Below are 115,343 nucleotides of genomic sequence, written 5' to 3'. Positions count from 1 at the left end.
ACGAGGCCCTGCCCGCCGACCGCCGGACCCGCGCGGAACGCGACCGCATCGGCCGCGAGATCTGGTCCCGGACGCTCGGCGAGACGGAGCTCCCGCTGCGTGCCGTGCACGCCGCGCAGTCCCTCGGCTTCCTGCGGACGGTACGCACGACCGTCCCCGCCCCGGCCCGCCCGGCCGGCGCCCCCGAGCCGGTGGCCCTGCTCAGCTCGGGGAGCTGGCTGCGCCTGCGCACCCCGTACGGCTCCATCGCCACCCGCCGCCCCGGCGGTGGCCTGGGCGCCCTCCAGGTCCGCCCGGTCTGACCGGCGCCTCCCGGCAGCTTCCGGACCCCCTGCACCCCCTGCACCCTCCGGCATCACGCGGCACCCTCCGGCACCACCCCGGCGTCGCCTTCACCCGGCCTGGGATTTTCACTTTAAGTTCTCGATTTCCTGCCGGTGGGTGGATCATTGCCGGTGGTGCGGATCCGTGGCGCGATATGGTTCACTTCAGGAGAAGGTCGCCGGTCGCCGTGTACCGGGGAGGGTGGGACGGGGGTCCGCCCTGCCCGGTACCGGTGGCCGCCGCGCGTGCAGGACAATCACCTGTGACACGGCGGACCGACAGGAGCCCAGGGGTGTGCGAGCGGTGAGCGGGACCAAGGGACAGACGCTGGCCGACCGGCTGGAATACCTCTTCGCGCACGTCCAGCCGCTCGGGCGCCGGCACACCCTCCAGGAGGTCGTCGACGGGATCAAGGCCGTCGAGGAACCGGGAGGCGGCGGATCCCTGTCCGTGGGCCGGCTCTCCATGCTGATGAACGGCAAGGCACCCAACCCGACCCTGGGGACCCTGCGGTCGCTGGCCGCCTTCTTCGGCGTCCCCGTCGGCTACTTCGTCGACGACGCCGTCGCCGAGCAGACCATGGCCCAGCTGGCGCTCATCAAGGCCATGCGCGCCAACGACGTACGCGCGGTCGCCCTGCGCGCCGCCGCCGTCGCCTCCCTCTCCGCCCAGGGCCTGGACGTCGTGCGCGACCTCGTGGAACAGGCGGCGAGGCACCCCCGGGGCTCCGGAGGCGCGGGCACCCCCCGCGGCTAGAATTCGCCCGTACGGGGCGTACGGAGCGTGTGGGGGCAGGGGGAGCGAGCGGGATGCGCAGCGACGCCTGGTCCGAGTTCAGCGCCCGGTGCGCCGAGCTCCTGGACGCCCTGCCGCTGCCGGCCGGCACACCGGTGACCGTCGACGTGCTCCGCACCGCCATCGAGCAGCACCGGGGCCGGCCCCTGGTGCTGTCCCCGCTCCCCGAGCGGGCCGGGGCGACGGCCGGCCTGTGCGGACTGTGGATCGCCCTCGGCGACGCCGACCACATCTTCTACGAGACCTCGACCAGCCCGCTGCACCAGCAGCACATCATCCTGCACGAGATCGCCCACCTGCTCCTCGACCACGGCAACACCGACGGCGACAGCAGCGGCGAAGGCCCCGGGGAAGGCCCCGGCGACGGCGCGGCCGAGGGGCCGGGAGGCGGCTGGGGAGCCGGGATCACCGCGCTGTTCCCCGGCCTCGACCCGGCCATGGTGAGCAGGCTGCTCGCCCGGGGCCGCACCGACTACACCGAGATCCAGGAGCGCCAGGCCGAACTCATGGCCACCCTCATCCACCACCGCACCACCGCCCGGCCCGCCGGCCCCCCGGCCGACCCCGCCGCCGCCCACGTCCTGGACCGCCTCGCCCGCCTCTTCGGCGGTGGCGCCCGATGACCGGCATACGCCTCTTCGAGATCGTCCTGCTGCCCCCGCTCTGGGCGCTGACCCTGCACACCGCCCGCAAGGCCCGCGCGGCCCGGGGCACCCCCGACGCGGCCCCCACCCGGCTGCTCGCCGGCGTGGTCGGCCTGATCACGCTGTCCGTGACGGTCGGGGTCCCGGCCGTCCGCCGGGTCATCGACGCCACCGCCGGCGTCCAGAGCGTCACCAACGTCCTCGCCCATCTGCTCGGCATGGCCGCGATCACCTGCCTGACCGGGTTCGTCCGGCACCTCTCAGGCGCCCCGGAACCCCGCCGCCCCTGGCTGCACCGGCTCCCGCTGCCGCTCGCCGGGACCGCCCTGGCCACCGCCTTCGCGGCGGGCACCCGCCCGGACGGCGAGCAGCACCTGCTGACCGACGGCAGCTCGGCCGCCCACCAGGCCTACTGGGCGGTCTACCTGGCGTACGTCATGTGGGGCGTGACCTCGGTCGGCCTGATGTGCCTGCGCCACCGCCGGCACGCCCCACCGGGCCCGCTGCGCACCTCCCTGAACCTGCTCGGCTCGGGCACCGCGACGGCCGTCGCCTACGCCGTCCACCGCTGCGCCTACCTCGCGGCCCGGGACACCGGCTGGTGGCTGTTCCGCGACGGCGTGGTCGTGCCCACCACGCAGGTACTGCTCGCCGCGTCCCTGCTGCTCTACCTGGCCGGCATCTCCTGGCCCGCTCTCGCCGAGTGGCGTGCGGCCCGCGCCTCCCGGCGGCGGCTGCGCACGCTGGAACCGCTGTGGCGGGCCGTGTGCGGGGTCGTCCCCGAGGTGGTGCTGCCGCTTCCGCAGCAGTTGCGCGCCACCCCGGACGTCCTCCTCTACCGGTACGTCATCGAGATCAGCGACGGCCTGCTCGCCCTCGGCCCCTACCGCCGCGACACCGAAACCACCGAGGTCGCCGAGGCCCGCGAGCGGCTCGCCGCCGCCGGTCTGACGGGGCGCCGGCTGGAGGCGGCCGCCGAGGCGGTGGCCGTACGCCGGGCCGTCGAGGCCCTCGCCGCCGGGCACGCCCCGCTGCGGGAGCCCGCCGGCACGCCGCAGGGCGCGCCGGACGAGAGCCCCGCCGAGGCCCTGGAACTCCTCGCGGAGTACTACGGACACCCCCTGGTGCGCGCCGTGGCGCGGACCCCGCTCAGCCGGCCGTGTTGATCATGGACGCGGCCGCGTAGGTCAGGTACTTCCAGAGCTGCGCCTCGTGCTCGGGGGACAGCCCCAGCTCGTCCACCGCCACCCGCATGTGCGCCAGCCAGGCGTCGTGCGCGGCGGCGTCCACCCGGAAGGGCGCGTGCCGCATCCGCAGCCGCGGGTGCCCGCGGTGGTCGCTGTAGGTGGTCGGACCGCCCCAGTACTGCATCAGGAACAGCGCGAAGCGCTCCTCGGCCGGGCCGAGGTCCTCCTCCGGGTACATCGGGCGCAGCAAGGGGTCCTCGGCGACTCCCTGGTAGAAGCGTCGCACCAGGCGCCTGAAGGTCTCCTCGCCGCCCACCTGCTCGTAGAACGTCTGCTCCTGAAGCGTGCCCCGCGGAATCTCATTCACCCGACCATCGTCTCAGACCCCCGGACGGAGGACCCCGGCCCCAGGCCCCTCCACCCGCCTCCGCGTTCGCCTCCGCGTCCGTCTCCCCGTTCGCCTTCGCCGGGCCGCCGCAGGAGAGTGGAGCCATGGGCGCACACATGGCGCAGGAGCGCGAACACGGCGTGGACCCGGAGGCCGCGCACGCCGCACAGGTGCGGGAACTGGCCGCGGCCGGGGTACTGCGCGACCCGGTCTGGCGGGCGGCCTTCGCCGCCGTGCCTCGCCATGTCTTCGTCCCCTGGTTCTTCACCGGGCGCGGGGCCGGCCACGAGCGGCTGTGGGGAGAGGACCCCGACCCGGCCCGGCGGGCCCGGTGGCTGCGCGGGGTGTACTCCGACGAGCCGCTGGCCACCCGGCTGCGCGACGGCGAGCTGGTCTCCTCCAGCAGCCAGCCCTCGCTGATGGCGAAGATGCTGTCCGCGCTCGACGTCCGGGACGGCCACAACGTGCTGGAGATCGGCGCCGGGAGCGGCTACAACGCCGCCCTGCTCTGCCACCGGCTCGGCGACGGGCTCGTCACCACCGTCGACCTCGACCCGGACATCGCCGAGTCGGCGCGGGCCCACCTCGCCGAGCTCGGTTACCACCCGGTGGTGATCGCGGGCGACGGGGCGCGCGGCGCGCCGGCCCGGGCGCCCTTCGACCGGATCATCGGGACCTGCTCGCTGCCGCGGATCCCGCACGCCTGGCTGGGCCAGTGCCGCCCCGGCGCCCGCGTCCTGGCCCCGCTGTCGACCGGGCTGATCGCGCTGCGGGTACGCGACGCGGACTTCGCCGAGGGCGGGTTCCAGCACACCCCGGCGTACTTCGTGCCGCTGCGCGGTTCCGGCGCGGCACCGGGTGCTCCCGCGGGCGGGATCCCGTACGAACTGCTGGCCAACGAGCGGTTCCAGTTCATGCTGCTGCTCACGGCGGGCGCGCTGCACCCGCGCGAGGCGCTGGACCTGTGGCGGCGCGAAGGGCGGCCGGCCCGGGAACGGTTCGGGGTGACGGTCACCCGGGGCGGGCAGTGGTCCTGGCTGGACGATCCCCAGGGACCCTACGTGTGGCCCCTGGGGGAGTCCGGGCAGTCCGGGTAGTCCGGGTCCTGCCCCGGCTCCGACCCGGTCCGGTGACCGTCAGCCGCGGCGGACGGTGATGGTGGTCCAGGCGCCGACGTGCACCTGGTCCCCGTCGCCCAGCGGTACCGGCACGTACGGCTGGATCGGCTCCTCGCCGCCGTTGATGGTGGTGCCGTTGGTCGAGTTCTGGTCGACCACGGCCCAGCTTCCGTCGGGCTGCTGGACCAGCACGGCGTGCTGGTGCGAGACGCCCGGGTCCTCCGGCGGGACCGACAGGTCGATGTCGGGGGACTCGCCGGTGGAGGCGCGGCGACGGCCGATGGTGATCTGCTCGCCGGACAGCGGCAGGTGCTGCTCGGGGGAGTAGGCGGGCAGGTTGAGCCCCACCGCCTCCGGGCCGCTGCGCTGCATCATCGCCATGAAGTACGTGCGGTCGGGGCCGATGGTCGCAGTCCAGCGGGCCGGGCCGGCCTGGGCCGGGAACGGCTGCTGCTGTTGGTGGTGCGGCTGATGCGGCTGCTGGTGCCCCGGGTGCTGCTGGTGCCCCTGCTGCTGCGGGTGGACCTGGTGCGGCGCCTGGTGCTGCTGGTGCTGCTGGTGGCCCGGGTGCCCCTGGTGCTGCGGCTGGTGCTGAGGCTGGTGCCCCTGCTGCTGCCCGGGAGGCGGGAGCAGCCAGTCGTCCCCGCCGCCGCCCAGCGCCTCGGCCGGCCGGTTCATCTGGGAGGGGCGGGAGCCCTGGTAGTCGTACGGGTCCTGCCCGTACGACGGCTGCGCGACCGGGCCGGGCGGCGGAGCGACCGGCGACACGGGGGTCACCGGCGGGACCGGCGGCGGGCCGGCCGGGAACGGCGACGCCGCCCCGGTGAGGAAGTTGTAGCGGCACTCCTCGCAGAACGGGGCCATGGCCTCGCGAGGGGTGCGGCACTGCGGGCACAGCTCGGCCTGCGCGGTCGCGTCACCGCCGGCCGGGGGGAATCCGTAACCGTAGGAGGGCGCCGCCGGTGCCCCCGTGGGGGCGGCCATGCGGTGGCCGCACACCTCGCACCAGTCCTCGGAGACCGAATGGTGCCCGTTCGGGCAGGTCGGCATGGAGCCCTTCCCCCTTCTGCTGTGGAGCCCTTCAGCCCCTCTTCACGCGGACAGTCCGGATCGACCGGGTTTCGAGGGTCATTTCGTCCGCGTCCGCCACTGTTGCCTTCAGTCGCACAGTACCCGCCGCCGCGTCGACTACGTCGACCACCTTCGCCAGCAGTTTCGCAGTGTCCTCGTTGCCGGACGCACTCGCCAGCTGCACGGCACGGCCCAGCTTGGCCGTGGCACCCCCCATATCTCCCTGTTTGCGGGCTTGCAGCCCCTGCTGGATCGCCTGGGCCAGCTCCGCCTGGCCGGTGTAGTGGGCCACCTGGGGATTGATCGCGGTCGACGCGGCCAGGTCGTTCGTCCACACCGCCCGGACCAGGCCCTGCGCGAGCACCGACGGCACCCCGCCCGCCGGACCGGGCAGCACCAGCGAGACCCGGGCGGCCAGCATCTCCTGTCCGACGGCGGCGGCCGGGACGCGCACGCACACGTGGTACTCGCGGCACTCGTCGCCCCACGAGCCGGTCGGGTAGTCGCCCGCCCGCGGGCCCGCCTCGGTCCGGCGGTCCGTCAGGTCCTGGACGCTGGGCGCGACCTGCTTGACGTACTGGATCTCCGCGCCGACCGGGGTCCACAGCCGCAGACCGACGTCCGCGACCTCCTTCCCCATCACCGCCCCCATCATGCGGGTGAAGTCCTCGGCGAGATGGGCCGGGTCGGCGACGATGTCGGCGGTGCCGAGCAGCGCGTTCGCGATCCCCGTCACCTCCTCGACCTCCCAGTCCGTGCCCACCCCGCGCGCGTCGCAGGTGAACCGCCCGGCGCAGGCCTCCAGGGTGGCGCGCAGCCGCTCCGGCTCCTCGTGCTCGTTGCGGCCGTCGGTCAGCAGGACGCCGTGCCGGACGGCGGCGGAGCTGCCGCGCAGCAGCCCGTCGGCCAGCCGCAGCCAGGTGCCGATGGCGGTTCCGCCGCCCGGACGCAGCCCTCCCAGAGCCTCCTTGGCCTGCGCCCGGGTGGTCCGGTCGGCGACCGCGAGGCGGCCCTGCCCGGGATAGACCTCCTTGGCCACGTGGGTACCGGCGATCACCGCGAAGGAGGTGCCGTCGCGCAGCGTGTCGATCGCCGCCGCGGTGGCCTGCCGGGCCCCCTCCATCTTGGTCGGCGGGTACTCCATGGAACCGGAGCAGTCCACCATGATCACGACGGCGGCGGACCCGGGCAGCGCGGCGTGCGTGGCGGTCGCGCCGCCGGTGGAGGTGACGGTGACGATCGCGTTCACGTCCCGCCCGCCCGCCGGGAGGAACTCGTTCTGGTAGACCTCGGCGGTGAAGCGGGGCGCGCGAGGCTTGGCGAAGTTCGCCACGGACGGACTCCTTGAGGATCAGGCCTGCGGGGCGGCGGCGACCGGAGCGGACTCCGGGGAGCGGGGCAGCGCGAACGGCACCACGGCCACGGTCACGTTGTCGTGGCCGCCGCCGTCCAGGGCGTGCCCGACGAGCACCTGGGCACTGTGCAGCGGGCGCGCCGCGGCGTCGGCGGGCAGCACGGAGGCCATCTCGCCGGCGGACTCGGCGTAGTTCCACAGCCCGTCGGTGCAGACGACGACCACACCCGGGTGGTCCGGCCGGAAGGTCTTGGTGTGCGGCTCCAGTTCGTACGCATCGGCGCCCAGCCAGCCGGTGATGGCGTGCGCGCGGACGTCGGCGTACGCCTCGGCCTCGCCCATCAGTCCGGCCGCGACCATCTGGGCGGCCCAGGAGTCGTCCTCGGTGAGCCGGTGCGGGAGCGCGGCACGGTCGTCCGGAACCCAGTAGGCGCGGCTGTCGCCGACCCAGCCGATGGTGAGCAGTCCGCCGCTGATCACGGCGCCGACCAGGGTGCAGGCCGGCGCGTTCTGCGCGCCCGGCACCTCCGGGGCGAGGGAGTTGACCGCCTGGGCCGCCGCGAGGATCGCGGTGTGCATGGCCTCCTGCGGGTGCGTACCGCGCGGCAGGGCGTCCAGGAGGGTCTCGTTGGCGGCGGCGGCCGCGGCGGCGGAGGCGTCGTCGGGGCGGCTGGCGGAGGAGACCCCGTCGCAGACGATGGCGACGGTGGCGGCGGAGCCGTCGGGGAGCGCGGTCGCGGACACCGCGAAGGAGTCCTCGTTGCGGTGGTGGCGCAGGCCGCGGTCGCTGACGGCGGCGACGCTGCCGAGCTCCTCCTCGATGTGGTCCCGCTCGCGGGGCTGGGCGTGGCCGCAGTTCTCGCAGTAGCCGTCGGTGTCCACGTGTCCGGCCCGGCAGGCGATGCAGGTCTTGCCGTTGCCGTTGCCGTTGCCGTTGCCGTTGCCGCTTCCGGCGCCCGGGCCGGCTCCTTCGCCGGGGGCGGCGGGGGCGGCGGGGGCGGCGGCGGGCTCGGCGCCGGCCGCCTCGCCCTGCGGGCTGCCGTAGGGGTCCTGCGGTCCGGCGGAACCGCCGTACGGGCGCGGGTCGCCGGCCGGCGTCTCGCCGTAGGGGTGGTGTGACTCCGCCGGGCGGCCCGCGTCCGGCGCGCCGAAGGCGCCGCCACCGCCGGGGGCGGCGGCGTACGGCTCCCCGGGGCCTTCCGGGCCGCCGGGGTGCCCCGCGGCGGCGCCGTACGGGTCCTGCGGCGGTCCGTCGTGACGGGTCGGCCGGTGCTCGGTGCCGGGCCCGGCGGGGCCGCCGTACGGGCCCTGCGGCGCGCCCGAGCCGGTGCCGTGGGAGGTGGCGCCGTACGGGCCCTGCTGCGGTACGCCGTCGTGCCGCACGGGTCCGTAGTCGGGGTGCGGCGCGCCGGCCGGCGCGGGCGCGGGCGTCCAGGCGGCCGCGTCGTCGACGAGGGTCGGCGCGGCGCCGGACACGCTGCCCCAGCCGGGCGCGGGCGCGGGAACAGCCCCGTCCGCGCCGTACGCCCCGTCAGGACCGGCGCCCGGCCCGGCCGCGCCACGGCCCGCCGCGGCGGGCGGCGGGGTCACGGCGAGCGTCGGACGATCGTCCGGGGCCGGCGCCGGGGCGGACAGGTCGTATCCGCAGACACCGCAGAAACGGTCACCCTTTTCCAGCGGCTCCGTGCAGCTGGGGCAACCCGACGGCTGATGCATCCGCTCCATCACTCACACCCACGTCCGGGGACGGAAACGGTTTGCCCGTTCCACCAGTTCGATCCGCTCCTCACCCCGCTGGGCCAGCCTGGCCAGCACGCGGTACGAGCGTTCCAGGCCGAAGCGCAGCCCCCGCTCGTCGAGTTGACTGCCGAGCAGCGAGGTCCGGCCGGGGTCGGCACCCCGGCTACCCGACAGTACCCAGTCCAGGGCCGAGCCCAGAACTTCGGCCGCCAGCTGCTCGTGCAGTTCGGGGCCGAGACCGAACCGCCGCAGCGCCTCCACCTGCCCCGCTGCGGCCCTGAGGTCGGCCAGCAGCGGCTCCTGCGGGGACCGTTCGCGCAGACGTGCCCGTACGGCGGCGACCCGCGCGGCGGTGTAGTGGATGGACGACTCCGGTACGGACTCCAGCGTCGCCACCGCTCCGGGCCGGTCGCCGGTGGCCAGCTGGACCCGGGCCAGGCCGAACGCGGCGCTGACGAAACCGGGGTCGGTGATCCAGACCAGGCGGTAGTACTCGGCGGCGTTGTCCAGCTGGCCCAGGATCTCCGCGCACAGGCCCAGCGCGAGCTTGGGCGCGGGCTCGCCCGGGAAGGCGTCGTAGACCGCGTCGAAGGACAGCGCGGCGGTCTCGTCGTCGCCGGTGGCGAGCGAGACGATGCCGCGGGCCCAGACCACCCGCCAGTCGTCGGGATGCAGGGCCTCCAGCGCGTCCAGTGCCCGGCCGGCCACGTCCGGTTCGCCCAGCTCCAGCCGTGCTCGGAGCTCCCGCAGCCGCAGCTCGGCGGAGTCGGCGGGGGCGGCGGCGAGGGCGCCGAGCAGGTCGGCGGGGGCGGAGGCGAGCAGGCCGGCGAGGAAGCCGGCGTTGGGGTCGGTGGTGTCGACGAGGGGTACGGGCAGGGCCAGGGCGGTGTGTTGGGGGTCGGGCGGGGCGAGTGAGGCGGGGCTGGTGGGCCCGGCGGGGGCGGAGCCGTGCTCGTGCTCGGCAGTGGCCTGCGGGACGGCTGCTTCGGGCTGGCGGGGGCCGGGCACGGTGGTCGCGGCCGTGGTTGCCGCGGGCGTGCCGGCCACGTGCGTGGCGGTGGTGCCGAGGCCGTGCACGGGCCCGGCGCCGGTAGATCCGGGCTGGGCGGGGTACGGGTGCTGAGCGGGGTACGGGTGCTGAGCGGGGTCCCGGTGTGCCCACCCTCCCCCAAGCTCTCGGCTTCGCTCGAGCAGGGGGGACCCCCATCGCCCTGCGGGACGCCTGCCCACACCGGAGGCGGACACACCGGGGGTGGGTACCGGAAGCCTGCCCACACCGGGGGCGGACGCACCGGGGGTGGGTACGGGATGCCTGCCCACACCGGGGGTGGGTGCCGCGGTGCCGGGGCGGGGACGGCGGAGGGACGGCAGGCCGCCACGGGGGGCGGGCTGCCGGAGGCCGAGGCGGGAGACCTCGTAGGACGGGTCGTCGGTGAAGAGGCGGGTGTCCGGGACCCGCGGTTCCGGGCCGAAGAGGGAGGACAGGTGCGGGCGCGGGCGGCCGCTCTGCAGCGCGACGACCTCCCGGAGCACGCCCGTCAGCTGGTCCGCCATCTCCTGTGCCGAGGCGAACCGGCGGTCCGGGTCGGGGTCCGTCGCCCGGACCAGCAGCCGGTAGAAGGACTCGTACCGGCGGAACACCTCGATGTGCTCGGGATCCGGCAGCGAGTCCACGAACACGTTCGTGTAGCCCTGGAAGTCGAAGGTGAGCACGGCCAGCGTGCGCGCCACCGTGTACAGGTCGGAGGCCACCGACGGGCCGGCCTCCGCGACCTCCGGCGCCTGGTACCCGACCGTGCCGTATATGGCCGACTCGGTGTCGTCCATCCGCCGGACCGCGCCCATGTCGATCAGCTTGAGCTGGTCACGCTGCTGGATGGCGTTGTCGACCTTGAAGTCGCAGTAGAGGAGGTTGCGGCTGTGCAGGTGGCCGAGCGCCTCCAGGGCCTCGATGCCGTACGCGCAGGCCTGTTCCACCGGCAGTGGGTCGCGCCGGCCGTCCGGCCGCCGCCGCCCGTTGGCGATCTCCTTCAGTGACTTCCCGCCGACGTACTCCATCACGATGTAGCCGTCGAGCGAGCCTGTCCGCTGGTCCAGGTGCTCCACGAAGTTGTAGATGCGGACGATGTTGGAGTGCTCGATCTCGGCGAGGAACCGGCGCTCCGATATGGCCGCCGCCATCGCGTCCTGGTCACCGGTGTCCAGCAGGCCCTTGAGGACCACCCAGCGGTCCGACACGGCCCGGTCCACGGCCAGGTAGACCCAGCCCAGGCCGCCGTGCGCCAGGCAGCCGGCCACCTCGTACTGGCCGCGCACCACGTCGCCCGCCCGCAGCTTGGGCACGAACGAGTACGGGTGCCCGCACTTGGTGCAGAAGCCCTCGGTCCGGCCGGGCCGGTCACCGCGTGCCCGTCCCACCGGCGCCCCGCAGTCCGAGCGCGAGCAGAACCGCTTGCGCTCGGGCACCTCCGGGTTCGCCAGCACGGCCGTCGAGGGATCGGGCCGGGGCACCTCCGGCACGGTCACCAGCCCGGCACCCAGCCGGTTCCGCCCGGAGGAGGCCGACCGGGAGCCCGAACTCCGCACCGACACCGACACCGAGGAAGAGCGGGCGGAGGCCGTCCCGCTCAGCGAGCGCGACAGCCGCCCCGAGACCGACCGCCGGGACGAGGCGGAACGCGAGGAACGGGACGAGGAACGAGAAGAGGAGCGCGAGGAGCGGGACGAGGGGGACGAGGGGTCCGACGCGCGTGCCGACGGGGACGACGGGACCGAGGACGACCCGCGCGCCGCGCTCGTCATCCCGGTCGGCGCCGACACCAGTTCGGACGCCGCCGCGTCCGGCGCGATCCCGCAGGTGTCGCAGTACAGCTCCCCGCCGCCCATGTCCTCGTACGCCCCGGTGCAGTCGGGGCGCCGGCACGGGGTTCCGGCCAGGCCGCTCATGCGTCTCCGTCCTCTCTGCGGGCGGGTGCCAGTGCCTCCGCCGCCGCCTGCTGGTAGCGCAGCACCGCCTGCTCGGCGGCCCGCAGGTCGCAGGGCGCGCTCCACAGCATCCGCCGCGCCGCGTCGTAGCGTTCCGTCAGCACCGGATCCTCCGCCATGCCGTGCCGGGCCATCTTCGCCCGGTACGCGTCCAGCCGCCCGCGCAGCTCCGCCCGCACCGCGAGCGGCGCGGTCACCGCCGTCAACGACTCCCGGGCGCGGCGCAGTTCGTCCTCGGCCCGGTCCTCCAGGGACTCCAGCAGCGGGGACAGCCGGTGCCACTGCGCGTTCCGGCGGTACTCGGCCGCCGCCGCCAGCTGCTCCTGCAGCGCGGTCGGCGGGCCGCTCACCGCCGGCACCTCCGAGGCCGCGATCTTCGCCAGCACCTCGCCGCGCGCCGTGCGCGCCTCCGCCAGCGTACGGTCCGCCCGCGACAGCACGTCGCGCAGGCTGATCAGCCGCTGCTCGGCGTCCTGCCGTACGTCCAGCACGGCCTCCACCTCCCGGCGTACGTCCTCCAGGGCGAGGGCCGCCCGGTCGTACCGCCCGGTGTCCGGGCGGCCGCCGCCCGGTGCCGAACTGCCCGGCGCGGACGCCCAGAACGCCAGCGGGTCCGCGATGACCTCCGCCCGCAGCGCGGTCAGCTCCGCGGTGATCTCCTCCAGGTCGTCGCCCGACGGGTGCTCACCGGGCCGCACGCCCACCGAGTGCGCCAGCGAGCGGGTGCGGCGCAGCTCGGCGGCGAGCAGGTCGATCCGGGCGGGCAGCGCCGACCACACCGCGTCGGCCGCGACCACCACGTCCAGAGAGCTCGCGTACAGCTCGTTCATCCGGGCCACCAGCTCGGCCAGCGACAGCCGCTCGGTGAGCCGCTCGCCGTCCGCCGCGGCGCCCGCGATCAGCACGCCGGGTCCGCGCAGCCGCTCGGTGAGCTCGGCCAGCTCCTCGCGGCCGGGCCAGCGCCGCCGCTCCCGCAGCTCCCGGGCGGCGCCCAGGGCCCCGCTGTAGGCGTCGAAGTACTTCCACAGGCGGGTGATCGCCGTGTCCGCCGCCGCCCAGCGTTCCTTGGTCAGCCCGGTCAGCTCGGCGCCCTCCAGCAGCCGCCGTCCGGCGTGGTCCTGGAGCGCCAGCAGCGAGGTCTCCACGGCCTCGTGCTCGGCGCCCAGCCGGGCCAGCGCACGGTCGACCTCGTCCCGGTCCATCACTGCCTCCGTTCCCGTCATGCGGCTCAGTCGCGGTACTTGGGAGCCGGCGGTACGCCGGTACCGCGCAGGTCGGCCCGCAGGTGACGCTCGTACGACGCGGCCCAGGCGCTCCCGCTGCCCCCCGCCCGGTAGTTCTCCAGCACCTTGTTGACCCGGCGCACCAGGTCGGTGGACCCCTTGTTCATCGCCACCCCGTAGAACTCCCGGGTGAACGGGGTGCCGACCAGCTCCACCGACGGGTCCTGCGCGGCCTGCCCGGCGGCGAGGGCGTTGTCCGTGACGATGCCGTCCACCTCCCCGAGCTGGAGGCGCACCAGGCAGTCCAGCTGGTTGGGCACGGTCACCGTGCGCGAGCCGAAGGACTCGTTCTTCAGCGCCGCCTCCCCGGTGGACCCGGCGGCGGTGCAGATCCGCTTGCCCCCCAGCGAGGCGTCGTAGCCGGTGATGCCCGACTTCCGCGGTGCCAGCACCTGCTGACCGGCCTCGAAGTACGCGGTGGAGAAGGCGACCTCCTCCAGCCGCTTGCAGTTGATGGTCATGGTTCGTACGACGATGTCGACGCGGCCCTCCTTCAGCGCGGGGATGCGCTCGCTGGTCGGGATGGCCCGGTAGATCACCGCGTCCGGGTCGCCGAGGACGTCGGCCGCGATCGCCCGGACCAGGTCGATGTCGAAGCCGGTCAGCACCCCGGTCGCCGGATCCCGGTAGCCCCAGTTGAAGCTGTTCTGGTCCACGCCCGCGACCAGCTTCTTCGCCGCCTTGATCCGCGCGATGGCCGGGCCGTCCAGGCCGTCGGGGCGCAGGCTGGCCTCCGGGTCCTTGCAGGTGTCCGCGCCGGGCAGGGCCGGCGCCACGGCCGGGGTGCCGCCCGCCCGCCCGGAGGCCAGGTCCGCCGCGGCCGTCCGCCCGGCGGTGCCGGAGGCCAGCGGCAGCAGCACCGCCACGGCCGTCACCGCGCAGGCTCCCGCCATCGCGGTCACCCCGCCCCAGCCGCGCAGCCGGCTCCGCAGGCCGGCTGCCTCGGGGAGTGTCCGGCGGGTCATGGCCGGGTCCTGGCCGTGGCCCCCGGCGTCCTCGCTCCCGTACCGCCTCACGCGCATCCGCATCTCACCTGTACTCCGAAAGCCTGCGCCCGATGCCGAGCAGGGCCGCCGCCGCGGCCACCGCGGCCAGCGCCGCCGCGCCGGTCACCAGCCCGCCCAGCGCGGCCCGGCCGCTCCGGGCCGCCTCGGTGAACTCCCGCTGCTCGTGCGCCACCGCCTCGGCGAGCGAGGCGTCCACGGTGTCGAAGGAGGACCCGCTGCTCGTCTTGTCCCAGCTGGTGCCGTTCTTGTCCGTGCCCCCGATGACCTGGGCCAGCGCCAGCTCGTAGTCGCCCTTCACGTCCGAGGCGCGGGCCGCGGAGTGCCGCTGTGCCCACAGCGCCGCGCCCTGCGCGGCGCGCTCCACCGGGGCGCGGCCCTCCGCGTCGTCGGCCAGCCGCAGGGCCGCCGTCAGCCGTGCGTCCAGGACCTTCATGTTCCGCGCGTGGTCCACGTCGTACTTGTCGGACTTCTTGTCCTCGGCGAGCACCGCGCCGCGGGAGATCAGGGTCAGGTTCTCGTTCGCCCGCGCCTGCAGCGAGGCGATCCGGGCATCGTTCAGCACCTTCAGCGACTCCTGGCCGTGCGTCCGCGCCTCGTCCAGCCCGGACCGGGCCAGGGTGTGCCCCACCGACAGCCACAGCAGCACCACCGTGGACGCGGCGGTCGCGGCCAGCAGACCGTGGTTGAAGACCCGGTTGGTGCGCCGGTAGTTGCGGCGCTGTGCCCACCCCAGGACGGCCAGCGCCAGCACGCCGGCCCCCAGCGAGGCCAGCGGCCAGGACCGGGCCGCGTCGTGGTCCGCGTACAGCCGGCGGGTCTCCGCCTCGTACAGCCGCTGCGCCGCGGGCAGCAGCTGGGTGCTCATCTGCTCGTTGGCGTACCGCAGATAGGCGCCGCCGAGCGGCAGTCCCTGCCGGTTGGTGGCACGGGCCTGCTCGATCAGCCCGGTGTAGCGCGGCAGCTGCTCGCCGAGCAGGGCGATCTCGCGCCGGGACTCCTCGCTGCCGCCGGTGGTGGCGGCCGCCTGCACCAGCAGCCGGGAGGCGTTCGCGATGTCCTTCTCGTACCGCTCGCGGACGGCCCGGGGCTCCTGGGCGCCCGCGAGGAAGCCGCCGGCGGAGGTGGTGTCGGCGTCCGCCAGCGACCGGTAGATGCTCGCCGCGTCCGCGCTCAGCGGCTGGCTGCGGTGCACCACGTCGTCCGCGGCGGCCGACCGGTCGGCGATCTGCCAGGAGGTCACCGCGCCGAACACCACCACGAGCAGGGCCAGTGCGGCCCCGATGATGCGCAGCCGGCCGGGCTCGGTGGTCGCGGCGGCCCGCAGCCGGGCCGCGTCCTCCGCCCACGCGGCACCCCGCCGCGGCGGGGGCACGGCGGGGCCGCCGGCCGGCGCGGGAGCGCTGCTGATGGTGGCCACCTGACCTCCCCCTGGTCGCAGGACTGCTGTCGCCTGTCACCTGTCGCACGTCGTCTGTCGCACGTCGTCTGTCGTCGCAGCAGTATGGCCGTACGGACGCCCTTCCACAGCATTCGTTGCCGGATCTTGGAGGATCCGTCCCGACTCTCCTTCCCCGTCAATACGCCCCTACGGGCGGGTCGGTTCCCGCTCCGTCCGGTACGCGCCGCTTCAGCCCCCCGCGCCCGGAAAGTGCCCGCGGAGCCTCGTGTACGCCGCCGGCGGCGAGCCCTCCGAGTCCAGGCCCAGCAGGGCCGCGCCCAGTACCGGCGGGGCCGTCACCACCGAGAGCCGGGCGCGCGGGGCCCGCTCGGCGAGGCCCGCGGCGATCCGGTCGTTCAGCTGCGGATGCCGGGCGGCCACCACACTGCCGCCCAGCACCACCGGGACCTCCTCGTCCAGCAGGTCCAGCCGGCCCAGCGCGACCACGGCCATCGACACGATCTCGTCCGCCTGCCGGTGCACCAGCGAGAGCGCCACCCGGTCCCCGGCCGCCGCGGCCGCGAACAGCACCGGCACCAGCTCGTGCTTCCGGGCGAGCGGGACCTCGCCCAGGTGCAGCGCCTCGATCAGCCCGGCCATCGAGGCGCGGCCGAAGTGCGCGGGCAGCAGCTCGGCGAGCGCGGTCGGCTCGCCCCGGCCGTCCTCGGCGCGGGCGGCGAACCACAGGGCCTCGCCCGCCAGTCCGGCCCCGCCGCCCCAGTCGCCGGAGAGCGCGCCGAGCGACGCGAACCGCGCCGTCCGCCCGTCCGGCAGCATCCCCGCGCAGTTGATGCCGGCACCGCAGACCAGGCCCACCCCGCGCGGCGGCGCGCCCTGCGGGAGCCCGGCCCGCAGCACCGCGAAGGTGTCGTTGCGGACGGTGGTGGTGACGCCCCAGCCGCGCCGCCGCAGCGCTTCCTCCAGGGCGGCCTCCTCCACCGGCAGGTCCGCGTGGGCCAGACAGGCCGACACGTGCCCCGCGTACGGCGGGCCGTCGGTGCCGGACCGGTCCTGCGGTCCCCGGACTCCGGCCGCGGTGCGCGCCGCCGTGACCGCTTGCGCGACCGCCTCGGCCAGCACGTCCACGGCCGCCTCGGTCCCGCGCCGGTGCGGGTTGAAGCCGCCCGACCGTCCGGTGCCGAGCACCGTTCCGTCCGTGCCGATCAGAGCCGCGTCGGTCTTGGTGTTCCCCGCGTCGACGGCGAGGACGGCGGGCCGGCCGGGCACGGCGGGCCCGCCGAGGACGGGGGGTTGGCCGAAGACGGCGGGCCGGGCGGGTGCGGCGGGTCGCTTCAGATCCACGCCAGGTGCTCCTTGTTGTGTGCGAGAAGCCGGTCGGTGAGCTGCTCGGCCAAGTCGAACTGCCCCACCAGCGGGTGCGCCAGCAGCGCCCGGAACACCCGCTCCCGCCCGCCCCGCAGCGCCGCCTCCAGCGCCAGGTCCTCGTACGCGCTCACGCCCGCCACCAGGCCGGCGTACAGCGGGTCCAGCCGCGGCACGGCCAGCGGAACCGGCCCGGCCCGGCCCACGCGTGCCTGCACCTCGACGACCGCGTCGTCCGGCAGGAACGGAAGGGTGCCGTTGTTGAGGGTGTTGACCACCTGGACGGGGGAGCCGCCGTCGCCCAGCAGGGCAGCCGCCAGGTCCACGGCCGCCTCCGAGTAGAACGCCCCGCCGCGCCTGGCGAGCAGTTCCGGCTTCCGGTCCAGGGCCGGGTCCCCGTACATCCCCAGCAGCTCCCGCTCCATCGCGGCGACCTCGGCGGCCCGCGAAGGCTTCCCGCCCAGCTCGCGGACCACCTCGTCGTGCGCGTAGAAGTACCGCAGGTAGTACGAGGGCACCACGCCGAGCCGGTCCAGCACCGCGCGGGGCAGCCGCAGGTCGGCGGCGACCGCGTCCCCGTGTCCGGCGAGCAGGTCCGGCAGCAGGTCCGGGCCGTCCGGGCCGCCCTCCCGGACGCCGAACTCCCAGGTGAGGTGGTTGAGGCCGACGTGGTCGAGGTGGATCCGGCCGGGCGGCAGGCCGAGCAGGGCCGCGAACTTCCGCTGCAGGCCGATGGCCACGTTGCACAGCCCGACCGCCTTGTGACCGGCCTTCAGCAGCGCCCGGGTGACGATCCCGACCGGATTGGTGAAGTCGATGATCCACGCGTCCGGGTTGGTCCGGCGGACCCTCTCGGCGATGTCCAGCACCACCGGCACCGTGCGCAGCGCCTTGGCCAGCCCGCCCGCGCCGGTGGTCTCCTGTCCCAAGCAGCCGCACTCCAGCGGCCAGGTCTCGTCCTGCTGCCGGGCCGCCTGCCCGCCCACCCGGAGCTGGAGCAGCACGGCGTCGGCGTCCGCGACCCCCGCGTCGAGGTCGGAGGTGGTGGTGACGGTCGCGGGATGGCCCTGCCGGGCGAGGATCCGCCGGGCCAGCCCGCCCACGAGCTCCAGGCGCCCGGCGTCCGGGTCTACGAGGACGAGCTCGCCGACCGGCAGCGCGTCCCGCAGCCGGGCGAACCCGTCGATCAGTTCGGGGGTGTAGGTGGAACCGCCGCCCACCACTGCGAGTTTCATCCTTGGTCCGGCCTTTCCTCGGGGAGAACGGCTGAGCGGGGAAGAGGAGTTCAGGTGGACGCCCGCCCGGGGGTCCGGTGCGGGCGTCCGGCGGTGCGGGAGGCGGGTGAGCTGCCGACGGGTGAGCTGCCGGAGGTGTCGAACACCTCGTCCCTCGTCGTGGCGAGGGCGCTCTCCAGCGCGCCCCGCAGCACCGGCCGCTCCCGGACCTCACCCGTGATCAGGCGCGGGGAGGAGGGGGCGAGTTCGGCGAGTTCGGCGGCGGTCAGCTCGCGGAGCACCGCTCCGCCCGCGGCGTTCACCGCCCCGGACAGCACCACGATCTCCGGGTCGAGTACGGACACCAGGGAGGCGAGCCCGGTGGCGAGCGCGGTGGCGTAGCGCCGGAGCAGCTCCAGGTGCGGCCCCTCGGGCCGCGCGGCGGCCCGCGCGAGCAGCGCGACGGCGACCGCCACCGGGTCGCCGGCCCCGCGCCCCGGCCCGGACCCGTCTCCCGGCCCGGCGCCGCTTCCCGCCCCGGCAGGGTCGATCCCGAGACCGGCCGCCAGGGCGGCCACCGCCCGTACGCCGGCCAGCTCCTGCCAGCCGCCGGAGTTCAGCGCGCGCACCCCCCGGACCAGCGGGCGGCCCGGCACCGGGAGGAAGCCCACCTCGCCCGCGCCGCCGGTCCAGCCGCGGTGCAGCCGCCCGCCGAGCACCAGCGCGGCACCGAGACCCGCCTCGTTCCAGAGCAGGACGAAGTCCCGGTGCCCCCGCGCGGCGCCCAGCCGCTGTTCGGCGACGGCGGCGAGGTTGACGTCGTTCTCGTACGCGACGGGCATCGGCAGCGCCGCCGCGAGCTCCTCCAGCAGCGTGGGGGAGTGCCAGCCGGGCAGGTGGTCGGCGTACCGGAGCCGGCCGGTGCGCGGGTCGAAGGCGCCGGGGGTGGCGACGGCGAGCCGGTGGATGCCGGACCGGTCCAGCCCCGCCGCCGAGGCCGCGCGGTCCAGGGCCTCGGTGACCTGGCCGACCACCACAGAGGCGGGGGCGGGTCCGGAGCCGGGGACCGGGGTGGGCAGGTCGCAGCTGCCGGCGACCCGGCCCGCCAGATCGGCGACCGCCGCCGTGATCCGGGCCGGGGTCACGTCCAGCCCGGCCACGTACGCGGCGCGCGCGTTGAGCGCGTACAGCTGCGCGCTGGGGCCGGGGCGGCCACCCGCGGTACCGGTGGCGACGACCAGTCCGGCCGTCTCCAGGCGGGCGAGCAGCTGGGAGGCGGTGGGCTTGGACAGTCCGGTCAGGCTGCCGATCCGGCTCCGGGACAGGGGGCCGTGCTCCAGCAGCAGCTCCAGCGCGGCGCGGTCGTTCATGGCGCGCAGCAGGCTGGGGGTCCCGGGGGTGGCGGCGCCGCTGACGGTCGTCCCTCCGTTCACGGTCGTCCTCCTTCCCGGGCGGACCGGGCAGGTCCCCAGGGGGCTGCCCCACAACTGTAAGGAAAGTTTCCTGTTGGTTGCTGGCACCTGTCAACGCACCACGACACAACGACACAGCGGTACAAACACACAGCGGTACAACGACACAACGACACAGCGGTACAAGCGGCGCAACGACACGCGACATGGCACTGCCCCGTGGACCGGAGAGGTCCGCGGGGCAGCGTCATGTCCGAAGCGGGAAGGCTACTTGGTCATCCGCACGCTCGGCGGCGGCGACTGCGGCTGCGGTATCGGCGCCGCGGCCAGGGACTGCGGCGAGGCCGGATTGGCCAGGGCCGACGGCGGGGCCACGTTGGCGGCCGGGTCCGGGGCCGGGGCGGCGTCCTCGTCCTCGGGGGCCGGCAGCCCGCCGACGATGCGGATGCCCGCCTCGTCGAAGGCCTCCTTGATCCGCCAGCGCAGCTCGCGCTGCACGGCGAACTGCTTGCCCGGCATGGTCTTCGCGGAGACGTTCACCGTCATCGAGGCGAGCATGACCTCGCCCAGGCCGAGGATCTCGATGGGGCCCCACAGGTGCTCGTCCCACGGGTCCTCCTTCGCCATGCCATCGGCGACCCGCTGGATGATCGCCTTGATCCGCTTCAGGTCCTCGGTCGGCTTGACCTGGACGTCGACCATCGCGGTGGCCCAGCCCTGGCTGAGGTTGCCGATGCGCTTGATCTCACCGTTGCGGACGTACCAGATCTCGCCGTTGTCACCGCGCAGCTTGGTGACCCGGAGGCCGACCTCGATCACCTCGCCGGAGGCCACACCCGCGTCGATCTTGTCCCCGACGCCGTACTGGTCCTCCATGATCATGAAGACGCCGGACAGGAAGTCCGTCACCAGGTTCCGCGCACCGAAACCGATCGCCACACCGGCCACACCGGCGCTGGCCAGCAGCGGCGCCAGGTCGATCTTCAGCGCGGCCAGCACCATCAGTGCCGCCGTGCCGAGGATCAGGAAGGAAGCCACCGACCGGAGCACCGAGCCGATCGCCTCGGAGCGCTGGCGCCGCCGTTCGGCGTTGACCAGCAGCCCGCCCAGAGCGGTGCCCTCGACCGCCTCGGCCCCGGAGTTCATCCGGTTTATGAGCTTGGTGAGCGCCTTGCGGACCACCGACCGGATCACCGCGGCGATCACCACGATCAGCAGGATCCGCAGGCCGATGCTCAGCCAGGTGGCCCAGTTCTGCTCGATGAAACTGGCGGCGTTGTTGACGCTCTGCTGCGCCTCCAGGACCGAGGCCGGCGTTTCCGGGATCTCGGTCGCGAGCGGCAGCAGGGTGGGCGGCCAGGGCACGGCGGGTACCTCCAGGTGTAGCGACTGCCCGTGGAACAGGGGTGTACGGGCAGGCCTTCCACACTAACGGGGCTGGAGATCCACTCCGCCGGAACCGTTCGAGGGAGAGACAAGGCTCACCTGGGGAGGATTCCGGTGTGGTTGAAAACACCCCCGACCCGTTACGGGAGCGTGGTGGCGCTTCGACCAGCAGTGAGGAGAGACTGAGAGCAGATCGTCCCGGCGCGAGCCACGCGCCGCCGGCGTACAAGGAGGCATCCGCGTGCCACACGTCCTGGTCCTCAACGCGTCGTACGAGCCCCTCGGCGTCGTACCGCTCCGCCGCGCGCTCGTCCTCGTCCTGGAGAACAAGGCCGTCTCCCTGGAAGAATCCGGCGCCTTCATGCACAGCGCGTCACGGGTCGTCCCCGCTCCCAGCGTGGTCAGACTCAAGCGTTTCGTACGGGTCCCCTACCGGGGGCCCGTTCCACTCACCCGGCGCGCGCTGTTCGCCCGGGACGGCGGCCGCTGCATGTACTGCGGCGGCGTCGCCACCAGCGTCGACCACGTCATCCCGCGCAGCCGGGGCGGGCAGCACGTGTGGGACAACGTGGTCGCCGCGTGCCGCCGATGCAACCACGTCAAGGCCGACCGCCACCTGGTCGACCTCGGCTGGCGCCTGCGCCACCAGCCGGCCCCGCCGTCGGGACTGGCCTGGCGGATCATCGGCACGGGCCACCGGGACCCCCGCTGGATGCCGTACCTCCAGCCGTACGGAGCCCAGGACGCACTGGAACGCATCGGGGTGACGGCGGCGGCCCCGGCTTCGTGAGGCGGGGGCGGGGGCGGGGGCGGGGGCGGGGGCGGGGGCGGCTAAGGGGCGGGGAAGCGGCGGGGCTGCGCGTGAGGCCGACGGCCGGCGGGGCGGGGCGATGGAGGGCGGACACGCCTGGTCGGCGTCTGGGGGGTGCCCGGGGGCTGCCCGTCAGTCCCAGTGTCTTTCCGTGCCGGCCGTCGGCGTCAAGGGCGCGACGTTGTCGCGTCGCCTCCGGCGATGGCCCTTCGGGCCACCCTTGACCCCGACGTCCGTCCCGGAACGACAAGGACTGTCGGGCGGCCCCCGGGGGGATGGCATGGAGGGACCGAGGCTGCTTTGGCGGTGGCGTTGGCGGGCACGGGCGGCGGCTGCCGCTCGGCCAGCCGCCCGTCCGGGCGGACGCGGGACCGAAGTCGATCAGATCTACGTAAGCCGGCTCGGCCCACGCGCACCAGATCGCTACGCGCTCATCTTTCTCAGCGGGTGCGGGCCGATTGGGGCCGTGCACAGACCGCGACCGATCGCTACGCGCTCCTGCCGGACGGCGGGTGCGGGCCGTTCGGGGACGGACACGGGCTGCGGCCCGCCCGGACGCCGGTCGCGGCCGCTACCCCACCACCGCGTACGCCTCCGCCGACCACAGGGAGCAGCCGTACTCCGTCGCGCGCGCATCGCAGACCACCCGGACGAAGCGGGTGTCCGGGGCGTCCAGGCGGACGGACTCCCGGCCGCCCGGTGACCCGGCGACCGTTGCCGACGTACGCCAGGTCACCCCGTCGGAGGAGGTCTGCACCCGGTACGCCGTCGGGTAGGCGTCCTGCCAGTGCAGGACGACCTGGCCGAGCCGTACCGGAGCGGGGCCCAGTTCCGCCTGCCACCAGGCGCCGTCCTCCGCCGGTGAGGACCAGCGGGTGGCCGGGTCGCCGTCCACGGCCGCGGACGCCGGGAAGTCCCGGGTCTCGTCGCCGGAGGAGGTGGCCCTGGACCCGCGGGCCAGGTCCGGGCCCCCGGTCTTCGGGAAGGCCCGCACCACCAGCGTCCGCGTCTCCCCGCCGAAGCTGACCGGTACCTCGTACCGGCCCGCCGGGGTGCCCGCCGGCACGCTGACCTCCAGCGGAACCGTTACCGCGGTGCCCCTGGGCACCGTCGCCTGCGCGGGCAGCGCCACCCTGATGCCCTGCGGCGGTTTCGCCGACAGTTCGCCGCGGACCTCGCCCGGTCGCAGCGGCGCCAGTTCCACGGCTATCCGCTGCGGGCCGCCGCCGATCTCCGCGTCCGTGCGGCCGCCCCCGGCCAGCTCGAACCGTGCCGCCGGCTCGTCCGCGAACCACGGCACCACCCCGCGCACCACCGGGGCCTCCCCGGCCCACACCAGCCGGACCGCGTCCGCCCGCAGGCCGGCCGTCCCACCGGCTGCCGCCGGGGGGACCCCCACCTGGGTCCAGCCGGAGCCCGTCGCGTCGCCGAGCTTGAGCCAGCCCTGGCCCGGTACGTGGGCCTCCACCGAGGCGCCGCGCACCGCCGGGGTCAGCGGGTCCGTCATCACCGTGACCGTGGACACCAGCCGTTCCCGGTCCAGCTGCACCGTCCACGCGCCGTCCGTCGCGGTGATCCGGCCCGGTGCCGGACGGCTCGCGCCGGTCCAGGCGTCGGCCTCCGCCACGGCCTTCGCCAGGAACGGGTCCAGCACGCCCTTGCCCACCGTGGCCTCCGCCCCGCCGGGCAGCGCCGCCCGCGCCGTGCCCAGCGCCCGGTACGCCTGCCAGGCCGCCGCGCCGTCGCCGCGCGCCTGTGCCCGCAGTGCGTCCACCGCCAGCTCACCCGCCGTCCCGTACCGGGCCAGCTGGTCCAGCCACGGCCCGCCCTCCGCCGGGAGGGCGCCGTCCGCCGGGCCCGCCAGCCGCTCCCGGGCGGTCCGCATCACGGTGAACGCCGCGCGCAGCCGGTCCGCGGCCCGCTCCAGCGCCGCCCGGTCACCGTTCGCCCGGGCCTGCCAGAACTCGTCCGTCAGCGGCTTCAGGTACGCCGACTCCTCCTGTCCCAGCGGCGAGGACGAGGTGTTCCCGGCCAGGGCGGTCAGCGCGTCCCGGGCTCCCGCGTCGCCCCCGGCCAGTTCCGCGACGGCCGCCCGCCAGGACTCGTCGGGCCGGTACCCGCGCGGGTTCCACGCGAAGTCGGCGGCGGTGAAGAGGGGGATCCGGGACAGCGCACCCTGCTGGGCGGCGTGCGCCAGCAGCCCCGAGCCGTGGGCCACGGCCGGCTCCCGGCCGGCGTAGGGGCCGAGGAAGATCCGGCCCGGCTCCCAGTCGTTGACCGGGTAGTTGTCCATGGTGACCAGGGGGTGCGCGAAGGCCGCCCGGGCGCCCGAGATCTCCTTGCCGGTGATGGTGCGCGGCACCACGCCCACGCCGGTCCAGGCCACCTCCACCCGCTCGTCCAGCTCGCCCGCGAGTGCCGCGCGGTACTCGGTGGCGCCCTCCTGGTAGTACTCGGTCGGCATCAGCGACAGCGGGGCCGAGCCCGGGTGGCGCCGGGCCAGCGCGTCCGCGAGCTCGCCCGCGACCTCCGCGTGCGCCCGCGCCGCCGCCCTCGGGCCCCTGCCGTAGCGGGCGCGGTCCGCGGAGCAGCCCCACTCCGTGTAGCTCACGTCCTGGAACTGCAGCTGGAACGAGCGGAAGCCGAGCTCCCACATCGCGTCGACCTTGCGCAGCAGGGCCTTGCGGTCGGCGGCGGAGGACAGGCACATGGACTGTCCGGGGGTCACCGCCCAGCCGAGCAGCACCTTGTTGGCCGCCGCGCGCTCGGCCAGCGCCCGGAAGTCCTCCCGCTGGGCGGTCGGGTAGTCCTCGCGCCAGCGGGCCTGCCGGAACACGTCGTTGCCGGGGGCGAGGAGGTACCGGTTCTGCTTGGTGCGGCCCATGAAGTCCAGCTGGGCCAAGCGCTGTTCACGGGTCCACGGTTCGCCGTAGAAGCCCTCGGTGAGGCCGCGCACGGGGGCGGCCGGCCAGTCCCGGATCAGCACTCCGGGCACCTTGCCGGGGGTGCCGGCGAGGAGCTGGCGCAGCGTCTGCGCGGCGTGGAACAGGCCGTCGTCGCCGGTGCCGGACAGGGCGACGGTGTCCCGGCCGAAGTCCCTGCCGACCGCGAGCCGGTAGCCGCCGGAGGGCAGCTCGGCGGTGGTGCCCGCACCGAGCGCGCGCAGCGCCGCCTCGGCGTCGGGGCCCTGGACGCGGATGACCATGCCGTGTGGCGGCAGCGGCGCGGCGGAGTCCTGTTCGCGCAGGCCGCGCACTCCGGCGGCGCGCAGCGCGGTGCGGATCACGTCGACGGCGTGCCGGTCGGCGCCGGCGGGCGGCAGCACCAGCACGGCCTCGGCGCCGAGCGGGAGGTCGCGGGAGGCGTCGGCGGTCAGCGACTGGGGGCGCGGCCAGACCGCGGGCCCCTGCGCCACGGAGGTCCGGGCCGCGGTTCCGGGTGTGGCGGTCCCCTGGGTCGCGGCCTGTGCGGCGGCGGAGCGCTCGGCCGCGGAGGCCGCGCCTCCGGCGCCGCCCGCGCCGCCGGCCGGGTCCGTCCCGGGGGTCGCGGGGGAGGGCGGCGCCGACGGGGTGGTGAAGGACGTCGGCGAGACGGCGCTCGCCCCGCCGAGCAGGCCGCCGAGTACGGCGACCGTGACGGCCGTGGCCCGCTTCCTGCCCATCGGGCCCTGCCCGGGACCTCGCTGCACGCTGTCTCTCCGCTCCGAGTCGGCCCCCCCACTCGTACGAATGAACTCGAGCCCACCATTCGTGCGGCTCAAGTGTCAATGGGGCCGGGTGCTTTGACCGTTTTGCCTGGGTAGTCTGGGCGGCGGACTGGGTAGACCTGCGATGTTCCGCAACCCATCGCACACACGGGAGTTGTTCACATGGACGTACGCACGCGATCCAAACGTGCCGTCACCGTATTACCGCCCCTCCGTCCGCCCTGGCAGGCCGACGCCCCGCTCATCAGCGAACCCCCGCCGGCGGACGCCGGATTCGCGCCCCTGACCAGCGAGCCCTGGTTCACCGCCGAACTCCCGCTGACGAGCGAGCCGGTCCTGCCCGCGGACCACGCCGCCTGAGACCGCAGAAGGACAACAGCATGGACGCCGCAGACGCAACGGACGCCGCAGACGCAACGGACGCAACGGACGCTCTGCACGACCTGGGCGATCCGGACGTCGCGGACGGCGCGGACGAACTGGCCCGGCTCGCCGCCCTCCACGGCGTCGCGACCTCCTACCAGCCCGCCGAGGACGTCACCGTCCGGGTACCGGAGCGGACGGTCAGGGCGGTGCTCGGACAGCTCGGCGTCCCCGTGGACACCCCCGGCGCCGTACGGGAGGCGCTCGCCGCGGCCGAGGCGGCCGCCGCCCGGCTGCTGCCGCCGACCCTGGTCCAGTGGGTAGGGGAACCGGCCCCGGCCCCCCTGGCCGGACTGCCCGCGGGCAGCCGGGTCCTGGTCCGCCTGGAGGACACCGGGGCGGAGCGCCCCTGGGAGCCGGACGCGGACCTGCCGAACGGGGTGCACCGGGTCACCGCGCGGACCCCGGACGGGCGGCGCGGCGAGGCCGTGCTGATCGTGGCCCCGGACCGGGCCCCGGCCGCGCCCGGGCGCTCGTACGGGCTGCTGGTCCAGCTGTACTCGCTGCTGTCCGGGCGCTCCTGGGGCATGGGCGACCTGGGCGACCTCGCGGACCTCGCGCGCTGGGCCGGGACCGCCCACGGGGCCGGGTTCATCCAGGTCAACCCGCTGCACGCGGCCGTGCCGGGCACCCCCACCGACCCCTCCCCGTACCGGCCCTCGTCCCGCCGCTTCCCCGATCCGGTGCACCTGAGGGTCGCGGACGTCCCGGAGTACGCCGGCTGCCCGGACCGTGAAGCGCTGGACCGGCTGGCCGAGCGCGGCGCGGAACTGGGCCGACAGGTCCTGGAGAAGGGGGCGCTGATCGACCGCGATGCCGTCTGGGCGGTCAAGCGGGCCGCCCTGGAACGGCTCTACGCGGTCCCGCGCAGCCCGGAGCGCGAGGCGGAGTACGCCCGCTTCCGCGCGGCCGCCGGCCCGTCGCTGGACGCCCACGCCCGCTGGCTGGCGCTGGCCGAGCGCTACGGCGCGGACCCGGCCGGCTGGCCCGCCCCGGCGCGGGACGCGGAGGGCACCGCGGGCACGGCGGCCGCCGGGATCCCCGCGGCCGGCCCGGGGAGCGCCGACTTCCACCGCTGGCTGGCCTGGCTGACCGACAGCCAGCTGGTCGCCGCCCAGCGGGCGGCCCGGGAGGCCGGCATGGCGGTCGGCCTGGTGCACGACCTCGCGGTCGGGGTGCACCCGCAGGGCGCCGACGTGTGGGCCGCGCCCGGGACCCATGCCACCGGCATGACGGTCGGCGCCCCGCCGGACGCCTTCAACGCCCGCGGCCAGGACTGGAGCCTGCCGCCGTGGCGCCCGGACAAGCTGGCCGGGGCCGCCTACGCCCCCTACCGGGACCTGCTGCGCTCGGTGTTCCGGTACGCGGGCGCGCTCCGCATCGACCATGTGATGGGCCTGTTCCGGCTCTGGTGGATCCCCGAGGGCGCCCCGCCCGCGGAGGGCGCCTACGTCGCCTACGACGGCGAGGCGATGCTCGCCGTGCTGGTCCTGGAGGCGCACCGGGCCGGCGCCCTGGTCATCGGCGAGGACCTCGGCACGGTCGAGCCGCGGGTGCGGGAGGCCCTGGCCCGGCGCGGGGTGCTCGGCACCTCGGTGCTGTGGTTCGAGCGGGACTGGGCGGGCGACGGCCGTCCGCTGTCGCCGCCGGCCTGGCGGGCGGACTGCCTGGCCACGGTGACCACCCACGACCTGCCGCCCACCGCGGCCAAGCTGGCCGGGGAGCACGTGGAACTCCGCGACCGGCTGGGCCTGCTGACCCGCCCGGTGGACGGGGAGCGGGCGGCCGACGAGGCCGACACCGCCGAGTGGCTGTCCGTACTGGCCGGACTGGGGCTGGAGGCCAAGACCGAGGAGGAGACCGTGCTGGCCCTCTACAAGTACGTGCTCTGGACCCCGGCCCGGATGGTCGGGGTGTGGCTGCCGGACGCGGTGGGGGACCGGCGGCCGCAGAACCTGCCGGGGACCTGGGACCAGTACCCGAACTGGCGGCTGCCGGTCGCGGACGGCTCCGGACGGCCCGTCACCCTGGAGGCCCTGGCCGCCTCGCCCCGCGCGCAGGCCCTGCTCAGGGCGGTGCGGGAACAGGCGGGGCCCCGTACGGCACCCCCGGACGCGCGGCTCGTTTAGGTGTTCGCTACGTTTGCACCGTGGACAAGAAGAACGCTCTGCGCGCCGGCGCCGTCTCGGCCGGTACGACGCTGATGATGCTGCTGATGACGTCTCCCGCGCTCGCGCTGACGCGTGACGACGGCGACGACCCGGGTTCCGGCATCAGCATTGCCGAGACCATCGGCCTGTACGTGCTGCTGCCGATCGTGCTGTTCCTGGTCATCGCGGGTCTTGTGATGGTCCTCGACAAGTCGGACAAGCAGACCGCCAAGTAGCTTTCCCGCCGGTCCGTCCGGTGAGCGGGCCGGTCCCGTGCGGCACAGCCGCGCGGACCGGCCCTCCGGCGTACCCCCGGGCACACGCCCGGGGCCCTTCGCCGGGCCCCTTCGCCGGGGCCCGTCCGCCTACGCCCCGACCATCAGCTTGCGCAGCAGGCCGGTGAGCACCTCGGCCTCCTCCGGGCTCAGCCCGGCCAGAGCCGCCCGCTGAGTCTCCAGCCCGGCCACGACCGCCTCGTCGATGAGCGAGAGGCCCCTGTCGGTGATCGTCACCTGGATGCCCCGCCGGTCGTGCGGATCGGGGCTCCGCGTGAGCAGCCCCGCCTTCTCCAGCTTGTCCAGCCGGCCCGTCATACCGCCCGTGGTGAGCATCAGCGTCGCCGACAGCTGACGCGGCGACAGCGTGTACGGGGCGCCCGAGCGGCGTAGTGTGGCGACGACGTCGAACTCGCCGCGCGTGATCCCGAACCGTGCGTAGGTGCGGTCCATCTCCTCTCCCACGCTGCGGCTGATCCGGTAGATGCGGCCGAAGACGCCCATCGCCGTGACGTCCAGCTCCGGCCGGACCGCGTTCCACTGCGCGGTGATCGCGTCGACCGCGTCCGCGGGCATGACCGCACCCGTGCCCGCACCCGCGCCCGTGCCCGCACCTGCGCCCGCGCCCGTGTTCACCACCGGGTTCATGACCATCCCGGCCACCTCCATCGGCATCTCGCTCGTTACTCGCAGTATCGCAAAGGAATCGCTTGACGAAAAGTAGCTTGCCGCTAAGCTACTTGCTAGCAATCTACTTCAGGGGGAGGCGGTCATGCGGAAGACCGGAACGGAACGGGTGGCGGGGGAGCGGTCCCTGCTCGTCGGAGTCGGGATCAGCGCGGTGGGGATCGGCATGTACGTCCCCTTCACCCTGGTCTTCTTCCACCACGTCACCGGGCTCTCCTTCGCGGTGGTCGGCCTGGTCCTCACCGTCACCGGCCTGACCGGCCTGGCCTTCATGCCGCTGGCCGGCGCGGCCGTGGACCGCTTCGGCGCCAAGCGGGCCAACCTCGCCCTGTACGCGGTCCGCGCCCTCGGGTTCGCGCTCTACCCGCTCGCCGACTCACTGCCCGCCTTCGCCGCCGTCGCCCTGGTCACCGCGCTGGCCGACCGGTCCTTCCCGGTGGTCCAGCAGTCCCTGATCGGCGAAGTGGCCCGAGGCTCGGCCCGGGACCGGCTGCAGGCGTCCCTGCGCGCCCTGCAGAACGCCGGCATGGGCGCTGGTGCCCTGCTGGTGTCCGGCGTGCTCGCCCTGTGGGGCAATGCCGCCTTCGACCACACCGCCCTGGGCAACGCCGCGGCCTTCGCCCTCGCCGGACTGCTCGTCAGCCGGGTCCGCCCGGTCCGGGACGCCGGGACCGCCTCGGCCGGGCGGCCGCCCGCCGGCTACCGGATGGTCCTGCGCGACCGGCCCTTCCTCGGCCTGACCGCGGCCAACTTCCTGGCCGCGCTCGGCTACGCCGCCCTCTCGGTGCTGTTCCCGCTGTACATCGCCACCTGGCTGCACGGCCCCGAGTCCCTCACCGGCGCCGCCTTCACCCTCAACACCGTCCTGTGCGCCGGGATCGGCGTACTGATCGCCGGCCGGGTGCGCCGCTCCGGCGCCCGCCGCACCCGCTCGGCCGCCCTGGGCTCGCTCCTCTTCGCCGCCGCCTTCGCCGGCCAGATCGTGCTCGGCACCGTCCGCCCCGGGCAGACCGGACTGCTGATCGCCCTGCTCGCCATCGTGGTCGTCTACACCCTCGGCGAACTGATCCACAGCACCTCCGGCGGAGCCCTGTCCGTCTCCGCCGCCCCGGAGCCGGTGCGCGGCCGCTACCTGGCCACCTACCAGCTCTCCTACTCGCTGGCCACCGCGCTCGCCCCGTCCCTGTTCACCGCCCTGCTGGCGGTCGACGGCCGGCTGCCGTGGGCCCTGCTCACCGTCGCCGCCCTGGGATCCGCGCTCGCACTGCTCCGGCTGGAGCGGCACCTGCCCGCCGAGGCCGTGTACGCGGAGCCGTCGGCCCCGGTCGCCGAATCCGCCGTAGCCGAATCCGCCGTAGCCGGATCCGCCGTCGACGCACCCCGGCCCGCCACCGCCCCCGCCGGCGCCTGAACGCCCGCCCCACTCGGAGGAACCCGCCATGAAGCGCCTCGCCACCGTGGTCCTGACCGCCCTCGCTCCCATCTCCTGGGGCTCGACCTACTTCGTCGCCACCGAGCTGCTGCCGCCCGACCGGCCGCTGTTCACCGGGGTGATGCGGGCCCTGCCCGCCGGGTTACTCCTCACCGCCGCGGCCCGCACCCTCCCCAAGGGGGAGTGGTGGTGGAAGTCCGCCGTCCTGGGCGCGCTGAACATCGGGGCCTTCTTCCCGCTGCTGTTCCTCTCCGCCTACCGGCTGCCGGGCGGACTGGCCGCGGTCCTCGGTTCCTTCGGCCCGCTGGTCGTCATCGGGATGGCCGCGCTGGTCCTGGGCGAGCGGGCGAGCACCCGGTCCCTGCTGGCCGGCATCGCCGCCGCCTTCGGCGTCAGCATGGTCGTGCTCAAGGCCGGGGCCGCGCTCGACCTGATCGGCGTCCTGGCCGGCATCGCCTCCTCCGCCTCGATGGCCGCGGGCACCGTGATGACCAAGAAGTGGGGGCGCCCGGAGGGCGTCGGCCCGCTGGCCCTGACGGGCTGGCAGCTCACCGCGGGCGGGCTGCTGATCCTGCCGCTCGCCGCCCTGGTGGAAGGCGCCCCGCCCGCGTTCGACGGCAAGGCCTACCTGGGCTTCGGCTACATGATGCTGCTCAACACCGGAGCCGCGTACTGGCTCTGGTTCCGCGGCATCGGCCGGCTGAGCGCGACCTCGGTGACCCTGCTCGGCCCGCTCTCCCCGCTGACCGCCGCCGTGATCGGCTGGGCCGCGCTCGGCCAGGACCTCTCGCCGGTGCAGCTGCTGGGCATGGCGATCGCCTTCAGCGCCACCGTGGCCGGACAGCTGCCGGCCAGGAGCCGTACCGCCCCGGCCGCCCCTGCCGTGCGGGCCGCCGTATCCGGCAACCGATCTTTCAGTGAAACTGAAAAGATCGATCAAAAAGTTTCGATGGACCTGAGCAATGACGGGATGCGACGGTAGGGGCACGAAACCAGCCGATCACCCTGAGGGGGACAACACCGTGGCCGTCCTGGACCGCGTCCGTACCGCAGCTCCGCACCGGCAGAACCGGCAGAGCACCGCCACCGCGCAGGGGAGGAAGGGCGCCCTCGGCCTCGGCGTCCTCCTCGCCCTGGTGGCGACGGTCGTCTGGTCCGGCAGCTTCGTCGCCACCCGCGGCATGGCCGACACCGTCCCGCCCGTGCAGGCCGTCTTCTGGCGGTGGGTCATCGCCACCGTCGCCGTCGCCCCGCTCGCCGTCCGCGAGACCTGGCGGCAGCGGCACCTGATCCGCCGCCACCTCGGCTACGTCTCCCTCGCCTCGTTCTTCGGGATCGCCCTCTACAACACCCTGGTCCACCAGGCAGGACTGACCACCTCCGCCTCCAACATGGGCATGATCATGGCGGCTTCGCCGGTCATCATGGCCCTCTTCGCCCGTCTCGGCGGCGAACGCCTCGGTGCCGTCCGCACCTTCGGGATGCTGATGGCTGCCCTCGGCGTGCTGCTCCTGGTCGGCAAGGGCTCGCTCACCGTCGACTTCGCCGCCGGCGACCTGTGGATGTTCGCCGCCGCCCTGTCCTTCGCCTCGTACAGCGCGCTGCTGAAGCGGAAGCCCGCCGAGATCTCCGGCCTGGCCTTCCTGCTCACCACCTTCGTCCTGGGCGCGCTGATGCTGGCCCCCGCCTACGCGGTCTCCCTCGCCGTCCAGGGCGGGTTCGAGGTCACCGCCGGCACCGCCGGGCCGCTGCTCTACGTCGGCGTCTTCTCCTCGGCCGTCGCCTTCTTCGCCTGGAACAAGGCCGTCTCGCTGATCGGCGCGGCCCGGGCCGGCGTCGTCTACTACCTCCAGCCCGTGTGCGTCGCCCTGCTCTCCTTCCTGCTGCTGGGCGAACAGACCGGCCCCGTCCAGCTGTTCTGCATGGGTCTGATCCTCGGCGGTGTCGCCCTGGGCGCCCGCCGCTAGCCCGCCGGTAGGTTCACCTTCATGACCGGCTCGACGAGCGAATGGGACATCAAGAAGCTCCGCATCCTGCGCACGCTCGGTGAGCGGGGCACGGTGACCGCGACGGCCGAGGCGCTGCACATGACGCCCTCGGCCGTCTCGCAGCAGCTGACCAACCTGGCCCGGCAGCTCGGAGTCCCGCTGCTGGAGGCACAGGGCCGCCGGGTCCGGCTCACCGACGCGGCCCATCTGGTCCTCCGGCACGCCGAAGCGGTCTTCGCCCAGCTGGAGCGGGCCGACGCGGAACTGGCCGGCTATCTGGCCGGGGAGGCCGGGGAGGTCCGGGTCGGCGCCTTCTCCACCGCCGTCCCGGCCCTGGTGGTCCCGGCCGTAGCGGCGCTCCGGCTGACCCACCCCGGCGTGGAGGTCCGGGTACGGGAGACCGACGCGGGAGAGGCCTACGAGCTGCTGTCCGCCAGGGAGGCGGACGTGGCGCTGTCACTCGCCGCGCACGCGCCGACCGCCCGCGACCCGCGGTTCACCCGCATCCCCCTGCTCGCCGACCCGCTGGACGTGGCGCTGCCCCCGGACCACCCGCTGGCCACGGCCCCGTCCCTCCGCCTGGCGGACCTCTCCTCGGAGCCCTGGATCTACGGGGGCTCCGGCCCCTGGTCGGAGATCACCCGCACGGCCTGCGAGGCGGCCGGCTTCGTGCCGGAACAGGCCCACTCGGCCGCCGGCTGGACGGCGATCCTCGCCCTGGTCGAGGCGGGCATGGGCGTCGCCCTGATCCCCCGCATGGCAGCCACCCGCGCCACGGGCGTCACGATCCGCCACCTCCCGCACGACCGCCCCATCCGCCATGTGGTGGCCGCCACCCGCCGCGGCGCGGAGTCCGCCCCGGCCATCGCCCGCGTCCTGGCCGCCATCCGCGAGGTCGCCGAGGGCTGAGCCGACGGGGTCGGGGTCCCGGCACAGCGGAGCCCCACCACGCATCGTGACGGGGCTCCGGCCGGGCGGTGTTACGACGCGGCCGCGTCGGCCGCCTGGGCCTTCAGGGCGCGCTCGACGCCCGCGCGGGACTCCGAGACCAGACGGCGCAGGGCCGCGTTCGGCTCGGCCGAGGCCAGCCACGCGTCCGTCGCGTCCAGGGTGGCCTGCGAGACCTGCAGGGACGGGTACAGGCCGACCGCGATCTGCTGGGCGATCTCGTGGCTGCGGGACTCCCAGATCCCCTTGAGCACGGAGAAGTACTTCTCCGAGTAGGAGGCGAGCAGTTCGCGCTGGTCGGTCTGGACGAAGCCGCCGATCACGGCCTCCTGCACCGCGTTCGGCAGGTCCGCGGAGTCGATCACCGAGGACCAGGCAGCCGCCTTCGCCTCCGCCGTCGGAAGGGCCGCGCGCGCGGTGGCCGCGTGCCGCTCGCCCGCCGCCGTCTTGTCCCGCTCCAGCTCCGCCGCGATCTTCGCCTCGTCCGCCCGGCCGGTCGCGGCCAGCCGCTCCAGGAACGCCCAGCGGAGTTCGGTGTCGACGACCAGGCCCTCGACCGTCTCCGTACCGTCCAGCAGGGCCGCCAGCAGGTCCAGCTGCCCCGCCGTACGGGCGGTGGCGGCGAAGGCCCGGGCCCACGCCAGCTGGTGGTCGCTGCCCGCCTCGGCCGCGCGCAGGTGCTCCAGGGTGGCGTCGGTCCAGGCCGCCAGGCCCGTCTCGCGCCACGCCGGGTCCGCGTACAGGTCGATGGCCAGCTTCACCTGGCGGTGCAGGGACTGCACCACGCCGATGTCCGACTCCTTGCCGATGCCGGACAGCACCAGGGACAGGTAGTCGCGGGTGGCCAGCTCGCCGTCCCGGGTCATGTCCCAGGCCGAGGCCCAGCACAGCGCCCGCGGCAGCGAGGCCTCGAAGTCGCCCAGGTGCGCGGTGACCTTGGCGAGCGAGTGCTCGTCCAGGCGGACCTTGGCGTACGACAGGTCGTCGTCGTTGAGCAGGACGACGTCCGGCCGGTGGTGTCCGACCAGCTCCGGCACCTCGGTCAGCTCGGCGGCCGCGATGTCCAGCTCCACCCGGCGCTCGCGCAGCAGCTTCCCGCCGCCCGCCGGGTCCATCGAGTAGAAGCCGATCGCGATGCGGTGCGGCCGCAGCACCGGCTCGCCCTTCGCGCCGGCCGGCAGGGCCGGGGCTTCCTGGCGCACCCGGAAAGAGGTGATCTTCCCGTGCTCGTCGGTCTCGATCTCCGGGCGGAGGATGTTGATGCCCGCCGTCTCCAGCCACGCCTTCGACCAGGCGGTCAGGTCACGGCCGGAGGTCTCCTCCAGAGCGCCCAGCAGGTCGGACAGCCGCGTGTTCCCGAAGGCGTGCGCCTTGAAGTACGCCTGCACGCCCTTGAAGAACTCGTCCATGCCGACGTAGGCGACGAGCTGCTTGAGCACCGAGGCGCCCTTGGCGTAGGTGATGCCGTCGAAGTTGACCAGGACGTCGTCCAGGTCGCGGATCTCCGCCATGATCGGGTGGGTGGACGGCAGCTGGTCCTGCCGGTACGCCCAGGTCTTCATGGAGTTGGCGAAGGTGGTCCAGGAGTGCGGCCACTTCGAGTCGGGGGCGTACGCCTGGCAGGCGATCGAGGTGTAGGTCGCGAACGACTCGTTCAGCCAGAGGTCGTTCCACCACTCCATGGTGACCAGGTCGCCGAACCACATGTGGGCCAGCTCGTGGAGGATCGTCTCGGCGCGGACCTCGTACGCGGCGTCCGTGACCTTCGACCGGAACACGTACTGGTCGCGGATGGTCACCGCGCCCGCGTTCTCCATCGCGCCCGCGTTGAACTCGGGCACGAACAGCTGGTCGTACTTGGCGAACGGGTAGGCGTAGTCGAACTTCTCCTGGAACCAGTCGAAGCCCTGCCGGGTGACCTCGAAGACCGCGTCCGCGTCGAGGAACTCGGCCAGCGAGGGACGGCAGTAGATGGCCAGCGGGACGACCTGGCCGTTCGGGCCCTCGTAGCTGCTGTGCACGGCGTGGTACGGGCCGACGATCAGCGCGGTCACGTACGTGGACATGCGCGGGGTCGGCTCGAAGGACCAGAGGTTGTCCTTCGGCTCGGGCGTCGGGCTGTTGGAGATCACGGTCCAGCCCTCGGGGGCCTTCACGGTGAAGGTGAAGGACGCCTTCAGGTCGGGCTGCTCGAAGGAGGCGAACACCCGGCGGGCGTCCGGCACCTCGAACTGGGTGTAGAGGTACGCCTGCTCGTCGACCGGGTCGACGAAGCGGTGCAGGCCCTCGCCGGTGTTGGTGTAGGCGCAGTCCGCGACCACCTTGAGCTCGTTCGTCCCGGCCTTCAGGCCCTTCAGCGCGATCCGGGAGTCCTGGAAGACCTCGGCGGCGTCGAGCGCGGTCCCGTTGAGGACGACCTCGTGCACGGTCGGCGCGACCAGGTCGATGAAGGTCTCGGCGTTCTCCTCGGCGGAGTCGAAGCGCACGGTGGTCACGGAGGGGTAGGTGCCCCCCTCCTGTGCCCCGGAGAGATCGAGTTCGATCTCGTAGGAGTCCACGGTGAGCAGCTTCGCCCGCTGCTGAGCCTCTTCACGGGTCAGGTTCGTGCCAGGCACGCGTTCATCTCCTTCGATGGTGACGTTCCCGGCCATCCTTCCACGCAAAGTGAAGGGGCGGACACCCATTACGGTGCCCGCCCCTCCGGCGGCGTTCTCGTACGGATCAGCCCTGGCGGAGCTCCTCCGCCACCAGCTCGGCGATCTGGACCGCGTTCAGCGCGGCACCCTTGCGCAGGTTGTCGTTCGACAGGAACAGCGCGAGGCCGTGCTCGACGGTCTCGTCGACGCGGATGCGGCCGACGTACGAGGCGTCCTTGCCGGCGGCCTGGAGCGGGGTCGGGATCTCGGAGAGCTCGACGCCCGGGGCGTCCTTCAGCAGCTCGTAGGCGCGCTCCACGCTGATCGGACGCTCGAAGCGGGCGTTGACCTGGAGGGAGTGGCCCGAGAAGACCGGGACGCGCACGCAGGTGCCGGAGACCTTGAGCTCCGGGATCTCCAGGATCTTGCGGGACTCGTTGCGGAGCTTCTGCTCCTCGTCGGTCTCGTGGGAGCCGTCGTCGACCAGGTTGCCGGCCAGCGGCAGCACGTTGAAGGCGATCGGGCGCCGGTACACGCCGGGCTCGGGGAAGGCCACGGCCTCGCCGTCGTGGGTCAGCTCGGGGGCGCGGTCGGAGACGGCCTTGACCTGGCCGTCGAGCTCGGCGACACCGGCCAGGCCGGAGCCGGACACGGCCTGGTAGGTGGTGGCGACCAGCGCGGTCAGCCCGGCCTCCTCGTGGAGCGGGCGCAGCACCGGCATCGCGGCCATGGTGGTGCAGTTCGGGTTCGCGATGATGCCCTTGGGGCGGTTCTTGATCGCGTGCGGGTTGACCTCGGAGACGACCAGCGGGACCTGGGGGTCCTTGCGCCAGGCGGAGGAGTTGTCGATCACCACGGCGCCCTGGGCGGCGACCTTCTCGGCGAGGGCCTTGGAGGTGGCGCCGCCGGCCGAGAACAGCACGATGTCGAGGCCGGTGTAGTCGGCGGTGGCCGCGTCCTCGATCGTGATCTCCCGGCCCTCCCACTCCAGGGTGGAGCCGGCGGACCGGGCCGAGGCGAAGAGCCGCAGCTCGTCCACCGGGAACTTGCGCTCGGCGAGGATGCGGCGCATGACGCCGCCGACCTGTCCGGTGGCTCCGACGATTCCGACCCTCACGGTGACTCCTTCTGATGCGTACGGCGCGGTACAGCCTGCTCCATCATGCGTGCGACCCCGGGCCGCTTGTCCAATCTATTGGCCAGGGTGTCCGCAGAGCGGACGAGGATCACTGGAACCCCGTCACTGTGACGATCACGTGACGGGGCCGCGTCCGGTCCGTCGGGGCGGCGGAAACCCTGGTCGGGGTGGTGGTGTCAGGGGATGGGGAGTGCTTCGGCGGTCCAGGGGGCCTCGGCTTCCACGACGATCAGCAGGGGTCCGGCGAGGAGGGGGTGGGTGGTGTCGAAACGGCCGGAGCCGGTGGCCAGGACCTCCCAGGCGTCCCGGTCCGGGCGGTCGGGGCGGGCGGTGTGGATGACGGCGACGTCGTATTCCGAGCCCTGGTGGCGGATCCGCAGGTCAGAGGCCGGGCCGTCGTGCCGGAGCACGTCGGGGCCGGAGGCGGACACGGGGGTGGCGGTGGTCAGCGGGCGGGCCGCACCGACCGGCAGCACGCGCAGGGTCCACTCGCCGTCCGTCTCGATCCGCAGCCGCAACGCCTTCCGGCCGCGGACGGCCAGGGTGCGGCCGTTCCGGACCTGGGCCGGGCTGTTGAAGAGGAGTTCGTCTCGCCTGTTGCGCCGGTCGAGGGCGTGGACGTTGAAGTAGCCGTGGCCGGCCAAGAACGCCTCAATCATCAGCGGCCCCTCCGGGGTGGACGGGCCCAGGGTGAGCACGCTGTCGCCCCGGCCGCGGTACTCGTGGAACACCTCACCGGCCGCGTCGTCGGGCTGTGGGCCGCCGACGCCGGGCCCGGCGTCCCCGGCGGTCCCCGGTTCGACTGCGTCCTGCGCGTCCTGCGCGTCCTGGGCTTCTTGTGCTCCCGGGGTCCCCGGTGTGCCCGCGGCACCCGGCATGCGCAGTACGGCGGATCCGGTGTACCCGGGGTCTCCGGCCTCCGGTCCGAACGGTGCCGCGGCCCCGGCGGCCCCGGCGGCCCCGTGGTGGCCCGCTGCCGACGTACCGGGCAGGGCGGCGGTCCCTGGTACCGGCGGCAGTACGGGTGCGACCCGTGCGCCGGGTGCGGGCGCGGCTTCCTTGTGTACCTCGGTCGTCGGGGGGCCGGGTACCGGCGGGGCCGGCAGCGCGGCCGGCGGTATGCCGAACTCGGCGGCCAGCGCGGCCGGTCCGGCGGTGTGGCCCTGGCCGACGGCGCGGAAGCGCCAGGCCCCGTCCCGGCGGTAGCACTCGCCCAGCACCAGTGCGGTCTCCCCGGTGGCGTCCGTGACCTCGTACCGCGCCACCGGTGTTCCGTCGCCGCCCGCCACCTCCACGGACAGGCCCTCGACCGCGCCGAACGGCCCGCCGGCCGTCACGGCGGCGATCAGCACCCGCTGCACGGACGGCTCCACGCTGTCCGGGTCCATCTCCAGCCGCTGGACGAGCAGTCCGCCCTCCTGCGCCCCGCCCAGGTACCGGACGGCGCCCGACGGGTGCCGGGGGCGGTCCCCGACGACCACGTCGGAGCCGTCGCGGACCCGGCCGGCGGCGTCCAGCAGGACCGCCGCGGCCGCCACCACCGGCGTGTCCGGCCGTGCCGTGCGGGCCACGGTGATGCGGAACGGCCCGTCGGGCAGCGGGGTGTTGGCACCCTTGATGATCATCGGCATGCCGGCATCCTGTCAGGCGCCACCCGCGCGGTCGATCACTTCCCGACCGGAACGTGACGGGGTGTGAAAAGTATGTGGCGGGCACGTTGCACGGCCGCAGGATGTCCCGGATGCCGACTCCGGTGCGGTTACGGTCCGGACAGTCGCGTCCGTTATCCGGACGACGTCTCACTGACCACAGGGAGGAACCACCATGCCCGCGCACCGCCGCCGGACCACCGCCGCCACCGCGGCCATCGCCGCCGCCACGGCCGCGGCCGCCCTGGCGCCCGTACTGTTCGCCGCCGGGCCCGCAGCCGCCCGCCCGTACGAGGACAAGCCCGCCAAGGCGGCGGCGAAGCTTTCCAAGGAGCTCGTGGCGGAGGCGTCCGGCCGCGGCGCCTACCGCCACCTGGAGCGGTTCCAGCGCATAGCCGACGCCAACGGCGGCAACCGGGCGGCCGGCACCCCCGGCTACGACGCCTCCGCCGCCTACGTCCACGACAGGCTGAAGAAGGCCGGGTACGAGGTCTCGTACCAGGAGTTCGACATCCACGAGGCGAAGACCAGGACCGAGCGGACCACCGTCCTCGGCTCCGGCGGCGCGGCCGACCGCGAGCTGGCCACGGCCGCCTTCACCTTCACCAAGAACACCCCGGCCGGCGGCCTGACCGCCCCGCTCGCCCTCGCCCGGGTCGACGAGACCCCCGGCTGCGACGCCGCCGACTACCCGGCGGGCGCCTTCGCAGGGAAGATCGCCCTGGTCAAGCGGGGCTCCTGCACCTTCGTGGAAAAGCAGAACGCCGCCGCCGCGGCCGGCGCCCTAGGCGTGATCGTCTACAACCACAGCGGTGCCACGCCGGTGCGCGGCGGCTTCGGCTCGCCGGCCGAGGGGATCATCCCGAGCGCCGGCATCACCCTCGCCGACGGCGAGGCGCTGACCAAGGCCGCCTCCGACGGCGAGGTCAGGGTCCGCCTGGAGCTGGACCAGGAGCACATCAAGCGGACCACCCGCAACGTGATCGCCGAGACCCGCGCGGGACGGGCCGACAAGGTGGTGACCGTCGGCGCGCACCTGGACTCGGTCAAGGAGGGCCCGGGCATCAACGACAACGGCTCCGGGTCGGCCGGTCTGCTGGAGGTCGCCCTGAAGCTCGCCGAGGAGGCCCCGGTCAACAAGCCGGGCCGGAAGCACGGGCAGATCGCCAACAAGGTGCGGTTCGCCTGGTGGTCGGGCGAGGAGCTGGGCCTGCTGGGCTCCGGGCACTACGTGTCCAAGCTGTCCGAGCGGCAGAAGAAGGACATCGCCCTCTACCTCAACTTCGACATGATCGCCTCGCCGAACCCGGCGCAGTTCGTCTACGACGGCGACGACTCGGACCGCACCGGCGCGGGCGCCGGACCGGCCGGCTCTGCACAGATCGAATCGCTGATCAACGGCTTCCTCGACCGGAAGGGCAAGCCGCACGAGGGCAGCGACTTCGACGGCCGCTCCGACTACGGCCCGTTCATCGAGAACGGCATCCCGGCCGGCGGCACCTTCACCGGCGCCGAGGGCATCAAGACCGAGGAGCAGGCGAAGCGTTACGGCGGCCGGGCGGGCGTCGCCTACGACCCGAACTACCACGGGGCCGGCGACGACCTGAGGAACCTCGACCGTGCCGTCTTCGACACCAACGTGGACGTCATCGCCCACGCCGTCGGCAGCTACGCGCAGGACCTGAGCACGCTGGGGAAGTGAGCGAGCCCGGGAAGAGGGCGTGCGGAAGGGGCCGGTGCTCGCCGTCGGGCACCGGCCCCTCCGTCATGCCGTCACACCGTCACGACGTTGCGTCGTTACGGGGTGACCTTCTCGATCTGGACGCTGCCGGTGCCGGCGGCGGTGCCGCGGGCGTTCAGCAGCTGCACCTGGCCGAAGAACTGCCGGCCCTCCGGGGCCGCCGCGTTCACCAGCACGTTCGCCGAGACCTGCGCCGAGGCGCCGTTGGCGAGGTCCACCGCGGCCGAGTCGTCGACCTGGATCGAGCCCAGGGCGTCGGAGAAGTACACGTCGCGGTAGTCGTACGTGGTGCTGCCGGCCGGGACCGCGTAGCCGATCACCTGGATGGTGTAGGTGCCCGCGCCCGGGTTGGTCAGGGACACGCTCTCCTCGGAGTCGCCGTCCGCGGAGGAGCCGACCTTCACGCCGTCCTTGTAGACGTCGAGGTCCAGGTCGGCGGCCGCGTCCGAGACGTTGCCGATGGAGATGTCCAGGCGGGAGACGCCCGCGCCGATGGTGACGGTGCTGGTCTGGGTCTCACCGTTGGCGATGGTGGGCTTGGCCACCTTCGCCGAACCCAGGCCGCCGCCCTTGAGCTTGCCGCCGGTGATGGCCGCGAAGTCGTTCTTCACGGTCCAGGTGACCGGGGACGGGGTGCCCTGCTTGACCTCGGGCAGCACCTTGACGGCCGGGTCGAAGGACCCGCCGAGGACCGCCACGTCGAGCTTGAAGGGGTTGTCCAGCACCGGAGAGGTGCGGCGCGCCTCGACCTCGATCTCCCAGACGCCCGGCTGCGGGTTCGCGTACGAGCGCAGGTCGGGGCGGCAGGTGTTGGCCGGGTTGTTGTAGTTCGGGTAGCAGTTGACCGTCGACGTCGGGTCCGACGGCACACCGTAGGGGTGGATCGAGATGAAGCGGGTCTGGCTGTTCGCCGCCAGGCCGCCGAGGGCGACCTCCAGGGACTTCGCACCCTCAGGGACGGTGACGAAGTACGACTGGTGGCTGTTGCGCTGGACCGTGCCGGTGGTGGAGAAGCCGTAGCCGGGCTTGGCCAGCGGGGCGGCGGCGACGACCGTGGAGAGGATCTGCTTGTCGATGCCCTCGGTGGTCTCGTCGTCCAGCTGCAGGATGCCGCTGTGCACGCCGGGGGTGCCGGCCTTCGCCTCGACCTTGATGGTGACGGGCTTGTTCAGCGGCAGGGTGACGTAGTCGTAGCCGCCGAGGACCTTGAAGGTGCCGTCGTTGTGGCGCCAGCTCAGGTTGTGGCGGGTGCCGTACTTCACGCCGGTGGTGCGGGTGACGACGACGTCGTAGACCTTCTTCTGGCCGACCTTGAGGCCGCCCTCGCGGTCGTACAGGCCGGTGCCGAAGCCCGGGGTCTTCAGGAACTGGTCGATCGCGGTGTCGACGGGGGCCTTGACGGTGAAGTCGTTGGCCTTGGCGTCGCGCTGGATCGACTCCCAGGCCGCCGGGATGTCGATCAGACCCGCGCCCTGGGCGTGCGCCGGGACACCGTCGATCTTCTTGGCGGTGCTGGTGAGCGCGACGCGCATGGCGGCCGGCGTGAGCGCGACCTTCTCCTGCTTGGCGGCCGAGATCAGCAGGGCGCTGGCGCCCGCCGCCTGCGGCGAGGCCATCGAGGTGCCCTGCAGCATGCCGTAGCCGGCGGGCAGCGCGTAGCCGGCCTCGGCGACCGGGGCACCCGGCAGCCAGGTCTGGATGGTGTTGATGGAGGCGCCGGGGGCGCTCAGGGTCGGCGTCATGCCGCCGTCCTCACGCGGGCCGCGCGAGGAGAAGTTGAACATGTTGTACTTCTTGGCCACGCCGGAGCCGTAGTTGGCGGCCCAGGTCTCCTTGGAGACCGAGGCGCCGACGCTGATGACCTTGTCGGCCAGCGACGGGTCGCCGATGGTGTTCAGGCCGGGGCCGGAGTTGCCGGCCGAGATGACCAGCTGGACGCCGTAGGTGTCGATCAGGCGGGTGTAGAGCTCGGCGCGCGCGTTGTTGCCGTCGTTCAGCGCCGGCAGGCCGCCGATGGACATGTTGACGATGTCCACGCCGCGGTTGACCACGAGGTCGATCATGCCCTCGGTGAGCGCGACGTTGGTGCAGCCGCCGGACCAGGAGCAGGCGCGCGAGGAGACCAGCTTGGCGCCGGGCGCCGCGCCGTTCATCTTGCCGCCGAACAGGCCGTTGGCGGCGGTGATGCCGGCCACGTGGGTGCCGTGCTCGGACTCGATGATGCCGATGTTGACGAAGTCGGCCTTCTTGCCGACCCAGTCCCCGCCCAGCGGGTCCATCGGGACGTCCTTGCGGATCTGGATCACGAACGGGATGCGCTCGGCGACCTCGGTCGCCGGGTTGTCCGTGCCGAAGTAGCCGACCTGGTTGCCGTCCTTGTACGGCTTCATCGGCTCGTTGTTGGTGAAGTCGTTGTCCTGGTCGGTGTCGACGCGGACGGTGCCGGCGGCCGGGTCGTAGAGCATGCCGAACCGGTCGGTGGTGTCACCGTCGCGGTTGACGTCGCCCTGCATGTCGCCGGTGGCGGTGATCGACTCGCTGAACCGGCTCCACTGGAAGCTGCCCTCGGGGGCCTTCCAGCTCGCGCCGCCCGCGGCGAAGGTGCCGCCGCTCGGGGTGACCGGGGTGATCTGGGCGCGCCAGGTCCCGTCCGAGTCGGTGATCGGGTCGGTGGCGGTCACCCAGTCGACGATCTTGCGCTCGCCGGTGGTGGTCTTCTGCAGGGCCGGGTGGCCGAGGTCGACGCCCGAGTCCAGGATGCCGATGGTCACGCCGCGGCCGTCGGCCTGCGGGTGGTCCTTCACGAAGTCCACCGCGCCCGTCTCGAAGGACGGGTTGTACGGGTTCTTCGCCGGGGTGTCCTTGCCGGGGCCCGGGTAGGTCTCGCCGGCGGTGCGCTTGCCGGCGCCGCCCTTGGCGCCCGCCTCGGGGCGGGGCTCCGGGAGCTGGATCTCGTGCCGCAGGTCGATGCCGTGCACGGAGGACAGCTTCGCGGCCGCCTTGAGGGCGGCCTCCGCCTTCGCGGTGGGCAGGGTGGCGCGGACGTAGCCGAGCTTGTCGTACGTCTGGCCGACCGAGGCGCCCTGGACGGCGTCGAGCTGCTGGGCGACCTGCGCGGTCTGGCCGGGGGCGGTGGCGACCATCACGGTGACGGTCTTCTCGCCCTTGGCCTGGGCCTCCTGGAGGAGTTCCACGTCCGCCGAACCGATCTTCTGATCGGCCGACTTGACGGGCGGTGCGGTCCACGGATCATCCGCGGTGCCCGAAGCGAACGCGGGCACGGCGCCGGTGGCCGCGAGCGCGGCCACCAGTCCGGCCGCGGCCGCGACGCGGGCAGCGCGTCTGGCCGCGGGTATGGAGCCGGGGGATTCGAGGGTCATCAGCATCCCTGGTAAGTGAAAGAAACGGTCCGGATTTCGGTGCCGGATGACCGGTCAGCCTTGCGCAACCGACCGGCCTTTGGGGAGGGCTGCCTCGAAACGAGACCGTTCCTGGCGGACTCTCGCCAGTGCGGAGCAACCGCCACCACGGCCTTACCCGGGCATACCGGTGCGAGCCGAGGGTGCTGATGAGTCGACTTGTCGATACCGTGAGCCCCCGCCACGGGCTTCCGCCCGGCCGGGGTGTGACGATTTTTCCTTGATCAGCGCTCGCGCGTGCGCGCGTAGTGCCGGGAGGCCTTGGCCCGGTTGCCGCAGCCGGCCATCGAGCACCAGCGGCGGGTGCCGTTGCGCGATACGTCATGGAAGTGCAGGACGCAGGTCTCGGACGCGCACTTGCGGATCCGGTCGGGCGCCGAGCCCAGCAGCTCCAGGTAGTTGCGTGCGGCGGTCCAGGCCGGCCCCCAGGAAGGGTCGGCGAACTCGGCCCGCTCGCCCGGCCCGTCGGCGGTCAGTGTGGCCCGGATCCGGCCGTGCTCCAGCACGGCGTCGACCAGGGACCGGGCGCCGGGGTCGGCCGGGTCGGCCACCGCCCGGGCCAGCGCCTCGCGCGCGGTCAGCAGGTGGACCAGGGTCGCGGGGTCGGCCCGGAAGCCCCGCTCGGCGTCCAGCCCGGTGCTGCGCAGCCAGATCTCCAGGCCCTCGACCCGGGTCAGGCCGATGCCGGCCCCGGCGAACAGGTCCAGCGGGGTGCCGTCGGCCACCCAGCGGGTGTTCAGCAGGTCCAGCGCCACCGGCTCCCCGGTCAGCGGGCGGGGGTCGGTCGCCGTCATCGTGACGCCTCCAGTCATCGAGCTAACCCCTCAAGACTACGTGGCCGGTTGACACTCGATCTTCTAACCACTAACTTGAGTTTAGAAGGTTAGAAACGACCTGGGGAGAGGGAGACAGTCATGACGACTGCCATCAGCAAGCTGCGCACCGGCCACGTGGGCCTGAACGTCACCGACCTGGCCCGCTCGATCGGCTTCTACGGGGGAGTGCTCGGCTACGACCTGCTGGTCGAGGGCAAGGAGGAGGGGCGCCGGTTCGCCCTCCTCGGCCAGGACGGGCAGCTCGCCCTCGCCCTGTGGGAGCAGGCGGAAGGCGGTTTCGCCCCCACCGCGGCCGGCCTGCACCACCTGGCCTTCATGGCCGCGGACGTCGAGGAGGTCCGCGCGTACGAGGCCCGGCTGCGCGACCTCGGCGTGGAGTTCGCGTACGACGGGATCGTCGCCCACGGCGAGGGCGCCGGATCCGGCGGCATCTTCTTCCACGACCCCGACGGCATCCGGCTGGAGATCTCCGTCCCGACCGGGGTCGAGGGGGCTCCGGCGCCCGTCGAGGGCGCTCCGACCTGCGGTTTCTTCTAGTCCTCGCAGGGTTGCGGCCGAGGGCGTCGGGCAGTCGGGCATCGAACGAAGGACAGGGAGGCGTCGATGAACACGCTCATGGCGGGCCCCTACCACCAGGGGTCGCGCACCGTACAGGACCGCGTCGGGGTCCGGGAGCTCGCCGACCACGTCGGCCGCTCCATCGGCGTCGCGATCAAGGACGTCGCCGCGGAGTTCCTGGCCCGGCAGCCCTTCCTGGTCGTGGGCGCCGCCGATCCGGAGGGCCGGCTGTGGGCGTCACAGCTGACCGGCGCACCCGGCTTCGTACGGGCCGACCACGCCCGGCGCATCACTGTGACGGGCGGCCTCCCGGCGGAGGACCCGCTCACGGAGGCCCTGGCCCGGACGGGCACCCCCGTCGGGACCATCGCCCTCGATCCGCGCACCCGGCGCCGCATGCGCCTGAACGGCACGCTTGAAGCGGTCCCCGGCGGTTTCTCCGTCCACGCAGAGCAGGTATTCGCCAACTGCCCGAAATACCTGCAGAAGCGGGAGCCGCTGGAGACGGCCCCGGAGGGAGCCGGTGTCGTGCGCCGCGGGGGTGCGCTCGAAGCCGGCCAGGTACGGACCGTCCGTGCCGCCGACACCTTCTTCATCGCGACCACGGCCGTGGACGGCATCGACGCCAGCCACCGGGGCGGCAACCCTGGGTTCGTGGAGGTGCGCTCCGCAGGCGAGCTGGCCTGGCCGGACTACGCGGGCAACGCCATGTTCCTGACCCTGGGCAACCTGGCCGCCGACCCGCGGGCCGGGCTGCTGTTCCCGGACTGGGAGACCGGGTCGGTGCTCCAGCTCAGCGGCCGGGCCCGGACCGAGTTCGGCGCGGACGGGGAGCGGACGGTGGTCTTCGCGATCGAGTCGGTGATCGAGAACGTCCCGGCCGGCCGGCTCCGCTGGAGCACGCCGGAGTACTCCCCGGCGAACCCGCCGGTGGGCGCTCACCGGGGCAGTACGACGAGGTAGGCGGCGGGGTCGCGGTCGGCGGACGCCGTCAGGGCGGTCCGGACGACCGCGGCCTGCTGCTCGGCGTGGTCGCGCAGCTTGCGCGGGGTGATGTGGACGACGGTCACCCCGAGCCGCTCCAGGGCGTCGCGCTTGCGGGCGTACTCCGTCCACTCCTCGTCCTCGCCCTGGCGCGGCGCCCGGGTGTCCAGCTCGACCGCGACCGCGTGGTCGGGCCAGTAGGCGTCCACGCCGCCCAGGTGCGGGCCGCCGGGGATGCGCAGGTCCACGTTCCAGCACGGCTCGGGCAGCGCGTGGCGGCGGACCATGTCGTACAGCCGGTCCTCGGCGATGGCCCGGCCCTCGGCGAGCAGCGACTCCACGGCGTCCACCACGTGCGCCCGGTTCAGCAGCCGGGCCACCGTCAGTTCCCGCACCAGGGCGGCCGGTTCGCAGTGCCCGCCGCGGACGGCCTCGCCGAGCAGCCGGCGTACCGTCCCCGCGTCGTCGGACAGCTGGGCGACGGCGTCGGCGACGGCCCGGGCCACCGGGGCGACGGGCAGCCCGGTCACCTCGTTCGGGCGGGGCAGGTGCTGCGTCCGCACCAGCCGGGCGCAGCCGGTCGAGCGGATTCGCCGGGCGCCGGGCACCAGTACGTCGAGGTGCTGGAGGGCGAGCAGTGCGGGAGCGGAGGCGAACCGGTACAGGGCGAGCGCCGCCATCCCGGTGATCATCGCCTCCCCGCCGCGCCGGCCGGCGTAGAGCAGCACCGCGTGCAGCCGCTCCTCGCTGGTCGCGGGGCCGGAGTGGAGCAGGAACACGCCCGGCAGGATCTGCTGCCAGGGCCGCTCCGCAGCCTCGGCGGCGGTCACCCCGTGCTCGCGGAGCTGGGGGAGGGTCAGGACGCGGGGGCGGCTGCCGGGGCCGGCGAGGTGGCGGAGGGGGAGCGGGGTGTTGTGGTTCATGCCGCTGGGATTCCCGCCGCTCCCGGCCCCGCTAACCCGTGTTACACGCCCGTCGCCAAAACGGGACAAGCCGGGGCTAAAGTACGGGCGTTCGACTGCCGATAGCAGGCTCCGCCATGACCCGTTCCCACGCCGTGAGCGGCCGGAACGCCTTGCGTTCCGGCCGCTCACGGCACACGGGGTCTCAGGGGCGGAGCCCCGTCAGGTCAGGCCGGGTAGGCAGCGCCGTCGCACGCCTGCGCGCGCAAGGCGCGGGCCAGGTCGTCGCGGGCCTCCAGGACCAGGCGGCGGAGAGCCGGCGCGGCCGACTCGTGCTCCACCAGCCAGGCGTCGGTCGCCGCCAGCGTCGCCTCGTCGTCCTGCAGCGACGGGAAGAGCCCCCGCACCACGTCCATGCCGATCTGGATCGACCGCTCCGCCCACACCCGCTCCAGCGAAGCGAAGTACGGCGCCGCGTACGGCGCCAGCAGCCCCCGCTGCGAAGGCTGCTGCATGCCCGAGATCGTCGCCTCGACCAGCGCGTTCGACAGCGCGTCCGACTCCACCACCGAGGCCCACGCCTGCGCCTTGACCGCCGCGGACGGCCGCGCCGCCAGGCACCGCACCTGGTGCCGCTTGCCCGAAGCCGTGTCGTCGCGGGCCAGTTCGGCCGCCAGCCCGTCCTCGTCCACCGCGCCGTTCGCGGCCAGCGGCAGCAGGAAGTCCCAGCGCAGCTCCTGGTCCACGTCCAGCCCGTCGATCCGCGCGGAGCCGTCCAGCAGCCCCAGCAGCAGCCGGAAGTCGCTCTCGCCGGCCGCGCTCGCCGCGAAGAACCGCGCCCAGGTCAGCTGGTGCTCCGAGCCCGGCTCCGCCAGCCGCAGCTCGCGCAGCGCCCCCGTGGCCAGCTCCTGCCCGCCCTGCTCCCGCCGGTCCGGAGCCGTGTAGTGGGTGATCGCCGCCAGTGCCTGCGCGTGCAGCATCTGCAGCACGCCGACGTCCGACTCCCGCCCGGCGAAGGCCAGCACCAGCGCCAGGAAGTCCCGCGCCGGCATGAGCCCGTCCCGCGTCAGGTTCCACAGGGCCGACCAGCACAGCGCGCGCGCCAGCGGGTCGGACACCGCGCCCAGGTGCTTGCGCAGGGTGGCCAGCGACCCCTCGTCGAAGCGGATCTTGCAGTACGTCAGGTCCTCGTCGTTGACCAGGACCAGGTCCGGCCGCTCCAGCCCGGCCAGTTCGCCGACGACCGTCGACACGCCCGCGACGTCCGCCTCCGCCCGCGCGTACCGGACCAGCGAGCCGTCCGCCTCCAGCCGGTACAGGCCGACCCCGACCCGGTGCGGGCGGAGCTCGTCACCCTCCTGGAGCACGGCCAGCTCGGTGATCCGGCCGGCCGCGTCGTACGTCACGGCCGGGGTCAGCGCGTTCACGCCCGCCGTCTGCAGCCAGGCCCGCGACCAGGCGGCCATGTCCCGGCCGGACACCTCGCCCAGCACCGTCAGGAGGTCGTCCAGGGTGGTGTTCCCGTAGGCGTTCGCCTTGAAGTAGCGCCGCGCGCCCTCCAGGAACGCCTCCCGCCCGACGTACGCGACCAGCTGCTTCAGCACCGCCGCGCCCTTGGCGTAGGTGATGCCGTCGAAGTTCAGCTTGGCGTCCTCCAGGTCACGGATGTCGGCCGTGATCGGGTGGGTGGACGGCAGCTGGTCGGCCCGGTAGGCCCACGCCTTGCGGTTGTTGGCGAAGGTCACCCACGCCTGGTCGAAGCGGGTCGCCTCGACCTGGGAGAAGGTGCCCATGAAGTCCGCGAAGGACTCCTTCAGCCACAGGTCGTCCCACCACTTCATGGTGACCAGGTCGCCGAACCACATGTGCGCCATCTCGTGCAGGATCGTGTTGCAGCGGCGCTCGTAGGACGCCCGCGTCACCTTCCCGCGGAAGATGTACTCCTCGCGGAAGGTGACCATGCCCGGGTTCTCCATCGCGCCGAGGTTGTACTCGGGCACGAAGGCCTGGTCGTACTTCCCGAAGGGGTACGGGTAGTCGAAGTGCTCGTGGAAGAAGTCGAAGCCCTGCTTGGTGACGAGGAAGACGTCGTCCGCGTCGAAGTGCCGGGCCAGGCCCTTCCGGCACATGGCGCCCAGCGGGATCGTCAGGTCCCCGCGGGTGTAGGTGTCCGTCACGTAGTGGTACGGGCCGGCCACCACGCAGGTGATGTACGTCGAGATGGGCGCGGTCTCGGCGAACCGCCAGACCCCTCCCTCCCGGGACTCCTCGGCGCCGTTGCTCCACACCTGCCAGCCCTCGGGCGCGGTCACGGTGAACCGGTAGGGCGCCTTCAGGTCCGGCTGCTCGAAGTTCGCGTACACCCGCCGGGCGTCGGCCGGCTCGTACTGGGTGTAGAGGTAGACCTCGCCGTCCTCGGGGTCGACGAACCGGTGCATGCCCTCGCCGGTCCGGCTGTACGCGCAGTTCGCGTCGACGACGAGGACGTTCTCGGACTCCAGGCCGTCCAGGGAGATCCGGGCGCCGTCGAAGACGGCCGCCGGGTCGAGCTCCCGCCCGTTGAGGGTGACCGAGTTCACGGAGGGCGCGATCAGGTCGGCGAAGGTGGCCGTGCCGGCGGCGGCGGCCCGGAAACGGACCGTGGTCACGGAGCGGAAGGTGCGCGGGGCGCCGGCCGGTCCGGCCTCGCCCACCGCGGACCTGAGGTCGAGGACCACCTCGTACCCGTCGACGGTCAGCAGCTCGGCCCGCTCGCGGGCCTCGTCACGGGACAGGTTCTCTCCGGGCACATGCACTCCTTCGTGCGCTCTCCGTTGTTCGGTCGTTCGGTCCGCATCCTGTCATGGGAATGCGCCGGGCCCCTGGCGGGTTGGCCGGGTGGGACACCGCCGGTCCCACCGGTACGACGCGAGCAAGAGGAGTGACATGTCGGATACCCAGGTGCCTGAGAAGACCCCCGTCGACTTCTGGTTCGACCCGCTCTGTCCCTGGGCCTGGATCACGTCCCGCTGGATGCTGGAGGTCGAGAAGGTCCGCGACGTCGAGGTCCGCTGGCACGTGATGAGCCTGTCCGTGCTCAACGAGAACCGCCTGCACGAGCTGCCCGAGCACTACCGCGAGCTGGTCGGCCCGAAGGGTCTGGCGCCGGTCCGCGTGGTGACGGCGGCTCAGCAGAAGCACGGGGACGAGGTGGTCGGCCGCCTCTACACCGCCCTGGGCACCCGCTTCCACACCAACGGGGAGGGCTCGACCCGCGAGGCCATCGCGGGCGCCCTGGCGGACGCCGGCCTGCCGGCCGAGCTGCTCGCCTTCGCCGACTCCGACGAGTACGACTGGGTCCTGCGGGCCTCCCACAACGACGGCATCGAGAGGGTCGGCCAGGAGGTCGGCACCCCGGTGATCTCGGTGCCGGGCGCCGACGGCGAGGTCGCCTTCTTCGGCCCGGTGGTCACCCCGACCCCGCGCGGCGAGGCTGCCGCCCGCCTGTGGGACGGCACCCTGCTGGTGGCTTCCACCCCGGGCTTCTACGAGATCAAGCGCACCCGGACCGCCGCGCCCTCGTTCGAGTAGCGGGCCGGAGCCGGCGGACAGAGTCGGCGGACAGAGCCGGAAACGGCGGAAGGCCCCCGCGAGTCACGTCCTCGCGGGGGCCTTCCGTTACACACGTCCGCCGGTGAAGGTTGAGAAGACGATCACGAGGTGGACGGTTCGCGGGCGCCGATCAGCCCTTGGCGGGGATCAGCAGCGGGGTGTTGGCCTTGGCGTCGGTGTAGCGCTTGGCCACGTCCTGCCAGTTGACCACGTTCCACATGGCCTCGATGAAGTCCACCTTCTGGTTCTTGTACTGCAGGTAGAAGGCGTGCTCCCAGGCGTCGAACACCAGGATCGGCGTGCTGGCGACGCCCACGTTGCCCTGGTGGTCGTAGATCTGCTCGACGACCAGGCGGCCGCTGACCGGCTCGTACGCGAGCACGCCCCAGCCGGAGCCCTGGGTGGCCGAGGAGGCGAAGGTCAGCTGCTTCTTGAACTTCGCGAAGGAGCCGAAGGACTCGGTGATCGCGTCGGCCAGGTCGCCCAGGCCGTCGGCCGCGGTGGGCTCGCCGCCGCCCTCGCCGGTCTTCGGGCTGGCCATGTTGTGCCAGTAGATGCTGTGCAGGATGTGGCCGGAGAGGTGGAAGGCCAGGTTCTTCTCCAGGCCGTTCAGCGCGCCCCAGTTCTCCTTCTCGCGCGCCTCCTCCAGCTGCTCCAGCGTGTTGTTGGCGCCGGTGACGTACGCCGCGTGGTGCTTGTCGTGGTGCAGCTCGATGATCTGCGGGTTGATCACCGGCTCAAGAGCCGAGTACTCGTACGGAAGCTCGGGAAGCGTGTAGATGGCCATGCGTGTAATCCGGTCCCCTCAGCGTGCCAACTGCTTATTGCAATCAATGCGCAACTGCACGCTAGCAGTATCTATTCCTGCTCACACGTAAGGGTTACCTCTGTAGAAGCAGGTGGACCCCGTGCGATCGCACGGGGTCCACCTCGGCAAGGGGAGCGGCATCAGCGCGCGGCATCAGCGCGCGGCCGCCGCCCTCCGCTGCATCGCGTAGCCCGTGACGGCCAGCGCCGCCGTCAGCCCGCCGGTGAAGATCACCTGGACCCGGGTGCCGGAGTCCCAGGCCATCAGGACCAGCACGCCCAGCACGCCGGCCAGCGCCACCCAGGTCAGGTACGGGAAGCCCCACATCCTGACGAGGAGCTTCCCGGGCGCCTCCCGCTCGGTGCGGCGGCGCAGCACGTACTGGGAGACCGCGATGAAGCCCCAGACCACGAGGATCACGCCGCCGACCATGTTCAGCAGCCAGGTGAACAGGGTGGTCGGGTACCAGTACGACAGCAGCACGCAGACGAAGCCGAAGCCCGAGGAGGCCAGCACCGCGCGGCGCGGCACCCCGCCCGTGATCCGGCCCAGCGCCCGGGGGCCCTGGCCGCGGCGGACCAGGGAGTACGCCATCCGGGAGGAGCCGTAGATGTTCGCGTTCATCGCGGACAGCAGGGCGATCAGGATGACCACGTTCATGACCTGGCCGGCGCCGGGGATCCCCAGGTGGTCCAGGGCGGCGGCGTACGGGGCCTTGCCCGCGCCCTCGGAGTCCCACGGGATCAGCGTGACGATGACCAGCATCGAGCCGACGTAGATGATGCCGATCCGCCACATGGTGGTGCGGACGGCGCGGGCGACTCCGCGCACCGGGTCGTCGGACTCGGCGGCCGCGATGGTCACCGTCTCCAGGCCGCCGTACGCGACCACCGACGCGAGCAGGCCGACCAGCAGGCCGTCGACCCCGTTGGGCAGGAAGCCGCCGTCGTGCAGCAGGTTGGTCGCGCCGGGGGAGTCGGTGCCGGGCAGCAGGCCCAGGACGGCGAGGGTGCCGAGGGTGAGGAACAGGCCGATCGCGGCGATCTTCAGCGCGGCGAACCAGAACTCGAACTCGCCGAAGTTGGAGACGGCCGCCAGGTTGGTGCCGCAGAACACCGCCATGAGGACCAGCACCCACATCCAGGACGGGGTACCGGGGAACCACCCGGTGAGGATCGCGGCGGCGCCGATGGCCTCGATCGCGACGCCGACCACCAGCAGGGTCCAGAACATCCACCCGGCGGTGAAGCCCGCCCAGCGGCCGATGGCCCGCTCGGCGTGGACCGAGAAGGAGCCCGAGGCCGGGTTGGCCGCCGACATCTCGCCGAGCATCCGCATCACGAACATCACGAGCAGCCCGGACGCGGCGTAGGCGAGCACGATCGAGGGGCCGGCGGCCGCGATGCCGGCGCCGGAGCCGACGAACAGTCCGGCGCCGATGACCCCGCCGAGGGCGATCATCGAGAGGTGCCGCTGCTTGAGTCCGCCCGCCAGCGGGGATCCGGCGGAGGGCGGGGAGTCCTGAGGCGGCGTCTGCCGAGGGGGCGTCAGGGTGGGTGTGGTGCTCATGGAGGTGCGGGCCTGTCCGGTGTGCGGTGGGACGGGGTGATCGCCCCAGTCTGGCTCGCGTCCGTTTATCGGACGTTTAGTATCCGACATGCGGACGTCGAGGTGACCGGTGGTGATCGCGCCCGTACGCTGGCGCCCGCGCAGGCGAACGACCACGACCGCAGGGGGAGCCGATGGGCAGCACGCAGGAACTGGCCGCGACGGGTCGCGGGGTACTCGTCACCGGCGCCTCCGGGGGCATCGGGCGGGCCGTCGCCACTGCGTTCGCCGCGCAGGGCGACAGGGTCGCCGTGCACTACTCCGCCCGGCAGGCGGACGCCGAGCGGACCCTGGCGGAGCTGGAGGGCGCGGGCCATGTCCTGGTCGCCGGTGACCTCGCCGATCCGGCGCAGGTCGAGGCCCTGGCCGCGGACGCCGCCGAGGCGCTCGGTCGGGTCGACGTGCTGGTCAACAACGCCGCCGTCATGATCCGTCACCCGCTCGCCGAGACCTCGTACGCCGACTGGCAGGCGGCCTGGCGAGAGACGGCCGCGGTCAACCTCTTCGGCGCCGCCAACCTCAGTCACTGCGTAGCCCGCCGCCTGATCGACGCCGGCCGTCCGGGACGCATCGTCAACGTCGGCTCGCGCGGCGCCTTCCGCGGCGAGCCCGACCACCCGGCGTACGGCGCCACCAAGGCGGCTCTGCACGCCCTCGGTCAGTCACTGGCGGTCTCCCTCGCCCCGTACGGCATCGCGGTCGCCTCGGTGGCGCCGGGCTTCGTGGCCACGGAACGGGTGGCCGGGCGGCTGACCGGGCCGGAGGGTGCAGCGATCCGTGCGCAGAGCCCGTTCGGGCGGGTCGCGGAGCCGGCGGAGATCGCCGCCGCGGTCCGTCACCTGGCCTCGCCCGAGGCCGTCTGGAGCTCGGGCACCGTCCTGGACGTCAACGGCGCCTCCTACCTGCGCACCTGATGTGCGGACGGGCCCCCGCGCCGCGCGCGGGGGCCCGTGGGGAGCGGGTCGGGTCAGCCCCGCCGCTCGCGCAGCTCCCGCAGCCCCGCCACGGCGAGCACCACCGCGGTCGCACCCGTAGACCACAGCAACTGCGGCCGCGCCGAGTCGTCGAACAGCATCAGCACCAGCACCGCCGCCATCCCCGCCAGCGCCGCCCACGTCAGGTACGGGAAGGCCCACATCTTCAGGATCAGCCGCTCCGGCATGTCCCGCTCGATCCGGCGCCGCAGCCGCAGCTGGGAGACCGCGATCAGCGCCCACACGAACAGCAGCACCGCGCCGACCGCGTTGAGCATGTAGAGGAACACCGTGTCCGGCCACAGCAGGTTCAGCACGACGGACACGAAGCCGAAGGCCACCGAGGCGAACACGGCACGCCGCGGCACCCCGCCCGGCGACACCGCCAGCAGCCCCTTCGGCGCCTCGCCGCGTTCGGCCAGCGAGAAGACCATCCGGGAGGAGCCGTAGAGGTTGGCGTTGAGCGCCGACAGCAGGGCCACGAACACCACGATGTTCATGATCTGGCCGGCCGCCGGGATGCCGATCGAGTCGAGTACGGCCACGTACGGGCTCTCGCCCGGCTTCATCTCGTCCCACGGGATCAGCGTGACGATGACCAGCATCGAGCCGATGTAGAAGAGCAGGATCCGCCAGACCGCGCTGCGCACCGCCCGGGACACCGAGCGCGCCGGGTCCTCCGACTCGGCGGCGGCGATGGTGACGACCTCCAGGCCGCCGAAGGCGAACACCACGGCCAGGACCCCGGAGATCACCCCGGACCAGCCGTTGGGCAGGAACCCGCCCTGGCCGGTCAGGTTGCTCAGCCCCACGGGTTCGGTGTCCGGCAGCAGGCCGAAGATCGCCAGCGTGGAGAGGATCAGGAAGAGGACGATCGCGCCCACCTTCAGGGCGGCGAACCAGAACTCGAACTCGCCGAAGTTCCGGACCGCGGCGAGGTTGGCGACGGTGAAGACCACCATGAAGATCAGCACCCAGGCCCACTGCGGGACGCCCGGCGCCCAGCCGTTCGCGATGGTCGCCGCACCGGTCGCCTCCACGGCGAGGACCACGACCAGCAGGAACCAGTACAGCCAGCCCACCGAGAACCCGGCCCAGCGGCCCAGCGCCCGTTCCGCGTGCACCGAGAAGGATCCGGACGCGGGCAGCGCGGCGGACATCTCGCCGAGCATCCGCATCACCAGCATCGCGAGCGCGCCGGCGAACAGATAGGAGAGGACGATGCCGGGACCGGCGAGCGAGATGCCCGCGCCGGACCCGACGAAGAGTCCGGCGCCGATGACGCCGCCCAGACCGAGCATGGTCAGGTGGCGCTGCTTGAGGCCGTGGCCGAGGGGTTCCTCGGGGACTTCCGGCAGGGATGCTTGTGACATCCCGACAGTGTCCCCGAGCGCTCCTCGGCCACGCAAAACGGACTCGCCACAACCAAACCCCTGCGTGATTCGCATCACTCCGGACGTTCCGCTCCGTTCCGCTTGGGCGTTCGCGGCCCGGCTTTGTGGATTCCCCACGAAGCGCGCGGCCGCCGCTTTGTGTCGGAACGCGCTGTGACCGCACCGCCGCCGCACGTAGCGTCGGGCTGTCCGTACCGCCCCTCACCTCCCGCGGAGCCCCTCATGAGCACTGCTTCCGTCGTCACCCGCCCGGGTCTGGTCCTGGCCGACCTGCTGCCCGCGAGCCGCCTCCGGGACACCGCCCTGGTCGTCGGGGGTGCCGCGCTGACCGGTCTCGCCGCGCAGATATCGGTCCCGGTGCCCGGCTCCCCGGTCCCGGTCACCGGCCAGACCTTCGCGGCCCTGCTGGTGGGCAGCGCCTTCGGGGCCCGCCGCGGCTTCCTGGCGCTGGCCCTGTACGCCGTCGCGGGCGCGGCCGGTGTGCCGTGGTTCGCCGAAGGCACCTCGGGCGCCTCCGGTGCCTCCTTCGGCTATGTGCTCGGCATGCTGCTGGCGGCCACGCTGGTCGGCGCCCTGGCCCGCCGCGGCGGCGACCGCTCGGTGCTGCGTACCGCCGGTGCCATGGTGCTCGGCTCGGCGGTCATCTACGCGGTGGGCGTCCCGTACCTGATGGCCGCCACGGGTCTGCCGCTCGGCAAGGCCGTCGCGCTCGGCCTGACCCCGTTCCTGATCGGCGACGCCGTGAAGGCCGCCCTGGCCATGGGCGCCCTGCCGGCCGCCTGGAAGCTGGCCGGCCGCCGCGGCTGACCGGCCTGCGAAAGCGCCGGAGCCCGGCCCGCCTGGTGAGGCGGGCCGGGCTCCGGCGTCTGTCGTGCGTGTGGCTGCGAGCGGGGATCAGCCCTGCAGCGCGGCCCGCTTGCGGCGGGCGTCCAGCACCACGCCGATGGCCACCACGGCGCCGGCGACGATGGTGGACAGGGTGACCACCTCGCGGTTGGCGTCGTCCACGAACATGTAGCCGATGACGAAGAGGATCAGGGCGGCGGTGGCATAGGTCAGCCACGGGAACAGCCACATCTTCACGGTCAGCTTCTCCGGCGCCTCGGCGGCCAGGATCTTGCGCATGCGCAGCTGGGTCAGGCAGATGACCAGCCAGACGAAGAGCGCGATCGCACCGGAGGAGTTCAGCAGGAAGTTGAAGACGGTGTCCGGGTTGGTGTAGTTGAAGACGACGGCGACGAAGCCGAAGACCGTGGAGCCCAGGATGGCCGCGACCGGCACGCCTCGCTTGTTGACCTTGGCGAACGCCTTGGGGGCGTCACCGCGCTCGCCCAGCGAGAACGCCATGCGGGAAGCGGTGTACAGGCCCGAGTTCAGGCAGGACAGCACGGCGGTCAGGATGATCACGTTCATGATCTGGCCGGCGGCCGGGATGCCGATGGAGTCGAGGGCGGCGACGTACGAGCCCTTCTCCACGATCGACTTGTCGTTCCACGGGAGCAGGGTCAGGACGACGAAGATCGAGCCCAGGTAGAAGACGCCGATGCGCCAGATGACCGAGTTGGTGGCCTTGGTGACGGCGCGGCGCGGGTCCTCGGACTCGCCGGCGGCCAGGGTGACGATCTCGCTGCCCATGAAGGAGAAGACGACCATCAGCACACCGGTGAGGACGGAGCCCCAGCCGTTCGGCATGAAGCCGCCGGTGTCGGTGAGGTGCGCGAAGCCCGCACCCGGGTTGTCCGAGCCCGGCAGGACGCCGAACACGGCCAGCACGCCGATGCCGACGAAGGCGGAGATGGCGACGACCTTGATGCCTGCGAACCAGAACTCGAACTCGCCGTAGGAGGCGACCGAGCCGAGGTTGGTGACGGTCAGGACGGCCATCACGATCAGGGCCCAGCCCCACTGCGGGACGGCCGGGATCCAGCCCTCCAGGATGACCGCGCCGGCGGTGGCCTCCACGGCCAGGACGACGACCCAGAAGAACCAGTACAGCCAGCCGATGGAGAAGCCGGCCCAGCGGCCCAGCGCGCGGTCGGCGTAGGCCGAGAAGGAGCCGGAGTTCGGGCTGGCGGCAGCCATCTCGCCCAGCATCCGCATGACGAAGACCACCATCGCGCCGACCAGCGCGTAGGAGATCAGGATCGCAGGGCCGGCTTCGGCGATGCCCTTGCCGGAGCCGACGAAGAGTCCCGCTCCGATGACGCCGCCGATGGCGATCATGGACAGGTGGCGGTTCTTGAGACCGGCCTTCAGACCGTCGGAAGACTGGGGGGCGCCGGGGTCACCAGCGGGTCCGCCTGCCTTCTGCAGGGTCGGCGTGGAGCTCATGGACGAATCCTTAGGTTCTCGGGTTGCGAGCCCCGGCATTCAAACCCGGAATGAACAAAAGACGGAAGACCCGAATCCGGATCGTTGCCGTGAGGCGAACGTCCAGGACCTTGGTCCCGGAACAGGCATCCGTGTCTGAACTGGGCGTTTGGGGATTACTTGAGCTTCCGGAGTGTCCTACGCCACACTCGGGCCGTGACCGGTGGAACGGTCGGAGCACACCGGGTGTGATCTTCGAAACGTGTTACGTGTGATGCACGCGTGGTGATGGAACGGCCCTCGACGCGGGCACCCCGGCCACCCTTCCGCCGCCCCGCCCGTGACACACTCGTGCCCATGCGCGTCTACCTCGGATCCGACCACGCCGGCTTTGAGCTCAAGAACCACCTTGTGGACTGGCTCAAGAACAACGGCCACGAGCCCGTCGACTGCGGGCCGCACATCTACGACGCCGTCGACGACTACCCGCCGTTCTGCCTGCGCGCCGCGGAGAAGACCGCGGCCGACCAGGACAGCCTCGGCATCGTGATCGGCGGCTCCGGCAACGGCGAGCAGATCGCCGCGAACAAGGTCAAGGGCGTCCGCGCGATCCTCGCCTGGAGCGTGGAGACCGCCAAGCTCGGCCGCGAGCACAACAACGCCAACGTGATCTCCGTCGGCGGCCGGATGCACAGCGAAGAGGACGCCACCTCCTTCATCGAGGCCTTCCTCGCCACCCCGTACTCGAACGAGGAGCGCCACACCCGCCGCATCGACATGCTCTCCGCGTACGAGACCACCGGCGAGCTGCCCCCGATCCCGGCTCACCACCCGCAGCAGGACTGACCGCGACCCGGGCCCCGTACGCGCACACCCGCGTACGGGGCCCGCAGCACGTACAGGAGCAGTGCCGTGCCCGAGGGGCATACGATCCACCGACTCGCCCAGGACCACACCGAACGGTTCGCCGACCGCACGGTCCGGGTGAGCAGCCCGCAGGGACGGTTCGCCGAGAGCGCGGCACTGCTCGACGGCCGTGAGCTGGCCTCGGCCGAGGCCCACGGCAAGCACCTCTTCCTCCGGCTGGACGAGGACTGGATCCACATCCACCTCGGCCTCTTCGGCAAGTACGCCTTCGGGCCCGTGCCCGCCCCGCCCGCCACCGACACCGTCCGGCTGCGGCTGCTGAACGAGGAGCACCACGCCGACCTGCGCGGACCCACCGCGTGCGAGCTGATCACGGACGGCGAGAAGAAGGCGATACACGACCGGCTCGGCCCCGACCCGCTGCGCGCCGAGGACGACCCGGACCGGGCCTGGAAGCGGATCTCCCGCTCCCGCACCACCATCGCCGCCCTCCTCATGGACCAGAAGATCGTCGCGGGCGTCGGGAACGTCTACCGCGCCGAGGTCCTCTTCCGGCACGGCATCGACCCGTACCGCGCGGGCAAGGACATCGGCCGCGCCGAATGGGACGCGATGTGGCTCGACCTGGCGGAGCTGATGCGCGAGGGCGTCCGGAACAACCGCATCGACACCGTCCGCCCCGAGCACACCCCCGAGGCCATGGGCCGACCGCCCCGCGTGGACGACCACGGCGGCGAGGTCTACGTCTACCGCCGGGCCGCCATGCCCTGCCACCTCTGCGGCAGCGAGATCCGCACCGCCGACCTCGCCGCCCGCAACCTCTTCTGGTGCCCGGGCTGCCAGACCCGCTGAGGCCCGGCCGGATCCCGGCTGGCGCTCCGGGCACGCGCGCCTAGAAGAAGTGCGGCAGCCAGGGGGCGACATCGCCCGCGAACGCCCGGGACGCCTCCGCAAGCGCGCCCGGCCGGAGCTCGGTCACCCGGCCCGCACCCGCCAGCGAGGTCAGCGCCACCCCGCCCAGGTACGCCGAACCCAGCTCGCGTACCGACAGCGCGAGGCCGGCCGCGTCCCGCGTACGGACACAGCTCGCGCCGTTCGCGTCGCCCACCAGCCGCCAGCGCCCCGCGTTCCACGGGCAGAACGCGTCCTCGACCTCGAACACCACGTCCACCGGGGACCCGTACCTCCGCGCCTCCAGCGCCGCCGGCAGGTCCACCAGCCGTACGTGCATCTGGTCCCGTGCCCGCGGCTGCGCGCGCCGCACGTCGGTCACCAGGTGCAGCACCGGATCGTCCACCGGCCGCCGGCCCGCCTCCACCCGCCAGGTCAGGTCGATCTCGAACAGGTACCGCCACAGCGCCGCGTACGCCTGCGGATCCAGCGCGTCCACGTCCGCGACCCGCACCACCCCGTCCGAGCCGGTCACGTCCCAGTCCGGCTTCACCCGGTAGCGGGCGTACCCGGCCACCCGGCCGTCCGCCCGCTCGGCCAGCACGCACTTCAGCGGTGAAGCGCCCTCCCGGGACTGCTCCGGATCCAGCAGTCCCAGCCGCTCCCAGCCGGGCTGCCGGGCCGGCATCCCCGGCCGCCGCGGCACCAGCTCCGCGTACACCTTCTCGCACGCGGCCAGCGCCTCCTCCGGGTCCACCAGCCGCAGCCGGACCCCGTCCGTCCCCGGCGGCACCGTCAGCCGGACCCGGCTGGTGTCGATGTCCAGCGCCACCGCCCAGGTCCCGACCCCGTAGCCGTACCGGCCGTAGATCGCCGGTTCCGAGGCCGTCAGCACCGCGAGCGGTTCGCCGCCGGCCCGGATGTCGTCGAGCTGACGCCGCATCATGGACGTCAGCACGCCCTGGCGGCGGTGCGTGGGAGCCACTCCCACCATCGTCACCCCGGCGGCCGGCACCAGTGCGCCGCCCGGCACCGACAACCGGAAACTGAACGCCGATGCCGCGCCCACACAGTCGTCGCCGTCCCAGACGCCGAGCGAACGCTCCGTCTCCGTCAGGGACTCGTACAGCGACCGCTCCTCCGGGGACTCCGGCACCCCGCCGAAGGCCAACTCCAGCACGTCGTACCAGGTGTTCCACTCCTCGGGCCGCAGAACCCGCACAACCCGCCGAACCCGCGTCTCATACCCCATAAAGCCATGGTTATCAGGACTTTCCTCGCACATCGACTGGATTTCGGACCGCTTCCGGGGCCGCTTCCCGGGCCGCTGCGGGGGTACCCCTGCGCGCACACAGCCAGGATGGATAGGGTCCCGAAGCAATGGCCCGAGCACGTGGAGAGACCGTGACGGCCCGGATGCGGAAGATGTCGCACCGGGTCCGTACCGCGCTGCGCAAATCCGCCGTGGACTACTTCCGCGGAGACGCCTCGGACTGGCTCGCCTTCGCCGGACTGCTGCTCACCGTCCCCGCGATCACCTGCGGCACCCTGATGCTGCCCGTGTGGTTCTCACCGTCGGCGCTCGTCCTCCCGATCGTCGCGGGCGGCCTGCTGCTGCGGCCCGCCAGCCTGCTCGCGCTGTACGCCGCCTCCGCCGCCGCACTGATCGTCGAGGCGCTCGTGCTCGGCCCGTACACCCAGGGACCCGCCAGGGTCACCCCCGGCACCGTGCTGGTGGTGGCCGCCTGCGGACTCTTCGGGCTGGTCATCGCCCAGTTCCGCAGCCGCGTCGGCGTGCCCTGGCGGCGCGGCGGCACCATGCTCTTCGACCTGCGCGAACGCATCCGCGTGCAGAGCAAGCTGCCCGCGCTGCCACCCGGCTGGCACCGCGAGATGGCCCTCCGCCCGGCCGGCGGACAGTCCTTCTCCGGCGACTTCGTGGTGGCCGCCCGGACCGGCCCCGGCGGCCGCACCCTGGAGGTCGTCCTCACCGACGTGTCGGGCAAGGGCATGGACGCCGGATCGCGTGCTCTGCTGCTCTCCGGCGCCTTCGGCGGCCTGCTGGGCTCCCTGCCCCCGCAGGACTTCCTGCCGGCCGCCAACGGCTACCTGCTGCGCCAGGACTGGGACGAGGGCTTCGCCACCTCCGTCCACCTGGTCCTTGACCTGCACACCGGGGACTACGAGCTGCTGTCCGCGGGTCACCTGCCCGCCCTCCAGCTGTCCGCGGGCACCGGCCGCTGGCAGGAGAAGTCCGGCTCCGGGCCGCTGCTCGGCGTCTACGACGGCGCCGAGTTCGAGCCCGTCCGGGGCAGCCTGCGCCCCGGTGACGTGCTGATGCTGTTCACCGACGGCCTGGTGGAGACCGCCGACCGGGAGATCAGCGAGGGCATCGACCGGCTGACGGGAGAAGCGGACCGTTACGTCGCCGCCGGCTGGGAGGGCGCGGCCTGGCACCTCATCGAGAAGGTCGCCAAGGACGTCAACGACGACCGTGCGCTGCTGCTGATCCGGCGCTCGGCGTAGGCCGCCGGCTTCGTCTGGCTTCTCTTGCTCTTTGGTGGGGTTTCCCCCACCCCTGATCCACCGGACTCCGTCATGGTTCCGACCCCTCCGGCGTCCGTACGTTCGTACTGCCCGGCCGACAGTGGCCGCGGAGCGCACGGACACGGAGGACGGGGAAGCCATGGGGCTGCGGTTGCGGAGGAACGGACGGCGGCGCGGCGGGGAGCAGCCGGAGACACGGGCCGCGGCACCGGTGTTCGCCGGTGCCGCGTACGACAGCGCCGCGTACGACAGCGCCGCGGCGGTCGAGCTGCGCGGCGTGCGGCGGGAGTACGGCCGGGGCTCGGCCACCGTGCACGCCCTCCGCGGCATCGACCTGACCCTGCCCCGCGGGACGTTCACCGCCGTGATGGGCCCGTCCGGCTCCGGCAAGTCGACCTTCCTGCAGTGCGCGGCCGGACTGGACCGCCCCACGGCGGGCTCCGTCCGCCTCGGCGGCACCGAGATCACCGGGATGAACGAGAACCAGCTCACCGAGCTCCGCCGGTCCCGCCTCGGCTTCGTCTTCCAGGCGTTCAACCTGCTGCCCTCGCTCACCGTCGAGCAGAACGTGCTGCTGCCGATGCGGCTGGCCGGCGGCCGCCAGGACCACGGCCGGGCCGCGGTCCTGCTCGAACAGGTCGGCCTGGGCGGCAAGGGCCGCCGCCGGCCCGCCGAGCTCTCCGGCGGTCAGCAGCAGCGCGTGGCCATCGCCCGCGCCCTGGTCACCGACCCGGACGTGGTCTTCGCCGACGAGCCCACGGGCGCGCTGGACACCACCACGGCGGGGGAGGTGCTCGCCCTGCTGCGCGGCGCGGTGGACTCGCTCGGCGCCACGGTGGTCATGGTCACCCATGACCCGGCCGCCGCCGCCCACGCCGACCAGGTCCTCTTCCTCGCCGACGGCGTCATCGCGGACCGGATGCCGCGCAGCCCGGCGGCTGCCGTGGCGGACCGGATGTCCCGTCTGACGTCGGCCGCGTCGGCGTCGGCGCGGACCGCCGGTACCGTGCGCACCGATCACGCGAGGGCCGTGGCGTGAGCTTCCGGAGTTCCGGGCCGTTTCGTGTGAACGGGCTGGCCCGGGCCGCCGTCCGGTTCCGGCCGGCGGCCTTCGTCGGCACCTTCGTTGCCCTGCTGATGACCGTTGCCATCGTCTCCGCCTGCGGCATCCTCCTGGAGACCGGCGCCCGCGCTAGCCTCCCGCCCACCCGGTACGCCGACGCACCCGTGGTCGTCGCCGCCGACCAGCAGGTCCACCTCAAGGTGGGCAGCGGGGAGGAGACCGACACCGACTCCCAGGCGGTTCCGGACCGGGCCCGGGTGGACGCCGCCCTGCTCGGCCGGCTCGGCCGGCTGCCGGGTGTCGGCCGCGCCGTGCCGGACGTCGTCTTCCCCGTGCGCGGTGCGGCCGGGGAGCAGCGGGCGGCGGGCGAGCAGCAGGCCGCCGGGTGGGGGTCCACCGGCTTCACCGGGGCCGCCCTGACGGCGGGGCGGGCGCCGGAGCCGGGGGAGGTGGTCCTGGGTGCTGGTGCTCGTGTGGGTGCCGGTGCCGCTGGGGGTTCGGTCACCTTCGACACCCCTGCCGGGCGGCGGGAGTTCCGGGTGGTCGGGCAGGCCGACCGGCCCGGCGTCTGGTTCGCCGATGCCGAGGCGGCCGTCCTCTCCGGGCACCCCGGGGCCGTTGACGCGATCGTCCTGTTCCCGGGCTCGGGAGCCGGTGCCGGTGCCGGTACAGCGGCCCGTGCCGGTGGTCTTGCCGGTGAGGCCCGTGATGCCCTCGCCGGTACCGGCGCCCGCGTCCTCACCGGTGACGACCGCGTCCTCGACGGGCGGCTGGCAGCGGCCAGGGAGGTGCTCATGGGCATCGGCGGTTCCTTCGGCGGAGTCGCCGCCATGGTGGCCGTGTTCACCGCCGCCGGTACCGTCGCGCTCGGCGTCGGCCAGCGCTCCCGGGAGTTCGCGCTGCTGCGCGCCGTCGGAGCCACCCCGCGCCAGATCCGCCGTACGGTCGCCACCGAGGCACTGCTGGTCGCACCCGCCGCCGGGCTGCTCGGCTGTCTGCCCGGCATCGCCCTTGCCCACTGGTGGTTCGGCCGGCTGCAGGACAAGGGGGCCGTTCCCCGGGAGGTGGAGCTCGCCATCGGCTGGATCCCGCTGACCGTCGCCGTCGGGGTGGGGCTGCTGACCGCCCTGGTGGCCGGCCGGGCCGCTGCGCGGAGGCCCGCCCGTATCCGTCCGGGCCAGGCGCTCGCCGCGGCCGCCGTGGAACGTCTCCGCCCCGGGTGGGTCCGTACGCCGCTCGGACTGGCCGCGCTCGCGGGCGGCATCGCCTGCTCCGGGCTGGCGGCCTCCACGACGGGCGAGGACTCGGCGAACGCCGCGCTCGGTGTGGTCATGCTGTTCATGCTGGCCGTGGCCCTGCTCGGGCCGCTGATCGCACGGCTGTGCGTGGCGCTGTTCGGGCTGCCGCTGCGCGCGGCCGGTCCGGCCGGCGGGCTGGCCGCCGCCAACTCCCGTACCAACGCGCGTCGGCTGGCGTCCGCCATCACCCCCATCGTGCTGGCCATGGCCTTCTCGTCCACGCTGCTCTTCCTGCACACGAGCGAGGACCGGGCGACCCGGGAGCAGCAGCGGGTGGGACTGCTGGCGGACCACGTGATCACCGGTCTCACCGGTCTCACCGATCCCACCGATCCCACCGGTCTCACCCGGGTTGAGGGGGCAGCCGATGCGCCGGGCGTCACCGCTGCCGTCCCGATCACCCGTGCCGGGCTGCTCGTCCAGGTCGGTTCGGGGATGGAACGCCGCCACGAGCTCGTGCCCGCCCAGGCGTTCGCCGGGCCGCCGTCCGCCCTCGGGCGGGTCCAGGACCTCGACGTACGGCAGGGCTCCCTGGACGACGTCCGGCCCGGTACGGTCGCCGTCGACCGCACGCTCGCCGACTCCGCCGGGGTGAAGCGCGGGGACCGGTTGCCGATCCGGCTCCCGGACGGCACCGCGGCCACGCCGACCGTCGCCGCGGTCTACGCCCGTGGCCTCGGTTTCGGCCGGATCACCCTGCCCGTCGAGGACCTGCGCGGCCACGCCACCTCGCTGTTCCCGACCGAACTGCTGGTGAAGGGCGGCCCTGTTCCGGACCCGTCCCTGGGCCGCGTCACCGACGCCAAGGGGTGGAGCACGGCGCAGAGCACGGAGCGGGAACTGAACGCCTGGGCGAACACCACCATGGCGGCCGTCCTCGGCGGCTTCGCCGCGATCGCCGCGGCCAACACGCTGGTGATGACCGTCCTCGACCGGCGCCGCGAACTCACGATGCTCCGCCTGGTCGGTTCCACCCGCCGGCAGGTCCTTCGGATGATCCGCTGGGAGGCACTCCTGGTCACCGTCGCCGGCATCACGCTGGGCACGGCCATCGCCCTGGCGACACTGCACCCCCTGACGCGCGCGATCACGGGCACCGGCCCGTACGTCCCGCCTGCGCTGTACGGCTCCATGGCGGCGGCAGTCCTGGCCCTGGGCCTTACGGCAACGACCGTACCGGCTCGCCGGGTTCTGGGGAGGGGGTGACGGGAGGGGGCGACGGGAGGGGGACAGGCCTGGTCGGCGGCTGCCGCCCGGCCCAGACGATCAACGGGCCGACTCCCTCCAGGGGCCCAGACCCAGCTTGCCGGTGTTGCCGAGGTCGATCGGACGGGTGAGGGTGAGGGTCTGTCGCGGTGCGCCGGGGCGTGGCTGGACGTCCAGGTGCCGCCCCTCGGTCGCGGGGACGGTCGAGTCGGTGACGAGGTTCCGCCACAACAGGCCGAACGAGGCCGACTGGTTGGGCTGGAGGACCAGTTTGCGCGGGGGGTCGTCGAAGCCGGTGCCCGTGCTGATCCCGTTCGAGCCGTGTCCCACCTGCACCTGCACGGGGGACTTCTGCGCGTCGAGCAGGCGGATGTCCGGGTAGCCGTCGAGTTCGTAGGGAGCGGTCCCGCAGTTGAAAAGTTCGATGTCCTCGACGCGGAGGCCCATCGCGGCGTCGCCGGTGCCTTCGCGGAGCAGGATGCCGTCCGGCGGGCAGGCCGTGTCCGGAGGTGTGGCCGTCGGCGTGTCCGTGGGCAGGGGGTCCGCGGACACGATCCCGCCCTGTGAGGGAAGGGGAAGTGCTGCTGTCGGGCCGGGAGCCCGTTCGGGTGGTGGCGCGGTGTCGCAGCCGGTGACCGCTGTCGCGACGAGTACGGTGCCGGCCAAGCCGACGGCGATCCTCCGGGTCCACCCCTGTCTGCTCATTCCGCGACCCTAAGCGGTACCGGCGGACCGAGGGCGAGGGAACCGGCCACTTGTGGCGCATTGGCCCGGGGCCGGAGCGGTTCGCGCGCCTAGCGTGGGCCCCATGGACCACCGCCTTGCCGCAGACCTCAGCCGGCTTCCCGAGCTGCTCGGGCTCACCCTCCGGTACGCCACCGACACGCTCGACGGGCTCGACGCCCGGCCCGTCGTACGGTTCACCCGCGGCGGGGGCGGGGAGCCGCTGGGGGAGGAGGGCGGGGGCTTTGAACGGGCGCTGGCGGAGTTCGGGGAGCGCTGGGCGCCGCGGCTGTCGGCCTCCGCGGGGCCCCGGTACCTCGGGTTCGTCACCGGCGGGGCCACCCCGGCCGCGCTGGCGGGGGACTGGCTGACGGCGGTCTTCGACCAGAACTCCAACTCCGCGATGGACGGAGCCGGACAGGAACTCGAACGCGAGACGGTCGGGCTGCTCCGTGACCTGTTCGGGCTCGGGGCCGAGCACAGCGGCACCTTCGTCAGCGGTGCCACCCTGTCCAACACCGCGGGGCTCGCCATCGCCAGGGAATGGCTCGGGGAGCGGCTCGGGGTCTCCCCGGCCGAGGACGGTGCCGCCGTCCTGGGGCCCGTACGGGTCCTCTCCGGGGCCCCGCACTCCTCCATCGGCAAGGCGCTGTCCGTGCTCGGGCTCGGGCGGAACGCGCTGGTGCGGGTCCCCACCCTGCCGGGGCGGGAAGCCGTCGATCCGGTGGCGCTGGACCGGGCCCTAGCCGACACGCCCGGACCCGCGGTGGTCGTCGCCAATGCCGGCACGGTCAACACCGTCGACTTCGACGACCTGACCGCCGTTGCTGCGCTCAGGAGCCGTCATGACTTCTGGCTGCACACCGATGCCGCGTTCGGGGCGTTCGCCGGGCTGTCCCCGGACCACGCCCACCTCGTGGAAGGGCTCGGGCTCGCCGACAGCGTGTGCGTGGACCTGCACAAATGGCTCAACGTGCCCTACGACAGCGCCGTGCAGTTCACCCGCCGGCAGGACCTCCAGGCCCGGGTCTTCGCCAACGCGGCGGCCTATCTCGGGCCGCTCGGTCCCGACCCCGACCTGGTTCACCTCACCCCGGAGAACTCCCACCGGCTGCGCGCCCTCGCCGCCTGGTTCACCCTCCGGGCGTACGGGCGGCAGGGACACCGGGAGATCGTCGAGCGGGACGTCGCCTGCGCCCGGGCGCTGGGCGCAGAACTCGCCGCAGACCCCGCCTTCCGGCTGCTCGCGCCGGTCCGGCTCAACGTCGTCTGCTTCACCCTCGCCCAGGCCCCGACACCGGAGCGGCTTACCGCGCTCCGGGAGGCCGCGGGCGGAGAGGTGTTCGTCACGCCCACCGTGTTCGGGGGAACCGCCGCCCTGCGCGCCGCGTTTTCCAATTGGCGTACCACGCAAGCGGATGTACGCCGGGCCGCGCAGGCCCTCCGCACGGCGGCGAAAGGGCTCGGATGACCACGGACGGCATGCTCACGCTCATCGAGGTCGAGGCCCTGGCCCGCGCGGCGCACGAGGGACAGACCGACAAGGCGGGGCGGCCGTACGCCGAACACCTCCAGGCCGTCGCCGAGGGCGTCCGGGTCCGTGGCGGCAGCGCCGAACAGCAGGCCGCCGCCTGGCTGCACGACGCCATCGAGGACGAGGCGCTGTCCCTCACCTGGCTGGATTCCGCCGCCCTGCCGCCCGCGGTGAAGGCGATGGTCCTGGCGGTCACCAAGCGCCCCGGCGAACCGCCCCGGGCCTACGCCGCCCGCATCCTGCAGACCCCCGGAGCGCTGCTGGTCAAGGAGGCCGATCTGGCACACAACGCCGACCCGGCCCGCCTGGCGGTCCTGGACGAAACGACCCGCGAGCGCCTTACCGCCAAGTACGCGCACATGCGGGAATTGCTTTCCCTCTGAAACCACCGCAGTTGGCAGAAATAGCACCCCATCCGGCGTATACCCAGAGCCCGTTGGTGGCACGATGGAGCATGTGGGGGTGCGCGCAGCGCGGCCGTGCCCCTGGAGGACCAGGGGACGACCGAAGGTGTGATCAGTAGTGGCCATTTCGCTGTCAGTGGTGGTTCTGTTGGCGATCATCATGGTGGTGCTGATCCGCGGCAACCACCTCAAGCCGGGCCCCGCCATCGTCGCGGTCCTCTTCGGTTTCTTCCTCGCGTCGAGCTCCATCGCCCCGGACGTGAACCGCTTCCTGACCTCACTCGCGGACACCATCGCCGGCATCAAGATCTAGCAGCGCCCCCTGGTCCTCACCCACGCAGGTCGAGCAGCATGACGTCATAGTGGTCCGGGCCGCCCCACGGGCGAGCCTCACCGATCCTGAGGTAGCCCCACGCCCGGTATGCGGCCGACGCCGCCTTGCTGTCGGGGTGGACGTTCAGCAGCACCCGTTCCGCCTCGATGCCGTCGAGCAGCGTCTCGTGCAGACGCCGCGCGATGCCCTGCCCGCGCCAGGGCCCGCGTACGGCAAGCTCCATGAGGCCGAAGGTGCGGTGCCCGTCCTCGCGCCGCAGGTCGTCGGGCACGGGCTCGGTCAGTTCGTCCCACCAGCGCGTGTCGGGCGGAACCGGGTGGCCGTACGCCATACCGACCGGCTCGCCGTCCCCGGTACGGGCGAGGGCGGCGCGAAACGCGCGCTTGCCGGCCTGGGCACGAAAGCGCCGGAACGCGGCCGCGACGCCATCGGCACCCTCGTCGTACGGCGGTTCCGCGAACACCTCGGCATAGACCGACCTGAACGCGTCCTCGGCCCGCACCGCGGCCGAGCCTCCCAAGCCCTCCACCGTCACGGTTCCCAGCGGCGTCATGCGGCCCCCTCCCCTTGTCCTGGCGGCTGCAACTCGCCAGGCACCGGAAAACTTCCCGTGGTTCGTCAGGTCGGCCCAGTGCCACCAGACCCCGGGAACGACCGAGGGCCAGATCGAGGAAACATCCTCTGACCTGGCCCTTCGGTGTTCAGAGCGGGCGACGGGAATCGAACCCGCGTAGCTAGTTTGGAAGACTAGGGCTCTACCATTGAGCTACGCCCGCACAGTGCGCGCCGCGGTCGGTGACCCCGGCACGGACAGCATCCTAGCGGGTCCGGTCAGTGGATCGCACACCGCTTTCCCGCCGGTGGTTCGCCCGTTGACCGACCCGGTGACTCATACGTCCCTCCCCCGGGGAAAACCCTGCGCATGGGACTGTCCACGGGCATGTACCCTACGTGTCGCACCGACGGGGTGTGGCGCAGCTTGGTAGCGCGTCCGCTTTGGGAGCGGAAGGTCGTCGGTTCGAATCCGGCCACCCCGACCACCACCTGTACCACCCTTCGCGAAGATCGAATCGAAGATCGCCCCGAAGGCCGCGTCGACGGCTCCGTCGAAGATCGCGTTGTGGGCTGCTTCCCGGCTGCGGTTACTATGCAAGCTGCGTGCCCGTGTGTCTGATGTGCCGGGCCCGATCCGCCGGACCGCTGAATACGCAGCGTCGGCAGAACCCCAGAAGTCAGCCACAAGGAGACCGAACCGTGAAGAGCGCCGTGGAGACCCTGAACCCGACTCGGGTTCGGCTCACTGTCGAGGTGCCCTTCGAGGAGCTCAAGGACAGCCTCGACGCGGCGTACAAGAAGATCAACCAGCAGGTCACGGTCAAGGGCTTCCGCAAGGGCAAGATCCCGGCCCGGGTCATCGACCAGCGCTTCGGCCGCGGTGCGGTGCTGGAGGAGGCCGTCAACGACGCCCTCCCGAAGTTCTACACCGAGGCCATCAACGAGGCCGAGCTGAACCCGCTGGGTCAGCCCGAGGTCGACATCACCGAGCTGAAGGACGGCGAGCTGCTCTCCTTCACCGCCGAGGTGGACGTCCGCCCCGAGATCGAGATCCCGGACTTCTCCGGCATCGAGGTCGAGGTCGACGCGGTCGAGGTCACCGACGAGGACATCGAGAAGTCGGTCGAGCAGCTGCGCAACCGCTTCGCCTCCACCAACACCGTCGAGCGCGCCGCCGAGGAGGGTGACGTCGTCACCATCGACCTCGAGGCCAAGGTCGACGGCGAGGTCCTCGAGGACGGCGTCGCCAGCGACGTCTCCTACACCATCGGTTCCGGCGAGCTGCTCGACGGCATCGACGAGGCCGTCAAGGGCCTCGAGGCCGGCGGCGAGGCCACCTTCACCTCGCAGCTGAAGGGCGGCTCCGCCGAGGGCAAGGACGCCGAGGTCACCGTCAAGGTCACCAAGGTCGCCGCCAAGGAGCTCCCGGCCCTGGACGACGAGTTCGCTCAGCTCGCGAGCGAGTTCGACACCCTGGAGGAGCTGAAGGCGGACAGCCGCAAGCGCCTCGAGAACATGAAGCAGTACGACCAGGCCACCCAGGCCCAGGAGCGCGTGCTGGAGAAGTTCATCGAGCTCGCGGAGATCCCGGTCCCCGAGAAGCTGCTCGAGGACGAGGTCAACACCCGCAAGCACAACCTGGAGCACCACCAGCTCGGCCAGATGGGTCTGACCCTCGAGAAGTACCTGGAGTTCCAGGGCAAGACGGTCGAGGAGTTCGAGGCCGAGACCAAGGAAGCCGCGGTCAAGGGCATCAAGACCCAGTTCCTGCTGGACGCCCTGGTCAACAAGGAGAAGCTGAACGTCAACCAGGACGAGCTCACCGAGCACCTGGTCCGCCGTGCGGCCTCCTCCGGCATGTCCCCCGACCAGTTCGCCCAGGCGGTCGTCGAGGGTGGCCAGGTCCCGATGCTGGTCGGCGAGGTCGCCCGCGGCAAGGCGCTCGCGCTGGTCGTCGAGGGCTCCAAGGTCGTCGACACCAACGGTGAGGTCGTCGACCTGTCCGACGAGGACGAGGAGCAGGCCGCCGAGACGGTCGAGGCCGTCGTCGAGGCCGACGCCGAGGCGCAGGCCGACGAGGCCAAGTAGTCCGCCTCCGGTTCCCGGAACCTCCGGGAACCGGGTCTGAGCACCAGCTCTGAGCTGTACCGGAAGGGCCCGGACGCGTGTGCGTCCGGGCCCTTCCGCACCCCCGCCGGGGGCCTTGCGGAGCTTGCGCTCCGAGCGAACAGTTCGGGAACCGGGATGGCGTTGTCCGACCTGCGCGTTAGGGTCCATGACTATGAGGGCACTGCCCTCCGAACGAGACGCTGAGACGGCACGTGAAGCCGTCGGAGACGAGCAGGTGGATACGTGACGAATCTGAAGCCTTACGCCGCGGGTGAGCCGTCCATCGGTGGCGGCCTCGGCGACCATGTCTACAACCGGCTGCTCGGCGAGCGGATCATCTTCCTCGGCCAGCAGGTCGACGATGACATCGCCAACAAGATCACGGCGCAGCTCCTCCTCCTTGCCGCTGACCCGGACAAGGACATCTTCCTGTACATCAACAGCCCCGGTGGCTCCGTGACGGCCGGCATGGCGATCTACGACACCATGCAGTTCATCCCGAACGACGTCGTCACCATCGGCATGGGCATGGCCGCCTCCATGGGCCAGTTCCTGCTCACCGGCGGCACCGCGGGCAAGCGCTTCGCGCTCCCGAACACCGACATCCTGATGCACCAGGGCTCCGCCGGCATCGGCGGCACCGCGTCGGACATCAAGATCCAGGCCCAGTACCTGCTGCGCACCAAGCAGCGGATGGCCGAGATCACCGCCCACCACTCGGGCCAGACCGTCGAGGCGATCATCCGCGACGGCGACCGCGACCGCTGGTTCACCGCCGAGGAGGCCAAGGACTACGGCCTCATCGACGACATCATCTCGGCCGCGTCCCTCGCCCCGGGCGGCGGCGGCACCGGGGCCTGACCCGGCCCCGGTCCCGTACCAGGAATGCCCCAGCCCGCAGAACGCACCAGGATGGTGAACCCCCAGATGCAGAACAACTTCTCCGCGAGCGGCCTCTACACCGGGGCCCAGGTGGACAACCGCTACGTCGTCCCCCGCTTCGTCGAGCGCACCTCGCAGGGCGTGCGCGAGTACGACCCGTACGCGAAGCTGTTCGAGGAGCGCGTGATCTTCCTCGGCGTGCAGATCGACGACGCCTCCGCCAACGACGTCATGGCGCAGCTGCTGTGCCTGGAGTCGATGGACCCGGACCGCGACATCTCGATCTACATCAACAGCCCCGGCGGCTCCTTCACCGCGCTGACGGCCATCTACGACACGATGCAGTTCGTGAAGCCGGACATCCAGACGGTCTGCATGGGCCAGGCGGCCTCCGCCGCCGCCGTCCTGCTGGCCGCCGGCACCCCCGGCAAGCGCATGGCCCTGCCGAACGCCCGCGTGCTGATCCACCAGCCGTCCGGCGGCACCGGCCGTGAGCAGCTCTCCGACCTGGAGATCGCGGCCAACGAGATCCTGCGCATGCGCGACCAGCTGGAGAGCATGCTGGCCAAGCATTCCTCGACCCCGATCGAGAAGATCCGCGAGGACATCGAGCGCGACAAGATCCTCACCGCGGAGGACGCTCTGGCCTACGGCCTGATCGACCAGATCATCTCCACCCGGAAGATGAACGCGGCCTGATACGGCCTGATACTTGCACGGGGCCCCGAAGCGGGGCCCCGGCAAGGTACCGTCGGATATGAGGCACCAGGAGCGCTGAACCAAGCGTCTCCCAGGCGAAGGGGAAGCACCTCGTGGCACGCATCGGTGACGGCGGCGACCTGCTCAAGTGCTCGTTCTGCGGGAAGAGCCAGAAGCAGGTGAAGAAGCTCATCGCAGGACCCGGTGTGTACATCTGCGACGAGTGCATCGACCTCTGCAACGAGATCATCGAGGAGGAGCTCGCCGAGACGAGCGAGGTCCGGTGGGAGGAACTCCCCAAGCCGCGCGAGATCTACGAGTTCCTGGAGAGCTACGTCGTCGGCCAGGAGCCGGCCAAGAAGGCGCTCTCCGTCGCTGTGTACAACCACTACAAGCGGGTCCAGGCGGGCGAGAACGGCGGCGCGCAGGGCCGCGACGACGCCATCGAGCTGGCGAAGTCCAACATCCTGCTGCTGGGCCCGACGGGCTCCGGCAAGACGCTGCTCGCCCAGACGCTGGCCCGGATGCTCAACGTCCCGTTCGCGATCGCCGACGCGACCGCGCTGACGGAGGCCGGGTACGTCGGCGAGGACGTCGAGAACATCCTGCTCAAGCTGATCCAGGCGGCCGACTACGACGTCAAGAAGGCCGAGACGGGGATCATCTACATCGACGAGATCGACAAGGTCGCCCGGAAGAGCGAAAACCCGTCGATCACGCGTGATGTGAGCGGTGAGGGCGTCCAGCAGGCCCTGCTGAAGATCCTGGAGGGCACGACGGCGTCCGTTCCCCCGCAGGGCGGCCGCAAGCACCCGCACCAGGAGTTCATCCAGATCGACACGACGAACGTGCTGTTCATCGTGGGTGGCGCCTTCGCCGGCCTGGAGAAGATCATCGAGGCGCGGGCGGGTGCCAAGGGCATCGGCTTCGGCGCGACGATCCGCTCCAAGCGGGAGATCGAGGCGAGCGACCAGTTCCAGGAGGTCATGCCGGAGGACCTGGTGAAGTTCGGGATGATCCCCGAGTTCATCGGCCGTCTGCCCGTCATCACCTCGGTCCACAACCTGGACCGCGAGGCCCTGCTCCAGATCCTCGTCGAGCCGCGCAACGCGCTGGTGAAGCAGTACCAGCGGCTGTTCGAACTCGACGGCGTGGAGCTGGACTTCGAGCGCGAGGCGCTGGAGGCCATCGCCGACCAGGCCATCCTCCGCCAGACCGGCGCGCGCGGCCTGCGCGCCATCATGGAGGAGGTCCTGATGTCGGTGATGTACGAGGTCCCGTCCCGCAAGGACGTGGCCCGCGTGGTCATCACCGCCGACGTGGTCCGCTCCAACGTCAACCCGACGCTGGTCCCGCGGATCGTCCCGAAGGAGCAGGGGCCGCACGAGAAGTCGGCGTAGCGCGGCCGCAGCCGCGCCACGAGCAACGCGAAGGGGCGCCCCGGATCATCCGGGGCGCCCCTTCGCGTCGTTGCGTATGACTGTTCTGCGTCAACTGTGGCAACAAGTGGCCGGATGTGCCCATTTGATTTGGTCCCGGCCGTCCCATCCTTGATCATTTACCGGTGGGTAACTTCGCGGGAAGGGGCGGGATGCCCAAGTTCAAGCGTGTGGCCAGCGTGATGGCGGCCATGGCGATGGCGGTCGCGCTGCCGGTGCTGACGGCATTGCCGGCGGCGGCCGATCAGGGTGACTGCCAGTACTACCTGCACACCAAGGGCTACAGGATCGGCCCGAAGGTGGAGGCTGCCTGCAGCGTGGGTGTGCAGGATTGGAAGCGGCCGCAGGGCTATGCGCAGTGCCTGTTCGGTCTGACCAACATCGGGGTCAAGCGTGAGCACGCCGTCGTTGCGTGCCAGGAAGCAGCCTGATCCGGCTGCGGCCAGCCTGCACGGAAGAGAGTGTCGGCTGGCCGCCGGGCGATTACTTCTTGACGCGGGCGGTGTTGTACAGCTTCGCCGCGTACCCCGCGGTCTGGTCCATGGTGTAGCCGCTGCCGCCGCCGATCATCGCGGCGATGTCCATGGTGAGGACCGTGCCGCTGGTGCTGTAGTCGGCCCAGATGCACACGGGGACCGTGAACGGCTTCGTGAGCGGGCTCGAGGCGTCCGCCTTGGGCGTCACCTTGATTTCCTGGCACTTCATGATGGCGCCCGAGAAGCCGGACGGGTTCATCACCTTCGGAGAGCCGATCAGTTCGCCCGACGTGTCCTTGTCGCTGCCCTTCGTCATTTCCTGCTTGGCCTTGGCGAAGGACGAGTCGATCACCTTCTCCGGGTCGGCGATGTCGCCGTAGACGCCTTCGAAGGTGAGGCCCTTCGCGGCAAGCGGGTTGCTCTTGTCGCCGATCTGGTACTGCTCCCCGACTCCCTGCGGGTCCTTGATGCCGGCGGCCTCGGCCTCCTGCTTGTCCTTGGAGCTGAACGTCTTGTCCGACTTCTTGGGGTCCTTCTTGAAGTCGTCCACCGACTCCGGCGCGACCAGCTTGTAGCCCTTCGTGTCAGCGGACACGTCGCTGTTGCTCGCGCCGTCACCGCCCAGCAGGAACCACGCGCCCGCGCCGATCGCCGCGACGCCCACGACCGCCGCGAGGACGATGATGCCGGTCTTCGACTTCTTCGGCGGCTGCATGCCGCCCACCGGGGCGCCGTACGGGGCGCCGCCCTGCGGCGGGACGCCCTGCGGGGGCATGCCCGGCTGCTGGGGGTAGCCGTAACCAGGGCCCGGCTGGCCCTGCGGGGGGACGCCCGGCTGCTGCGGGTAGCCGTAGCCCGGCGCGGGCTGGCCCGGAGGCGGCGGCGGGGTCGGCTGGCCGTACGGGTTGGGCTGCTGCGGCTGGCCGCCGTAAGGGTTGGGCTGGCCGTACGGGCCGGGCTGGTTGTAGCTCATGTGTGGACGTCCCCCTAGAGGATTCTTATCTGCTCCACACATCCTGTCGGAAGCCGGTGACATCCAGGGCCCCGGGGTGCCAGGCGTTACCGAACCACTACCGGGCGATCCACATATCGCTACGAGCGGACCTCCATCGCCGTCCGCAATGCCCGGCTCTGCTCCGCCAGTTCGTCCATCGCCGGCGCCTTGTTCTCGACCGGGACGGTCACCGACACCAGCGTGCTGTGGTCCGCCCACATGCACATCGACAGCGTGCCCGCGGCCGTCGCGAGCGGACCGCACCGCATGGCCCCGCCGTCCGGCTGCCCCGCCTCGTACTCCTTGACCTGCCCCTCCTTCATGCCCATGGCACGCAGTGCGCCGTCCAGCTCCGCGCCCGGGTCCTTGTCGGTGAAGCTGCCGTACGCGCCGCTGACCACCAGCTGTGCGGCGCCCGACTGGTCGGCGTAGACCACGGCCACCCGCTCGACGCCCGGCTGCCCGGCGCCCTGCCCCTGCCTGATGGCGTCCACGCGCGGACCCGAGTCCTGCAGGACCAGGCCCTGGAAGGAGGCGGGCGGCGTCAGCCGGTACCGGCCCGCGTCGTCGGGCGTGTCCGAGCCGAGCAGCGCACCCATCGCCAGGCGGCCGCCGACCAGGGCGGCGACGCCCGCCACCGCCAGGGCCACGCCCCGCAGGATGCGCTTCTTCTTCGACGGAGGAGGCGCCACGGTGTAGCCGGGGTGGGTCATCGGGCCGGGCTCGGCCGGCACGGCCTGGGGAGGGATCTCGTTCATGCCCCGCATCAGATGGCATGGCCGTGTCAGGGGTCAACGGGCGGCCACTGCGCGGTATCGATTCGTAACGGAGGCGGGCCCGCCCGTATCCTGTGCCCCGTGACCGAGAACACGCAGACACCCAGCAGCCCCCACTCCGAACTGCCGACCCAGTACGCGCCGGCCGAGGTAGAGGGGAAGCTCTACGAGCGCTGGGTAGAGCGGGGTTACTTCACGGCGGACGCCAAGAGCGAGAAGCCCGCGTACACCATCGTCATCCCGCCGCCGAACGTCACCGGCTCGCTCCACCTGGGCCACGCCTTCCAGCACACCCTGATGGACGCCCTCACCCGCCGCAAGCGCATGCAGGGCTTCGAGTCCCTGTGGCTGCCCGGCATGGACCACGCGGGCATCGCCACCCAGAACAAGGTCGAGCAGCAGCTCGCCGAGGAGGGCAAGTCCCGGCACGACCTGGGCCGCGAGGAGTTCGTCGACCGGGTCTGGCAGTGGAAGGAAGAGTACGGCGGCAAGATCCTCGGCCAGATGCGCCGCCTCGGCGACGGCGTCGACTGGTCCCGTGAGCGCTTCACCATGGACGAGGGCCTGTCCCGGGCCGTCCAGACGATCTTCAAGAAGCTCTACGACGACGAGCTGATCTACCGCGCCGAGCGCATCATCAACTGGTGCCCCCGCTGCCTCACGGCCATCTCCGACATCGAGGTGGAGTACCAGGAGGACGCCGGCGAGCTCGTCTCCATCAAGTACGGCGAGGGCGAGGACACCCTCGTCGTCGCCACCACCCGCGCCGAGACGATGCTCGGTGACACGGCCATCGCCGTCCACCCGGATGACGAGCGCTACAAGCACCTGGTCGGCAAGCTCATCAAGCTGCCGCTCACCGACCGCTCGATTCCGGTCGTCGCGGACACGCACGTCGACCCCGAGTTCGGCACCGGCTGCGTCAAGGTGACGCCCGCCCACGACCCGAACGACTTCGCCATCGGGCAGCGCCACGGCCTGCCCAACATGACGATCATGGACGAGCGCGGTGTCATCACCGTCCACGGCCCCTTCCTGGGCCTGGACCGCTTCGAAGCGCGCAGCGCCGTCGTCGGCGCCCTGCGCCAGCAGGGCCGGATCGTCGCCGAGAAGCGCCCGTACGTCCACTCCGTCGGGCACTGCTCGCGCTGCAGCACGACCATCGAGCCCCGCCTGTCCCTCCAGTGGTGGGTCAAGGTCGAGACCCTCGCCAAGGACGCCGGTGACGCGGTCCGCGACGGCCGGGTCAAGATCCACCCCAAGGAGATGGAGCGGCGCTACTTCGACTGGGTCGACAACCTCAACGACTGGTGCATCTCCCGCCAGCTGTGGTGGGGCCACCGCATCCCGGTCTGGTACGGCCCGGACGGTGAAGTCGTCTGCGTCGGCCCCGACGAGCAGCCGCCGGCGGGCGAGGGCTGGCACCAGGACACCGACGTCCTGGACACCTGGTTCTCCTCCGGCCTGTGGCCGTTCTCCACGCTCGGCTGGCCGGACAAGACCCCGGACCTGGCGAAGTTCTACTCCACCGACGTCCTGCTCACCGGCCACGACATCATCTTCTTCTGGGTCGCCCGGATGATGATGTTCGGCCTGTACGCGATGGACGGCGAGGTCCCGTTCAAGACCATCGCCCTGACCGGCCTGGTCCGCGACGAGCGCGGCAAGAAGATGTCGAAGTCCTTCGGCAACGTCGTCGACCCGCTGGACTGGATGGACAAGTACGGCTCCGACGCCGTCCGCTTCACCCTGGCCAAGGGTGCCAACCCGGGCACCGACGTCCCGATCGGCGAGGACTGGGTCCAGGCCTCCCGGAACTTCGCCAACAAGATCTGGAACGCCACGCGCTTCGCGCTGATGAACGGCGCCACGGTCGAGGGCGAGCTGCCGCCGGCCGAGAAGCTGTCGGCCACCGACCGCTGGATCCTGTCCCGCCTGAACAAGACGGTCGCGCAGGTCGACGCGTACTACGAGGACTTCCAGTTCGCCAAGCTCAGCGAGGCGCTGTACCACTTCGCGTGGGACGAGGTCTTCGACTGGTACGTCGAGCTGTCGAAGACCACGTTCTTCGCCGGCGGCGAGGGCGCGAAGGTCTCCGGCCGGGTCCTCGGCGAGGTCCTGGACGTCCTGATGCGCCTGCTGCACCCGGTCGTCCCGTTCGTCACCGAGACGCTGTGGACCACGCTCACCGGCCGCGAGTCCATCGTGGTCGCAGAGTGGCCGAAGGACAGCGGCTTCCGTGACGAGGCCGCCGAGGCCGAGATCGAGAACCTGCAGGCCGTGGTCACCGAGGTCCGCCGGTTCCGCGCCGACCAGGGTCTGCAGCCGGGCCAGAAGGTCCCGGCCCGCCTCGACCTGGCCGGTACGCAGCTGGCCGCGCACGAGGCGGCCATCCGCCAGCTGCTGCGCCTCCAGCCGGAGGGCGAGGGCTTCCACGCCACCGCCACCCTGCCGGTCGCCGGGGCCACGGTCGCGCTGGACCTGTCCGGCACGATCGACGTCGAGGCCGAGCGCAAGCGGCTGACGAAGGACCTCGGCGCTGCCGAGAAGGAGAAGCAGCAGGCGGAGGCCAAGCTCGGCAACGAGGCGTTCCTGGCCAAGGCTCCGGACAACGTGGTCGACAAGATCAAGGGCCGACTGGCGAAGGCGGAGGCGGACATCGCCCGCATCCAGGCCCAGCTGGCCGCCCTCCCGGCGGCGTAACCGCCCGTCCTACGAGGCCAGGGGCCCGGCACCGTGTGGTGCCGGGCCCCTGGCCGTTTTCCGGGTGGTGCTCAGTCGCCTGAGGTGCGGCGGGCCGCGAGGCGGCGGCGGGCCCGCGGCCACAGCAGCATGCCGGACAGCAGGACGACGCCCAGGCCCGTGCCCGCCAGCCCGGCGTGCAGGCCCGGCGGGGTGTACGTGCAGGAGACGCGGCTCGCGCCCGACTCGCCCAGCGGGACCCCCAGGAGGCCCTGGTAGGACACCGGTGCGCGGGACGTGCCGCCGTCGGCCGAGCAGGACCAGCCGGGGACGGCCGTGGTGCCGACGACGGCCGTGCCGGTTGAGCCGGCGGGCAGTTCGGCCGTGACCGAGTGCCCGCCGGTCCGGACGGACACCGCGCCCGCCGTGGACTTCAGCTCGGCGATCCGGGCGTCCAGCGCGGCCTCGTCCAGGCAGCCCAGCGCTCCTTCGGGCAGCATCTGCCCGTCCTTCCCGGGGCGTACCGAGAACGTGAACCGGCCGTCCGCCGGCACCGTCCCGAGCTCCTTCATGGCGGCGCTGACCACCGGCGGGTCTCCGAGGAAGCCCTGCTTCGGTCCCGTCTCGGAGCGAGCGACGCCGTACAGCCACGGCGCGTACAGGAAGGCCCTGGCACCAGGCGTGCACTGGGCCGTGAAGGAGATCCACTGGTCCGGGTCCACGCCCCGCGTCTTCCACCACAGAACGTGACCGGGGCCGTTGGCGTCGCGCTCGTCGGCCGGCCCCGCACGGGTCAGCTCCGGCACGGTGTACACCCGCGCCCCGAGCGCGGCCTGCTGCCGCGCCCAGACCGATCCGGCCGGCGCCCCGTACGCCTGGTCGCTGCCCGGCGCCCGTACGGTGACCAGCGGCGGCGCCGGACGCACCGTGGCCTTCACCCCGTCCCGGCCCGTCGGCTCCAGCACCGTTCCGATGCTCAGCAGGGCCTGCAGCACCGGGGTCTGGGCGGGCTGCAGGTGGCGGCCGCCCATCCGGTAGCCGAGGCCGAGGCCCTGCAGCGCGGTCGCCGTCTCCACCGTCACGTAGCTGCTGTAGTACGAGCCGCCCTGCCCGCCGAGCAGCATGGCGTCGTTGTTGGTGACGAACACGCCTGGGCCGTGCTCGGCGCGCCCGGTCTCGGCCCAGTCGCTCCGGCCGTCCAGGGCCCGGCGGGCGTTCTGCCCGAGCTCGGTCATGGTCGCGGCGCGGGCCGGGCCGCGGTCCCGTGGGTCGTGCAGCACCGCGATGCCGTACACCGCGTATGCCGTGCTCGCGAACACCGTCGCGGTCAGCAGCCCGACGACCGCGATCCTGCCGGGCCGCCGCAGTCCGCGTACGTACACCACCAGCAGGACGGTGACTGCGGCGCCGCCGAGCAGGGCGATGGTCAGGGCGTAGTCGTTGACCGGCTGCCGGCCGTGCGTCAGCAGCACCAGTACGCCGAGCAGTCCGGCCCCGCCGGCCAGCGCGCGCACCCGGGGCATGTGGGCGAGGCAGATCCACGCCGCCATCGCCATCAGGCCGCTGAGGACGAAGGACTCGCGGAAGGGGGCACCGTGGGGGAGGGTGAATCCCTGCCAGAGCTTCGCCGTCGGGGTGATGACGAAGGAGGCGGCGGTGAGCAGCAGGAGGACCAGCCAGCCGGCCCGTTCCCTGGTGCGCACCTTCGACTGGAAGGGCAGCGCCAGCACCAGCAGCAGGGTGAGGATGCCGGCGAACACGTTCGGGGCGGGGTACTTGGGCAGGGTGCCCGGTATGAGCATCGACAGGTAGGTCAGCGGCTCGGTGTCCACGCTGACCACGAACCGGTCGGTGGGCTGGGACTGGGAGTTCGCCAGACCGCACACCAGGATCGCGGGCGCGGCCAGCAGCAGTCCGGTGACGGTCATGCCGGCGGCTCGCGCCAGGACCCGGCCGCGGGTCCGCCAGTCGGTGTCGGCCAGGGCCAGCCGGAGCCCGATGACCAGTGCGGCGGCCATGGTGGCCATGGCGGCGGTGTAGAAGTTGCCGAACCAGCAGACGGCGACGGCGAGGCTGCCGAGCACCGGGCGGCGGCCGGTCAGGGCCCAGTCGGCAGCGATGCCCAGCAGCGGCAGGGCGACCAGGCCCCAGGTCCACATGGGGACGACGGTGCCTTCGACCACGCCCCAGCCGCAGACCGCGTAGCCGGTGGCGAGCAGGGCGCGGAGCCAGGGCGATCCGGGCCGCAGCCGGCCGAGGCAGACGGTCATCAGCGCGGCGGCCAGACCCATGCTGAACAGGCTGACCGTATAGGTGGCGAGTTCGCCCTGGTCGCGGGCGAACAGCCCGGTGAGCCAGGAGAAAGGATTCGTCAGATAGGTGAGGAAGTCGCCGAGAAAGCCGACTCCGTATCCGCTCTGCCAGTTGAAGAACAGGTCGCCCTGCGCGGTGCCGTGCTGAAGGTCCCACAGGTAGGTGTGGAACGGCACGTACTGGTGCCGCAGGTCGTTGACGGCACGCGGGGCGGGCCCGAACGGGTAGGTGCCGTGGGCGGCCAGCCCGGCGCAGTACGCCGCCATGGCGAGGAAGGCGGCCGTGAGCGCGGCGGTCGCTTCCCGGCGCGCGCGGACCCTGTTGTCGGCCGCGCCGGGACCGGCAGGCCCCAGCAGCCGCCCTGCCGCGCGGAGTTTCGCGGCAGGCGTCGTCGAAGCAGTGATCATTTAGTTGTGCCCTTGAGCCTTCAAGTCGATTCCCCCCGGCCGGCTCAAAGGCCGTCGGCTAGCGGCATTTTATGTATGGCGCCGGTACACCCGGTTGCCGGATGGCGGCAATGCGGTTGCGCTATCGGGTGTCTGACGTACCGGAATGCCGGAAGGTTGTGCCGCAGGGGTCCGACGTGCTCGACGCCACAGCTGTGCTCGCGGCGATCAACGCAGGGGAGAAGGGGCGCGCGAATGGATCCCGCCGGGAAGGAATGGCGGCGGGCAGCGGCGCGATTCCTCCCCGGCGGGCTCCGGGACCGCACCGACCCGCATCCGGGCCTCCGCTTCGAGCAGGTGCGGCCCACCGGTACGAACACCGCGCCATCCATGCAGTCCGACCTGTCCGGAAGTGCCGCATATCACTGCTTTCGCCCGCCGTACCGATCTCATCCGGCACCCCCGACCACGGATGATGGAAGGCATGCACCCCAAGCCCGTCGCCCCGGCGCTCCAGTCGGTCACGGCCGCCGTCCGCCGGATCGCCGGGAGCCGGGCCGGGTCGCCACGCGTCCTCGACGCCCTCACCGCGGGCGGCTGCCTCGCCCTGATGGCCCTGGACCTGCCCGGCCTGGCCGCCGCCGACAACTCGCTGAACGGCCCGACCGCCGCACTCGTCCTGGCCGCCGGCGCCGCCACCCTGCTGGTCCGGCGCGGCCTGCCCTGGCTGTCGTTCGCCGTCGCCCTGCTCTTCATCGGCTGGCTGCACGAGCTCACCCTGGTCCAGTTCGCCCTGTACTCCGTGGGCCGCTACCGGGGCCGCCGCGCCGGGATCCTCGCCACCGCCGGGTACATCGCCTTCTGCCTGGCCCTCTTCCACGTGCCGGGCTGGCCCCTGGACCACGCCCGGACCCTGAGCTCCTTCCTCGGCCTGGTGGTGCCCATCGGCGTCCTCGCCTCGGCCGTCGGCATCGCGGCGTACCGGCAGGACCTGGTCCGGGAGCTCGACGCCCGGCGCGCCGAGTCCGCCGTGCTCCAGGCCGTGCAGCACGAACGGACCTCCGTCGCGCGCGACGTCCACGACTTCGTCGGACGCGAGCTGACCCTCCTCACCGTCCGCTCCGAGGTGCTCTCCCTGCGGGCGCGCGAGACGGCGTACGCGAAGGACTTCGAAGAGCTCGCCGACACCGCCCGCCGGGCCCACCTCGTGCTCAACGAGATCATCGTGCAGCGCGGCGAGCCGGCCGCCACCCCCGGCGCCCACGGGCTGCCCGCACTGGCCGAACAGAGCGGCCGGGCCGGTTCCCCGGTCCGGCTGGACGTCGACCCCGCCGTCCACGCCCTCTCCCCGCTGCGCCAGGCCGCCGTCTACCGGGTGGTCCAGGAATGCCTGACCAACGCGGCCAAGCACGCGCGCGGCGAGACCGTGGACGTACGCATCTCCGCGGACGGACCGCAGCTGCGGATCACCGTCGGCAACGGCCTGCCGCCACACGCCCCGGGCCGCGCCCCGGTCTCGGCGGGCTCCGGCACCGCGAGCATGGCCGAACGCGTCCGCAGCCTGGGCGGCACCCTGACCGCCACCCGCACGGACCGGCGGTACGAGGTCGTCGCCACCCTGCCCTGCCCCGGGTAACCCGTGCCCTGCCCCGGGTAACCCGTGCCCTGCCCGGGGTAACCCGTCCGGGCCGCCCGGGCCGGACACCCCGCCGGGGCCCGTCCGTAGACTGGACCCGTGAGTGAGCAGCAGCCTGAGCCCAGCGACGACCGCTTCGACGAGTTCGACGAGATCGTGGCCGAAGAGACCGACCGCGACCCCGACCTGGCGGTGATCGAGGCCGGCAGCCGCACCCTGCGCGCCCAGGCCGGCCCCCCGCAGAGCGACCCCGTGCCCGCCCTGCCCACCGACCCCGAGCTGGCCAAGGCGCTGCACGAGGTCGAGCAGGAGCTGGCCACCCGCTGGGGCGAGACCAAGCTGGAACCCTCCGTCCGGCGCATCGCCGCGCTGATGGACGTACTCGGCGAGCCCCAGCGCTCGTACCCCTCCATCCACGTCACCGGCACCAACGGCAAGACCAGCACCTCCCGCATGATCGAGGCCCTGCTGAACGCCTTCGAGCTGCGCACCGGCCGCTACACCAGCCCGCACGTGCAGCTGGTCACCGAGCGGATCAGCCTGGACGGCGGCCCGATCAGCGTCGAGCGCTTCGTCGAGACGTACCGGGACATCAAGCCGTACGTGGAGATGGTCGACGCCTCGGAGGAATTCCGCCTGTCCTTCTTCGAGGTGCTCACCGGCATGGCCTACGCCGCCTTCGCCGACGCCCCGGTGGACGCGGCCGTGGTCGAGGTCGGCATGGGCGGCACCTGGGACGCCACCAACGTGATCGACGCCTCGGTCGCCGTGGTCACCCCGATCAGCCTGGACCACACCGACCGGCTCGGCGGCACCACCGGCGAGATCGCGGAGGAGAAGGGCGGCATCATCAAGCAGGGCGCCACCGTGATCATGGCCCAGCAGCCGGTGGACGCGGCGCAGGTGCTGCTGAAGAAGGCCGTCGAGGTGGACGCCACCGTGGCCCGCGAGGGCATGGAGTTCGGCGTGGTCTCGCGGGAGGTCGCGGTCGGCGGCCAGCAGCTCACGCTGCGCGGCCTGGGCGGCGAGTACGAGGACGTGTTCCTCCCGCTGTACGGCGCGCACATGGCGCACAACGCGGCGGTGGCGCTGGCCGCGGTGGAGGCGTTCTTCGGCATCGGCGCCGAGCACGCGCGGCCGCTGGACATCGACACCGTCCGCAAGGCGTTCGCCTCGGTCACCTCGCCGGGCCGGATGGAGGTCGTCCGGCGCAGCCCCACGGTGGTCCTGGACGCGGCGCACAACCCCGCGGGAGCGATCGCCACGGCCGAGGCCGTCACCGAATCCTTCGGCTTCAGCCGGCTGATCGGTGTGGTCGGCACCAGCGAGGGCAAGGACGTCCGAGGCGTCCTGGAGGCCTTCGAGCCGATCTTCGCGGAGGTGGTCATCACCGCGAACGCCACCCACCGCGCGCTGGACGCGGACGAGCTCGCGGCCATCGCGGTCGAGGTCTTCGGCGCGGAACGGGTGCAGGTGGAGCCGCGCCTGGACGACGCCCTGGAGGCGGCGATCACCCTGGCCGAGGAAGAAGCCGAATACGGAGGGGCCGGCGTCCTGGTGACCGGTTCCGTGATGACGGTGGGCGAGGCCCGCCTGCTGCTGAAGAGGGGCTGAGTCAACCGTGCGTACCCTGTGCGCCTCCACGCTGATCGGCGAGTTCTTCGTGATCGGCTTCGCCGGACTGGTCGCCATGAAGGGCGACCTGTCGCAGGCCACCGTCTGGACCGTCTGCGGTGCCGCCATGCTTCTGTCGGTCCTGCTGTGCGGGATGCTGTCGCGGCCCGGCGCCGTGCAGATCGGCTGGGCCCTGCAGATCGGGCTGATCCTGAGCGGCTTCGTCGTGCCGACGATGTTCTTCCTGGGCGCGGTCTTCGCCGGCCTGTGGTGGTGCTCGGTGCACTACGGCCGCAAGGTGGACGCGGCCAAGGCCCGCTGGGCCGCGCAGGCCGAGGCCCAGGGCGAGGCCCGGGCCGAGGCGTAGCCCCGTACCCCCTGTAGCCTCGTACGACCGCACCCGTATGCCGCAAGGAGCCGTACCCATGACCCAGCGCACTCTCGTCATCCTCAAGCCCGACGCCGTCCGGCGGGGTCTGATCGGCGAGATCATCGGCCGTATCGAGCGCAAGGCCGGCTGGACCATCCCGGCGATGGAGCTGCGCACCCTGGAGCAGGACACCCTTGAGGCCCACTACGGGGAGCACAAGGGCAAGCCCTTCTACGAGCCGCTGATGGGCTTCATGGCGAGCGGCCCCGTCGTCGTCCTCGTTGTCGAGGGCGAGCGCGCGATCGAGGGCGTGCGCCAGCTCGCCGGTCCCACCGACCCGATCGCCGCGGCCCCCGGCTCCATCCGGGGCGACTTCGGCACCATCGTCCGCGAGAACCTCATCCACGCCTCCGACGGCGAGGAGTCCGCGGAGCGCGAGCTGAAGCTGTTCTTCCCCTCGCTGTAACGGTGAAGCGGCGCGACGGTCGAACCGGTGTAACGATCGAACCGGTATAACGATCCAAGCACCCCGGAGAGCACTCCTCTCTGACTGAACATCAGCCGAATAGCGCTCATGACCTGGGGCGACCGAAGTAATTTCGGTCGCCCTTCGGTATTCCCCGGCCTCGGCGGGAACGCATGGGCAGACCACGACGTCAGCACAGATGGGGGCGGGAACCGTTCCGGCGGCTCCCCATCACCCGAAGCGGAGTCCCGTCGCGCATGTGCTTGAGTACAGCACTACGATGGGGCCTCCACCCACACCCACCTCGCCGACCTGACAGCAGCCGCTATCAACTGGAAGGCCAGACGCTCCTCATGGGGAACAAGGGGAACTCAATGTCGTTCATCGGCCGTGACATGGCTGTCGACCTCGGGACCGCCAACACGCTGGTGTACGTGAGGGGCCGGGGGATCGTCCTGAACGAGCCTTCCGTCGTCGCCATCAACACGAACACCGGTGGCATCCTGGCGGTCGGATCCGAGGCGAAGAAGATGATCGGCCGGACACCCGGCAACATCGTCGCCGTACGCCCCCTCAAGGACGGCGTGATCGCCGACTTCGAAATCACCGAGCGCATGCTGCGCTACTTCATCCTCAAGATCCACAAGCGCCGTTACCTGGCCCGCCCGCGCGTCGTGGTCTGCGTGCCCTCCGGTATCACCGGGGTCGAGCGCCGCGCCGTCATCGAGGCGTCCACCCAGGCCGGTGCCCGTCAGGTGCACATCATCGAGGAGCCCATGGCCGCAGCCATCGGCTCCGGCCTCCCCGTCCACGAGGCGACCGGCAACATGGTCGTGGACATCGGCGGCGGCACCACCGAGGTCGCCGTCATCTCGCTCGGCGGAATCGTCACGGCACAGTCCATCCGGGTGGCCGGCGACGAGCTCGACAACGCGATCATCCAGCACATCAAGAAGGAGTACAGCCTCCTCCTCGGCGAGCGGACCGCCGAGCAGATCAAGATCACTATCGGTTCGGCGTACGACCTGGACAAGGACGAGCACACCGAGATCCGCGGCCGCGACCTGGTCTCCGGCCTCCCCAAGACGGTCGTCATCTCGGCCGCCGAGGTCCGCAAGGCCATCGAGGAGCCGGTCAACGCCATCGTCGACGCCGTCAAGACCACCCTCGACAAGTGCCCGCCGGAGCTCTCCGGCGACATCATGGACCGCGGCATCGTCCTCACCGGCGGCGGCGCGCTGCTCCGAGGCCTCGACGAGCGGCTCCGCCGGGAGACCGGGATGCCCATCCACATCGCCGAGGACCCGCTCGACTCCGTCGCGCTCGGCTCCGGCAAGTGCGTCGAGGAGTTCGAGGCGCTCCAGCAGGTACTGGACGCCCAGCCCCGGCGGTGAACGGATCCCCATATCCAGGGGACCCGCGGAACACCAGGATCCGCCGTACGGGTGCTGCCGCTCCCGTACGGCGGATCGTTGATATACAGGCAGGGAAACCGGTGGAAGCACCGGCTCCACCAGAGCCGGCAGCCGAAGCCGGCACGGATCACAACGGAAGGCACGGCCGCCGCACGTGAGGGACACACGAGAGAGCCGGCTGCTCCTGGTACTGCTGGTCGCCATCGCGTTCGCACTGATCACGGTGGACATCCGGGCGGGCGAGGAGTCACCGGTCGACGGTGCCCGGCAGGCCGCCGCCGCGGTCTTCGGCCCGGTCGAGAAGGGCGTCGCGACCGCCGTCGATCCGGTCGCCAACGCCATAGGAGCCGTACGGGACTCCGGCGAACGGCACAACCGGATCAGCGTGCTGGAACGCGAGAACGCGGCCCTCAAGACCAAGATCGGCAGCGACGACCGCAACCGCAGCCGCATCCAGGAACTCGACGGCATGCTCAAGCGGGCCGGCGCCGGCCAGTACGGCATCAAGGGCGCCGAGGTCATCGCCATAGGAGCGGCCCAGGGCTTCTCCTGGACGGTCACCATCGACGCCGGCAGCAAGGACGGCATCCAGAACGACATGACCGTCCTCAACGGCGACGGACTGGTCGGCCGGGTCACCACCGTCGGCCCCGACACCGCCACCGTGCTCCTCGCCAACGACCCCGACTTCACCGTCGGCTCCCGCCTGGAGAAGACCGGCGAACTCGGCTTCGCCACCGGCCAGGGCGACAGCCCCCTGTCCGTCCAGATGCTCAACGGCAAGGCCAAGGTCAGCCCCGGCGACCGCCTGGTCACCTTCGGCTCCAGTGGCAACAAGCCCTTCGTGCCCGGCGTCCCGCTCGGCGAGGTGGTCCGCGTCGACCCCTCCGGCGGCGGACTCACCCGGACCATCCACGTCCGCCCCTTCGTCGGCTTCTCCCGCCTCGACATCGTCGGCGTGGTCGTCGTGCCGCCCCGCGAGGACCCCCGCGACGCCGTCCTGCCGCCCAAGCCGGAACCCCCGAAGCCCATCCCGACGGTCACCGTCACGGTGACGCCCTCCCCGAGCGTCTCCGGCCGCCCGGCGGACGAAGAGGAGAGCTGAGCCATGCGCTTCAACCGGATCCTGCTCTCCGGCACCCTCGTCGTGGTCGCCCTGGTCGTCCAGGTCACCGTCCTGGGACGGCTCCAACTGCCCGGCGCCGTCCCCGACCTGATGCTGCTCACCGTGGTCGCCCTGTCCCTGGTCTACGGGCCGACCTCCGGCGCCCTGCTCGGCTTCGGAGCCGGACTCCTCGCCGACCTCGCCCCGCCCGCCGACCACGCCGTCGGCCGTTACGCCCTCGTCCTGTGCGTCGTCGGCTACGCCGCCGGACTGGCCCGCCCCGACAAGGGACGCTTCCGGTCCGTCTGGGGCCCCATGCTCACCGTGTTCGCCGCCGCCCTCGGCTCCGTCCTGCTCTACGTCGGCGTGGGCGTCCTGGTCGGCGACACCGCCGAACGCCACGTCGGCCTCGGCGGGCTGCTGTTCAGCGCGGTCCTCTACGACCTGCTGCTGGCCCCGTTCACCGTGCCGTTCATCATGGCGCTGGCCCGCCGCGCGGAGAACGACCCGATGGCCGTGGAGGCCAACGCGGGCGCACCACAGGGCACCGACGTCTCCTCCGGCTGGGTGGCCGGCGGCACCGGCCTGCGCATCGGCGGCCAGCGCGGCGGGCTCCGCCTGCGCACGGCCCGCGGCCGCGCCAACCGGGCCGGCCGGATAAAGGGCATCAAGGGCGTGAAGAGCGTCAAGAAGCTGTGACGGGGGAACACGACGCATGACCAACATCCCGGAGACCGGCCGCACCCCCCGGGTGCAGATCCGGCTCGTCATCATCCAGGTGCTCGTGTTCTCCCTGCTGCTCACGCTCGGGGGACGGCTCTGGTACCTGCAGATCCGCCAGGGCCACGAGTACGCCCACGCGGCCCGGAGCAACCACGTCCAGCGGGTCGTGCAGCCCGCCGTGCGCGGCTCCATCCTGGACGCCCGCGGGGTCCCGATCGCCGACAACGAGACCCGCCTGGTCGTCTCGGCCTCGCGCACCGAGCTGATGAGGATAAAGGACAGGGGCAAGGCCGTCCTGACCCGCCTCGCGGGAGTCCTGGGCATGAACCCGCAGGACGTCATGGACAAGATCCGGCTCTGCGACTCCAAGACCCCCAAGCCCTGCTGGAACGGCTCCCCGTACCAGCCGATCCCGGTCACCCTCGAAGCCACCACCCAGCAGGCCCTGACGATCCGCGAGCGCCCCGAGGACTTCCCCGGCATCACCGCCGAACCCACCGCGGTGCGCCGCTACCCGGCCCCCGGCGGAGCCCGCACCGCCCAGGTGCTCGGCTACCTCTCGCCGGTCACCGACGACGAGATCCAGAAGGCCAAGGACAGCGACTCCCCGCACCTGCGCTCGGACCAGGTGGGCCGCTCCGGCATCGAACGCACCTACGACAAGCAGCTGCGCGGCAAGGCTCAGGTCACCTCCTACGAGGTCGACAACCTCGGCCGGGTCATGGGCCAGACCCAGTCCGACCCTGGCGTGGCCGGGTCCACCCTGGTCACCAGCATCGACGCCCGCGTCCAGGCCGTCGCCGAGTACGAGCTCGCCCAGGCGATGAAGACAGTCCGCAACGAGACGGACAAGATCACCGGCCGCAAGTACGAGGCCGACTCCGGCGCCGTCGTCGTCATGGAGACCAAGACCGGCCGCGTCGTCGCGATGGCCTCCCAGCCCGACTACGACCCCAACGCCTGGGTCGGCGGCATCTCCGGCCAGGACTACGCCCGGCTGACCAGCAAGAACTCCAACTACCCGCTGCTCAACCGGGCCATCCAGGGCCAGGCCCCGGCCGGCTCCATCTTCAAGGTGGTCTCGGCGAGCGCGGCCGTGCGGGCCGGCTACCCCTTCGACAACAAGTACAACTGCAGCTCCTCCTACAGCCTCGGCAGCCGGAGCTTCGCCAACTTCGAGTCCAAGGGACACGGGCCGATCACCCTCGGCGACGCCCTCAAGTTCTCCTGCAACACGGTCTTCTACGCCCTCGGCCACAAGGAATGGCAGCGCGACGGCGGCCTGAGCCCCAAGAAGGACGCCCACGACTGGTTCTACCGGACCGCCCGCGAGTTCGGACTCGGCTCCGAGACCGGCATCGACCTGCCCAACGAGGTCACCGGCCGCATCCCCGACCGCCACTGGAAGAAGAGCTTCTGGGAGGCCAACAAGGACGCCTGGTGCAGGGAGGGCAAGAAGGGCGGCACCTACGTCCAGCAGATCGCGTACGAGAACTGCCTCGAAGGCAACCAGCTGAAGGCCTTCGACAGCATCAACTTCGCCATCGGCCAGGGCGACGTCCTTGTCACCCCCATCCAGATGGCCGCCATCTACGGCGCCATCAGCAACGGCGGCACCCTCTACCACCCCATCGTCGGCAAGGCCTCGATCGGCCCCGACGGCACGGTGGAAGAGGTCAAGCCCAAGGTCCACGCCAAGCTGCCGGTCGACGCCAAGACCGTCGCCGACCTGGACAAGGGCCTGCAGTCCGTCGTCGAGCCCGGCGGCACCGCCGCCTGGCGGTTCGGCGGCTGGCCGCAGGACAAGATCACGATGCACGCCAAGACCGGCACCGCCCAGGTCTACGGCAAGCAGACCACCTCGTGGCTGGCGACCTACACCGACGACTTCACCATCGTGATGACGATCTCCCAGGCCGGCACCGGATCCGGCGCCTCGGGCCCCGCCGTGCGCAACATCTACAACGCGATGTACGGCCTCACCATGGAGGGCAAGCCGACCGGCAAGGCACTGCTGCCCAAGCCCGAGGCGAAGCTGCCCACCGTCCAGCCCGACGGCACCATCCAGGCCCCCGAGGTCAAGCCGTACGTGCCTCCGACCAAGGAGGAGCTGACGCCAGGACTCGCCGGTCCCCCCGCCCCGCCCCGACATCTGCAGGACTGAGCCGAAGATGCCGACCGCCAAAACGTTCTCCGTATCCCGGTACGCGCCGAAGAAGGGCCCGATGGCCCGTCTGACGGCCCGCGACTCGGTCATGCGCCGGCTCGACTGGCCGATACTGCTCTCCGCGCTCTCGCTGTCCCTGATCGGCGCCCTGCTGGTGTGGTCCGCCACCCGTCACCGGGACACGCTCAACCAGGGAGACCCGCAGTACTTCCTCTGGCGCCACCTGCTCAACACCGGCATCGGCCTGGTGCTGATGATCGGCACGGTCTGGCTCGGCCACCGCACCCTGCGCGGTGCCGTGCCGGTCCTCTACGGGCTCTCGCTGATCCTGGTGTCGGCGGTGCTCACCCCGCTCGGCGCCACCATCAACGGCGCCCACGCCTGGATCGTGATCGGCGGCGGCTTCTCCCTCCAGCCCTCCGAGTTCGTCAAGGTCACGATCATCCTCGTGATGGCGATGCTGCTGGCCGCCCGCGTGGACGCGGGCGATCTGGCACACCCCGAGCACCGGACGGTGGTCAAGGCGCTGTGCCTGGCCGCCGCGCCCATGGGCATCGTCATGCTGATGCCCGACCTCGGCTCGGTCATGGTCATGGTGGTGATCGTGCTCGGCGTGCTGCTGGCCTCCGGCGCCTCCAACCGCTGGGTGCTGGGACTGGTCGGCTCCGGCATCGGCGGCGCGATCCTGATCTGGCAGCTGGGCGTGCTCGACGAGTACCAGATCAACCGCTTCGCCGCCTTCGCCAACCCCGAGCTCGACCCCTCCGGCGCCGGCTACAACACCAACCAGGCGCGGATCGCGATCGGCGGCGGCGGGCTGACGGGCTCGGGCCTGTTCAAGGGCCCGCAGACCACCGGACAGTTCGTGCCGGAGCAGCAGACCGACTTCGTGTTCACGGTGGCGGGGGAGGAGCTGGGCTTCGTCGGAGGCCTGGCCATCATCGGACTGCTCGCCGTGGTGCTCTGGCGGGCCTGTGTGATCGCCCGGGAGACCACCGAGCTGTACGGGACGATCGTCGCGGCCGGGATCATCGCCTGGTTCGCCTTCCAGGCCTTCGAGAACATCGGGATGAACCTGGGCATCATGCCGGTGGCGGGCCTCCCGCTGCCCTTCGTCTCCTACGGCGGCTCCTCGATGTTCGCCGTCTGGGTCGCGGTCGGCCTACTCCAGTCCATCCGCGTCCAACGCCCGATAAGCGCATAACGGACGCCCGCCCGCCCGGTGTGGGCAGGCCCCCCCGGTGTGGGCAGGCGTCCCGCAGGGCGATGGGGGTCCCCCCTGCTCGAGCGAAGTCGAGAGCTTGGGGGAGGGTGGGCACACCGGGACACCCCCGCTCCGCTCTGCCTGCCCCCGCCCCGCCGGAGCCCCGCCCCTTGGGCTGGGCCCCACCGCGGGCCCGGCCCCACCACGAGCCCGCCCCGCCGCGGATCTCGGCCGAATCTCCCGTTAACCACCGCGCCGCGCCCCGTTCAGGACTACGTTCGATCCATGGCGGACACGAAGCGCGAAATCGAGCGGAAATTCGAGTTCACGAAGCCCAAGGCGGAACGACGCGGGGTACCCGACCTGACGGGCACGGCCGGCATCGCCGCCGTACGCGACCAGGGCACCGCCGACCTCGACGCCGTCTACTACGACACCCCGGACCAGCGGCTCGCCGCCGACGGCCTGACCCTGCGCCGCCGCACCGGCGGCGAGGACGCCGGCTGGCACCTCAAACTCCCCGTCGCCCCCGGAGTCCGCGACGAGGTGCAGGCCGCCCTCAGCGACACCCTGCCCCGGCCCCTCGCCGCCCTCGTCCGCTCCCGCGTCCGCGACAGCCGCCTCGAACCCCAGGTCCGGCTGCTCTCCTCGCGCCGGATCAGCCACCTCCTCGACGCCGACGGCTACCTCCTCGCCGAACTCAGCACCGACACAGTCACCGCCGAACGCGAGGACACCACCGCAGCCTGGACCGAGGTCGAGGTCGAACTCGCCGACGGCATCGACCCAGCCCTTCTCGACGCCGTCGAGAAGACGTTCAGGAAGGCCGGACTCAAGGTCTCCGACGCCCCCTCCAAACTCGCCCGCGCCCTCGCCGAGACCGGCACCGAGCCCCCCTCCCGCCCCCGCCCCGACCCGGCCGACACCACGGCCGGCGCGTACGTCCTGGCGTACCTCCGCGAACAGCTCGACGCCCTGATCGCCTACGACCCCGCCGTACGCCGCGACCAGCCCGACTCCGTGCACCAGATGAGGGTCGCCGCCCGCCGCATGCGCAGTGCCTTCAAGAGCTACCGAAAGGTCCTCGACCGGGAGGTGACCGATCCGATCGGTGAGGAGCTGCGCTGGCTCGGCCAGGAACTCGGTGTCGACCGGGACCAGGAAGTCCTCCACGAGCACTTCCTGACCCTGCTCGCCGAACTCCCCCGCACGCTCATCTCCGGACCGGCCCGCCGCCGCCTCCGCACCTGGAACAAAGCCCGCCGCTCCGGCTCCCGCCGCCAGGCCCTCGCCGCCCTCGACAGCGCCCGCCACCTCGCCCTCCTCGACGCCCTGGAGGGCCTGCTCGCCGACCCGCCACTGCTCCCCGGCGCCGCGAAACCCGCCGCCAAGGCCCTGCCGAAGGCGATCCTGCGCGACTACGGCCGGCTCGCCGCCCGCGTCGACCACGCCCTGTCCCTGGACCCGGGGGCGGAACGCGACCACGTCCTGCACGACGCCCGCAAGGCCGCCAAACGCGCCCGCTACGCCTCCGAGGCCGCCGAACCGGCGCTCGGCAAGCCCGCCAGGGCGATCACCAAGGCCATGAAGTCGGTCCAGACCCTGCTCGGCGACCACCAGGACAGCGTGGTCGCCCGCACCGCCCTCCTCGACCTGGCCCACCAGGCCCACGGCGCCGGGGAGCCCTCCTTCACCTGGGGTCTCCTCCACGGCCGCGAGGAGGCACGGGCGGAACGGAGCGAGAACGGCCTCCCCGCACTCTGGGCCGAGGCCTCCGACCCCGACCTGCGGGCCGCCCTGGGCTGACGGCCGCGGGCGGCCGGCCGGGGGCGGGGCGGGCGGCGCGCCTCCCGGCCGTGGATCATGAGGGGCCCCTGACCGGTGATCAACGCCGACAGGGGCCGTCCGGGGCTCGGGTACCCTGGAATGTCTCCCCCTGCCCGCTTCACGAAAGTCGCGTGATGTCCGAGTCGGTCTTCCCCCAGCTCGAAGCGCTGCTCCCGCATGTGCAGAAGCCCATCCAGTACGTCGGCGGTGAACTCAACTCCACCGTCAAGCCCTGGGAGAGCTGCGACGTCCGCTGGGCGCTCATGTACCCGGACGCGTACGAGGTCGGGCTGCCCAACCAGGGCGTCATGATCCTCTACGAGGTACTCAACGAGCGCGAGGGCGTCCTCGCCGAGCGCACCTACAGCGTGTGGCCCGACCTGGAGGCCCTGATGCGCGAGCACGGGGTCCCCCAGTTCACGGTGGACTCCCACCGCCCGGTCTCGTCCTTCGACGTGTTCGGCCTGTCCTTCTCCACGGAGCTGGGCTACACGAACATGCTCACCGCCCTGGACCTGGCGGGCATCCCGCTGGAGGCCAAGGACCGCACCGTCGACCACCCGATCGTCCTGGCCGGCGGCCACGCCGCCTTCAACCCGGAGCCGATCGCGGACTTCATCGACGCGGCGATCATCGGTGACGGCGAGCAGGCCGTGCTCGACATGACCGAGATCATCCGCGCCTGGAAGGCCGAGGGCCGGCCCGGCGGCCGTGACGAGGTCCTGCTCCGCCTGGCGAAGACCGGTTCGGTCTACATCCCGCGCTTCTACGACGTCGAGTACCTGCCCGACGGCCGTATCGCCCGCGTGGTCCCCAACCGCTCCGGCGTGCCGTGGCGCGTGTCCAAGCACACCGTCATGGACCTCGACGAGTGGCCGTACCCCAAGCAGCCCCTCGTCCCGCTCGCCGAGACGGTCCACGAGCGGATGTCCGTCGAGATCTTCCGCGGCTGTACCCGCGGCTGCCGTTTCTGCCAGGCCGGCATGATCACGCGCCCCGTGCGGGAGCGAAGCATCACCGGCATCGGCGAAATGGTGGAGAAGGGCCTCAAGGCCACGGGCTTCGAGGAGGTCGGCCTCCTCTCCCTGTCCTCCGCGGACCACACGGAGATCGCCGACATCGCCAAGGGTCTGGCCGACCGCTACGAGGAAGACAAGATCGGCCTCTCCCTCCCCTCCACCCGGGTGGACGCCTTCAACGTCGACCTGGCCAACGAGCTGACCCGCAACGGCCGCCGGTCCGGCCTCACCTTCGCCCCCGAGGGCGGCTCCGAGCGCATGCGCAAGGTCATCAACAAGATGGTCTCGGAGGAGGACCTGATCCGTACGGTCGCCACGGCGTACGGCAACGGCTGGCGCCAGGTGAAGCTCTACTTCATGTGCGGCCTGCCCACGGAGACCGACGAGGACGTCCTCCAGATCGGCGACATGGCCGTCAACGTGATCGCCAAGGGCCGCGAGGTCTCCGGCCAGAACGACATCCGCTGCACGGTCTCCATCGGCGGCTTCGTGCCCAAGCCGCACACCCCCTTCCAGTGGGCGCCGCAGCTCTCGGCGGAGGAGACGGACGCCCGCCTGGAGAAGCTCCGCGACAAGATCCGCGGTGACAAGAAGTACGGCCGCTCCATCGGCTTCCGCTACCACGACGGCAAGCCGGGCATCGTCGAGGGCCTCCTCTCCCGTGGTGACCGCCGCATCGGCGACGTCATCCGCGCGGTCTACGAGGACGGCGGCCGCTTCGACGGCTGGCGCGAGCACTTCTCGTACGACCGCTGGATGCAGGCGGCCGAGAAGACCCTCCCCGAGTACGGCGTGGACGTCGCCTGGTACACCACCCGCGAGCGCACGTACGAGGAAGTCCTCCCCTGGGACCACCTGGACTCGGGCCTCGACAAGGACTGGCTCTGGGAGGACTGGCAGGACGCCCTCGACGAGACCGAGGTCGAGGACTGCCGCTGGACCCCGTGCTTCGACTGCGGCGTGTGTCCTCAGCTCGGACTCGACATCCAGATCGGCCCCACGGGCAAGAAGCTGCTGCCACTGACCGTGGTCAAGTAGCCGTCGCGAAAGCCCCCCCTTTCGAGGGGGGCTTTCGTGTATCTCCGTGCATCCATTCCGGATATCCTCGTGGTCGGAGGTGCTATCTATGGCGAAGACCGTGATCGATATCGACGAGGAGGCGCTCGCGCTGGCCGCGCAGGCGCTGGGGACGAAGACGAAGAAGGACACCGTCAACGCGGCGCTCGCGGAAATAGGAGCACGGGTCCGGCGAGAGGCGGCGCTGGAGCAGCTGATCGAACTCACTGAAGCGGGTGCCTTCGACGCGATCCTCGATCCTGGTTTCGAACAAGAGGCTTGGCGCTGAGATGCCGCGATCCGAAGAGTTTCTGATCGACAAGTCGGCCGCAGCTCGAATCCTCCGCACCGGCGTGCGTGAGGCATGGCTCGACGTTTTGCGCAGCGGCCACATTTCGGTGTGTGAGCCCACCGAGTTCGAGATGCTCTACTCCGCTCGGTCGAAGAGCGAGTACAAGCAGATCAAGGACCAGCTGCGGAACCTGTACGGCTGGTGCCCGGTTCCCGAGGACGGCTGGCAGCAGGTGCTCGCCCTCCAGGAGGCGCTCACTGACCTTGGAAGGCATCGCTCGGTCGGTGCTGCCGACCTCTTCGTCGCGGTCACCGCTCGTGCGCACGGCCGAACGGTTCTCCATTACGACCGGGACTTCGACAACATCGGCGGAATCCTGGACGTCCGTACCCGCTGGCTCGCGGAACCCGGAAGCATCGACTGAGTGTCCTGACACACATGAACGCGATGACGAAGCAGGATCCGCCGGCCGCCGGAGGGTGTCTGGGGGCGGTGGCCAAGGCCATTGCCGTGGCGGTCGTGCTGCCCGTGCGGCTGGTATGGGATCTGGTCGTCGTCGCGGCGCGGGGCGTGCAGCGGTACCTGCTGCGGCCGCTGTACGAGTACCTGGTGCACCCGCTGTACCGGTACGTGCTCGTGCCGGCGGGGAGGGCGCTGGCATGGGTGTGCGTCGTGCTGCTGAAGCTGGTGTTCGTCTGGCCGTGGGCCGGGTTGTGGCGGTACGTGCTGCGGCCCGTCGGGCTGGGGGTGGGGTGGCTGGCCTCGTGGGTGTACGCGTACCTGCTCGCGCCCGTCGGGTCCGTCCTCTACCGGTGGGTGCTCCACCCGCTGGCGGTGGCCGCCGGGTGGGCGGGGGAGGTGCTGTGGCGGTACCTGCTGCGGCCGGTCGGGAAGGCGCTGGCCCGGCTGGGGTGGGTGCTGGCCATGTCGGTGTTCGTGTGGCCCTGGGTCGGGCTGTGGCGTTATGCGGTCAGGCCGCTGGGGCTGGCAGCGGTGTGGGTCGCGGTTCGGCTGTGGCGGCATGCTGTGAGGCCCGTCGGGGTTGCCCTGGGGTGGCTCGGCGTACAGGTGTGGACGTACGGGATCAAGCCGGCCGGGATCGGGATCGGGTGGCTCGCGGCGCAGGTGTGGAGGTACCTGCTGCGCCCGGTCTGGCAGGTGCTCGTGTGGGCCTGGCACGTGGCGGGGAGGATCCTGCGGGCGCTGTGGCGGGCCGCGAAGTGGGTGGGCTGGGTGACCGTCGGGTGGCCCGTGAGCCGGGTGTACAAGTACGTGCTCACGCCGGTGGGGCACGCCGTAAGGGATGCCTGGCGGACCGTGCGGGGCGCCGTACGCGAGGCCCGGGCGCAGGTGCGCCGGGCGCTGTGGGGTACTCCGCCCCGGGAACCGGCGAGGTCACGGGCGCGTACTCTGGGTAGTACGACAGCCGTGGGCGCGGCCCCGGAGCCGCACCGGCTGCGAAAGACGTCACAGGGCGGAGCCTGAGCGCTCGCGCCCCGCACAAGGAGAAGAACCACTGGGCAAGCGACAGCCCGAAGGCCCACCGCCCGCACCGGCGGTGCAGCGCATCCGACTGCGCTACACCAAGCGCGGCCGCCTCCGGTTCACCAGCCACCGCGATTTCCAGCGCGCCTTCGAGCGGGCCCTGCGTCGCGCCGAGGTGCCGATGGCCTACTCGGCGGGCTTCACCCCGCACCCGAAGGTCAGCTACGCCAATGCCGCTCCGACCGGTACCGGCAGCGAGGCGGAGTACCTGGAGATCGCCCTCACCGCCCACCGCGACCCCGAGAAGCTCCGCGAGCTGCTCGACGAGTCGCTGCCGGCGGGCCTGGACATCACCGACGCCGTGGAGGCCCGCACCTCGGGCCTCGCGGACAGGCTGACCGCGTCCATCTGGGAGCTGCGCCTGGAGGGCGTGGAGGCCACCGAGGCCGAGCGGGCCGCGGCCGTCTTCCTCGCCGCCGAGGCGGTCGAGGTCCAGCGCCGGACCAAGAACGGCATGCGGACCTTCGACACCCGGGGCGCCGTGGTCAGCCTGGAAGCGGCTCCCGCTCCGGGTGATAGGACGCCGGACAGTGCCTGTGCGATACTGCGGCTGGTTGTTCGGCACGTGACACCTGCCGTGCGACCCGACGACGTCCTGTCCGGTCTCCGAGCTGTGGCCGACCTGGCGCCGCCGGTCCCCGCAGCGGTGACCAGGCTGGCGCAGGGGCTCTTCGACGAGGAGTCCGGCACGGTGACCGACCCGCTCGCGCCCGACCGCGAGGCTGTCACGGCCGCCCCACCCACGGCCGCCGCGACCGCCGCCGCGAAGGCGCCGGAAGGTCCCGCCGCGTAAGGACGTGTCGACGCGCAGTCCTGGCACTCGGGAGCCACCCTGGGTCGGGCCGCGCACAGACCTGAAGACTTCCGCCAGGCCGTACGCACCTCGCGTACGGAACCGGCGGCCTTGGACCTACAGCTCCCGTGAGGCGAACGCGCCCCGGAGGCAGGCTCCGCATTCATCGTGCGGAGCCGTGCCGGACCGGATGTCAGCCGCGGTGCCCAGGGGGCGTGACGGGAGAACCGCCCGCATGCTCAACAACGAAATCGAGAACCCCGCCGCCGGTGGCGACAGCCCCAGCGACAACCTGCCGCCGCGCCGCCGCCGTCGTGCCGCGTCGCGCCCGGCCGGCCCGCCGGGAGCCACCGGTGCGGCCGCCGAGGCGGCTCCCGCCGTCGAGGCTCCGGTCGCCGAGGCGCCGGCTCCGGTGGCGGAGGAAGCTCCGGCCGCCGCTCCGGCCCGTACCCGCCGCCGTGCGACCCGTGCCTCTGCCGCGCCCGCCGCGGCCGCTGCCGCGGAGACCGCTGAGGCCCCCGTCGTGGAGGCTGCCGCCGCCGAGGCCGCTACGGCCGCTGCGGTGGAGGAGGCAGCTCCGAAGGCCCGTACCCGTCGTCGTGCCACGCGTGCCGCGACCGCTCCGGCCGCTCCGGTGGCCGCCGAGGCCGAGGTCGAGGCCGCTGCCGCCGTCGAGGCTCCGGTCGCCGAGGCGCCGGCTCCGGTGGTGGAGGAAGCTCCGGCCGCCGCTCCGGCCCGTACCCGCCGCCGTGCGACCCGTGCCTCTGCCGCGCCCGCCGCCGCCGAGGCGCAGGCCCCGGCTGCCGTCGAGGCGCAGGCCCCGGCTGCCGTTGAGGCGCCCGTCGTGGAGGCTGCCGCCGAGGCCGCTCCGGCCGCTCCGGTGGAGGAGGCCGCGCCGAAGGCCCGTACCCGTCGTCGTGCCACGCGTGCCGCGACCGCTCCGGCCGCCGAGGCCGAGGCCGCTGCCGCCGTCGAGGCCCCGGTCGCCGAGGAGGCTCCCGCCGCGCCGGTGACCTTCACGGTCGCCGACGCCGTCGACGCCCCCAAGGGCCGTACCCGCCGCCGTGCCACCCGCGCCGCCGCGCCCGCCCGGCAGCCCGAGGCCGCCGCCGCGCCCGCCCCGGCCGCCGAGCCGGAGGCCGAGGCCCCGGCCCGCTCGCGCCGGGCCGCGCGCCCCGCCGTGGCCGTGTTCCAGGCCCCGGTGTTCACCGAGCCGATGTTCCAGACCCCGGAGACCGCCGCCGCGGCCGTCGCCGCCGCCCGTGCCGCCGAGGCCGAGGTCGAGGAGCTCGAGGAGGAGGAGACCGAGGCCGTCGCCGAGGTCCAGGCCCCCGTGGAGCAGCCCTCCGGCCGCCGTCGCCGTCGCCGCGGTGCCGCCGTGGCCGCCGAGCCGCAGCCCGAGGCCGTGATCGAGCCCGGTATCGAGGCTGAGGACGAGGTCGAGGAGGAGGCCGAAGAGGCCGCCGAGCTCGGCGAGGACGAGGCCGAGGAAGCCGACGAGCGTCCGTCGCGCCGCCGCCGTCGTGGTGGCCGCCGTCGCCGCCGGGGCGAGTCCGCCGAGCTGGACGAGGCCGCCGAGGAAGCCGAGGAGGAGGCCGAGGAGGCCGAGGACGAGGAGGAGTCGGAGGAGGAGGGTGCCGCGCTCGGCACCAGCTCCAGCCGTCGCCGTCGCCGCCGCCGTCGCCGTTCCGGTGACACCGGTGCCGAGGAGGCCGCCGCCGAGGAGGACGGCGTCCGTACGGTCGTCAAGGTCCGCGAGCCGCGCCCGGCCCGGGAGAAGGAGACGTCCGACGAGGTGCAGTCCATCAAGGGCTCCACCCGCCTGGAGGCGAAGAAGCAGCGCCGCCGCGAGGGCCGCGAGCAGGGCCGCCGCCGCGTGCCGATCATCACCGAGGCCGAGTTCCTGGCCCGCCGCGAGGCCGTCGAGCGCGTGATGGTGGTCCGCCAGAACGGCGAGCGCACCCAGATCGGCGTCCTCGAGGACAACGTGCTCGTCGAGCACTACGTCAACAAGGAGCAGGCCACCTCGTACGTCGGCAACGTCTACCTGGGCAAGGTCCAGAACGTGCTGCCGTCGATGGAGGCCGCGTTCATCGACATCGGCAAGGGCCGCAACGCCGTCCTGTACGCCGGCGAGGTCAACTTCGAGGCGCTCGGCATGGCCAACGGGCCGCGCCGGATCGAGTCCGCCCTGAAGTCCGGCCAGTCCGTGCTGGTCCAGGTCACCAAGGACCCGATCGGCCACAAGGGCGCCCGTCTGACCTCGCAGGTCTCGCTGCCCGGCCGCTACCTGGTCTACGTGCCCGAGGGTTCGATGACCGGCATCAGCCGCAAGCTGCCCGACACCGAGCGCGCGCGCCTGAAGACCATCCTCAAGAAGATCGTCCCCGAGGACGCGGGCGTCATCGTGCGCACCGCCGCCGAGGGTGCGAGCGAGGACGAGCTGCGCCGCGACGTGGAGCGCCTGCAGGCGCAGTGGGAGGACATCCAGAAGAAGTCGAAGCAGATCTCGACCTCGTCGCCGAGCCTGCTGTACGGCGAGCCGGACATGACGGTCCGGGTCGTCCGCGACATCTTCAACGAGGACTTCTCCAAGGTCATCGTCAGCGGTGACGAGGCGTGGGAGACCATCCACGGCTACGTCTCGCACGTGGCGCCGGACCTGGCGGACCGGCTGCAGCGCTGGACCTCCGAGGTGGACGTCTTCGCGACGTACCGGATCGACGAGCAGCTCGCCAAGGCGCTCGACCGCAAGGTGTGGCTGCCCTCGGGCGGCTCCCTGGTGATCGACAAGACCGAGGCGATGGTCGTCATCGACGTCAACACCGGCAAGTTCACGGGCCAGGGCGGCAACCTCGAGGAGACCGTCACCCGGAACAACCTGGAGGCGGCCGAGGAGATCGTGCGCCAGCTGCGGCTGCGCGACCTGGGCGGCATCGTCGTCATCGACTTCATCGACATGGTGCTGGAGTCCAACCGGGACCTGGTGCTGCGGCGCATGCTGGAGTGCCTGGGCCGGGACCGTACGAAGCACCAGGTCGCCGAGGTCACCTCGCTGGGCCTGGTCCAGATGACCCGCAAGCGGGTGGGCCAGGGCCTGCTGGAGTCCTTCTCCGAGACCTGTGTCCACTGCAACGGGCGCGGTGTGATCGTGCACATGGAGCAGCCGACGGCCGTCGGCGGCGGTGGCAACGGCAAGCGCGCCAAGAAGCGCGGCGGCCGTGTCCACGAGCACGAGCACGAGGTAGAGGCCGTCGAGTCCGCAGCGTCCGCCGTGGCCGTGGAGACCGAGACCGAGGCCGAGGTCGCTGCGGAGGCCGCCGTGCCGGTGGCGCTGCCCGAGCCGGCGTTCGTCCCGGACGAGGAGCTCTACAGCAGCCCGGCCGAGGCGGAGGCCGCGGCGGGCCTGAGCCCGCGCCGCAACCGTCGCCGCGCCACCCGCAAGGCCACGGCTCCGGCCGGTGCCCCGCGCGGTGCCGCCCCGCGTGCCGCTGCCGCCGAGCCGGTGGTCGAGGCCGAGCCGGTGACCGAGCCCGCGGACACCGTCCTGGAGCCGGCCGCCGAGGTCGTCGCCGAGGCCGTGGAGGCCGCGGTGACGGTCGAGGCCGCCGCCGTGACCGAGGCGGAGCCCGAGCCGGTCGTGGAGGCCGCTCCGGTCGCCGAGGCCGCTCCGGCGCGTCCGCGCCGCCGTGCCACCCGCAAGGCGACCGCTCCGGCGGGTTCGCCGAAGCCGGCTGCCGAGGCGGAGGCCCCGGCCGTCGCCGAGGTCGTGGTCCCGGTGGCCGGGACCGCGCCCGAGCCGGAGGCCGCCCCGGTGGCCGAGCCGGAGCCCGCGCCGGTCGCGGAGCAGGCCGCGGAGCCGGTCGTGGAGGCCGCTCCGGCGCGTCCGCGCCGCCGTGCCACCCGCAAGGCCACCGCGCCGGCCGGTTCGCCGGCGGGTGCCGAGGCCGCCGTCGTGGTGGTGGCCGCACCGGAGGCCGAGGCCAAGGCCGCCGAGCCCGCCGAGGCGGGCGCCGATGCGGCGGAGGCCGAGGAGGCCGCCCCGGCCAAGAAGACGGCCCGTAAGACGGCCGCCAAGAAGGCCCCGGCGAAGAAGGCCGTCGCCAAGAAGACGACGACCGCGAAGAAGGCCGTCGCCAAGAAGACGACGGCGAAGAAGACCACGGCCAAGAAGGCGACGAAGAAGACCGCGGCGGCGGAGCAGACCGCTCCGTCCGTCTCGGCCGCCACCGACGCCTGATCGCAGCCGTTGCCGCACCCGAGGTCCCCTGTGGGACCACGGGTGCGGGCGGGGTCGCGGGGCCCGGTTTGACCTCTCAAACCCGGCCCCGTAACCTTGACCGTCGGCGTGTCTACGTGCACGCCAGCCACTGAGCACCTCACCTCCCGAGCCGCTGCGCGGTCCGGGGGAGGCCGCCCCGCGTTCGGCGGGAGACGGCTGGCTTCAGGGGTTTCATTTCGAGCGAGAGAGAGATCCGCGTGTACGCCATCGTGCGCAGCGGTGGTCGCCAGCACAAGGTTGCTGTCGGCGACATCGTTGAGGTTGACAAGATTTCCACTGCCAATGTTGGCGACACGGTCGAGCTCTCGACCCTGCTCGTTGTCGACGGCGACGCCGTGACCAGCGACCCGTGGGTCCTGGCGGGCATCAAGGTCCAGGCCGAGGTCGTGGACCACCACAAGGGCGTCAAGATCGACATCCTGCGCTACAAGAACAAGACGGGCTACCGCCGTCGCCAGGGTCACCGTCAGCAGTACACGGCGATCAAGGTCACGTCCATCCCGACGGCCGCGAAGTAAAGAGGGACTGAGCAATGGCACACAAGAAGGGCGCATCGTCCACCCGGAACGGTCGCGACTCCAACGCCCAGCGGCTCGGCGTGAAGCGCTTCGGCGGTCAGGTCGTTTCCGCTGGTGAGATCCTCGTCCGCCAGCGCGGCACCCACTTCCACCCGGGCGCCGGTGTCGGCCGTGGTGGCGACGACACGCTGTTCGCCCTGCAGGCCGGCGCGGTGCAGTTCGGCACCCACCGTGGCCGCAAGGTCGTGAACATCGTTCCGGCCGCCTGATCTGATCATCTGATCAAGGCGTTCGAAACTCACTGAGGGCGGATCTGAGTCTTCCCGGCGCAAGCCGGGAAGCGGGTCCGCCCTCGGCGCGTTACACAGGCTGTAACGCAAGACTTTTCCGTACATCGCTGTACATCTGGAGGAACAACCATGACCACCTTCGTGGACCGCGTCGAGCTGCACGTCGCCGCGGGTAACGGAGGCCACGGCTGCGCCTCCGTACACCGGGAGAAGTTCAAGCCGCTCGGCGGCCCGGACGGCGGCAACGGCGGCCGCGGCGGTGACGTGATCCTGGTCGTCGACCAGTCGATCACCACCCTGCTGGAGTACCACCACAGCCCGCACCGCAAGGCCACCAACGGCAAGCCCGGCGAGGGCGGCAACCGCTCCGGCAAGGACGGCACGGACCTGGTCCTCACCGTCCCCGACGGCACGGTCGTCCTCGACAAGCAGGGCAACGTCCTCGCCGACCTGGTCGGTGAGGGCACCACGTACGTCGCCGCCCAGGGCGGCCGCGGCGGCCTCGGCAACGCCGCACTGGCCTCCGCCCGCCGCAAGGCCCCCGGCTTCGCGCTGCTCGGCGAGCCCGGCGACTCGGGCGACATCGTCCTGGAGCTGAAGACCGTCGCCGACGTGGCCCTCGTCGGCTACCCGAGCGCCGGCAAGTCCTCGCTGATCTCGGTGCTCTCCGCGGCCAAGCCGAAGATCGCCGACTACCCCTTCACCACGCTGGTCCCGAACCTGGGCGTGGTCACCGCCGGCTCCACCGTCTACACCATCGCCGACGTCCCCGGCCTGATCCCCGGCGCCAGCCAGGGCAAGGGCCTGGGCCTGGAGTTCCTGCGGCACGTCGAGCGCTGCTCGGTGCTGGTGCACGTGCTGGACACCGCCACCCTGGAGTCCGACCGTGACCCGGTCTCCGACCTCGAGGTCATCGAGGAGGAGCTCAAGCTGTACGGCGGCGGCCTGGAGAAGCGCCCCCGGCTGGTCGTCCTCAACAAGGTCGACATCCCCGACGGCCAGGACCTCGCCGAGATGATCCGCCCCGACCTGGAGGAGCGCGGCTACAAGGTCTTCGAGGTCTCCGCGGTCGCCCGCACCGGCCTGAAGGAGCTCTCCTTCGCCCTCGCCGAGATCGTCGGCAGGGCCCGCGCCCGCAAGCCCAAGCAGGAGGCGACCCGCATCGTCATCCGCCCGAAGGCCGTGGACGACTCCGGCTTCACCGTCACCTACGACGAGGCGGAGGACGTGTACCAGGTGCGCGGCGAGAAGCCGGAGCGCTGGGTCCGCCAGACCGACTTCAACAACGACGAGGCCGTCGGCTACCTCGCTGACCGCCTCAACCGCCTCGGCGTCGAGGACGCGCTGATGAAGGCCGGTGCCCGCGCGGGCGACGGCGTGGCCATCGGCTCCGACGAGAACGCCGTGGTGTTCGACTGGGAGCCGACCCTCCAGGCCGGCGCCGAGATGCTGGGCCGCCGTGGTGAGGACCACCGCCTGGACGCCCCGCGCCCGGCCACCCAGCGGCGCAAGGAGAAGGAAGCCCAGCGCGGCGACGCCGCGCAGCGCGAGTTCGACGAGTTCCGCCCCTTCTAGGGCAGGCGGGCGAGCGGTCGTAGCGGCCGGTCCGGGCACCCGGACCGGCCGCTTCCGCGCTCCCGTAGGATCCGTCCGGTGAGTACTCCGAGCGCTCCGAGCGTCAGCGTCGTCGTGATCGCCTACAACGACGCCGGGCTGGTGGGAGAGGCCGTCGCGTCGGCCCTCGCCCAGGGCCCGGCGGTCAGCGAGGTCATCGCGGTGGACGACAGATCGTCCGACGGCACCGGCCGGGTGCTGGACGAGCTCGCCGCCGCGCACCCGCGCCTGAAGGTGATCCACCGCGAGGCGAACAGCGGCGGCTGCGGCACCCCGCGCAACGACGGCATCGCGGCCGCCACCGCGCCGTACGTCCTCTTCCTCGACAGCGACGACGTCCTGCCGCCGGGCGCTGCCGAGGCGCTGCTGCGCGCCGCCGAGAAGCACCGTGCGCAGGTCACCGTCGGCTCCTGCGTGCGCCGCGAGCTGCCGCAGGGCAACGACGTGCCGTGGATGCCCGGCTTGCTCACCCCGGGCGAGGTCATCGAGAACCCCGCGGACCGGCCCGAACTCGTCCGTGACACCCTGTGCGTCAACAAGCTCTACGCCCGGGCCTTCCTCGACGAGCACGGCATCCGGTTCCCCGACGGCCGGTTCGTCTACGAGGACTTCGTCTTCACCGCCCGCGTCCTGTCCGCGGCCCCGCGCATCGCCGTCGTCGACGACCTCGTGTACGTGTGGCACGTCCGGCGCAGCGCCGCCCAGGTCTCCATCTCCCTGGACCGCAAGGACGTCGGCAACTGGCGCTCCCGGATCGAGGCCCACCGCACCGCCCACGGGATCCTCGCCGCCGCCTCCCCGCTGCTCGGGCTCGCCTGCCAGGTCAAGTTCCTGGAGTACGACCTGCGCATGTACCTGCGCGAGCTCGGCAAGGATCCCGGCTACCGGCAGGACTGGTGGGACCTGACCCGCCGTTACGTCGCCGGGTTCGACGAGGCCGCCGTCGAGGCGGCCGCCCCCAAGGCCCGGTGGATCGTCCGTGTGCTGCGCGCCTCCGAGACGCCGCCGGCCGACGTGGAGCGGCTGACCCGGTTCGCCGCCGAACCTCCCCGCCTGCTGCCCCCCTACGCCGAGTCAGCCGACGGCACCCCGGTGTGGAGCGAGGAGCTGCCCACCGCCGAGCTCGACGGCCTCGGGTCCCTGCCGGTCGACGGACTCCCGGTCACCGTCGACGCCGAACCGGCCGGCTCCGGCGCCCTGACCGTCCGCGTCCACGACCTGTACGGGCGGCTGGCCGCGGCAGGTCCGCGCACCGCGCGGCTGCGGTTCCTGCCCCGCGGGGGCGGCGAACCGGTCAGCGGGCACCCGGTGGAGCTGCGCCCCGGCGCGGACGGCACCTGGACCGCCGAACTGCCCTTCAAGCCCGCCGCGCTGGCCGTCACCGGCCGTCGGCTGGGCCTGCGCGGCATGCAGGCCTGGGACGTCCGGGTGGGCGTGGAGTGTGCCGACGGAAGCACCCTGCTCACCTCCTTGCGCCCCCTCGGTGACCTGCTGCGGAGGCGGGCGCTGCCCAGCAGCCGGTACGGTGTGCTGCTGGCGCAGCCGTACCGGACGGCCGCCGGATCGCTCGCGCTGCGCCTCGCGCCCGGCGCCGACGGTGCGGCCGACCTCGTGCGCAACCGCCTCGGCCGGGCCCGGCTGGGACGGGGAGCGCGCTAGCGGTTCCGCACGGGAGAACCGCCGGGCCGCGAGGCGCGTCGGACACGATGTGCCGTTCCGCACGCGCGGCACGCTGGAGACATGGACACAGGACTCGGGAGAACCGCATGACGTTTCTGATCACCGGAGGGGCCGGCTACATCGGCTCGCACGTCGTCCGCGCGATGCTGCTCGCGGGGGAGAAGGTCGTCGTGCTCGACGACCTGTCGACCGGCAACGAGGACCGCGTACCGGAGGGCGTCCCCCTGGTGATCGGCTCGGTCCTGGACCACCTGGTGGTGGAGGAGACCCTCCGCAAGCACAAGATCACCGGCGTGGTGCACCTGGCCGGCAAGAAGCAGGTCGGCGAGTCCGTCGAGAAGCCGATGTACTACTACCACGAGAACGTGGAGGGTCTGCAGGTCCTGCTGGGCGAGGTGGCCAGGGCGGGCGTCCGCAACTTCCTCTTCTCCTCGTCGGCCTCGGTGTACGGCATGCCGGACGTGGACCTGGTCACCGAGGAGACCCCGGCCGCGCCGCTGAGCCCGTACGGCGAGACCAAGCTGGCGGGTGAGTGGCTGGTCCGCGCGGCCGGCAAGGCGCACGGCATCTCCACCGCCTGCCTGCGGTACTTCAACGTGGCGGGCGCCGCGACCCCCGAGCTCGCCGACACCGGCGTGTTCAACCTGGTCCCGATGGTCTTCGAGCGCTACGACCGGGGCGAGGGCGCCCGGATCTTCGGCGACGACTACCCGACCCCGGACGGGACCTGCATCCGCGACTACATCCACGTCGAGGACCTCGCGGAAGCCCATGTGGCGGCCGCCCGCAAGCTGGCCGAGTGGGCGAGCGCCGGCGAGTACCGGGACCTCACCGTCAACATCGGCCGCGGCGAGGGCGTCTCCGTGCGCGAGATGGTCGGGCTGCTCAACGAGAACACCGGGCACGACCACGAGCCCGTGGTCACCCCGCGCCGCCCCGGCGACCCGGCGAAGGTCGTGGCCTCCGCCGACAGGATCGCGCGGGAGCTGGGCTGGAAGGCCCGCCACGACGTGCGCGAGATGATCGTCTCGGCCTGGGCCGGCTGGCAGGCCAACAAGAAGCTCGCGCACCGCGAGCGTTAGCCACCACCCCGGGCCGTCCGGCGGAGGCCCGGCACGGGCCCGTGCAACGCGAGAGGCCGCCCTCCCCGTGAAGGGGAGGGCGGCCTCCGCCGTTCCATGTGGCGCCTCGCGCCGCGGGTGCTAGCGCTGGAGGAAGGAGAAGAGCTCTTCCCAGCGGTCGGTGATCTCCGCGCTGGAGTAGCGCTTCACGTCCCGGAACGCGGTGTCACCCATCCGGTCCCGGAGCTCCTTGTCCGACATCAGCCGGCTCAGGTGCCCGGCCAGTTCCACCGTGTTGCCCAGGCGGGACAGCAGGCCGTCCTCGCCGTGCGACACGATCTCCCGGACGCCCGGCGCGCAGTCGAACGCGACCGGCGCCACACCGGCCGCCATCGCCTCCAGCAGGGTGATCGGGAAGCCCTCGGCCCGGGACGCCTGCGCGAACACCGAGGCCCCGCGCAGCGCGCCCAGCACGTCGCCGGTGCTGCCCATCCACTCCACCGAGTCGTCCAGGCCCAGCGAGGTGCAGTACGCCCGCAGGCTCGCCTCCTCCGGGCCGGCGCCGTAGATCCGCAGGGTCCAGTCGGGGTGCAGCGGGGCCGTCTCCGACCAGGCGTCGAGCAGCAGGTCCACGCCCTTCTCGAAGGCGAGCCGGCCGACGGAGGCGACGACCTTCGCCTCGCGCGGTGCGGGCGCGTCCGGCATGAACGGCAGCGGGTTCGGCATGGATCCCACGTTGTCCATCCCGGAGCGGATCCACAGGTCCGCGTCCTCCGGGGTGAGCACCAGCAGCCGGTCGACGTCCTTGTAGTGGCGCCGCACCCGGGCGGCCCGCGAGGACTTGTGGCTGGCCTCGTAGGACTCGTGGCTCATCCCGATGACGGTGAGCCCCTTGGTGTCGGCGAGCGCCACCCACTCCATCGCCCAGACCTGGGTGCAGATCACCACGGCACCGGGCGCGGCCTCACGGAAGAGCGCGCTCAGCTTCTCCGCCTGCTCCAGCATCCCGGCCCGGCGGGCGGCCTGGCGGCGCCGCTCGGGCGCGTTCAGCTTTCCCTTGATGCCGCGCAGGGTGCGCGGCGAGGGGGGCCGCTCGTCGTACAGGGTGGTGGTGGCGTACGGCAGCTCCGCGGAGAAGCTCTGCCGGATGTTCTCCTCCACCGGGCAGATGCCGACGAGGTGCACCCGGTGCCCGCGGTCGGTGAGCAGCCGGGCCATCTGGTGCGACCAGGTGGTCACCCCGCCGATCTCGTCGACGCTGTTGGACACGAAGAAGATGTCACGGCCCTGGCTCACTTGCCGCTCCCCTGGAAGAACTTCTCGACGATCCGGCGGGCGGCGTCCCCGCGGTCGTACTCACCGAACTCGGCGAGGAAACGCTGTCGCGCCTCCGCGTACTTGGCGTCGGCCTCCTCGAAGGCGGAGAGCGCCTGGAGGAGTTCGTCCGCCGTGGCCACGACCGGGCCGGGCGCCTTCTCCTTGAGGTCGAAGTAGGTGCCGCGGAGGTCCGACGCGTACGCCTCGTAGTCGTAGGCGAAGAACAGCATCGGCCGGTCCAGCACCGCGTAGTCGAACATCACGGACGAGTAGTCGGTGATCAGGCCGTCGGCCAGGGCCAGCAGCGGGGTGATGTCGTGGTGCTTGGACACGTCGATCACCCGGCCCGCCACGGAGGGCGGCAGGCTGACGCTGTTGAGGTAGTGGGTGCGGACCAGCAGGGTGAAACGGTCACCCAGCCGCTCGGCGAACTCCTCGACGTCGAAGGGGAAGGTGAAGCCCTCCACCGAGCCGTCCGCCGCGGCCCGGAAGGTCGGCGCGTAGAGCAGCACCTTCTTCTCCGGGTCGATGCCGAGCTCGGCGGCCAGCGGGCCGCGGACCCGCTCGCCGCTCTGCGCCTCGGCGCCGTGCGCCTCCACCAGGGCGTCGTTGCGCGGGTAGCCGACGCGCAGCAGCACCGTGTCGCGGAGCCGGAAGGCCTTGGCGAGGGTGCGGGTGTCGTGCTCGGACCGGACCAGGAAGTGGTCGAAACGGTCCACCGCGGCCTGGAACTTCGCCTGCCCGTCCTGGCCGAGCGCCTTGGTGCGCGGCTCGTGGAAGCCCATGCGCTTGAGCGCCGAACCGTGCCAGGTCTGGATGTACGTGGTGCCCTGGCGCTTGGTGAGGGCCAGCGGGAAGCCCTGGTTGTCGATCCAGTACTCGGCCTGGGCGAGCGCCCGCAGGTACTGCCAGCTCCACCGCCTGACCAGGGTGGCGTCCTTGGGGAAGCCGGTGGGCTTGGCGCCCGCGTAGGACCACACGGCCTCGAAGTCGACGCCCTGCCGGAGCATCTCCTCGTAGATCGCCTTGGGGCTGTCGCTGTACTGCTTGCCCATGTGGCTCTCGAAGACGACCAGGCCCTTCCTGACCGGCAGCTTCGAGAAGACCTCGTGGTAGATCTTCACCTTCTGCTCGCCGGAGCCGATGTTCCGCTTGGTCTTCAGGGCCTTCTTCAGGCTCCGCTTGACCACGCCGGCGGCCTTGCCGTGCATGGCGCCGTTGATCAGCGCCTGGGTGCGTACGGCGGCCGCGCCCTCGGCGGTCAGCACGTAGGACAGGTTGCCCTTCTTGGTGATCTCCGGTTCGAAGCGGTCGGAGACCAGGCGGGTCAGCCGGGGGCGGACGCGCAGCTTGGCCGCGCGCTCCAGGTCGACGGCGCCGACCGCCACGCGGGTGCTGATCCGGTTCTTGCCGGCGGTCAGCTTCAGCCGGACGTCCCAGACCGCGTCGATGATGCCCAGCGGCCGGACCGTCTTGCCGATGTCGGCCTTCACGGACCACTCGATCGTGTCACCGGCGTGATCGATCTTCTCCACCGGGAAGCTGAACGACTTGACGCCGATCTGGCGGCGGGCGCGGAACTCCAGCTCGGCCTTGAGCGGGGCGTCGTCGGCGATCCGGTGCAGGGGGTTCACCACGGAACCGGACAGGGTGACCGTGCCGCGGCCGTCGTCCTCGTACGAGGTCAGCCGGTTGCCCAGGGCGAGCGAGCCCAGCGGGGTGGTGTGGAACCCCTGCTCGGTGACGTCCAGTATGCGGCGGGCCTCGGCGTCGTCCAGATGCTCGGCGCACCAGTAGATCCGGCCGTCGCGCTCGGCGAGGGAGGAGGTCAGCCGGCCGCGGTTGGTCATCGACTCGGCGGCGGAGAGCAGGTTGACCCAGTCCTCCTTGCCGAGCAGGTAGGCGCAGATCGCCTGGAGGTGGTTGACCTGGTCGTACGCGGCCGGGTCGATGCCCTCCAGGTAGCCGTTGGCCAGCCGGGCGAACTCCTGCCGGTACTCGTCGTCCAGCAGGTGCAGGTCGCGCAGGTGCAGCACCAGGTCGTGCTTGAGGAACTTGGCGTCCTTGGCCGACTTGATCTCGTCGTGGCCCTTCTCGGCGAGGAGGGCGTCGACGCGGCGGTGGATCTCCATCCGGTGCACGAAGTTGGCGATCTCGTGGCGCCGGTTGCTGATCGACTTCGAGGTGGCCTTCTCCTGCACGTTCCAGAAGTAGACGTGGTTGGGGATCAGGGCGATCCGGCCGGCCGCGACGTACGCCTGGGCGGAGAACAGCAGGTCCTCGTAGTGGATGCCGACCGGGAACTCCAGCCCCTGCTCCAGCAGGAACGACCGCCGGTAGCACTTGTTGGTGGAGAGCGTGTCGTACACCAGGAGATCGGGATCCTCGGTGATCGACTCCAGCGTCCGGGTGCGCGAGTAGATCCACGGGTACCACTCGGTGGTCTTGCTCCACCGGCTGTCGAGGTGGACCCGCACGCACATGCCGGAGACCAGGTTCGCCCCGGTCCGCTCGGCCGCGTCCAGCATGTTCCGGCAGGCGTTGCGCTCCAGGACGTCGTCGCTGTCCAGGAACATGACGTACGTACCGGTGGCCTGCTGGATGCCGTGATTGCGGGGCGCACCGCAGCCGCCGCTGTTCTGCGGGAGCTGGAAGGCGCGCACTCTGCCGGGATGCGCCGCTTCGAGTTCCTTGGCGACCTCGAAGGAACGGTCCTTGCTGCAGTCGTCGACGATCACGACCTCGACGCCCTGCAGCGTCTGGTCGATGACCGACTGGACGGCTGTCGGCAGACGCTCTGCGTCGTTGTAGACGATGACGACCACGGAGACGTCAGGCACGTGCACCTCGATCCCTATTTGTTCCGTTCCGCTTATCCCGTCAAAACTACCGTGTGTTCCACTCGGCTCCGGCAGCCGACCGCCGGGCGTGCATACTTCTAGGGCATGCGGATCAGACCCAGCAGGAAGTGTTCATGACGAAGCTGTCCGTAGTCGTTCCTTGCTACAACGAAGAAGCAGTCATCGACAGCTTCGACACGGAGATCCGCAAGGTCCTCGGTGCCCTCCCGATCGAGTACGAGGTGTGTTACGTCGACGACGGAAGTCGCGACGGCACCCTCGGGAAGCTGCGCAAGATCGCCGAGGCGAATCCCGAGCAGACCCGGTACGTCTCCTTCAGCCGCAACTTCGGCAAGGAGGCCGGCATGCTGGCCGGCCTCAAGGAGGCCACCGGCGACGCCGTGGTCATCATGGACGCCGACCTCCAGCACCCGCCGGAGCTGATCGGCAAGATGCTGGACCTGTACGCGCTCGGCCACGACCAGATCATCGCCCGCCGCAACCGCGACGGCGACAAGAAGGTCCGCAGCGCCCTGAGCCGCCTCTACTACCGCATGGTCAACCGGTGGGTGGACGTCGAGCTGATGGACGGCGTCGGCGACTTCCGCCTGCTGTCCCGGGCCGCCGTGGACGCGCTGGTCTCCCTCCAGGAGTACAACCGCTTCTCCAAGGGCCTGTTCTCCTGGATCGGCTTCGACACGGTCACGTTCGACTACCAGAACGCGCAGCGCGAGGCCGGCGAGACCAAGTGGAAGTTCGGCTCGCTGCTGAACTACGCCATGGACGGGCTGATCTCGTTCAACAACCGGCCGCTGCGGCTGGCGATCTGGATGGGTGCGGCGCTCACCGCGATCGGTGCGCTCTACACCCTGTGGATCATCGGGCAGACGATCACCACCGGCGTCAAGACGCCCGGTTACGTCACCCTTGTCGCGATCATAGTGGCGCTGGGCGGTGTCCAGATGACCATGCTCGGCCTCATCGGCGAGTACATCGGCCGCATCTACTACGAGACCAAGCGGCGCCCGCACTTCCTGGTCAAGGAATCCCACGGGACCGACATCCGGTGAAGGACCAGCTGGGCCAGATGTTCCGCTTCGCCCTGGTGGGCGGGGTCAACACGGCGACCTTCTTCGGCATCTACCTGCTGCTGCACCCGTGGATGCCGTACTTCGCCGCGTACAGCCTCGCCTTCGTGCTGGCGATGATCGGGTCGTTCTTCATGAACACCTACTTCACCTACCGCACCCGGCCCACCTGGAAGAAGTTCCTGCTCTTCCCGCTCACCAACGTCACCAACTACGTGATCCAGTCCGCCGGGCTGTACGCGCTGGTCACCTGGGCCGGGATGAACACGAAGATCGCCCCGCTGGCCGCGGCCGTGGTGGCGATCCCGTTCACCTACCTCCTCTCCCGGAAGATCCTGGTGCCCGGCGCCGCCCGGGCCGCACAGGCCCAGGCCGAGCCGGTGGCCGACAGGTCCACGGTCTGAAACCGGCAGGCGCCCGTTCCCCGGAACCCCGTAGATTGAGGGCTGTATCCGGCGGACGGGCGGCTAAGGGGATGGACGTGTCAGGGGCTAGGCAGCGGGTCGTGGACGCCCGCAGGATCGTGGTCAAGGTCGGCTCCTCCTCCCTCACCACCGCGGCGGGCGGCCTGGACGCGGACCGGGTCGACGCGCTCGTCGACGTCCTCGCCAAGGCGCGCAGCGGCGGCGAGAAGGAGATCGTGCTGGTCTCCAGCGGCGCCATCGCCGCCGGACTCTCCCCGCTCGGGCTGCGCCGCCGGCCCAAGGACCTGGCCCGGCAGCAGGCCGCGGCGAGTGTCGGACAGGGCCTGCTGGTCGCCCGCTACACCGCTTCCTTCGCCCGGTACGGGGTCCGGGTCGGCCAGGTCCTGCTGACCACGGACGACACCAGCCGGCGCGCCCACTACCGCAACGCGTACCGGACCCTGGACCAGCTCCTGGCCATGGGCGCGCTGCCGATCGTGAACGAGAACGACACCGTCGCCACGGACGAGATCCGCTTCGGCGACAACGACCGCCTCGCCGCGCTGGTGGCCCACCTGGTCCGCGCCGACCTGCTGGTGCTGCTCTCCGACGTGGACGGCCTGTACGACGGCGACCCGTCCCAGCCGGGCACCAGCAGGATCGAGGAGGTCCGCGGCCCCGAGGACATCGCGCACGTCTCCATCGGCAGCGCGGGCAAGGCCGGAGTCGGCACCGGTGGCATGGTCACCAAGGTGGAGGCCGCCCGGATCGCGGCGGCGGCCGGCATCCCCGTGGTCCTCACCTCCGCCAGCCAGGCCGCCGACGCCCTGTCCGGACGCGAGACGGGCACGTTCTTCCACGCCACCGGCCGCCGCTCGGCCGACCGGCTGCTCTGGCTGCAGCACGCCTCCACCCCGCAGGGCCACCTGGTCCTCGACGACGGCGCGGTGGCCGCCGTCACCGAACGCGGCAGCTCCCTCCTCCCCGCCGGCATCGCGGCCGTCGAGGGCGACTTCTCCGCGGGGGACCCGGTCGAGCTGCGCACGGCGGACGGCCGGCCGATCGCCCGCGGCCTGGTCAACTTCGACGCCAAGGAGATGCCGCAGCTGCTGGGCCGCTCCACTCGCGAGCTCGCGCGGGAACTCGGACCGGAGTACGAACGAGAGGTCGTCCACCGGGACGATCTGGTTCTGCTGCAGGGC

The 115,343-nt window shown here is 72.4% G+C and carries 89 protein-coding genes and 2 tRNA genes (2 of these 91 running past the window's edge); 57 read left to right on the top strand and 34 right to left on the bottom strand.

Features of this window, described 5'->3' with window-relative positions:
• The 4 genes from ACGFQ9_RS28020 to ACGFQ9_RS28005 all read left to right on the top strand — a co-directional run.
• Nucleotides 1-302, top strand: the 3' portion of a protein-coding gene (locus ACGFQ9_RS28020; RefSeq protein WP_393577530.1) for a hypothetical protein. The gene continues 400 nt to the left of window position 1, outside the view; 302 of the gene's 702 nt are visible here — the last part of the coding sequence; its start codon lies beyond the left edge, outside the window; it ends in the stop codon at nt 300-302.
• A 325-nt stretch (nt 303-627) separates the two neighbouring features.
• A complete protein-coding gene (locus ACGFQ9_RS28015) occupies nt 628-1,080 on the top strand; it encodes a hypothetical protein (protein ID WP_393577529.1) in 453 nt (150 codons plus the stop codon).
• A gap of 53 nt (nt 1,081-1,133) precedes the next feature.
• Nucleotides 1,134-1,742: a hypothetical protein gene (locus ACGFQ9_RS28010; RefSeq protein WP_393577528.1), complete on the top strand. Its 609-nt coding sequence runs from the start codon at nt 1,134-1,136 to the stop codon at nt 1,740-1,742.
• On the top strand, nt 1,739-2,929 hold the full coding sequence (locus ACGFQ9_RS28005) for an MAB_1171c family putative transporter (RefSeq protein ID WP_393577527.1): 1,191 nt from the start codon (nt 1,739-1,741) through the stop codon (nt 2,927-2,929). Before ACGFQ9_RS28010 ends, ACGFQ9_RS28005 begins: the two co-directional genes overlap by 4 nt.
• Here the strand turns inward: ACGFQ9_RS28005 and ACGFQ9_RS28000 are convergent.
• On the bottom strand, nt 2,913-3,317 hold the full coding sequence (locus ACGFQ9_RS28000) for a globin (RefSeq protein WP_393577526.1): 405 nt from the start codon (nt 3,315-3,317) through the stop codon (nt 2,913-2,915). The genes ACGFQ9_RS28005 and ACGFQ9_RS28000 overlap by 17 nt on opposite strands.
• 125 nt (nt 3,318-3,442) lie before the next feature.
• Here ACGFQ9_RS28000 and ACGFQ9_RS27995 point away from each other — a divergent pair, with 125 nt between their 5' ends.
• Complete coding sequence (locus tag ACGFQ9_RS27995) at nt 3,443-4,435, top strand: methyltransferase domain-containing protein (protein ID WP_393577525.1); 993 nt, start codon at nt 3,443-3,445, stop codon at nt 4,433-4,435.
• A 39-nt stretch (nt 4,436-4,474) separates the two neighbouring features.
• On the opposite strand, the gene ACGFQ9_RS27990 is transcribed toward ACGFQ9_RS27995, so the two are convergent.
• The 11 genes from ACGFQ9_RS27990 to ACGFQ9_RS27940 form a co-directional block, all read right to left on the bottom strand.
• Nucleotides 4,475-5,506, bottom strand: coding sequence for an FHA domain-containing protein (locus tag ACGFQ9_RS27990; RefSeq protein WP_393577523.1), 1,032 nt, complete (start codon nt 5,504-5,506; stop codon nt 4,475-4,477).
• A 31-nt stretch (nt 5,507-5,537) separates the two neighbouring features.
• Nucleotides 5,538-6,860 (bottom strand): VWA domain-containing protein, encoded by a 1,323-nt coding sequence (locus ACGFQ9_RS27985; RefSeq protein ID WP_393577522.1) that lies wholly within the window; start codon nt 6,858-6,860, stop codon nt 5,538-5,540.
• A gap of 18 nt (nt 6,861-6,878) precedes the next feature.
• Complete coding sequence (locus tag ACGFQ9_RS27980) at nt 6,879-8,606, bottom strand: PP2C family serine/threonine-protein phosphatase (RefSeq protein ID WP_393577521.1); 1,728 nt, start codon at nt 8,604-8,606, stop codon at nt 6,879-6,881.
• 3 nt (nt 8,607-8,609) lie between these two features.
• Nucleotides 8,610-11,567, bottom strand: a complete 2,958-nt coding sequence (locus tag ACGFQ9_RS27975; protein WP_393577519.1) for a tetratricopeptide repeat protein — start codon at nt 11,565-11,567, stop codon at nt 8,610-8,612.
• Nucleotides 11,564-12,808: a hypothetical protein gene (locus tag ACGFQ9_RS27970; RefSeq protein ID WP_393577583.1), complete on the bottom strand. Its 1,245-nt coding sequence runs from the start codon at nt 12,806-12,808 to the stop codon at nt 11,564-11,566. The genes ACGFQ9_RS27975 and ACGFQ9_RS27970 overlap by 4 nt, the downstream gene beginning before the upstream one ends.
• 26 nt (nt 12,809-12,834) lie before the next feature.
• Entirely contained in the window at nt 12,835-13,854 is a 1,020-nt protein-coding gene (locus tag ACGFQ9_RS27965; RefSeq protein WP_393577581.1) for a glutamate ABC transporter substrate-binding protein, read from the bottom strand.
• Between the two features lie 64 nt (nt 13,855-13,918).
• On the bottom strand, nt 13,919-15,313 hold the full coding sequence (locus ACGFQ9_RS27960; protein ID WP_393577518.1) for a hypothetical protein: 1,395 nt from the start codon (nt 15,311-15,313) through the stop codon (nt 13,919-13,921).
• Between the two features lie 210 nt (nt 15,314-15,523).
• Nucleotides 15,524-16,561 (bottom strand): N-acetylglucosamine kinase, encoded by a 1,038-nt coding sequence (locus tag ACGFQ9_RS27955; protein ID WP_393577579.1) that lies wholly within the window; start codon nt 16,559-16,561, stop codon nt 15,524-15,526.
• Between the two features lie 65 nt (nt 16,562-16,626).
• Complete coding sequence (locus tag ACGFQ9_RS27950; RefSeq protein ID WP_393577517.1) at nt 16,627-17,892, bottom strand: 6-phospho-beta-glucosidase; 1,266 nt, start codon at nt 17,890-17,892, stop codon at nt 16,627-16,629.
• Nucleotides 17,893-17,942: 50 nt separating this feature from the next.
• Nucleotides 17,943-19,241, bottom strand: coding sequence for an ROK family protein (locus ACGFQ9_RS27945; protein ID WP_393577578.1), 1,299 nt, complete (start codon nt 19,239-19,241; stop codon nt 17,943-17,945).
• A gap of 309 nt (nt 19,242-19,550) precedes the next feature.
• Nucleotides 19,551-20,648 carry a mechanosensitive ion channel family protein gene (locus tag ACGFQ9_RS27940; RefSeq protein WP_393577515.1) on the bottom strand — a complete coding sequence of 366 codons (1,098 nt, stop codon included), beginning with the start codon at nt 20,646-20,648 and terminating at the stop codon, nt 19,551-19,553.
• Nucleotides 20,649-20,910: 262 nt separating this feature from the next.
• Here ACGFQ9_RS27940 and ACGFQ9_RS27935 point away from each other — a divergent pair, with 262 nt between their 5' ends.
• Nucleotides 20,911-21,459 (top strand): HNH endonuclease, encoded by a 549-nt coding sequence (locus tag ACGFQ9_RS27935; RefSeq protein WP_393577513.1) that lies wholly within the window; start codon nt 20,911-20,913, stop codon nt 21,457-21,459.
• A gap of 592 nt (nt 21,460-22,051) precedes the next feature.
• Here the strand turns inward: ACGFQ9_RS27935 and ACGFQ9_RS27930 are convergent.
• Complete coding sequence (locus ACGFQ9_RS27930; RefSeq protein ID WP_393577576.1) at nt 22,052-25,141, bottom strand: beta-N-acetylglucosaminidase domain-containing protein; 3,090 nt, start codon at nt 25,139-25,141, stop codon at nt 22,052-22,054.
• 425 nt (nt 25,142-25,566) lie between these two features.
• On the opposite strand from ACGFQ9_RS27930, the gene malQ reads away from it, so the two are divergent.
• Together malQ and ACGFQ9_RS27920 are read left to right on the top strand one after the other, a co-directional pair.
• A complete protein-coding gene (malQ, locus tag ACGFQ9_RS27925) occupies nt 25,567-27,738 on the top strand; it encodes a 4-alpha-glucanotransferase (protein ID WP_393577512.1) in 2,172 nt (723 codons plus the stop codon).
• A 20-nt stretch (nt 27,739-27,758) separates the two neighbouring features.
• Entirely contained in the window at nt 27,759-27,995 is a 237-nt protein-coding gene (locus tag ACGFQ9_RS27920; protein ID WP_393577510.1) for a hypothetical protein, read from the top strand.
• Between the two features lie 129 nt (nt 27,996-28,124).
• On the opposite strand, the gene ACGFQ9_RS27915 is transcribed toward ACGFQ9_RS27920, so the two are convergent.
• Nucleotides 28,125-28,610 (bottom strand): MarR family winged helix-turn-helix transcriptional regulator, encoded by a 486-nt coding sequence (locus ACGFQ9_RS27915; protein WP_393577575.1) that lies wholly within the window; start codon nt 28,608-28,610, stop codon nt 28,125-28,127.
• Between the two features lie 196 nt (nt 28,611-28,806).
• Between ACGFQ9_RS27915 and ACGFQ9_RS27910 the strand changes: the two genes are divergently transcribed.
• From ACGFQ9_RS27910 to ACGFQ9_RS27895, 4 genes are read left to right on the top strand one after another with little or no spacing between them, the layout of a single operon-like run.
• Nucleotides 28,807-30,132: an MFS transporter gene (locus ACGFQ9_RS27910; protein WP_393577508.1), complete on the top strand. Its 1,326-nt coding sequence runs from the start codon at nt 28,807-28,809 to the stop codon at nt 30,130-30,132.
• 28 nt (nt 30,133-30,160) lie between these two features.
• The gene (locus ACGFQ9_RS27905; RefSeq protein ID WP_393577507.1) at nt 30,161-31,135 is read left to right on the top strand and encodes an EamA family transporter; all 975 of its coding nucleotides are present in this window, start codon (nt 30,161-30,163) and stop codon (nt 31,133-31,135) included.
• Nucleotides 31,136-31,175: 40 nt separating this feature from the next.
• The gene (locus ACGFQ9_RS27900; RefSeq protein WP_393577506.1) at nt 31,176-32,120 is read left to right on the top strand and encodes a DMT family transporter; all 945 of its coding nucleotides are present in this window, start codon (nt 31,176-31,178) and stop codon (nt 32,118-32,120) included.
• A 21-nt stretch (nt 32,121-32,141) separates the two neighbouring features.
• Entirely contained in the window at nt 32,142-33,050 is a 909-nt protein-coding gene (locus tag ACGFQ9_RS27895; RefSeq protein ID WP_393577504.1) for a LysR family transcriptional regulator, read from the top strand.
• Between the two features lie 71 nt (nt 33,051-33,121).
• Here the strand turns inward: ACGFQ9_RS27895 and pepN (ACGFQ9_RS27890) are convergent, their stop codons facing one another.
• From pepN (ACGFQ9_RS27890) to ACGFQ9_RS27880, 3 genes are all read right to left on the bottom strand, one after another.
• Complete coding sequence (pepN, locus tag ACGFQ9_RS27890; protein WP_393577502.1) at nt 33,122-35,704, bottom strand: aminopeptidase N; 2,583 nt, start codon at nt 35,702-35,704, stop codon at nt 33,122-33,124.
• Nucleotides 35,705-35,810: 106 nt separating this feature from the next.
• Complete coding sequence (locus ACGFQ9_RS27885) at nt 35,811-36,842, bottom strand: aspartate-semialdehyde dehydrogenase (RefSeq protein WP_393577501.1); 1,032 nt, start codon at nt 36,840-36,842, stop codon at nt 35,811-35,813.
• Between the two features lie 197 nt (nt 36,843-37,039).
• Nucleotides 37,040-38,494: a TerD family protein gene (locus ACGFQ9_RS27880; RefSeq protein ID WP_393577500.1), complete on the bottom strand. Its 1,455-nt coding sequence runs from the start codon at nt 38,492-38,494 to the stop codon at nt 37,040-37,042.
• Between the two features lie 193 nt (nt 38,495-38,687).
• Between ACGFQ9_RS27880 and ACGFQ9_RS27875 the strand changes: the two genes are divergently transcribed.
• Nucleotides 38,688-40,214, top strand: coding sequence for a M28 family peptidase (locus ACGFQ9_RS27875; protein ID WP_393577498.1), 1,527 nt, complete (start codon nt 38,688-38,690; stop codon nt 40,212-40,214).
• 95 nt (nt 40,215-40,309) lie between these two features.
• On the opposite strand, the gene ACGFQ9_RS27870 is transcribed toward ACGFQ9_RS27875, so the two are convergent.
• Both ACGFQ9_RS27870 and ACGFQ9_RS27865 read right to left on the bottom strand, forming a co-directional pair.
• On the bottom strand, nt 40,310-43,633 hold the full coding sequence (locus ACGFQ9_RS27870; RefSeq protein WP_393577496.1) for a S8 family serine peptidase: 3,324 nt from the start codon (nt 43,631-43,633) through the stop codon (nt 40,310-40,312).
• A gap of 263 nt (nt 43,634-43,896) precedes the next feature.
• The gene (locus ACGFQ9_RS27865) at nt 43,897-44,466 is read right to left on the bottom strand and encodes a CGNR zinc finger domain-containing protein (protein WP_393577495.1); all 570 of its coding nucleotides are present in this window, start codon (nt 44,464-44,466) and stop codon (nt 43,897-43,899) included.
• A gap of 120 nt (nt 44,467-44,586) precedes the next feature.
• On the opposite strand from ACGFQ9_RS27865, the gene ACGFQ9_RS27860 reads away from it, so the two are divergent.
• Nucleotides 44,587-45,045, top strand: a complete 459-nt coding sequence (locus tag ACGFQ9_RS27860; protein WP_393577493.1) for a VOC family protein — start codon at nt 44,587-44,589, stop codon at nt 45,043-45,045.
• A 66-nt stretch (nt 45,046-45,111) separates the two neighbouring features.
• On the top strand, nt 45,112-46,029 hold the full coding sequence (locus ACGFQ9_RS27855) for a pyridoxamine 5'-phosphate oxidase family protein (RefSeq protein ID WP_393577492.1): 918 nt from the start codon (nt 45,112-45,114) through the stop codon (nt 46,027-46,029).
• Here the strand turns inward: ACGFQ9_RS27855 and ACGFQ9_RS27850 are convergent.
• Nucleotides 46,005-46,973: a hypothetical protein gene (locus tag ACGFQ9_RS27850; protein WP_393577491.1), complete on the bottom strand. Its 969-nt coding sequence runs from the start codon at nt 46,971-46,973 to the stop codon at nt 46,005-46,007. The genes ACGFQ9_RS27855 and ACGFQ9_RS27850 overlap by 25 nt on opposite strands.
• A gap of 206 nt (nt 46,974-47,179) precedes the next feature.
• Nucleotides 47,180-49,741, bottom strand: coding sequence for an aminopeptidase N (pepN, locus tag ACGFQ9_RS27845; RefSeq protein WP_393577489.1), 2,562 nt, complete (start codon nt 49,739-49,741; stop codon nt 47,180-47,182).
• Between the two features lie 136 nt (nt 49,742-49,877).
• Between pepN (ACGFQ9_RS27845) and ACGFQ9_RS27840 the strand changes: the two genes are divergently transcribed.
• On the top strand, nt 49,878-50,522 hold the full coding sequence (locus ACGFQ9_RS27840; RefSeq protein ID WP_393577488.1) for a DsbA family protein: 645 nt from the start codon (nt 49,878-49,880) through the stop codon (nt 50,520-50,522).
• A gap of 151 nt (nt 50,523-50,673) precedes the next feature.
• On the opposite strand, the gene ACGFQ9_RS27835 is transcribed toward ACGFQ9_RS27840, so the two are convergent.
• Nucleotides 50,674-51,330 (bottom strand): superoxide dismutase, encoded by a 657-nt coding sequence (locus ACGFQ9_RS27835; protein ID WP_393577486.1) that lies wholly within the window; start codon nt 51,328-51,330, stop codon nt 50,674-50,676.
• Nucleotides 51,331-51,504: 174 nt separating this feature from the next.
• Nucleotides 51,505-52,920: an amino acid permease gene (locus tag ACGFQ9_RS27830; RefSeq protein WP_393577484.1), complete on the bottom strand. Its 1,416-nt coding sequence runs from the start codon at nt 52,918-52,920 to the stop codon at nt 51,505-51,507.
• Between the two features lie 173 nt (nt 52,921-53,093).
• On the opposite strand from ACGFQ9_RS27830, the gene ACGFQ9_RS27825 reads away from it, so the two are divergent.
• A complete protein-coding gene (locus tag ACGFQ9_RS27825; RefSeq protein ID WP_393577483.1) occupies nt 53,094-53,873 on the top strand; it encodes an SDR family NAD(P)-dependent oxidoreductase in 780 nt (259 codons plus the stop codon).
• A gap of 53 nt (nt 53,874-53,926) precedes the next feature.
• Here the strand turns inward: ACGFQ9_RS27825 and ACGFQ9_RS27820 are convergent, their stop codons facing one another.
• A complete protein-coding gene (locus ACGFQ9_RS27820; protein ID WP_393577481.1) occupies nt 53,927-55,306 on the bottom strand; it encodes an amino acid permease in 1,380 nt (459 codons plus the stop codon).
• 243 nt (nt 55,307-55,549) lie between these two features.
• On the opposite strand from ACGFQ9_RS27820, the gene ACGFQ9_RS27815 reads away from it, so the two are divergent.
• The gene (locus ACGFQ9_RS27815) at nt 55,550-56,134 is read left to right on the top strand and encodes a biotin transporter BioY (protein WP_393577480.1); all 585 of its coding nucleotides are present in this window, start codon (nt 55,550-55,552) and stop codon (nt 56,132-56,134) included.
• Between the two features lie 87 nt (nt 56,135-56,221).
• Here the strand turns inward: ACGFQ9_RS27815 and ACGFQ9_RS27810 are convergent, their stop codons facing one another.
• The gene (locus tag ACGFQ9_RS27810; RefSeq protein ID WP_393577478.1) at nt 56,222-57,658 is read right to left on the bottom strand and encodes an amino acid permease; all 1,437 of its coding nucleotides are present in this window, start codon (nt 57,656-57,658) and stop codon (nt 56,222-56,224) included.
• Between the two features lie 336 nt (nt 57,659-57,994).
• Between ACGFQ9_RS27810 and ACGFQ9_RS27805 the strand changes: the two genes are divergently transcribed.
• Together ACGFQ9_RS27805 and ACGFQ9_RS27800 are read left to right on the top strand one after the other, a co-directional pair.
• Nucleotides 57,995-58,483, top strand: coding sequence for a ribose-5-phosphate isomerase (locus ACGFQ9_RS27805; protein WP_393577477.1), 489 nt, complete (start codon nt 57,995-57,997; stop codon nt 58,481-58,483).
• A gap of 66 nt (nt 58,484-58,549) precedes the next feature.
• The gene (locus tag ACGFQ9_RS27800) at nt 58,550-59,356 is read left to right on the top strand and encodes an Fpg/Nei family DNA glycosylase (protein ID WP_393577475.1); all 807 of its coding nucleotides are present in this window, start codon (nt 58,550-58,552) and stop codon (nt 59,354-59,356) included.
• A gap of 40 nt (nt 59,357-59,396) precedes the next feature.
• Here the strand turns inward: ACGFQ9_RS27800 and ACGFQ9_RS27795 are convergent, their stop codons facing one another.
• Complete coding sequence (locus ACGFQ9_RS27795) at nt 59,397-60,647, bottom strand: GNAT family N-acetyltransferase (protein WP_393577474.1); 1,251 nt, start codon at nt 60,645-60,647, stop codon at nt 59,397-59,399.
• Nucleotides 60,648-60,775: 128 nt separating this feature from the next.
• On the opposite strand from ACGFQ9_RS27795, the gene ACGFQ9_RS27790 reads away from it, so the two are divergent.
• The 3 genes from ACGFQ9_RS27790 (at nt 60,776) to ACGFQ9_RS27780 (ending at nt 65,509) form a co-directional block, all read left to right on the top strand.
• Nucleotides 60,776-61,921, top strand: coding sequence for a PP2C family protein-serine/threonine phosphatase (locus ACGFQ9_RS27790; protein WP_393577472.1), 1,146 nt, complete (start codon nt 60,776-60,778; stop codon nt 61,919-61,921).
• Nucleotides 61,922-62,087: 166 nt separating this feature from the next.
• Nucleotides 62,088-62,981: an ABC transporter ATP-binding protein gene (locus tag ACGFQ9_RS27785; RefSeq protein WP_393577574.1), complete on the top strand. Its 894-nt coding sequence runs from the start codon at nt 62,088-62,090 to the stop codon at nt 62,979-62,981.
• Complete coding sequence (locus ACGFQ9_RS27780) at nt 62,978-65,509, top strand: FtsX-like permease family protein (RefSeq protein ID WP_393577471.1); 2,532 nt, start codon at nt 62,978-62,980, stop codon at nt 65,507-65,509. Before ACGFQ9_RS27785 ends, ACGFQ9_RS27780 begins: the two co-directional genes overlap by 4 nt.
• A gap of 60 nt (nt 65,510-65,569) precedes the next feature.
• On the opposite strand, the gene ACGFQ9_RS27775 is transcribed toward ACGFQ9_RS27780, so the two are convergent.
• Nucleotides 65,570-66,214, bottom strand: a complete 645-nt coding sequence (locus ACGFQ9_RS27775; protein WP_393577470.1) for a DUF4232 domain-containing protein — start codon at nt 66,212-66,214, stop codon at nt 65,570-65,572.
• Nucleotides 66,215-66,317: 103 nt separating this feature from the next.
• Between ACGFQ9_RS27775 and ACGFQ9_RS27770 the strand changes: the two genes are divergently transcribed.
• From ACGFQ9_RS27770 to ACGFQ9_RS27760, 3 genes are all read left to right on the top strand, one after another.
• Nucleotides 66,318-67,703 carry a pyridoxal phosphate-dependent decarboxylase family protein gene (locus ACGFQ9_RS27770; protein WP_393577468.1) on the top strand — a complete coding sequence of 462 codons (1,386 nt, stop codon included), beginning with the start codon at nt 66,318-66,320 and terminating at the stop codon, nt 67,701-67,703.
• The gene (locus ACGFQ9_RS27765) at nt 67,700-68,149 is read left to right on the top strand and encodes an HD domain-containing protein (RefSeq protein WP_393577467.1); all 450 of its coding nucleotides are present in this window, start codon (nt 67,700-67,702) and stop codon (nt 68,147-68,149) included. The genes ACGFQ9_RS27770 and ACGFQ9_RS27765 overlap by 4 nt, the downstream gene beginning before the upstream one ends.
• A gap of 139 nt (nt 68,150-68,288) precedes the next feature.
• Nucleotides 68,289-68,483 carry a hypothetical protein gene (locus tag ACGFQ9_RS27760; protein WP_365107649.1) on the top strand — a complete coding sequence of 65 codons (195 nt, stop codon included), beginning with the start codon at nt 68,289-68,291 and terminating at the stop codon, nt 68,481-68,483.
• A gap of 16 nt (nt 68,484-68,499) precedes the next feature.
• On the opposite strand, the gene ACGFQ9_RS27755 is transcribed toward ACGFQ9_RS27760, so the two are convergent.
• Nucleotides 68,500-69,057, bottom strand: coding sequence for a GNAT family N-acetyltransferase (locus ACGFQ9_RS27755; RefSeq protein WP_393577465.1), 558 nt, complete (start codon nt 69,055-69,057; stop codon nt 68,500-68,502).
• 152 nt (nt 69,058-69,209) lie between these two features.
• Nucleotides 69,210-69,280, bottom strand: a tRNA-Gly gene (locus tag ACGFQ9_RS27750).
• 187 nt (nt 69,281-69,467) lie between these two features.
• Between ACGFQ9_RS27750 and ACGFQ9_RS27745 the strand changes: the two genes are divergently transcribed.
• The 6 genes from ACGFQ9_RS27745 (at nt 69,468) to ACGFQ9_RS27720 (ending at nt 74,619) form a co-directional block, all read left to right on the top strand.
• Nucleotides 69,468-69,544: transfer RNA gene (locus ACGFQ9_RS27745), tRNA-Pro, on the top strand.
• Nucleotides 69,545-69,758: 214 nt separating this feature from the next.
• Nucleotides 69,759-71,147, top strand: coding sequence for a trigger factor (gene tig / locus ACGFQ9_RS27740; RefSeq protein ID WP_393577463.1), 1,389 nt, complete (start codon nt 69,759-69,761; stop codon nt 71,145-71,147).
• 264 nt (nt 71,148-71,411) lie between these two features.
• Nucleotides 71,412-72,029, top strand: a complete 618-nt coding sequence (locus ACGFQ9_RS27735) for an ATP-dependent Clp protease proteolytic subunit (protein ID WP_365107655.1) — start codon at nt 71,412-71,414, stop codon at nt 72,027-72,029.
• A 24-nt stretch (nt 72,030-72,053) separates the two neighbouring features.
• On the top strand, nt 72,054-72,749 hold the full coding sequence (locus ACGFQ9_RS27730) for an ATP-dependent Clp protease proteolytic subunit (protein WP_393577461.1): 696 nt from the start codon (nt 72,054-72,056) through the stop codon (nt 72,747-72,749).
• A 113-nt stretch (nt 72,750-72,862) separates the two neighbouring features.
• Entirely contained in the window at nt 72,863-74,149 is a 1,287-nt protein-coding gene (gene clpX, locus ACGFQ9_RS27725; RefSeq protein WP_393577460.1) for an ATP-dependent Clp protease ATP-binding subunit ClpX, read from the top strand.
• A 191-nt stretch (nt 74,150-74,340) separates the two neighbouring features.
• A complete protein-coding gene (locus tag ACGFQ9_RS27720) occupies nt 74,341-74,619 on the top strand; it encodes a hypothetical protein (protein WP_393577458.1) in 279 nt (92 codons plus the stop codon).
• A 52-nt stretch (nt 74,620-74,671) separates the two neighbouring features.
• Here the strand turns inward: ACGFQ9_RS27720 and ACGFQ9_RS27715 are convergent, their stop codons facing one another.
• Nucleotides 74,672-75,637, bottom strand: coding sequence for a hypothetical protein (locus ACGFQ9_RS27715; RefSeq protein ID WP_393577457.1), 966 nt, complete (start codon nt 75,635-75,637; stop codon nt 74,672-74,674).
• A 119-nt stretch (nt 75,638-75,756) separates the two neighbouring features.
• On the bottom strand, nt 75,757-76,416 hold the full coding sequence (locus ACGFQ9_RS27710) for a hypothetical protein (RefSeq protein WP_393577456.1): 660 nt from the start codon (nt 76,414-76,416) through the stop codon (nt 75,757-75,759).
• A gap of 99 nt (nt 76,417-76,515) precedes the next feature.
• On the opposite strand from ACGFQ9_RS27710, the gene ACGFQ9_RS27705 reads away from it, so the two are divergent.
• Nucleotides 76,516-79,137, top strand: a complete 2,622-nt coding sequence (locus ACGFQ9_RS27705; RefSeq protein ID WP_393577455.1) for a valine--tRNA ligase — start codon at nt 76,516-76,518, stop codon at nt 79,135-79,137.
• 71 nt (nt 79,138-79,208) lie between these two features.
• Here the strand turns inward: ACGFQ9_RS27705 and ACGFQ9_RS27700 are convergent, their stop codons facing one another.
• On the bottom strand, nt 79,209-81,836 hold the full coding sequence (locus ACGFQ9_RS27700) for a YfhO family protein (RefSeq protein WP_393577454.1): 2,628 nt from the start codon (nt 81,834-81,836) through the stop codon (nt 79,209-79,211).
• 463 nt (nt 81,837-82,299) lie between these two features.
• Here ACGFQ9_RS27700 and ACGFQ9_RS27695 point away from each other — a divergent pair, with 463 nt between their 5' ends.
• The 21 genes from ACGFQ9_RS27695 to galE all read left to right on the top strand — a co-directional run bounded on the left by ACGFQ9_RS27695 (nt 82,300) and on the right by galE (nt 108,513).
• Nucleotides 82,300-83,451 (top strand): sensor histidine kinase, encoded by a 1,152-nt coding sequence (locus tag ACGFQ9_RS27695; RefSeq protein ID WP_393577453.1) that lies wholly within the window; start codon nt 82,300-82,302, stop codon nt 83,449-83,451.
• Between the two features lie 99 nt (nt 83,452-83,550).
• Complete coding sequence (locus tag ACGFQ9_RS27690) at nt 83,551-85,065, top strand: bifunctional folylpolyglutamate synthase/dihydrofolate synthase (protein ID WP_393577452.1); 1,515 nt, start codon at nt 83,551-83,553, stop codon at nt 85,063-85,065.
• 7 nt (nt 85,066-85,072) lie between these two features.
• The gene (locus tag ACGFQ9_RS27685; RefSeq protein ID WP_393577451.1) at nt 85,073-85,432 is read left to right on the top strand and encodes a DUF4233 domain-containing protein; all 360 of its coding nucleotides are present in this window, start codon (nt 85,073-85,075) and stop codon (nt 85,430-85,432) included.
• A gap of 58 nt (nt 85,433-85,490) precedes the next feature.
• The gene (gene ndk / locus ACGFQ9_RS27680) at nt 85,491-85,901 is read left to right on the top strand and encodes a nucleoside-diphosphate kinase (protein WP_393577449.1); all 411 of its coding nucleotides are present in this window, start codon (nt 85,491-85,493) and stop codon (nt 85,899-85,901) included.
• Between the two features lie 374 nt (nt 85,902-86,275).
• On the top strand, nt 86,276-87,295 hold the full coding sequence (locus tag ACGFQ9_RS27675; protein ID WP_125647420.1) for a rod shape-determining protein: 1,020 nt from the start codon (nt 86,276-86,278) through the stop codon (nt 87,293-87,295).
• Between the two features lie 175 nt (nt 87,296-87,470).
• Nucleotides 87,471-88,421 carry a rod shape-determining protein MreC gene (mreC, locus tag ACGFQ9_RS27670; protein WP_393577447.1) on the top strand — a complete coding sequence of 317 codons (951 nt, stop codon included), beginning with the start codon at nt 87,471-87,473 and terminating at the stop codon, nt 88,419-88,421.
• Between the two features lie 3 nt (nt 88,422-88,424).
• Complete coding sequence (gene mreD / locus ACGFQ9_RS27665; protein WP_393577446.1) at nt 88,425-89,120, top strand: rod shape-determining protein MreD; 696 nt, start codon at nt 88,425-88,427, stop codon at nt 89,118-89,120.
• A 16-nt stretch (nt 89,121-89,136) separates the two neighbouring features.
• On the top strand, nt 89,137-91,308 hold the full coding sequence (gene mrdA, locus ACGFQ9_RS27660) for a penicillin-binding protein 2 (protein WP_393577445.1): 2,172 nt from the start codon (nt 89,137-89,139) through the stop codon (nt 91,306-91,308).
• Nucleotides 91,309-91,315: 7 nt separating this feature from the next.
• Nucleotides 91,316-92,515, top strand: coding sequence for a rod shape-determining protein RodA (rodA, locus tag ACGFQ9_RS27655; protein ID WP_393577443.1), 1,200 nt, complete (start codon nt 91,316-91,318; stop codon nt 92,513-92,515).
• Between the two features lie 285 nt (nt 92,516-92,800).
• On the top strand, nt 92,801-94,321 hold the full coding sequence (locus tag ACGFQ9_RS27650; protein ID WP_393577441.1) for a CHAD domain-containing protein: 1,521 nt from the start codon (nt 92,801-92,803) through the stop codon (nt 94,319-94,321).
• Nucleotides 94,322-94,473: 152 nt separating this feature from the next.
• Entirely contained in the window at nt 94,474-96,399 is a 1,926-nt protein-coding gene (locus tag ACGFQ9_RS27645; protein WP_393577439.1) for a TIGR03960 family B12-binding radical SAM protein, read from the top strand.
• A gap of 88 nt (nt 96,400-96,487) precedes the next feature.
• Nucleotides 96,488-96,706 carry a type II toxin-antitoxin system VapB family antitoxin gene (locus ACGFQ9_RS27640; RefSeq protein WP_393577437.1) on the top strand — a complete coding sequence of 73 codons (219 nt, stop codon included), beginning with the start codon at nt 96,488-96,490 and terminating at the stop codon, nt 96,704-96,706.
• Nucleotide 96,707: 1 nt separating this feature from the next.
• Nucleotides 96,708-97,133, top strand: a complete 426-nt coding sequence (locus tag ACGFQ9_RS27635; RefSeq protein ID WP_393577435.1) for a PIN domain nuclease — start codon at nt 96,708-96,710, stop codon at nt 97,131-97,133.
• Nucleotides 97,134-97,147: 14 nt separating this feature from the next.
• Nucleotides 97,148-98,194, top strand: coding sequence for a hypothetical protein (locus tag ACGFQ9_RS27630; protein ID WP_393577433.1), 1,047 nt, complete (start codon nt 97,148-97,150; stop codon nt 98,192-98,194).
• 73 nt (nt 98,195-98,267) lie between these two features.
• The gene (locus tag ACGFQ9_RS27625; RefSeq protein ID WP_393577431.1) at nt 98,268-99,047 is read left to right on the top strand and encodes a TIGR03936 family radical SAM-associated protein; all 780 of its coding nucleotides are present in this window, start codon (nt 98,268-98,270) and stop codon (nt 99,045-99,047) included.
• 235 nt (nt 99,048-99,282) lie between these two features.
• On the top strand, nt 99,283-103,287 hold the full coding sequence (locus tag ACGFQ9_RS27620) for a ribonuclease E/G (protein WP_393577430.1): 4,005 nt from the start codon (nt 99,283-99,285) through the stop codon (nt 103,285-103,287).
• Between the two features lie 239 nt (nt 103,288-103,526).
• The gene (rplU, locus tag ACGFQ9_RS27615) at nt 103,527-103,847 is read left to right on the top strand and encodes a 50S ribosomal protein L21 (protein ID WP_365107718.1); all 321 of its coding nucleotides are present in this window, start codon (nt 103,527-103,529) and stop codon (nt 103,845-103,847) included.
• A 14-nt stretch (nt 103,848-103,861) separates the two neighbouring features.
• Nucleotides 103,862-104,116 carry a 50S ribosomal protein L27 gene (rpmA, locus tag ACGFQ9_RS27610; RefSeq protein WP_008738950.1) on the top strand — a complete coding sequence of 85 codons (255 nt, stop codon included), beginning with the start codon at nt 103,862-103,864 and terminating at the stop codon, nt 104,114-104,116.
• A 150-nt stretch (nt 104,117-104,266) separates the two neighbouring features.
• The gene (obgE, locus tag ACGFQ9_RS27605) at nt 104,267-105,712 is read left to right on the top strand and encodes a GTPase ObgE (protein ID WP_393577429.1); all 1,446 of its coding nucleotides are present in this window, start codon (nt 104,267-104,269) and stop codon (nt 105,710-105,712) included.
• A 78-nt stretch (nt 105,713-105,790) separates the two neighbouring features.
• On the top strand, nt 105,791-107,410 hold the full coding sequence (locus tag ACGFQ9_RS27600) for a glycosyltransferase family 2 protein (protein WP_393577427.1): 1,620 nt from the start codon (nt 105,791-105,793) through the stop codon (nt 107,408-107,410).
• Nucleotides 107,411-107,517: 107 nt separating this feature from the next.
• Nucleotides 107,518-108,513 (top strand): UDP-glucose 4-epimerase GalE, encoded by a 996-nt coding sequence (gene galE / locus ACGFQ9_RS27595; protein ID WP_393577425.1) that lies wholly within the window; start codon nt 107,518-107,520, stop codon nt 108,511-108,513.
• 120 nt (nt 108,514-108,633) lie between these two features.
• Here galE and ACGFQ9_RS27590 read toward each other — a convergent pair whose 3' ends face one another.
• Both ACGFQ9_RS27590 and ACGFQ9_RS27585 read right to left on the bottom strand, forming a co-directional pair.
• Nucleotides 108,634-109,788, bottom strand: a complete 1,155-nt coding sequence (locus ACGFQ9_RS27590) for a glycosyltransferase (protein ID WP_393577424.1) — start codon at nt 109,786-109,788, stop codon at nt 108,634-108,636.
• On the bottom strand, nt 109,785-112,655 hold the full coding sequence (locus ACGFQ9_RS27585) for a CDP-glycerol glycerophosphotransferase family protein (RefSeq protein ID WP_393577422.1): 2,871 nt from the start codon (nt 112,653-112,655) through the stop codon (nt 109,785-109,787). The genes ACGFQ9_RS27590 and ACGFQ9_RS27585 overlap by 4 nt, the downstream gene beginning before the upstream one ends.
• A gap of 128 nt (nt 112,656-112,783) precedes the next feature.
• Between ACGFQ9_RS27585 and ACGFQ9_RS27580 the strand changes: the two genes are divergently transcribed.
• The 3 genes from ACGFQ9_RS27580 to proB all read left to right on the top strand — a co-directional run.
• Entirely contained in the window at nt 112,784-113,719 is a 936-nt protein-coding gene (locus tag ACGFQ9_RS27580) for a glycosyltransferase (RefSeq protein ID WP_393577421.1), read from the top strand.
• Between the two features lie 17 nt (nt 113,720-113,736).
• Nucleotides 113,737-114,141, top strand: coding sequence for a GtrA family protein (locus ACGFQ9_RS27575; protein WP_393577573.1), 405 nt, complete (start codon nt 113,737-113,739; stop codon nt 114,139-114,141).
• Nucleotides 114,142-114,212: 71 nt separating this feature from the next.
• On the top strand, nt 114,213-115,343 hold the 5' portion of the coding sequence (gene proB / locus ACGFQ9_RS27570; RefSeq protein WP_393577420.1) for a glutamate 5-kinase. The gene runs 3 nt beyond the window's last position; only the first 1,131 of its 1,134 coding nucleotides appear in the window; its start codon is at nt 114,213-114,215; the stop codon falls past the right edge of the window.

This window comes from Streptomyces sp. NPDC048603 (assembly GCF_043199475.1).
Lineage (GTDB): Bacteria > Actinomycetota > Actinomycetes > Streptomycetales > Streptomycetaceae > Streptomyces.
The sequence above is the reverse complement of the archived record's forward strand: the minus strand, read 5'-3'. Positions and strand labels throughout refer to the sequence as shown.

Coding starts and splice junctions, on each gene's coding strand:
- ACGFQ9_RS28010 (WP_393577528.1), top strand. CDS start 1,134: ATGCGCAGCGACGCCTGGTCCGAGTTCAGCGCCCGGTGCGCCGAGCTC.
- ACGFQ9_RS28005 (WP_393577527.1), top strand. CDS start 1,739: ATGACCGGCATACGCCTCTTCGAGATCGTCCTGCTGCCCCCGCTCTGG.
- ACGFQ9_RS27995 (WP_393577525.1), top strand. CDS start 3,443: ATGGGCGCACACATGGCGCAGGAGCGCGAACACGGCGTGGACCCGGAG.
- ACGFQ9_RS27990 (WP_393577523.1), bottom strand. CDS start 5,506: ATGCCGACCTGCCCGAACGGGCACCATTCGGTCTCCGAGGACTGGTGC.
- ACGFQ9_RS27980 (WP_393577521.1), bottom strand. CDS start 8,606: ATGGAGCGGATGCATCAGCCGTCGGGTTGCCCCAGCTGCACGGAGCCG.
- ACGFQ9_RS27975 (WP_393577519.1), bottom strand. CDS start 11,567: ATGAGCGGCCTGGCCGGAACCCCGTGCCGGCGCCCCGACTGCACCGGG.
- ACGFQ9_RS27970 (WP_393577583.1), bottom strand. CDS start 12,808: ATGGACCGGGACGAGGTCGACCGTGCGCTGGCCCGGCTGGGCGCCGAG.
- ACGFQ9_RS27965 (WP_393577581.1), bottom strand. CDS start 13,854: ATGACCCGCCGGACACTCCCCGAGGCAGCCGGCCTGCGGAGCCGGCTG.
- ACGFQ9_RS27950 (WP_393577517.1), bottom strand. CDS start 17,892: ATGAAACTCGCAGTGGTGGGCGGCGGTTCCACCTACACCCCCGAACTG.
- ACGFQ9_RS27945 (WP_393577578.1), bottom strand. CDS start 19,241: ATGAACGACCGCGCCGCGCTGGAGCTGCTGCTGGAGCACGGCCCCCTG.
- ACGFQ9_RS27930 (WP_393577576.1), bottom strand. CDS start 25,141: ATGGGCAGGAAGCGGGCCACGGCCGTCACGGTCGCCGTACTCGGCGGC.
- malQ (WP_393577512.1), top strand. CDS start 25,567: ATGGACGCCGCAGACGCAACGGACGCCGCAGACGCAACGGACGCAACG.
- ACGFQ9_RS27915 (WP_393577575.1), bottom strand. CDS start 28,610: ATGCCCGCGGACGCGGTCGACGCGATCACCGCGCAGTGGAACGCGGTC.
- ACGFQ9_RS27910 (WP_393577508.1), top strand. CDS start 28,807: ATGCGGAAGACCGGAACGGAACGGGTGGCGGGGGAGCGGTCCCTGCTC.
- ACGFQ9_RS27905 (WP_393577507.1), top strand. CDS start 30,161: ATGAAGCGCCTCGCCACCGTGGTCCTGACCGCCCTCGCTCCCATCTCC.
- ACGFQ9_RS27895 (WP_393577504.1), top strand. CDS start 32,142: ATGACCGGCTCGACGAGCGAATGGGACATCAAGAAGCTCCGCATCCTG.
- ACGFQ9_RS27880 (WP_393577500.1), bottom strand. CDS start 38,494: ATGCCGATGATCATCAAGGGTGCCAACACCCCGCTGCCCGACGGGCCG.
- ACGFQ9_RS27875 (WP_393577498.1), top strand. CDS start 38,688: ATGCCCGCGCACCGCCGCCGGACCACCGCCGCCACCGCGGCCATCGCC.
- ACGFQ9_RS27870 (WP_393577496.1), bottom strand. CDS start 43,633: ATGACCCTCGAATCCCCCGGCTCCATACCCGCGGCCAGACGCGCTGCC.
- ACGFQ9_RS27865 (WP_393577495.1), bottom strand. CDS start 44,466: ATGACGGCGACCGACCCCCGCCCGCTGACCGGGGAGCCGGTGGCGCTG.
- ACGFQ9_RS27860 (WP_393577493.1), top strand. CDS start 44,587: ATGACGACTGCCATCAGCAAGCTGCGCACCGGCCACGTGGGCCTGAAC.
- ACGFQ9_RS27855 (WP_393577492.1), top strand. CDS start 45,112: ATGAACACGCTCATGGCGGGCCCCTACCACCAGGGGTCGCGCACCGTA.
- ACGFQ9_RS27850 (WP_393577491.1), bottom strand. CDS start 46,973: ATGAACCACAACACCCCGCTCCCCCTCCGCCACCTCGCCGGCCCCGGC.
- ACGFQ9_RS27840 (WP_393577488.1), top strand. CDS start 49,878: ATGTCGGATACCCAGGTGCCTGAGAAGACCCCCGTCGACTTCTGGTTC.
- ACGFQ9_RS27835 (WP_393577486.1), bottom strand. CDS start 51,330: ATGGCCATCTACACGCTTCCCGAGCTTCCGTACGAGTACTCGGCTCTT.
- ACGFQ9_RS27830 (WP_393577484.1), bottom strand. CDS start 52,920: ATGAGCACCACACCCACCCTGACGCCCCCTCGGCAGACGCCGCCTCAG.
- ACGFQ9_RS27825 (WP_393577483.1), top strand. CDS start 53,094: ATGGGCAGCACGCAGGAACTGGCCGCGACGGGTCGCGGGGTACTCGTC.
- ACGFQ9_RS27820 (WP_393577481.1), bottom strand. CDS start 55,306: ATGTCACAAGCATCCCTGCCGGAAGTCCCCGAGGAACCCCTCGGCCAC.
- ACGFQ9_RS27815 (WP_393577480.1), top strand. CDS start 55,550: ATGAGCACTGCTTCCGTCGTCACCCGCCCGGGTCTGGTCCTGGCCGAC.
- ACGFQ9_RS27810 (WP_393577478.1), bottom strand. CDS start 57,658: ATGAGCTCCACGCCGACCCTGCAGAAGGCAGGCGGACCCGCTGGTGAC.
- ACGFQ9_RS27805 (WP_393577477.1), top strand. CDS start 57,995: ATGCGCGTCTACCTCGGATCCGACCACGCCGGCTTTGAGCTCAAGAAC.
- ACGFQ9_RS27795 (WP_393577474.1), bottom strand. CDS start 60,647: ATGGGGTATGAGACGCGGGTTCGGCGGGTTGTGCGGGTTCTGCGGCCC.
- ACGFQ9_RS27790 (WP_393577472.1), top strand. CDS start 60,776: ATGGCCCGAGCACGTGGAGAGACCGTGACGGCCCGGATGCGGAAGATG.
- ACGFQ9_RS27775 (WP_393577470.1), bottom strand. CDS start 66,214: ATGAGCAGACAGGGGTGGACCCGGAGGATCGCCGTCGGCTTGGCCGGC.
- ACGFQ9_RS27770 (WP_393577468.1), top strand. CDS start 66,318: ATGGACCACCGCCTTGCCGCAGACCTCAGCCGGCTTCCCGAGCTGCTC.
- ACGFQ9_RS27765 (WP_393577467.1), top strand. CDS start 67,700: ATGACCACGGACGGCATGCTCACGCTCATCGAGGTCGAGGCCCTGGCC.
- ACGFQ9_RS27755 (WP_393577465.1), bottom strand. CDS start 69,057: ATGACGCCGCTGGGAACCGTGACGGTGGAGGGCTTGGGAGGCTCGGCC.
- ACGFQ9_RS27730 (WP_393577461.1), top strand. CDS start 72,054: ATGCCCCAGCCCGCAGAACGCACCAGGATGGTGAACCCCCAGATGCAG.
- ACGFQ9_RS27720 (WP_393577458.1), top strand. CDS start 74,341: ATGCCCAAGTTCAAGCGTGTGGCCAGCGTGATGGCGGCCATGGCGATG.
- ACGFQ9_RS27715 (WP_393577457.1), bottom strand. CDS start 75,637: ATGAGCTACAACCAGCCCGGCCCGTACGGCCAGCCCAACCCTTACGGC.
- ACGFQ9_RS27710 (WP_393577456.1), bottom strand. CDS start 76,416: ATGAACGAGATCCCTCCCCAGGCCGTGCCGGCCGAGCCCGGCCCGATG.
- ACGFQ9_RS27700 (WP_393577454.1), bottom strand. CDS start 81,836: ATGATCACTGCTTCGACGACGCCTGCCGCGAAACTCCGCGCGGCAGGG.
- ACGFQ9_RS27695 (WP_393577453.1), top strand. CDS start 82,300: ATGCACCCCAAGCCCGTCGCCCCGGCGCTCCAGTCGGTCACGGCCGCC.
- ndk (WP_393577449.1), top strand. CDS start 85,491: ATGACCCAGCGCACTCTCGTCATCCTCAAGCCCGACGCCGTCCGGCGG.
- ACGFQ9_RS27675 (WP_125647420.1), top strand. CDS start 86,276: ATGTCGTTCATCGGCCGTGACATGGCTGTCGACCTCGGGACCGCCAAC.
- mreD (WP_393577446.1), top strand. CDS start 88,425: ATGCGCTTCAACCGGATCCTGCTCTCCGGCACCCTCGTCGTGGTCGCC.
- mrdA (WP_393577445.1), top strand. CDS start 89,137: ATGACCAACATCCCGGAGACCGGCCGCACCCCCCGGGTGCAGATCCGG.
- rodA (WP_393577443.1), top strand. CDS start 91,316: ATGCCGACCGCCAAAACGTTCTCCGTATCCCGGTACGCGCCGAAGAAG.
- ACGFQ9_RS27650 (WP_393577441.1), top strand. CDS start 92,801: ATGGCGGACACGAAGCGCGAAATCGAGCGGAAATTCGAGTTCACGAAG.
- ACGFQ9_RS27640 (WP_393577437.1), top strand. CDS start 96,488: ATGGCGAAGACCGTGATCGATATCGACGAGGAGGCGCTCGCGCTGGCC.
- ACGFQ9_RS27635 (WP_393577435.1), top strand. CDS start 96,708: ATGCCGCGATCCGAAGAGTTTCTGATCGACAAGTCGGCCGCAGCTCGA.
- ACGFQ9_RS27630 (WP_393577433.1), top strand. CDS start 97,148: ATGAACGCGATGACGAAGCAGGATCCGCCGGCCGCCGGAGGGTGTCTG.
- ACGFQ9_RS27620 (WP_393577430.1), top strand. CDS start 99,283: ATGCTCAACAACGAAATCGAGAACCCCGCCGCCGGTGGCGACAGCCCC.
- rpmA (WP_008738950.1), top strand. CDS start 103,862: ATGGCACACAAGAAGGGCGCATCGTCCACCCGGAACGGTCGCGACTCC.
- obgE (WP_393577429.1), top strand. CDS start 104,267: ATGACCACCTTCGTGGACCGCGTCGAGCTGCACGTCGCCGCGGGTAAC.
- galE (WP_393577425.1), top strand. CDS start 107,518: ATGACGTTTCTGATCACCGGAGGGGCCGGCTACATCGGCTCGCACGTC.
- ACGFQ9_RS27580 (WP_393577421.1), top strand. CDS start 112,784: ATGACGAAGCTGTCCGTAGTCGTTCCTTGCTACAACGAAGAAGCAGTC.
- ACGFQ9_RS27575 (WP_393577573.1), top strand. CDS start 113,737: ATGTTCCGCTTCGCCCTGGTGGGCGGGGTCAACACGGCGACCTTCTTC.